The 114,205-nt window shown below is 55.8% G+C and carries 104 protein-coding genes, 1 tRNA gene and 1 pseudogene; 52 read left to right on the forward strand and 54 right to left on the reverse strand.

Features of this window, described 5'->3' with window-relative positions; genetic code table 11:
- Positions 1-42: 42 nt before the first annotated feature.
- The 3 genes from G6L28_RS19010 (at position 43) to G6L28_RS19020 (ending at position 1,953) form a co-directional block, all read left to right on the forward strand.
- A complete protein-coding gene (locus tag G6L28_RS19010; protein ID WP_174065532.1) occupies positions 43-651 on the forward strand; it encodes an NUDIX domain-containing protein in 609 nt (202 codons plus the stop codon).
- Positions 651-1,010 (forward strand): DUF4406 domain-containing protein, encoded by a 360-nt coding sequence (locus tag G6L28_RS19015; protein WP_174065534.1) that lies wholly within the window; start codon positions 651-653, stop codon positions 1,008-1,010. Before G6L28_RS19010 ends, G6L28_RS19015 begins: the two co-directional genes overlap by 1 nt.
- A 205-nt stretch (positions 1,011-1,215) precedes the next feature.
- Positions 1,216-1,953: a sucrase ferredoxin gene (locus G6L28_RS19020; protein ID WP_234902651.1), complete on the forward strand. Its 738-nt coding sequence runs from the start codon at positions 1,216-1,218 to the stop codon at positions 1,951-1,953.
- Positions 1,954-1,957: 4 nt separating this feature from the next.
- Here the strand turns inward: G6L28_RS19020 and G6L28_RS19025 are convergent, their stop codons facing one another.
- From G6L28_RS19025 to G6L28_RS19040, 4 genes are read right to left on the reverse strand one after another with little or no spacing between them, the layout of a single operon-like run.
- The gene (locus tag G6L28_RS19025) at positions 1,958-2,905 is read right to left on the reverse strand and encodes an ABC transporter substrate-binding protein (RefSeq protein WP_174065538.1); all 948 of its coding nucleotides are present in this window, start codon (positions 2,903-2,905) and stop codon (positions 1,958-1,960) included.
- Positions 2,905-3,933: a FecCD family ABC transporter permease gene (locus tag G6L28_RS19030; RefSeq protein WP_174065540.1), complete on the reverse strand. Its 1,029-nt coding sequence runs from the start codon at positions 3,931-3,933 to the stop codon at positions 2,905-2,907. Before G6L28_RS19030 ends, G6L28_RS19025 begins: the two co-directional genes overlap by 1 nt.
- Positions 3,930-4,913, reverse strand: coding sequence for a FecCD family ABC transporter permease (locus G6L28_RS19035; RefSeq protein ID WP_174065542.1), 984 nt, complete (start codon positions 4,911-4,913; stop codon positions 3,930-3,932). The genes G6L28_RS19030 and G6L28_RS19035 overlap by 4 nt, the downstream gene beginning before the upstream one ends.
- Before the next feature lie 6 nt (positions 4,914-4,919).
- Positions 4,920-5,696 (reverse strand): ABC transporter ATP-binding protein, encoded by a 777-nt coding sequence (locus G6L28_RS19040; protein WP_202033774.1) that lies wholly within the window; start codon positions 5,694-5,696, stop codon positions 4,920-4,922.
- A gap of 224 nt (positions 5,697-5,920) precedes the next feature.
- Here G6L28_RS19040 and G6L28_RS19045 point away from each other — a divergent pair, with 224 nt between their 5' ends.
- The gene (locus G6L28_RS19045) at positions 5,921-8,092 is read left to right on the forward strand and encodes a TonB-dependent siderophore receptor (protein ID WP_174065544.1); all 2,172 of its coding nucleotides are present in this window, start codon (positions 5,921-5,923) and stop codon (positions 8,090-8,092) included.
- Positions 8,093-8,143: 51 nt separating this feature from the next.
- Here the strand turns inward: G6L28_RS19045 and G6L28_RS19050 are convergent, their stop codons facing one another.
- From G6L28_RS19050 to G6L28_RS19095, 10 genes are all read right to left on the reverse strand, one after another.
- Positions 8,144-9,496, reverse strand: a complete 1,353-nt coding sequence (locus G6L28_RS19050) for a PLP-dependent aminotransferase family protein (RefSeq protein WP_174065546.1) — start codon at positions 9,494-9,496, stop codon at positions 8,144-8,146.
- Positions 9,497-9,649: 153 nt separating this feature from the next.
- Entirely contained in the window at positions 9,650-10,945 is a 1,296-nt protein-coding gene (locus tag G6L28_RS19055) for an LLM class flavin-dependent oxidoreductase (RefSeq protein WP_174065547.1), read from the reverse strand.
- 14 nt (positions 10,946-10,959) lie between these two features.
- The gene (locus tag G6L28_RS19060; protein WP_174065834.1) at positions 10,960-12,300 is read right to left on the reverse strand and encodes an MmgE/PrpD family protein; all 1,341 of its coding nucleotides are present in this window, start codon (positions 12,298-12,300) and stop codon (positions 10,960-10,962) included.
- 1 nt (position 12,301) lies between these two features.
- Positions 12,302-13,087 carry an amino acid ABC transporter ATP-binding protein gene (locus G6L28_RS19065; protein WP_174065549.1) on the reverse strand — a complete coding sequence of 262 codons (786 nt, stop codon included), beginning with the start codon at positions 13,085-13,087 and terminating at the stop codon, positions 12,302-12,304.
- Positions 13,088-13,098: 11 nt separating this feature from the next.
- On the reverse strand, positions 13,099-13,881 hold the full coding sequence (locus G6L28_RS19070; protein WP_174065551.1) for an amino acid ABC transporter permease: 783 nt from the start codon (positions 13,879-13,881) through the stop codon (positions 13,099-13,101).
- Positions 13,878-14,624 carry an amino acid ABC transporter permease gene (locus G6L28_RS19075; RefSeq protein WP_174065553.1) on the reverse strand — a complete coding sequence of 249 codons (747 nt, stop codon included), beginning with the start codon at positions 14,622-14,624 and terminating at the stop codon, positions 13,878-13,880. Before G6L28_RS19075 ends, G6L28_RS19070 begins: the two co-directional genes overlap by 4 nt.
- Before the next feature lie 23 nt (positions 14,625-14,647).
- Positions 14,648-15,484 carry a transporter substrate-binding domain-containing protein gene (locus G6L28_RS19080; protein ID WP_174065555.1) on the reverse strand — a complete coding sequence of 279 codons (837 nt, stop codon included), beginning with the start codon at positions 15,482-15,484 and terminating at the stop codon, positions 14,648-14,650.
- Between the two features lie 411 nt (positions 15,485-15,895).
- Positions 15,896-17,101, reverse strand: a complete 1,206-nt coding sequence (gene pcaF, locus G6L28_RS19085; protein ID WP_174065557.1) for a 3-oxoadipyl-CoA thiolase — start codon at positions 17,099-17,101, stop codon at positions 15,896-15,898.
- Between the two features lie 11 nt (positions 17,102-17,112).
- Positions 17,113-17,802, reverse strand: a complete 690-nt coding sequence (locus G6L28_RS19090) for a CoA transferase subunit B (RefSeq protein ID WP_174065558.1) — start codon at positions 17,800-17,802, stop codon at positions 17,113-17,115.
- A complete protein-coding gene (locus G6L28_RS19095; protein ID WP_174065560.1) occupies positions 17,799-18,506 on the reverse strand; it encodes a 3-oxoacid CoA-transferase subunit A in 708 nt (235 codons plus the stop codon). Before G6L28_RS19095 ends, G6L28_RS19090 begins: the two co-directional genes overlap by 4 nt.
- 137 nt (positions 18,507-18,643) lie before the next feature.
- On the opposite strand from G6L28_RS19095, the gene G6L28_RS19100 reads away from it, so the two are divergent.
- On the forward strand, positions 18,644-19,405 hold the full coding sequence (locus G6L28_RS19100; protein ID WP_174065562.1) for an IclR family transcriptional regulator domain-containing protein: 762 nt from the start codon (positions 18,644-18,646) through the stop codon (positions 19,403-19,405).
- Positions 19,406-19,427: 22 nt separating this feature from the next.
- Here the strand turns inward: G6L28_RS19100 and pcaQ are convergent, their stop codons facing one another.
- Positions 19,428-20,351, reverse strand: a complete 924-nt coding sequence (gene pcaQ / locus G6L28_RS19105; RefSeq protein WP_174065564.1) for a pca operon transcription factor PcaQ — start codon at positions 20,349-20,351, stop codon at positions 19,428-19,430.
- 93 nt (positions 20,352-20,444) lie between these two features.
- On the opposite strand from pcaQ, the gene pcaD reads away from it, so the two are divergent.
- From pcaD to G6L28_RS19130, 5 genes are read left to right on the forward strand one after another with little or no spacing between them, the layout of a single operon-like run.
- Positions 20,445-21,254, forward strand: a complete 810-nt coding sequence (gene pcaD, locus G6L28_RS19110) for a 3-oxoadipate enol-lactonase (RefSeq protein WP_174065566.1) — start codon at positions 20,445-20,447, stop codon at positions 21,252-21,254.
- Positions 21,251-21,661, forward strand: a complete 411-nt coding sequence (gene pcaC, locus G6L28_RS19115; protein WP_174065568.1) for a 4-carboxymuconolactone decarboxylase — start codon at positions 21,251-21,253, stop codon at positions 21,659-21,661. Before pcaD ends, pcaC begins: the two co-directional genes overlap by 4 nt.
- Positions 21,662-21,663: 2 nt before the next feature.
- Entirely contained in the window at positions 21,664-22,413 is a 750-nt protein-coding gene (pcaH, locus tag G6L28_RS19120; protein ID WP_174065570.1) for a protocatechuate 3,4-dioxygenase subunit beta, read from the forward strand.
- Positions 22,413-23,027: a protocatechuate 3,4-dioxygenase subunit alpha gene (pcaG, locus tag G6L28_RS19125; RefSeq protein WP_174065572.1), complete on the forward strand. Its 615-nt coding sequence runs from the start codon at positions 22,413-22,415 to the stop codon at positions 23,025-23,027. The genes pcaH and pcaG overlap by 1 nt, the downstream gene beginning before the upstream one ends.
- Positions 23,028-23,065: 38 nt before the next feature.
- Positions 23,066-24,124, forward strand: coding sequence for a 3-carboxy-cis,cis-muconate cycloisomerase (locus tag G6L28_RS19130; protein WP_174065574.1), 1,059 nt, complete (start codon positions 23,066-23,068; stop codon positions 24,122-24,124).
- A 12-nt stretch (positions 24,125-24,136) separates the two neighbouring features.
- Here G6L28_RS19130 and G6L28_RS19135 read toward each other — a convergent pair whose 3' ends face one another.
- The 6 genes from G6L28_RS19135 to G6L28_RS19160 all read right to left on the reverse strand — a co-directional run bounded on the left by G6L28_RS19135 (position 24,137) and on the right by G6L28_RS19160 (position 28,529).
- On the reverse strand, positions 24,137-24,964 hold the full coding sequence (locus G6L28_RS19135) for a shikimate dehydrogenase family protein (RefSeq protein ID WP_174065576.1): 828 nt from the start codon (positions 24,962-24,964) through the stop codon (positions 24,137-24,139).
- Between the two features lie 34 nt (positions 24,965-24,998).
- Entirely contained in the window at positions 24,999-25,730 is a 732-nt protein-coding gene (locus G6L28_RS19140) for an amino acid ABC transporter ATP-binding protein (protein ID WP_174065835.1), read from the reverse strand.
- Positions 25,731-25,805: 75 nt separating this feature from the next.
- The gene (locus G6L28_RS19145) at positions 25,806-26,447 is read right to left on the reverse strand and encodes an amino acid ABC transporter permease (protein ID WP_174065578.1); all 642 of its coding nucleotides are present in this window, start codon (positions 26,445-26,447) and stop codon (positions 25,806-25,808) included.
- A 12-nt stretch (positions 26,448-26,459) separates the two neighbouring features.
- Positions 26,460-27,128, reverse strand: a complete 669-nt coding sequence (locus G6L28_RS19150) for an amino acid ABC transporter permease (RefSeq protein ID WP_174065580.1) — start codon at positions 27,126-27,128, stop codon at positions 26,460-26,462.
- Positions 27,129-27,149: 21 nt separating this feature from the next.
- Complete coding sequence (locus tag G6L28_RS19155) at positions 27,150-27,593, reverse strand: type II 3-dehydroquinate dehydratase (protein WP_174065582.1); 444 nt, start codon at positions 27,591-27,593, stop codon at positions 27,150-27,152.
- Between the two features lie 105 nt (positions 27,594-27,698).
- The gene (locus G6L28_RS19160) at positions 27,699-28,529 is read right to left on the reverse strand and encodes a transporter substrate-binding domain-containing protein (RefSeq protein ID WP_174065584.1); all 831 of its coding nucleotides are present in this window, start codon (positions 28,527-28,529) and stop codon (positions 27,699-27,701) included.
- A 190-nt stretch (positions 28,530-28,719) separates the two neighbouring features.
- On the opposite strand from G6L28_RS19160, the gene G6L28_RS19165 reads away from it, so the two are divergent.
- The 3 genes from G6L28_RS19165 (at position 28,720) to G6L28_RS19175 (ending at position 32,099) form a co-directional block, all read left to right on the forward strand.
- Positions 28,720-30,609, forward strand: a complete 1,890-nt coding sequence (locus G6L28_RS19165) for a bifunctional sugar phosphate isomerase/epimerase/4-hydroxyphenylpyruvate dioxygenase family protein (RefSeq protein WP_174065586.1) — start codon at positions 28,720-28,722, stop codon at positions 30,607-30,609.
- Between the two features lie 122 nt (positions 30,610-30,731).
- Positions 30,732-31,400 carry a GntR family transcriptional regulator gene (locus G6L28_RS19170; RefSeq protein WP_425292693.1) on the forward strand — a complete coding sequence of 223 codons (669 nt, stop codon included), beginning with the start codon at positions 30,732-30,734 and terminating at the stop codon, positions 31,398-31,400.
- A 3-nt stretch (positions 31,401-31,403) separates the two neighbouring features.
- Positions 31,404-32,099 carry a GntR family transcriptional regulator gene (locus G6L28_RS19175; RefSeq protein WP_174065590.1) on the forward strand — a complete coding sequence of 232 codons (696 nt, stop codon included), beginning with the start codon at positions 31,404-31,406 and terminating at the stop codon, positions 32,097-32,099.
- A 63-nt stretch (positions 32,100-32,162) separates the two neighbouring features.
- Here G6L28_RS19175 and G6L28_RS19180 read toward each other — a convergent pair whose 3' ends face one another.
- From G6L28_RS19180 to G6L28_RS19190, 3 genes are read right to left on the reverse strand one after another with little or no spacing between them, the layout of a single operon-like run.
- Complete coding sequence (locus G6L28_RS19180) at positions 32,163-33,302, reverse strand: mandelate racemase/muconate lactonizing enzyme family protein (protein WP_174065592.1); 1,140 nt, start codon at positions 33,300-33,302, stop codon at positions 32,163-32,165.
- A 10-nt stretch (positions 33,303-33,312) separates the two neighbouring features.
- Entirely contained in the window at positions 33,313-34,221 is a 909-nt protein-coding gene (locus tag G6L28_RS19185) for a dihydrodipicolinate synthase family protein (protein WP_174065836.1), read from the reverse strand.
- Positions 34,222-34,234: 13 nt separating this feature from the next.
- Entirely contained in the window at positions 34,235-34,942 is a 708-nt protein-coding gene (locus G6L28_RS19190) for a GntR family transcriptional regulator (protein ID WP_174065594.1), read from the reverse strand.
- Between the two features lie 126 nt (positions 34,943-35,068).
- On the opposite strand from G6L28_RS19190, the gene G6L28_RS19195 reads away from it, so the two are divergent.
- From G6L28_RS19195 to G6L28_RS19215, 5 genes are read left to right on the forward strand one after another with little or no spacing between them, the layout of a single operon-like run.
- Complete coding sequence (locus tag G6L28_RS19195) at positions 35,069-36,664, forward strand: ABC transporter substrate-binding protein (protein ID WP_174065596.1); 1,596 nt, start codon at positions 35,069-35,071, stop codon at positions 36,662-36,664.
- A gap of 24 nt (positions 36,665-36,688) precedes the next feature.
- Positions 36,689-37,750 (forward strand): ABC transporter permease subunit, encoded by a 1,062-nt coding sequence (locus tag G6L28_RS19200; RefSeq protein ID WP_174065598.1) that lies wholly within the window; start codon positions 36,689-36,691, stop codon positions 37,748-37,750.
- Between the two features lie 4 nt (positions 37,751-37,754).
- Positions 37,755-38,666 carry an ABC transporter permease gene (locus G6L28_RS19205; RefSeq protein WP_174065600.1) on the forward strand — a complete coding sequence of 304 codons (912 nt, stop codon included), beginning with the start codon at positions 37,755-37,757 and terminating at the stop codon, positions 38,664-38,666.
- The gene (locus tag G6L28_RS19210) at positions 38,659-39,507 is read left to right on the forward strand and encodes an ABC transporter ATP-binding protein (protein WP_174065602.1); all 849 of its coding nucleotides are present in this window, start codon (positions 38,659-38,661) and stop codon (positions 39,505-39,507) included. The genes G6L28_RS19205 and G6L28_RS19210 overlap by 8 nt, the downstream gene beginning before the upstream one ends.
- Before the next feature lies 1 nt (position 39,508).
- Entirely contained in the window at positions 39,509-40,279 is a 771-nt protein-coding gene (locus G6L28_RS19215) for an ABC transporter ATP-binding protein (RefSeq protein ID WP_174065603.1), read from the forward strand.
- A 64-nt stretch (positions 40,280-40,343) separates the two neighbouring features.
- Here G6L28_RS19215 and G6L28_RS19220 read toward each other — a convergent pair whose 3' ends face one another.
- Complete coding sequence (locus G6L28_RS19220; RefSeq protein WP_174065604.1) at positions 40,344-40,931, reverse strand: TetR/AcrR family transcriptional regulator; 588 nt, start codon at positions 40,929-40,931, stop codon at positions 40,344-40,346.
- 98 nt (positions 40,932-41,029) lie between these two features.
- On the opposite strand from G6L28_RS19220, the gene G6L28_RS19225 reads away from it, so the two are divergent.
- Both G6L28_RS19225 and G6L28_RS19230 read left to right on the forward strand, forming a co-directional pair.
- The gene (locus G6L28_RS19225) at positions 41,030-42,139 is read left to right on the forward strand and encodes an efflux RND transporter periplasmic adaptor subunit (protein ID WP_174065606.1); all 1,110 of its coding nucleotides are present in this window, start codon (positions 41,030-41,032) and stop codon (positions 42,137-42,139) included.
- On the forward strand, positions 42,139-45,252 hold the full coding sequence (locus G6L28_RS19230; RefSeq protein ID WP_174065607.1) for an efflux RND transporter permease subunit: 3,114 nt from the start codon (positions 42,139-42,141) through the stop codon (positions 45,250-45,252). The genes G6L28_RS19225 and G6L28_RS19230 overlap by 1 nt, the downstream gene beginning before the upstream one ends.
- A 451-nt stretch (positions 45,253-45,703) precedes the next feature.
- Here the strand turns inward: G6L28_RS19230 and G6L28_RS19235 are convergent, their stop codons facing one another.
- Entirely contained in the window at positions 45,704-46,069 is a 366-nt protein-coding gene (locus G6L28_RS19235) for a hypothetical protein (protein WP_174065609.1), read from the reverse strand.
- Positions 46,070-46,083: 14 nt separating this feature from the next.
- Positions 46,084-46,557 carry a PaaI family thioesterase gene (locus tag G6L28_RS19240; RefSeq protein WP_234902652.1) on the reverse strand — a complete coding sequence of 158 codons (474 nt, stop codon included), beginning with the start codon at positions 46,555-46,557 and terminating at the stop codon, positions 46,084-46,086.
- A gap of 122 nt (positions 46,558-46,679) precedes the next feature.
- Here G6L28_RS19240 and G6L28_RS19245 point away from each other — a divergent pair, with 122 nt between their 5' ends.
- Positions 46,680-47,492 (forward strand): oxidoreductase, encoded by an 813-nt coding sequence (locus G6L28_RS19245; protein ID WP_174065610.1) that lies wholly within the window; start codon positions 46,680-46,682, stop codon positions 47,490-47,492.
- 136 nt (positions 47,493-47,628) lie between these two features.
- Here G6L28_RS19245 and G6L28_RS19250 read toward each other — a convergent pair whose 3' ends face one another.
- Complete coding sequence (locus G6L28_RS19250) at positions 47,629-48,573, reverse strand: AraC family transcriptional regulator (protein ID WP_202033775.1); 945 nt, start codon at positions 48,571-48,573, stop codon at positions 47,629-47,631.
- Between the two features lie 208 nt (positions 48,574-48,781).
- On the opposite strand from G6L28_RS19250, the gene G6L28_RS19255 reads away from it, so the two are divergent.
- The 4 genes from G6L28_RS19255 to G6L28_RS19270 all read left to right on the forward strand — a co-directional run bounded on the left by G6L28_RS19255 (position 48,782) and on the right by G6L28_RS19270 (position 53,664).
- Positions 48,782-49,297 (forward strand): nuclear transport factor 2 family protein, encoded by a 516-nt coding sequence (locus G6L28_RS19255; protein ID WP_174065611.1) that lies wholly within the window; start codon positions 48,782-48,784, stop codon positions 49,295-49,297.
- 101 nt (positions 49,298-49,398) lie between these two features.
- Positions 49,399-50,571 (forward strand): aldo/keto reductase, encoded by a 1,173-nt coding sequence (locus tag G6L28_RS19260; protein WP_202033776.1) that lies wholly within the window; start codon positions 49,399-49,401, stop codon positions 50,569-50,571.
- A 360-nt stretch (positions 50,572-50,931) separates the two neighbouring features.
- A complete protein-coding gene (gene recQ, locus G6L28_RS19265) occupies positions 50,932-52,791 on the forward strand; it encodes a DNA helicase RecQ (RefSeq protein ID WP_174065612.1) in 1,860 nt (619 codons plus the stop codon).
- 126 nt (positions 52,792-52,917) lie between these two features.
- Positions 52,918-53,664 carry an EAL domain-containing protein gene (locus tag G6L28_RS19270; RefSeq protein WP_174065613.1) on the forward strand — a complete coding sequence of 249 codons (747 nt, stop codon included), beginning with the start codon at positions 52,918-52,920 and terminating at the stop codon, positions 53,662-53,664.
- Positions 53,665-53,670: 6 nt separating this feature from the next.
- On the opposite strand, the gene G6L28_RS19275 is transcribed toward G6L28_RS19270, so the two are convergent.
- Together G6L28_RS19275 and G6L28_RS19280 are read right to left on the reverse strand one after the other, a co-directional pair.
- Entirely contained in the window at positions 53,671-54,597 is a 927-nt protein-coding gene (locus tag G6L28_RS19275) for a transglycosylase SLT domain-containing protein (protein WP_425292694.1), read from the reverse strand.
- A 408-nt stretch (positions 54,598-55,005) separates the two neighbouring features.
- Complete coding sequence (locus G6L28_RS19280; protein WP_174065615.1) at positions 55,006-56,064, reverse strand: D-alanyl-D-alanine carboxypeptidase family protein; 1,059 nt, start codon at positions 56,062-56,064, stop codon at positions 55,006-55,008.
- Between the two features lie 317 nt (positions 56,065-56,381).
- Between G6L28_RS19280 and G6L28_RS19285 the strand changes: the two genes are divergently transcribed.
- Positions 56,382-57,023: a carbonic anhydrase gene (locus G6L28_RS19285; protein ID WP_174065616.1), complete on the forward strand. Its 642-nt coding sequence runs from the start codon at positions 56,382-56,384 to the stop codon at positions 57,021-57,023.
- Between the two features lie 25 nt (positions 57,024-57,048).
- Here G6L28_RS19285 and G6L28_RS19290 read toward each other — a convergent pair whose 3' ends face one another.
- Positions 57,049-57,864, reverse strand: coding sequence for a lytic murein transglycosylase (locus G6L28_RS19290; protein ID WP_174065617.1), 816 nt, complete (start codon positions 57,862-57,864; stop codon positions 57,049-57,051).
- A gap of 191 nt (positions 57,865-58,055) precedes the next feature.
- On the reverse strand, positions 58,056-59,090 hold the full coding sequence (locus G6L28_RS19295; RefSeq protein WP_174065620.1) for an aspartate-semialdehyde dehydrogenase: 1,035 nt from the start codon (positions 59,088-59,090) through the stop codon (positions 58,056-58,058).
- Positions 59,091-59,592: 502 nt separating this feature from the next.
- Between G6L28_RS19295 and G6L28_RS19300 the strand changes: the two genes are divergently transcribed.
- On the forward strand, positions 59,593-61,479 hold the full coding sequence (locus G6L28_RS19300) for an MFS transporter (RefSeq protein ID WP_174065621.1): 1,887 nt from the start codon (positions 59,593-59,595) through the stop codon (positions 61,477-61,479).
- 72 nt (positions 61,480-61,551) lie between these two features.
- Here the strand turns inward: G6L28_RS19300 and G6L28_RS19305 are convergent, their stop codons facing one another.
- The 8 genes from G6L28_RS19305 to G6L28_RS19340 all read right to left on the reverse strand — a co-directional run bounded on the left by G6L28_RS19305 (position 61,552) and on the right by G6L28_RS19340 (position 70,293).
- Positions 61,552-62,958, reverse strand: a complete 1,407-nt coding sequence (locus G6L28_RS19305) for a mannitol dehydrogenase family protein (RefSeq protein ID WP_174065622.1) — start codon at positions 62,956-62,958, stop codon at positions 61,552-61,554.
- A 3-nt stretch (positions 62,959-62,961) separates the two neighbouring features.
- Entirely contained in the window at positions 62,962-64,158 is a 1,197-nt protein-coding gene (uxuA, locus tag G6L28_RS19310) for a mannonate dehydratase (RefSeq protein ID WP_174065624.1), read from the reverse strand.
- 18 nt (positions 64,159-64,176) lie between these two features.
- Positions 64,177-65,226: an L-idonate 5-dehydrogenase gene (locus G6L28_RS19315; protein ID WP_174065625.1), complete on the reverse strand. Its 1,050-nt coding sequence runs from the start codon at positions 65,224-65,226 to the stop codon at positions 64,177-64,179.
- Between the two features lie 66 nt (positions 65,227-65,292).
- Positions 65,293-66,699: a TRAP transporter large permease gene (locus G6L28_RS19320; protein WP_174065626.1), complete on the reverse strand. Its 1,407-nt coding sequence runs from the start codon at positions 66,697-66,699 to the stop codon at positions 65,293-65,295.
- Positions 66,700-66,702: 3 nt separating this feature from the next.
- Entirely contained in the window at positions 66,703-67,278 is a 576-nt protein-coding gene (locus tag G6L28_RS19325; protein ID WP_174065627.1) for a TRAP transporter small permease, read from the reverse strand.
- Positions 67,279-67,341: 63 nt separating this feature from the next.
- On the reverse strand, positions 67,342-68,316 hold the full coding sequence (locus G6L28_RS19330) for a sialic acid TRAP transporter substrate-binding protein SiaP (protein ID WP_174065629.1): 975 nt from the start codon (positions 68,314-68,316) through the stop codon (positions 67,342-67,344).
- A gap of 77 nt (positions 68,317-68,393) precedes the next feature.
- Entirely contained in the window at positions 68,394-69,095 is a 702-nt protein-coding gene (locus G6L28_RS19335) for a FadR/GntR family transcriptional regulator (RefSeq protein ID WP_174065630.1), read from the reverse strand.
- Positions 69,096-69,222: 127 nt separating this feature from the next.
- Entirely contained in the window at positions 69,223-70,293 is a 1,071-nt protein-coding gene (locus G6L28_RS19340; protein ID WP_174065631.1) for an Ldh family oxidoreductase, read from the reverse strand.
- A 113-nt stretch (positions 70,294-70,406) separates the two neighbouring features.
- On the opposite strand from G6L28_RS19340, the gene G6L28_RS19345 reads away from it, so the two are divergent.
- Together G6L28_RS19345 and G6L28_RS19350 are read left to right on the forward strand one after the other, a co-directional pair.
- Complete coding sequence (locus G6L28_RS19345; protein WP_174065632.1) at positions 70,407-71,414, forward strand: GntR family transcriptional regulator; 1,008 nt, start codon at positions 70,407-70,409, stop codon at positions 71,412-71,414.
- A 44-nt stretch (positions 71,415-71,458) separates the two neighbouring features.
- Complete coding sequence (locus G6L28_RS19350) at positions 71,459-72,577, forward strand: mandelate racemase/muconate lactonizing enzyme family protein (protein ID WP_174065634.1); 1,119 nt, start codon at positions 71,459-71,461, stop codon at positions 72,575-72,577.
- Positions 72,578-72,592: 15 nt separating this feature from the next.
- Here G6L28_RS19350 and G6L28_RS19355 read toward each other — a convergent pair whose 3' ends face one another.
- From G6L28_RS19355 to G6L28_RS19390, 8 genes are all read right to left on the reverse strand, one after another.
- Positions 72,593-73,117, reverse strand: a complete 525-nt coding sequence (locus tag G6L28_RS19355; protein ID WP_174065635.1) for a flavin reductase — start codon at positions 73,115-73,117, stop codon at positions 72,593-72,595.
- Positions 73,098-73,964 (reverse strand): pyrimidine utilization protein D, encoded by an 867-nt coding sequence (gene rutD / locus G6L28_RS19360; protein ID WP_174065636.1) that lies wholly within the window; start codon positions 73,962-73,964, stop codon positions 73,098-73,100. Before rutD ends, G6L28_RS19355 begins: the two co-directional genes overlap by 20 nt.
- Positions 73,965-73,980: 16 nt before the next feature.
- Positions 73,981-74,367 (reverse strand): pyrimidine utilization protein C, encoded by a 387-nt coding sequence (rutC, locus tag G6L28_RS19365; protein ID WP_174065637.1) that lies wholly within the window; start codon positions 74,365-74,367, stop codon positions 73,981-73,983.
- A 24-nt stretch (positions 74,368-74,391) separates the two neighbouring features.
- A complete protein-coding gene (rutB, locus tag G6L28_RS19370; protein WP_174065638.1) occupies positions 74,392-75,132 on the reverse strand; it encodes a pyrimidine utilization protein B in 741 nt (246 codons plus the stop codon).
- Complete coding sequence (gene rutA, locus G6L28_RS19375) at positions 75,129-76,220, reverse strand: pyrimidine utilization protein A (RefSeq protein WP_174065639.1); 1,092 nt, start codon at positions 76,218-76,220, stop codon at positions 75,129-75,131. Before rutA ends, rutB begins: the two co-directional genes overlap by 4 nt.
- A 305-nt stretch (positions 76,221-76,525) precedes the next feature.
- Positions 76,526-77,488 carry a Bug family tripartite tricarboxylate transporter substrate binding protein gene (locus G6L28_RS19380; protein ID WP_234902661.1) on the reverse strand — a complete coding sequence of 321 codons (963 nt, stop codon included), beginning with the start codon at positions 77,486-77,488 and terminating at the stop codon, positions 76,526-76,528.
- Positions 77,489-77,732: 244 nt separating this feature from the next.
- Positions 77,733-77,808 (reverse strand) — tRNA-Ala (locus G6L28_RS19385).
- Positions 77,809-77,958: 150 nt separating this feature from the next.
- Entirely contained in the window at positions 77,959-78,345 is a 387-nt protein-coding gene (locus tag G6L28_RS19390; RefSeq protein ID WP_174065641.1) for a TIGR02300 family protein, read from the reverse strand.
- 224 nt (positions 78,346-78,569) lie between these two features.
- On the opposite strand from G6L28_RS19390, the gene cmk reads away from it, so the two are divergent.
- Both cmk and rpsA read left to right on the forward strand, forming a co-directional pair.
- Positions 78,570-79,202 carry a (d)CMP kinase gene (gene cmk, locus G6L28_RS19395; protein ID WP_174065642.1) on the forward strand — a complete coding sequence of 211 codons (633 nt, stop codon included), beginning with the start codon at positions 78,570-78,572 and terminating at the stop codon, positions 79,200-79,202.
- A 161-nt stretch (positions 79,203-79,363) separates the two neighbouring features.
- A complete protein-coding gene (gene rpsA / locus G6L28_RS19400) occupies positions 79,364-81,064 on the forward strand; it encodes a 30S ribosomal protein S1 (protein WP_174065643.1) in 1,701 nt (566 codons plus the stop codon).
- Between the two features lie 246 nt (positions 81,065-81,310).
- On the opposite strand, the gene G6L28_RS19405 is transcribed toward rpsA, so the two are convergent.
- On the reverse strand, positions 81,311-82,912 hold the full coding sequence (locus G6L28_RS19405) for a hypothetical protein (protein WP_174065645.1): 1,602 nt from the start codon (positions 82,910-82,912) through the stop codon (positions 81,311-81,313).
- 206 nt (positions 82,913-83,118) lie between these two features.
- A complete protein-coding gene (locus tag G6L28_RS19410; protein WP_174065646.1) occupies positions 83,119-83,745 on the reverse strand; it encodes a ribonuclease D in 627 nt (208 codons plus the stop codon).
- Positions 83,746-83,894: 149 nt separating this feature from the next.
- Between G6L28_RS19410 and G6L28_RS19415 the strand changes: the two genes are divergently transcribed.
- The 11 genes from G6L28_RS19415 to G6L28_RS19465 all read left to right on the forward strand — a co-directional run bounded on the left by G6L28_RS19415 (position 83,895) and on the right by G6L28_RS19465 (position 96,080).
- Positions 83,895-84,473, forward strand: coding sequence for a nucleoside 2-deoxyribosyltransferase (locus tag G6L28_RS19415; RefSeq protein ID WP_174065647.1), 579 nt, complete (start codon positions 83,895-83,897; stop codon positions 84,471-84,473).
- Between the two features lie 16 nt (positions 84,474-84,489).
- Positions 84,490-85,239 (forward strand): SDR family oxidoreductase, encoded by a 750-nt coding sequence (locus G6L28_RS19420; RefSeq protein WP_174065648.1) that lies wholly within the window; start codon positions 84,490-84,492, stop codon positions 85,237-85,239.
- A 596-nt stretch (positions 85,240-85,835) separates the two neighbouring features.
- Positions 85,836-86,858 (forward strand): substrate-binding domain-containing protein, encoded by a 1,023-nt coding sequence (locus tag G6L28_RS19425; protein WP_174065651.1) that lies wholly within the window; start codon positions 85,836-85,838, stop codon positions 86,856-86,858.
- A gap of 107 nt (positions 86,859-86,965) precedes the next feature.
- Entirely contained in the window at positions 86,966-88,459 is a 1,494-nt protein-coding gene (locus tag G6L28_RS19430) for a sugar ABC transporter ATP-binding protein (RefSeq protein WP_174065652.1), read from the forward strand.
- Positions 88,456-89,400: an ABC transporter permease gene (locus G6L28_RS19435; RefSeq protein ID WP_174065653.1), complete on the forward strand. Its 945-nt coding sequence runs from the start codon at positions 88,456-88,458 to the stop codon at positions 89,398-89,400. Before G6L28_RS19430 ends, G6L28_RS19435 begins: the two co-directional genes overlap by 4 nt.
- 2 nt (positions 89,401-89,402) lie before the next feature.
- A complete protein-coding gene (locus tag G6L28_RS19440; RefSeq protein ID WP_234902653.1) occupies positions 89,403-90,371 on the forward strand; it encodes an ABC transporter permease in 969 nt (322 codons plus the stop codon).
- A gap of 128 nt (positions 90,372-90,499) precedes the next feature.
- Complete coding sequence (locus tag G6L28_RS19445; protein WP_174065654.1) at positions 90,500-91,549, forward strand: sugar phosphate isomerase/epimerase family protein; 1,050 nt, start codon at positions 90,500-90,502, stop codon at positions 91,547-91,549.
- A gap of 11 nt (positions 91,550-91,560) precedes the next feature.
- Entirely contained in the window at positions 91,561-92,721 is a 1,161-nt protein-coding gene (locus G6L28_RS19450) for a Gfo/Idh/MocA family protein (protein ID WP_174065656.1), read from the forward strand.
- A 272-nt stretch (positions 92,722-92,993) separates the two neighbouring features.
- Positions 92,994-93,998, forward strand: coding sequence for a LacI family DNA-binding transcriptional regulator (locus tag G6L28_RS19455; protein ID WP_174065657.1), 1,005 nt, complete (start codon positions 92,994-92,996; stop codon positions 93,996-93,998).
- Positions 93,999-94,245: 247 nt separating this feature from the next.
- On the forward strand, positions 94,246-95,031 hold the full coding sequence (locus G6L28_RS19460) for a ThuA domain-containing protein (RefSeq protein ID WP_174065658.1): 786 nt from the start codon (positions 94,246-94,248) through the stop codon (positions 95,029-95,031).
- Between the two features lie 5 nt (positions 95,032-95,036).
- Positions 95,037-96,080, forward strand: coding sequence for a Gfo/Idh/MocA family protein (locus G6L28_RS19465; RefSeq protein WP_174065660.1), 1,044 nt, complete (start codon positions 95,037-95,039; stop codon positions 96,078-96,080).
- Between the two features lie 48 nt (positions 96,081-96,128).
- Here G6L28_RS19465 and G6L28_RS19470 read toward each other — a convergent pair whose 3' ends face one another.
- Entirely contained in the window at positions 96,129-96,767 is a 639-nt protein-coding gene (locus G6L28_RS19470; protein ID WP_174065661.1) for an FMN-dependent NADH-azoreductase, read from the reverse strand.
- Between the two features lie 132 nt (positions 96,768-96,899).
- Between G6L28_RS19470 and G6L28_RS19475 the strand changes: the two are divergent.
- The 4 genes and pseudogenes from G6L28_RS19475 (at position 96,900) to G6L28_RS19490 (ending at position 102,477) form a co-directional block, all read left to right on the forward strand.
- A pseudogene (locus G6L28_RS19475) lies at positions 96,900-97,903 on the forward strand (GlxA family transcriptional regulator).
- Positions 97,904-98,146: 243 nt separating this feature from the next.
- Positions 98,147-100,198, forward strand: coding sequence for an exopolysaccharide transport family protein (locus G6L28_RS19480; protein ID WP_174065662.1), 2,052 nt, complete (start codon positions 98,147-98,149; stop codon positions 100,196-100,198).
- A gap of 8 nt (positions 100,199-100,206) precedes the next feature.
- A complete protein-coding gene (locus G6L28_RS19485) occupies positions 100,207-101,505 on the forward strand; it encodes a lipopolysaccharide biosynthesis protein (RefSeq protein WP_174065664.1) in 1,299 nt (432 codons plus the stop codon).
- Between the two features lie 51 nt (positions 101,506-101,556).
- Complete coding sequence (locus tag G6L28_RS19490; protein WP_174065666.1) at positions 101,557-102,477, forward strand: ATP-grasp fold amidoligase family protein; 921 nt, start codon at positions 101,557-101,559, stop codon at positions 102,475-102,477.
- Positions 102,478-102,491: 14 nt separating this feature from the next.
- Here G6L28_RS19490 and G6L28_RS19495 read toward each other — a convergent pair whose 3' ends face one another.
- Positions 102,492-103,799 (reverse strand): O-antigen polymerase, encoded by a 1,308-nt coding sequence (locus G6L28_RS19495; RefSeq protein ID WP_174065668.1) that lies wholly within the window; start codon positions 103,797-103,799, stop codon positions 102,492-102,494.
- 230 nt (positions 103,800-104,029) lie between these two features.
- A complete protein-coding gene (locus tag G6L28_RS19500; protein WP_174065670.1) occupies positions 104,030-105,283 on the reverse strand; it encodes a glycosyltransferase in 1,254 nt (417 codons plus the stop codon).
- Between the two features lie 304 nt (positions 105,284-105,587).
- Here G6L28_RS19500 and G6L28_RS19505 point away from each other — a divergent pair, with 304 nt between their 5' ends.
- From G6L28_RS19505 to G6L28_RS19520, 4 genes are all read left to right on the forward strand, one after another.
- Positions 105,588-106,694, forward strand: coding sequence for a glycosyltransferase family 4 protein (locus G6L28_RS19505; RefSeq protein ID WP_174065672.1), 1,107 nt, complete (start codon positions 105,588-105,590; stop codon positions 106,692-106,694).
- The gene (locus G6L28_RS19510; protein WP_174065674.1) at positions 106,691-107,773 is read left to right on the forward strand and encodes a glycosyltransferase family 4 protein; all 1,083 of its coding nucleotides are present in this window, start codon (positions 106,691-106,693) and stop codon (positions 107,771-107,773) included. Before G6L28_RS19505 ends, G6L28_RS19510 begins: the two co-directional genes overlap by 4 nt.
- Positions 107,774-107,853: 80 nt before the next feature.
- Complete coding sequence (locus tag G6L28_RS19515; protein ID WP_174065676.1) at positions 107,854-109,104, forward strand: glycosyltransferase; 1,251 nt, start codon at positions 107,854-107,856, stop codon at positions 109,102-109,104.
- 136 nt (positions 109,105-109,240) lie between these two features.
- Positions 109,241-111,088, forward strand: a complete 1,848-nt coding sequence (locus tag G6L28_RS19520; RefSeq protein ID WP_174065678.1) for an alpha/beta fold hydrolase — start codon at positions 109,241-109,243, stop codon at positions 111,086-111,088.
- Here the strand turns inward: G6L28_RS19520 and G6L28_RS19525 are convergent.
- Positions 111,085-111,552: an Lrp/AsnC family transcriptional regulator gene (locus G6L28_RS19525; protein ID WP_174065680.1), complete on the reverse strand. Its 468-nt coding sequence runs from the start codon at positions 111,550-111,552 to the stop codon at positions 111,085-111,087. The genes G6L28_RS19520 and G6L28_RS19525 overlap by 4 nt on opposite strands.
- A gap of 259 nt (positions 111,553-111,811) precedes the next feature.
- Here G6L28_RS19525 and G6L28_RS19530 point away from each other — a divergent pair, with 259 nt between their 5' ends.
- Both G6L28_RS19530 and G6L28_RS19535 read left to right on the forward strand, forming a co-directional pair.
- Positions 111,812-112,939 (forward strand): acyl-CoA dehydrogenase family protein, encoded by a 1,128-nt coding sequence (locus G6L28_RS19530; RefSeq protein ID WP_174065682.1) that lies wholly within the window; start codon positions 111,812-111,814, stop codon positions 112,937-112,939.
- Between the two features lie 33 nt (positions 112,940-112,972).
- Positions 112,973-114,205, forward strand: a complete 1,233-nt coding sequence (locus G6L28_RS19535) for a 3-methyl-2-oxobutanoate dehydrogenase (2-methylpropanoyl-transferring) subunit alpha (RefSeq protein WP_174065684.1) — start codon at positions 112,973-112,975, stop codon at positions 114,203-114,205.

Genomic DNA, 114,205 nt, shown 5'->3' on the forward strand with positions numbered 1-114,205 from the left:
TCTTTCTCGTGTTTATTACAGCCAAACAGTCCGGAGCCCCAATTGAGTATCGCCCACCGCGTCCGCGTCGAAAATGTCACCCTGCTTTCTGATGATTGGTACACTCTGAAGAAGACGAGTTTTTCTTTCCAGCGGTCTGACGGCACCTGGCAGCAACAGTCGCGCGAGACCTATGACCGGGGGAACGGGGCGGTCATCCTTCTTTACGCGCTCGCAACGCGCAAAGTGGTTTTGGAAAAGCAGTTTCGCTTCCCCGCTTTTGTGAACGGTCATGACGACCTGTTGATCGAAGCTCCTGCAGGACTGCTGGACGATGCCGATCCTGAAGCTCGCATTCGTGCAGAGGTGGAAGAGGAAACCGGTTACCGCGTCCGTGACGTCCGTCAGATCTTCGACGCGTTCATGAGCCCGGGTTCCGTCACCGAGAGATTATTCTTCTTCGTCGGCGAATATGAAGACCGTGACCGTGTGTCGGAAGGGGGCGGAAACGCGGATGAAGGCGAGGATATCTCGACCTTTGAAGTCGGCATCGATGAAGCGATGACGATGATTGCCACCGGCGAAATTCGGGACGGAAAGACGATTATGCTGCTGCAATATGCAGCCTTGAACATCTTTGGCGCCAATGCAGGAAACGGAGACGCACGTTAATGTTGATTTTGATTGCAGGACCGTATCGATCCGGAACGGGTGACGATCCCGAAAAAATGGCACGTAATCTCAAGACGCTTGAACAGGCCTCTTGGCCGCTATTCAAGGCAGGACATGTTCCCATGATCGGCGAATGGGTAGCGCTTCCGGTATGGCACTCTGCTGGCGGTACCAAGCTCGGCGATGAACTCTATGACCAGATTTTCTACCCAGCGGCAGACCGCCTGTTGCAGTTGTGCGAGGCGGTTCTGAGATTGCCCGGTGAATCGAAAGGTGCAGACAACGACGTCAGGCTGGCAGAGCAACGCGGAATTCCAGTCTATTATCGCCTGGAAGATGTGCCGGGTGTAGACATCTGAAGAGTAGGTCACTGATGCAAAATCGACCTCGGCAGACCGGAGAGTTTCTGCTACACGATTTTCAATGAAACTTCATCAATTCTGTCGAGATTTGTGCGTTGATCGGGGCGAGCCGCTTCCAGGTACCGGAGCCGCTGCCAAACGCTATGCTCTTTTACACTGGCCCCGCCGCTACTGGCGGGTCCCGAGAACGAACTCATTGGAAATGCCAGAGGTGTTGTCCAAGGCAATTGTTGAAGCCAATGAGGCAGCGATCCATGTCGCGCTGGTGGATGGCGATGACATTGCCTTTTCCTTTGACGGGAAAACAAGACACGTCGCCGCGCCAGAGCGGGCGGCAGAGTATCTCTCCGCTATTGCCAGGGGCGAAAGCTTTGATGGGGACGCTGATGATCGCATAACCATCCTGTGTTGCACGGATAGCAAGCAGGATCCGTGCTGCGCACGATATGGCTTTGCGACCTGGAAGACGTTACGGGAACAGGCCGATCCGTCTCGGTTTCGCGTTCTGCAATCGACGCATCTCGGGGGGTGTCGTTTTGCTGCCACGCTTCTCGTCCTACCCAATCGGCAGCGTTACGGTCGCCTTGAGCCACAGCAGGTTTCTGACTTTTTGCAGTGTCTTTCCAAAGGCCGTCCCTATTTGCCAGCCTATCGCGGCAATCCATTGCTGGCCCCCGTTGCCCAAGTCGCAGAACAGGCAGCGATGGATTTTGCTGCAGATTTGGGCCTGGTTTCCCAAGTTTCATTGCAGGAAAGTCCAGTTTCAAAGCGTGACACTGGTGAAGCGGAATTTTTGGCTAGAACAGCATCGCTGGAATTGTGTGTCCGCTTGAGACAGACCAGCTTCGACGTCAACACGCGCTGTAACACGATCGCGGAAGGCTCCGGCACCGAAACGATCCGATGGCAGGTTGTCGCCGTTGATCGCGTATCGGATTGAGCGCCTATCTGGACGCTGCTGTCCCGTTCTCACCGGCTTGGATCCGGATTTTTCGTTCGCCGATATGGGAAAAAAGCAACGTCGCTGACCCGATGAGACCATTCATCGTTTCACCGTAGCGGCTGCGGTTGAAATAGAGAAATTGTCGATTGCGGACAGCAAACAGATTTTGCCACTGGGCGGTAGAGCGGAATGCGTTTGTCTCGGCCTCTTCGCCGAGCATTTCTTCGTAAGTGTCTATGATGACATCGCTGTCGAAATCAGCCAGTCGCTCCAGGCTGTAGGGAATATCGCGAGAGCTGGTCTCATAGGCTGGAACATGTCCCAATCCGAAATCGGCAATGACCTGCTCCATTCCCCCACGCCCGATAATTCGGAAACCGTCCCGGTAGATTTCCATCGGCGTTACTGTGATGGCCTTCGGATTTGCGACGCGCTTGGCAAAGTCGTCGACGATAGCCTGATATTCCCGACGCTGCTCCTGAAAGCGCTCACTTTTCCCGACGGCATCGGCCAGTTGCTCTGCATAACCAAGAATGCCTTTTTCCCGCAATGGCAGAAAAATCACAGGCGCAATCGATGAAAGCTTTTCACGCAGTGCCCGATGGTAGGACAGGCCCACGATGAGATCCGGCTTTAAAGCAGCAATCGTCTCGATGTCGGGTGCCTGATGCGTGCCGACATAGCGGATGCCGGAGGTATCATAACGTTGAGATGCACCGCGAAAAACCGTTTCTTCGAACAGTCTTTTGCGACCAGAGGAACCGCACGGCCTTATGCCAAGCTCCAGCAACTGTGTGGTTAGACTGAAATCATGCAGCGAAACGACGCAGCGGGGCGCGACCGGAATCTCCGCCGAACCGAATTGATTGGTGAAAGTCTTCGTGTCGCTTGCTTCACCGGGGGTAGCAAGAAGGCAAAAAAGAAGGGCGAACGTAACCGATACTCTCATCAGGACTGTCCTCTGCGTGATAGCAGGAATAAAAGGTAGGGTGCGCCGATGACGGCCACGACGAGGCCCGCCGGAATTTGAAGAGGCGCAAAAGCTGTGCGACCAATCGTGTCACTGATGAGAACGATCGATGCGCCGAGAATCGCGGTCAACGGCAACAAAAAGCGATGGCGGTCACCGACGAGAAGACGCGCCGCGTGGGGCGCTAGAAGTCCGATAAAACTCATGGTTCCGACGTTCGCAACTGCGGATGCCGTCAACATCACGCTGAAGAGCAACACGGCAATCTGAAACCTGCCGATATTCAGTCCCCTGGTACTTGCGACCGGACCTCCCAGCTGGAACAGGTCGAAATGCCGGTGAAGCAACAAAATGGGTACCCCGGAAAGTATCAGCCACAACGACTGGCTCCGTACGTTTTCCCATCCTGCACTATGAAGGCTACCTGCAAGCCACAAAAGTGCGGATTCGACCTGATCGATACGTCCGTAAGTAATCAAAGTGTCTGCGACTGCGCTCAATATCGCCGTAACGCCGACGCCTACGAGAATGAGGCGCAGCGGAGAAATACCTCTGTTCCATGAGAGGGCAGCGATCAGAAACGCGACCAAAACCCCTCCTAAGAAGGCCGCCAGCGGGTAAAGCTCGATTGGAAGTGCTGAGCGCCACACGATCATTGCCATAAGCACGGCCGTACCGGCTCCCGCTTCCACCCCGACGAGACCAGGTGCCGCAAGGGAATTGCGGGTCAGAACTTGAAGAACAACGCCGGAAAGCGCCATGGCGCTTCCCGATAACAGCGCCAGTATGATCCTTGGCAGGCGAATATCCAGGAGTATGCCGCGGATTGCGTTATCCCCTTGGCCTGACCAGATCGTAGAGATGACATCGCGCAATGCCATCGGATAGCTGCCAAGCGTCGCAGAAAGAATGGCAAAAAGCAGCGTGAATATCAGGAAAAACAGAACGATAGACCACGCACGCTTGTCTTTGAGGTTTCCGCCAGCAGTTACAAACGAGGCGATCATCTAACCCTCCGCAACACGAGGGCGATGAATACCGGAGCACCGAGCAGGGCGGTCACGATCCCGGTGTTGATTTCGAGAGGTCGTACCGCAACACGTGCCACAGTGTCGCCAATCACCACCATCGATGCTCCAACCAAGGGGGCGGCGATGATCAGATATCGGTAGTCGCTGCCAAAGATCAGCCGTCCGATATGAGGCGCTACAAGACCCACAAAGCCGATGGGACCGGCAATGGCAACGGTCGATGCCGAGAGAAGTACGGTCGCCAGAAGGATGGACAGGCGAAAGCGCCCTACATGCAACCCCATAAGAGAAGCGGTATGCGACCCTAGTCGATAAAGATTGAGGCCGGGAACATTCAGGACAGCAATCACACCGGCGACGATCAGAAGTGGTAGCGTCTGCCATCTCGTCTCACTGGATTCGAACGCCAGAGAGCCGATGAGCCAACGTCTGAGCGTTTCCAGTCCTTGCTGGTCGAGAAGCAGAATGGCGGTCGTCAAGGCGCTGAAAAGAGCACTGATGACCACGCCTGAAAGGACAAGACGTGCCTGATTTTGCGTCGTGCCCGCATTGAGCAGAACGAAAAATGCAGCAACGACCGCACCCGTAAATGCAAGTATCGGGATCATTGCCAAGGTATTATTCGGCAGCACCAGCAGACCGCAGACGACAAAAAATGCGGCGCCGCTGTTGATGCCAAGCAAGCCGGGATCTGCGAGAGGGTTTTCGGTCAATCCTTGCATGAGTGCGCCTGCCAGGCCGAGTGCTGCGCCAACGATGAGGGCGCTGAAAAGGCGCGGCATGCGCATGTCAAGTACGATGTTGTGAAGTGGATTGGTTTCATCGGGGAAGATTACTGCGTGCCAGACGACGCTCCATTCGAGCGGACGCGCGCCCAAAGCAAGATGCATGATGGCAGCAACGACCAATAGGAGTAGGAGTATCACGAACTGGGAGAAACGCGCAGCAGAGGGCATTTTACTCTACTCGCCAAGCGATGACGGGATGCAAAAAGCGTTGCCGGTCGCAGTGTCCGTCAGCATTCTGGAGCGGACACCAAACACGTCCTCGATGTTGTGGTCATTGAAAACAAGGTTCGTCTCACCGTGGGCAACGACCCGTCCGTCGCGCAACATCACCAGTTCGTCCGCATATCGCGCAGCCTGATTGAGATCGTGTAGAATGGCCACCACGGTCCTACCTGCTTCACGCAGAATGGAGAGAAGATCGAGCAGGCTCAACTGATTGGCGACGTCGAGATAGGTTGTCGGCTCGTCCAAGAGAATGACCGGCGCATCCTGCGCCAGTGTCATGGCGATCCAAGCGCGCTGTAACTGTCCTCCTGACAGGCTTGAAAGCGGGCGGTCGAGCAATGCCTCGACCCGGCACAGCGAAGCGGCGCGAGTGACGGCGTCCTCATCTTGCCGGGACCAACCGCCGAGCCAGTTGCGCCAGGGAAAGCGCCCCTGGGTCAGTAACTCGCGGACATTCAACCCCTCAGGCTGTTGCGTGTGTTGTGGAAGGAAGGACACCAAACGCGCAAAGTCCCGCCTTGAATAGGATGAGATGCTTCGTTGTCCCAGTGCGACGTCTCCGCTTCTGGCGCGAACTGTCCCCGCTATCGTGCCAAGAAGTGTGGACTTGCCGGAACCGTTGGGGCCGATCAAGGCGGTGAACCGACGTTCCGCAATCTGCAGGTCTATTCCACGCAGGACATGCACGTTGCCGTGATACACATGTAAATCGCTTATCGAGAACATCTAGGTTTAATCCGCTCGCCGGTGAACATCGACGGAAACATGGAGCTCTATTGGGTAGGCGACCTGTAACACCGGACCATGAACCTCACGCAACGCTAAAAGTGTAACGAGACACTTTAGCGTTTTTCCAGAAGTGCATCACGTGTTAGTGACGCCCATCTTTGTTGACCGGCACTGTCATGTTTATGCAGTCAGGTCAAGTATCATGTCGGGGTCGGGGTCCAATGCGTAAACGTTTCAAAGTCGCCAACAGAGGTTTGTTTTGCTCTTCAGCAGCGCTCAGCGTTGCTGCTTTCGCTTTGACGGGTGCATTTGGACATGATGTTTTCGCTCAGGAAAGTGGCGGGGCTACCCTTCTGGAGACCATCGTCGTCAAAGGAGCGCGCGCTTCGACCGCTCCCATCGAAGGTTATGTAGCAAGCACAAGCAGCAGCGGCACGAAGACTGACACACCCATCCTGCAGACCCCTCAGTCGCTTTCCGTTGTCTCCGCGACCGAAATCAAGGATCGCGATGCCCGGACGCTGGCGGAGGTGCTTTCCTACACTCCAAGCTTTACCGCCCAACCACGAAACTTCTCACGCGTCGCGGACCGGTTTCGGATCAGAGGTTTCGATGTAGAGCCCGGAACTGGAGGCCTGCTGCGTGACGGAATGCGTCTTCAGAATAATTCCTACGACGGCACGCAGGAACCGTTCGGTCTTGAGCGGGTCGACGTTGTGCGAGGAGCGTCTTCGGTTCTTTACGGCCAGCTTTCCCCTGGTGGTTTCATCAATGGCGTCAGCAAGCGCCCGACTGATGAACCGCTTCGAGAAGTCGGTATCGAGGGTGGACTTCATAAGCGCAAACAGTTCACGGCCGATGTCAGTGATGCGATAACCGAAACTTTGTCTTACCGTTTGACGATGATGGGACGAGATAGCGACACGAATGTCGATTACATCAACGACAATCGTTTTTATATAGCGCCCGCGCTGGCGTGGAATCCAGACGATGATACATCACTAAACGTCCTCGGCTTCTATCAGCACAGCAGCACACGTTTTCCCGCTCCGCTACCTTACCAGCTCACCGAAGGGATCGGAAACGGGCCATTTTTCGTTGGAAGGGATACATTCATCGGCGAGCCGAATTACGACCGTATGGCGAGCGACATGAGTGCAATTGGCTACGAATTCACCCACCGGTTCGATAACGATCTGCGTTTTTCGTCGAAATCACGTTACTACGAATCGGATCTGGATTGGCGCTATCTTATGGCGCAGACCACGCCGGCTGCTATCAACAACGCAGCGACGACCGGCATTCTTGCCCGCCAACATAGCGACCGGCATGACCGCGCAAAGGGCTTTACACATGATATGAATGTGGAGTTCGACATTGAGACTGGTCCTCTAAACCACTCCTTCGTCGCCGGTTACGATTATTACGACACCACGTATGATTCAGATAATTTCCGTGCCGCCGTCACATCGATCGATCTGAATAATCCAGTTTACGGGACAGGCGTTGTCGTCAACCGAAGCTTAAATCGAGGTGGCAAGACATCGACGATTCAGCACGGCATCTACCTTCAGGACAAGATCAACTTCCAGGAACATTGGAACGTGCTTCTTGGATTGCGGCATGACTGGGCGGATCAGGAATTCACAGCGCACAGAACCGGACAGACTGTGGCTCGTGACAACCAGAAAACGACATGGCGTGCGGGTCTGGTCTACGAGGCAGACAATGGTCTGGCTCCTTACATCAGCTATGCCCAATCCTTCTTTCCGGTGTCCATTGCAGACTACACCAACGCAATAAATTTCGATCCCACGACCGGCGAGCAGATCGAAGCAGGTATCCGCTACCAGCCTGTCGGCACAGACATGCTTTTCAGTGCAGCGATATATCAGTTGACGCAGGATAATGTGGTGTCCGCCAATCTTCTTGGCGAACTGACCCAGATCGGTCAGCAGCGCTCTCGCGGATTAGAATTGGAAGCAAAGGCGGACCTTACCGCCTATCTGACCATGGTCGCGTCCTACGCCTATACGGATGCCAGAATCACCAGGAGCGAAGTTGCGACCGAAATCGGTCGGCGTAGCGAGAACACACCTTATCATCAGGCCGCTCTGTGGATGACCTATGATCTTGCTCAAGTCGGCATCGAAGGCTTGAGTGTAGGCGGCGGCGTTCGCTACAACGGAACGACCCGCGCCTCCGGTATCGACCGCTCGATCCCAGGCTATACTCTGGTGGATGCGCTGGTCCGTTACGATGTGAACGAGAACGTTTCGGTGTCGGTCAATGCGACCAACTTGTTCGGCAAGGATTATGCTAACTGTGAATTTGCGATCTGCCGTTACGGTGATGGTCGCGAAGTCATGGCTTCTCTCCGCGTCAAGTGGTAATTGACCACAGCGGAAAGTCTGGCGTATCGGCTTATCCTAAGCTTTCGAAGGCTAAGCCAAGCTGTTCTGGAACTTCGCGAGGATCGACAGTCCTCGTGAAAGTTCTTCGAAGGAAGGGCCTCCCAGGCATAAGCGTATTCCGCTGTTGCCGTCCTCCCTGTTTGCTCGCACTGCATCGGGCGGAGTTACGTGTATGCCCATCATTTCAGCTGAAGAAGCAAAAGCTTCTGCTTCCAAATGCGGCATGGGTAACCAAGCATGAAAAGCTGACGGATCGGTGAGGATATCTCTTCCAGCCATAAGTGACGAAACAAGCTCAACCCTGCGGCTTGCCTCGGCCCTCAACGACACGCGCGTCGCCTCAACGATTCCGCTCGTAAACCACTCTTCCAGCAAGGCATAATCTACAGGCGAGGCAGCCAGCGGGAGGATTTGTAACGCCACCTCAGCCACACTTGTCCACTTTGAAGGAAGAACCAGCACACCGAGCCTTAGACCTGGGGTCATGGTTTTAGACAGACTCGTGACATGGAAAACGTGATCCGGAGCCAACGCGACAAGAGGCGGACGTTCAGGAGCGGCACCGAGCGTATAAACACCGTCTTCAACGATGGGGACATCGCGCTTACGGCATATCTCGACGATCTCGCGTCTGCGCGTAATGCTCATCGAAACAGTTGTGGGGTTGTGGAGAGTGGGAGTGACATAGACCAGTCGTCGACGCCCACTATTGCTTTCCCTGTCCAAAATGCGTGCAAGATCCTCGGGGATCATCCCCTCCGAGTCCATGTCCACGCCTTCGACCGGATGTCCTCTGTAACGCGCAAGAGCAATTGCACCCGAGTAACTCAGTCGCTCCGTTACGATGAGACCTTTTCCGCCGCACAAGGTGTCGAAAGCCAACCATAACGCCTGCTGTCCACTGCCAGCGAGAATGATCCGGCTCGGATCGGCGACAATACCAAGAGTTTCCAGCCACCGTCCGAGGATTCGGCGGTGTGCATCATGCCCGGCAAGAGGTGGTCGCAGGTGAACATGTTGCGCATCTATCTTGTTCGCTATGGTCGATAGACTTCTGGCCAGGAGCCTATCACTCAGCATCGGCGGTATGGCATTGACAGACAAGTCGATAATTCGCCGGTTCTCCGACTGCAATACCGCGACGAAGGTGCCTCTACCCTTTACGCTTCGCGCAAGCCCGCGACGTTCCAGCATTGCGTAAGCCTTGGTAACAGTCCCGACCCCCAGACCTAACTCCCACGCCAATTCTCTATGGGGAGGGAGCCTGTCGCCACCCGTCAAAAGCCCTGAAAGAATATCTTCTGACAGTGCTTCCAGCAGCCGGGTGGACGGAGTGACATTTCCGTCAGCGAGACGCGCCTTCCATGGAGACTTTAGACGCATCAATCTTTCCTGTTAGCGGCGACCATCGAATTGCATGTTCACCTGTATAAATATCCTGTATTTCTACGGCGGAAATGCCGAGCAACGCCAGCAGTAGATCATCGCTGGGAGCTGTCATTCTTTCGAGAAGCCGGCCTTTTCAAAGCCGGGAGATTACAGCGATGGCCTGGCGAGCCCCAGATGGTCTCGCAGCGTCGAGCCGCTATATTCAGTGCGGAACAGTCCACGTTCCTGCAGGATTGGCACGACCATTTTAGTGAAGTCCTCGAGACCGTCCGGGAAAAATGGCGGCATGACGTTGAAGCCATCGGCAGCGCGTGTTTCGAACCATTCCTGTATGCGGTCGGCAACCTCGACCGGAGTTCCAAGCACGATGTGATGTCCACGTCCCGCAGCGACACGCAGTGCCAATTGCCGGATCGTCAGATTTTCCCGGCGGGCGAGGGCGGTCAACAATTCGGCTCTGCTGCGTAGTTGGTCGGAAATCGGAAGATCGGGCAGAGGGCCGTCCGGATCGTAATCCGAAAGCGTATGACCGATGCGTTCTTCGAGAAGAGGCATAGCGCTTTTCAGATCCGTCCATTGGTCAAGCTCAGCCAGCTTTTCTGCTGCTTCTTTGGACGTTCTGCCTATAACCGGGAGAAATCCGGGCATGACGGCAACATCATCCGGTTGCCGACCAAATTTCTCGACGCGTGCCTTGAGGCTCTTGTAAAAGGCCTGGGCTTCCGCAAGACTTTGTTGAGCGGTAAATACAACGTCGGCTGTGCGGGCGGCAAGATCTTGTCCTGGACCGGACGACCCAGCCTGGATCAGGATTGGATGCCCCTGTGGCGAGCGAGGGATGTTGAGAGGACCCTTGACCGAGTAATACTTACCCTTGTGGTCAAGAACATGAACCTTGCCTGGGTCGGCATAGATCCCGTTTTCCTTATCCTTGATGAAGGCATCGTCATCCCAGCTATCCCACAGCCCGCGGACGACATCGACAAACTCTTCAGCAACAGCATAACGTTCGTCGTGTTCGGGATGGGACTTGGCAAAATTATTGGCAGTGCGTGCATAGGAGGTCGTAACGATGTTCCAGGCGGCGCGTCCGTGGCTGAGGTGGTCTATCGATGAAAAGGCCCGTGCCGTGTGATAGGGCTCGCCATAGGTGGTGGATGCGGTGGCCGCCAGGCCGATTTTATCGGTGACGAGCGCCAGCGCGGAAAGCAGTGTCAGGGGCTCGAAACGGGCAATGGTAGACGGGTGCGCATCGACCCCGCTTGTCAGACCATCGGCCAGAAAAACCATGTCGAACTTAGCCTGCTCCGCCAGTTGCGAAACCCGGCGAAGCAGGTCGAAATTTTCGCTGCCTGCCTCTGCATTTGGATGTCGCCAGCCCGACACGTGATGACCGGCACCCTGAAGGAACAGACCGAGGTGAATTTGTCGCTTGGCACTCATGGCGAAGTCTTTCGTCAAACGGAGTTCTGATTGAGCAGCGATAGGAGGCGTGCAAGATCTGCCTCGTTCGTCATGCTGCGGACGAGATCTGGAACATCTTCAAATGCCGGGTTTCCGGCCGTTGCGCCTTGGAATTTTGGGGTAGGATCTGAAACGCCGGGCAGTCCATCGAAACGCCTCGTGATTTTTGTCCCGTCTTTAAGCGCCACATCGAGAACGACAAATCGGGTCTTTGGGTCGTTCGACATTCGTGGCGCCGTTTCATCGTGATGGCGTGTGGCAAGTGCCGCGAGTTTCATGATGCGGTCTTCCACCGGCCTTTCATCGAAGTGATCGAGCCTCACAGCCCCATCCATCAAAGCAGCAGCAAAGACATATTCAGGACTGAATCGGGCTTCGATCCCATTGGTCGGCTTCGTCACCACCAAAGCTGCATCCGCACCGGGTGGGTAGGTGAAGGTTATCGCCTCGACCTGATCCGCGTCCAAGCCTTCACGATTGAGTTCTATCCCCAGAGACGCGACCGGGTGGCTTGCCGTGCAGCAGGGATAAGCTTTCAGTGTAAGTCCGGGTGATACGATCTGCCAGGGCGCGCCCCAGTTCTTGACCGCCAGATCTGGCTTTCCGACGTCAAAAGCGAAGGCGGAATGGAAGCCGACAGGATTATCCAGAAAGTCGGGCGCACCGCTAAATCCTGCCATGGCCAATCTTGCGGCAAGCAGACCGGAACGTGCCGCCATTCCGGCGTGATACGGTTTTGCGTCGAAGCCAAACTGTAGCCGCAGGCCCGCAGCCTGAGTCGCTCCCAAGCCGAGTGCGATTTTTGTATGGGCGACGGACGCACCCGTCAGGTGGCAGATTGCAGCGGCAACCCCAATCGGGCCGAGCGTTGCCGTGGCATGAAAACCATTTTCGTAGTGTCGCGATCCGAGCGACAGCCCCACGCGAGCCATAGCCTCAACCCCGACGGCATAAGATGCGACGAAATCTTCCGCGCGCACCTCTTGTTCGGCGGCAAATGCGAGCAAAGCCGGGATAATAACGGTCGTGGGATGACCCCGCACACTTGAATGGACATCGTCATAGTCCAGCACATGACCCGCATATCCGTTAATGACCGATGCCGTTAGAGGATCGGTCTTCCGTTCCTGACCGATGACAATGGCATGACCCGGCAGATTTCCACCTAGTGCCTCCGCTAGAATGGCAATCGTGCGGTCTTTGGCCCCTGCAATCGCACAGGCTAGAAAATCGATGATCGCTGTGCGTGCAGCCTCCATTGCTGGAGCATCACCACGTGGGTCGGATGTTACGACCGCATTGGCAAGGGCGGTGGTGAGGGGAGCATAGGTCATGTCAGATGCCTTCGCCGTCTCGTACTGCACGTCCGCCTGAAAGACCTCCCACAAACTGCCGAATGCGCGGATTTTCGGAAGCATGAAAAATCTGCTGTGGTGAACCATGATCCACGATTCGACCGTTCTCGGTGAAGACGACCGTATCACTGATCTCTTCGGCAAAACGCATTTCGTGTGTGACGAGAATGCTTGTCATGCCATCGCGGATCAGATCGCGGATGACCCACAGGACTTCGCCCACCGTCTCAGGATCGAGCGCCGATGTCACCTCATCGAACAGTACGAGTTCCGGTTTCATGGCAAGGGCGCGGGCAATCGCGACACGCTGCTGCTGGCCGCCCGACAGTTGTCCCGGATAGGCTTCGGCCTTTTCCGAAAGCCGTACTTTTTCCAGCAGCTCGCGTGCGAGCTTGACGGTCGCGGAGCGGTCCCCACCCAAAATGCGTGTCGGTGCCAACACGATATTGTCGAGCACGGTCAGATGCGGAAAGAGATTATATTGCTGAAAAACAATGCCGACGCGCTTGCGCAGATTGATCCGCTCGCTCTCCTTCGTCAACTGATCCACCCGCGTACCATCCACGGTGATCCTGCCTTTCTGAGGCGTGACCAATGCGTTGATACAGCGCAGAAGCGTCGACTTGCCCGAGCCAGACGGGCCGATAATCGAAACGGCGTCGCCCTTGTTCACGGTGAGATCAATGCCTTTGAGAACATCTGTCTGCCCGAAGGACAGATGGACGTCTTCCAACTTCACGATCGCCGTATTTGCGGATGTGTTCATAACAATGTCCTTCAGCCTGCGTTAAAACGCTGCTCGAGGCGGCGGGTGAGGCGGGCAATCGGGTAGCAGAGAGTAAAAAAGGCAGCCATGACCACTACGTAAGCAATGACCGTGAAGTCAAGGCGGCGCACGGCGGTGCTGGCGTCAGTCGCCGCGTGCATCAGTTCGTGCACACCCACAAGGGACGCGAGCGAAGTGCCCATTGCGATGGAAGAGGCAACATTCATCCACGGCGGTAGTGAGCGGCGTATGCATTGCGGCAGGATAACGAAGCGCAGCGCCTGCAAACGAGAAAAGCCAAGCCCCTTCGTTGCCTCCCACTGGGTCGTCGGAATGGAAAGCACCGCCCCACGCGTGATCTCGGCGATATAGGCGCTTGCGAGGATGGCCAGACCGATAACCGCCTTGATCCAGTCGGGGAAGGGGAGGTAATTCCCAAAGGCTACGATCTCGAACGGGAAGATGTAGGTCGTCGCAAAGATCAGGACGAGCGCTGGGGCGTTGCGGAACACCTGCACGTAAATTCCCGCTGGCCAGCGAACGAACCAATAGGGCGCCAACTGCATAAGGCCGATCATAATCCCGGCCGTCGTTCCAAGGCTGACAGCGCAGATCGTGATGAGAACGTTCATTGAGAAGCCGGAAGCGAGATAGGGGATCCAATCCACCAGCTCTTTCCCGAGCGTCAGATCCGCCAGCGACCAGACGACGACGAGGAGAGGCATTGCAATGTAGCCGAGGTATCGTAGCACGGGGCCGGTTGGCTTTGCGTTAGGATTGCTTGTCGTACTCATAGGCCATATCCCGGAACTGCCAGCTTCCGCTCCACCCACACCCCGATACGAGCAAGGACGAAATTGATAAGGCTGAAGAAAGCGAGGAGCACGATCATGAGTTCGACCACGTTGTCGCGCTGCGTCCAGACCATGATGGAGGCGTAAGTAATTTCACTCACCGCAATCGCGTTGCCGACGGTCGTTGATTTGACGAGGCTGATCAGGCCGTTGACGATCGCCGGGAGGGATGAGCGAAGGGCCAGCGGAACCTGAACGTAGCGGAGAATTTCAAATTGGCTGAAACCCATACCCCGGGCCGCTTCAACCATCGAGGCCGGAACGGCTTCGATGCCGCCACGGATTGCTTCTGCGTGCAGAGCCGCCACATGAAGACCAACCACTGCCACGACCCAGAAAAAAGGTGAGAGAGGGTTGTTCTGCGCTCCTCCAACCAAATTGGAAACGACGGTGTTCAGAACAAGAAAACTGAACATTAGTTGCACGAGCGTCGGCGTGTTGCGCGTCAGTTCTACAAATGCGCGTACCGGCAGAGACAGCCAAAGCCTGCCTGATGTCAGGCAGGCAGCGAAAATCAGGCCGAAAACGAGACTGACTGGAACGGTGATGGCAACGAGATAAAGCGTTGTCAGAAAACCATCACGCCAGATCTGCGCTTCATAGCCTGTTAGAAGAAATTCGTAATTAAGGCCCAGCCTGCTCGTCAAATCGACAAACAGGCCGGTCACATTCAAGTCCTGCATGACATGCTACCGCTACTTTCCGCTTATTGGGCAGAGGAAAGCTTTTTCTTCTCTTCCTCGAGATAGGTGGTGTTCAGCAGACGGTTTGCCTTTGCCATCTCAAGCATTTTGCCCGAGGCGTGAAGCTTCTTGACGACATTATCCAACGCGGACTGGGTATCGCTTTCGCCCTTGCGCAGCCAAATCACGGAGTCAGAAGGGATAAGTTCGGTCGGGAACGGAATTGCGTAATCTTTCCACTCGTCGGCACGGTCCACCAGCAACAAACCGACCGTCGCCCCGACGTGAACGGCTGCAACGCAGTTTCCGCCCTGAAGCGCCAGAAGCGATTCTGGCTGGCTCGGCAGGCCCTTGACGATAGCGCCGTACTCCTCAGCAAGCGGCTGAGCGTAATTCGAGCCTTGCGATATGCAGACTGGCTTGCCCTTGAGATCGGCCCAGTCTTTCAAGCCGCTGTCTTTACGAACAACGGCAGCGCCCCCGGCACGATCATAGGGTGTCGGCACGTAATCAAGTATTTTCGCGCGCTCTTCGGTGTATTGCATATTTGCGATCAGGATATCGACCTTACCCTGCTGCAGGAATTGTACCCGGTTTGGCGGTGTCACCGTCACGGTTTCCAGTTCTACGCCGAGGTCAGCGGCGAGCGCTTTCGCAAGATCGACGTTATAGCCTTTTTGCTCCTGCGATTTAGGATCGATGAAGCCGAATGGAGCACCCGACAGGATAACGCCGACGGTGAGTTTTCCTCGTCCCTTGATGCGATCCAGCGTAGCGTCTGCCGATGCTTGAGTTGCGGCAAGAGTAGCTAGCGACAGGGAAAGGGCGAAGACGGTCTTGGTGAAGGCTTTGACAAACATCGATGACTCCTAATTTGCCGCAACATATTTGAACCCTGTAGTGCCCACGAGGAAATTTGTTCTTTGTTTATGGGCGGGCGCAGAAAAACCGTCTCGCAGGATCGCTATTATATGTCATTTTCGTTCAATAGATCACGGGAGTACCGGTTACAAGTCGTATGCCATGAGTACGTCCGAGAGCAAGGATAAATCGCAGGCTTTTATAGGCCTTGCTAAGGGGCAGCAGATTCCATTCTTCCTGACATTTTTATGCGGCTCAAGGAGTTGAGGGCCGCCGTCAGTTGACCTTCGAAAAAGGCATGATGAGCGGCTGTGCCAGTGTCATTGGGTTGCCCCGCGGCACGAGAAGAATGTTCCTACCAGCGTCTCAGTTTCGAAGTGTTCTGGACGCTGGCATTTTTGATATCACAATCAAACGCGTTCAAGTGCAACGGCGATACCCTGTCCGACGCCGATGCACATTGTGGCCAATGCGTAAGAGCCATTGGTCGTTGCGAGTTCCAGCGCCGCTGTCCCCGCTAGTCTGGCTCCCGACATGCCCAGGGGGTGCCCCAGTGCGATGGCACCGCCGTTTGGATTTACTCGAGGATCGTCATCAGCAATGCCAAGGGCACGCAGCGTTGCCAGTGACTGAGATGCAAATGCTTCGTTGAGTTCGATGACGTCAAACTGGTTCTGCGTCAGGCTGAGCCTTTCCATCAGTTTTCTCGAGGCCGATACCGGGCCGATGCCCATGATGCGGGGCGGTACACCCGCTGCCGCTCCCGCCATCACCCGGGCAATCGGTGTCAGTCCATATTTCCGGGCCCCGGCTTCCGATGCCAGGATCAAAGCCGCTGCCCCATCATTGACGCCAGACGCATTTCCGGCCGTCACCGTCCCACCGTCTTTCCTGAATGGTGTCGCAAGCTTTGCAAGTGCCTCCATCGTGGTTGCGCGGGGGTGTTCATCCTTCGAAACAGAGATCGGATCGCTCTTGCGCTGTGGAATGGTGACGGGAGTAATCTCTCTGGCCAGTCGACCATTTTCCTGGGCGGCGGCGGCCTTGCTCTGGCTCGCCACTGCAAAGGCATCCTGATCCTCGCGAGAGATCGTGTAATCCGCAGCCACGTTTTCGCCGGTCTCCGGCATGGAATCCACGCCGTACTGCTTTTTCATCAGCGGGTTGACGAAGCGCCAGCCGATTGTCGTGTCATAGATTTCGGCGTTTCGGGAAAAGGCGCTGTCCGCCTTGGGGATGACAAACGGCGCGCGGCTCATGCTTTCCACGCCACCGGCGATGACGATGTCCGCCTCACCTGATTTGATGGCGCGGGATGCGGTGATAACGGCGTCCATACCCGAACCGCAGAGGCGATTCATGGTGGTGCCTGACACAGACACCGGCAACCCCGCCAGAAGCAGAGACATGCGCGCAACGTTGCGGTTGTCCTCACCGGCTTGATTGGCGCACCCGTAAATCACATCGCCAAGCGCCTCCCAATCGACGTCAGCATTTCTCTCGATCAGCGCTTTCAAGGGTACTGCGCCCAGATCGTCAGCTCTTACGGAAGACAGGGAGCCGCCGAAACGGCCAATCGGAGTGCGGATGTAATCGCAGATAAAGGCTTCAGCCACGTTGTTTCTCCTCAGCAATCTGGAACGACAAGGGCCGCAACCGCACCCTCGATATGAAGCTGGGCACCCGTTATGGATTGCAGTTCTTCGATGCTGATTGCGGAAAGTTTCTCACGCAGCACGAACCGTCCCTTGACGACATCGATGACTGCATGGCTGGTGTAAATTCTTGTCACACAGGCGACCCCCGTTAGCGGAAACGTGCATGTCTCCACCAGCTTCGGCTCACCGTTTTTTGTGGCATGTTCTGTGATGACGAAGACCTGCTTTGCCCCGTGGACCAAATCCATCGCGCCACCGACTGCGGGCACGCCCTTCGAGCCGACCCGCCAGTTGGCAAGATCGCCATTTTGCGCCACCTGCAAGGCACCAAGGATTGCGATATCGAGATGGCCACCGCGCACCATCGCGAAGCTGTCGGCATGGTGGAAGAATGCAGCGCCAGGCTTCAATGTCACCGCTTTCTTGCCCGCATTGATCAGATCCCAGTCCTCTTCACCTGCCGCCGGAGCATTGCCGAAATCGAGTATGCCGTTTTCGGTATGAAAGATCGCTTCGCGCCCGGGCGGCTGGTAGCGCGCGACCATTTCGGGAAAGCCGATGCCGAGGTTGACATAGGCTCCGTCCGCGATGTCCTGAGCAGCGCGCCAGGCAATCTGGGCGTTGGTAAGTTTGATGGTGTCAAAGGTCTGGTCTGTCATGCGTAGGTCACTCCGGCGCGAATGAGTTCCTCTTCCTGCTGGGGCTGCGAAACCTCAACGATACGATTGACGAATATTCCCGGCGTGATGACGTGCTCTGGATCGATCTCGCCTGCGTCCACGATCTTTGACACCTGCACGATTGTCTGCGTGGCCGCCATGCACATCAACGGATTGAAGTTGCGCGCCGCCTTGTTGTAGGTCAGGTTGCCGTGGCGATCTCCGATATGCGCCTTGATGATAGCGAAATCCGCTTTCAGCCAACGCTCCTGAACATAGTGCCTGCCATCGAACTCCGCGGTTGGTTTGCCCTCTGCAAGTTCGGTGCCGTAGGCAGTCGGGGTATAAAAGGCCGGAATTCCTGCGCCGCCGGCACGAATGCGCTCTGCCAGCGTCCCTTGAGGGACGAGTTCAAGTTCGATTTCACCAGCGAGATATCGATCCGTAAATGCACGCGGATCCGATGATTTGGGAAATGAGCAGATCATTTTCCGAACCATGCCTGCATCGATCATCGCGGCAATTCCGATCCGGCCATTGCCTGCGTTGTTGTTGATGACCGTCAGATTTTTCGGCCCACTGTCAATCAGCGCGTGGATGAGCTCGATTGGAGCACCTGACCCGCCAAAGCCGCCGATCATCACTGTCGCGCCGTCTTTGATCTCCGAGACAGCGTTTTCAAGGCTCGAATTCGTTTTATCCATCCACGACCTCCCAGGGATGAGGGTATTCCGACTTCCTGCTGAAGCCGCTTCACTAAGTAATCCCGCAGCCTCTGGACCTCAATCATTTTGTGCGATATGCGTATTTTGTTACCATATCGCACAAAATGGAGTGAGGTTTGTCCGGAAAACAAGCAGACCTGATGAGTGGACTGGCGAAGGGGTTGCGGGTGATTGAGGCTTTTACGGCAGAGACGCCGCGCCTGAGCATCTCGCAGGCTGCCGAACTCGCAGGTCTGGATCGGGCAACGACGCGCCGGTGCCTGCTGACGCTGGCAGAGCACGGGTACTGCGCCTATGACGGCAAATTTTTTACAGTCACACCGCGGGTCCTGCGCCTAGGTACAGGCTGTCTTGCATCCATGCCACTGCCGCGGATCGTCCAGCCATGGCTTGACAGGCTGTCCGAAGAGATCGGCCAAAGCACCTCGGTAGCGATCCTGGACGATGCGGACATTGTCTACGTAGCGCGGGCCGCGCAACGCAAGGTGATGTCGATTGCACTGATGCCGGGTTCGCGTCTCCCCGCATTCTGCACCTCGCTGGGACGCATCATGCTGGCTTCATTGCGTGAACAAGAGGCTCGTGATCTCTTGGATGCACATCCGCCGCAGGCCAGAACTGCGCATACCCTTGTGGATACCAATGGTCTGGTGGCTGAACTGCAGCGGGTGCGAAACCAGGGATACGCCGCAGTCGATCAGGAGGTCGAAGAAGGCTTGCGTTCGATTGCGGTGCCACTGAAAAACGCGCGTGGGGTTGTCGTGGCGTCTCTCAACACTGGGCTTGCCGTCTCTGCGGAACCGATGGACGACCTTGTCAGGAAATATCTTCCGTCGCTTCAAAAGGTCAGCCGGGAGCTTCAGGGCGTTCTGGCGTGAGGCTCAAATGATATGACGCCGCTCACAGGAGGCTCCTTGACGCAGCCGCCTCGCGGATTGTTTGCAACAGAAGAGACATTGCCACTGAGGGAACGGCGTCCGTGCGCGTCGTGAGACCCACCGGCCCGCGGGTGTCGCTCGTGTCTATCGGCAGCGTAGAAAGCCACCCCGCCTCGACGTCGCGGGCGACAACGCCGGCGGAGATGATCCAGACCGCATCGCTTGTCGAGACAAAAGCACGGCCAAACGAATCCGACACGGTCTCGATCTGGTTCGGCAGGCTGGAAATGCCGTTTGTGATGAGAAACTGGTCCACGAATGGCCTGATGATCGACGATGTGGTGGGCATGAGTACCGTGTACTCGCCTAAATCCGCGAATGCAGAACGAGTTGAGGTCAGCAACGGATGTCCTGCGCGCACGGCGAACACGACCTGCTCGGAATAGAGATGTTCGAAAAGGAACCCTGCCATCTTGTCTGCGCCCGCGAGACGACCGACAACGAGATCAAGTTCACCAAATCGCAGTTGCTCCAGAAGGACCGAATTCTCGCCGGTGACGATCCTGATGCGGCTCCATGTTTTTTCTTTAAGGAAGAGATCCATAGCATAGGGCATGATGTGACTGGACACTGTTGGCAGTGTGCCGACGCGCAAAAGGGGCGCGTCTCCAGCCCGGGCCTGCGACACGGAGTCTACACCTTGCCGGAGTGCGGCAATCGCTGCACCCGCATGTTTGAGAAAAACTTCACCATACCGGGTGATCCGGATTCCGCGACCGTCACGCTCCACGATGGCGATGCCGAGCGCATCCTCCAACTCTCGGAGGGTTTTCGTGACCGCTGGCTGGCTGACATTGAGAAAGCCTGCCGCCTTGACCACGCTTCTGTGACGCGCGACTTCGATGAAGGTTTGCAGATGGCGAAACTTGACGCGATGCTCGTTCATTGAATTGATAACCATTTGGGTATGGATAGCGCCGAAAAAGTCATTTTACCTAACTGCTTCAATATACCAAGATACCGCCGGGAGAGATTTTCAATGCAATTCGCACGTATCAACGACATCGCTATCCATTATCAGGTCATTGGCGGGCCTGCCGACAAACCGGTGATCGTCTTCGCCAATTCGCTCGGCACCGATTTTCGTATCTGGCGGGATGTGGTTGTGCGCCTTGCGGGCGATTTTCCCATCGTGCTTTACGACAAGCGGGGCCATGGCCTTTCGGACATCGGCGCGACGCCTTATTCCATCGCTGATCATGCGTCGGACCTTGCAGGCCTGCTGGATCATCTTAACGTCAGGAATGCCATCATCTGCGGCTTGTCGGTCGGAGGGCTGATTGCGCAGGCACTCTATCAGACGCGCGCCGATCTCGTTCAGGCGCTGATCCTGTGCAGCACGGCAAGCAAGATCGGCACGGAAGAGACCTGGAACAGCCGCATTGCAGCAGTCGAAGAGGATGGGATCGAAAGCATTCTGGATACGGTTATGGAGCGTTGGTTCACGCCAGTTTTCCGTCGTCCGGATAACGTCGCCTTTACGGGATATCGAAACATGCTGGCGCGTCAGCCGCGCGAGGGTTACGCGGCGACCTGTGCAGCGATACGCGACGCCGATTACACCGAGGCTGCAAGGCGGATTGACGTTCCCACGCTTTGCATTGTCGGCGATCAGGACGGTGCGACGCCACCCGATCTCGTTCAATCAACAGCACGGATAATTCCCGGCGCTCGTTTCGAGGTCATCAAGGATGCGGGGCATATTCCATGCGTTGAACAACCCGAAGTCCTGACTGAACTCGTCAAGGCTTTCATAGGCAGTATCAATACCGGAGGAAAACCTGCATGACCGAGGTTGAAACAGATCGCCACCGGCAAGGCATGGCAACCAGACGCGCAGTGCTTGGAAACGCTCATGTCGACCGGGCCGAAGCCAATTCAACTGAATTCGATCAGCCTTTTCAGTCTTTGATCACGGAAGCTGCTTGGGGTCACGTCTGGTCGCGCCCCAATTTTACAAAACGCGAGCGCTCGATCGTCACCATCGCTTTGCTCGCAGCACTTGGTCAGGATGACGAGGTTGCGATGCATGTTCGGGCAACCGCCAATACCGGCGCATCGCGTGACGATGTTCGCGAAGCCCTGTTGCATGTCGCCATTTATGCGGGCGTACCGGCAGCTAATCATGCGATCAAGATTGCCAAGCGGACCTATGAACAGATGGATGCCGAAGTCGCAGCGCAGGGAGGAATGTGAGGATGTCCACCAACTCAAACAGGAAGCCCGAAACAGGTGCATTTTTTGCCCGTGACATGAACTGGCACGCCCCGGCATTGACCCCGGGCTACAAGACCTCGGTGCTTCGGTCCCCGCAGCGTGCGTTGTTATCGCTGGATGGAACGATTTCGGAAACGACCGGCCCGGTGTTCGGGCATTCGATGATCGGCGAACTGGATAATGACCTGATCTTCAACTATGCCAGCCCCGGTGAAAGCGCCATCGGTGAGCGTATCATCGTTCATGGAAGGGTACTGGACGAGAGAGGACGGCCGGTGCCAGGCGCTCTGCTGGAGTTTTGGCAGGCAAACGCGGGCGGGCGATATCGGCATAAAAAGGAAACCTATCTCGCGGCCATCGACCCGAATTTCGGTGGTTGTGGACGCGCGATCACGGACGATGACGGGCACTACGCATTCCGCACGGTAAAACCCGGCGCATATCCTTGGCCGAACGGCGTAAACGACTGGCGGCCTGCCCATATCCATTTTTCGGTCTTCGGCTCCGGCTTCTCCCAGCGTCTGATCACCCAGATGTATTTTGAGGGAGACCCGATGATCTGGAAATGTCCGATCGTGAATACGATACCTGACAAGGCCGCTATCGAACAGCTGATCGCTCCGCTCGATTGGGGCGCTACCATCCCGATGGACTCACGCGCTTTCAAATTCGACATCGTGCTTCGGGGGCGCCGCTCGACGCTTTTCGAAAACCGGATGGAGGGCAACTGATGGTACAGAAACTTCATACCCTGAAAGAGACGCCATCACAAACGGCTGGCCCTTATGTCCATATCGGGCTGACGCCGAATTTCTGTGACATTCGTGGCGTCTACGACAACGATCTCGGGACGGTAATGGTCAACGACCAGACCGTGGGCGAACGCATCGCCATCCGCGGGCGTATCTTCGACGGAGCCGACATGCTTGTGCGCGATGCGATTGCAGAAATCTGGCAGGCCGACAGCGCTGGCCTTTACAACAGCCCTTCGGAAATGCGTGGTAGTGCCGATCCCAATTTCACCGGTTGGGGGCGCTGTCCCACCAATGGAGATGACGGGTTTTTCCATTTCGAAACCATCAAGCCGGGCAAGGTTCCATTTAAAGACGGACGCTGGATGGCACCGCATATCACGCTTTGGATTGTAGCGCGCGGCATCAATATGGGCCTGCACACACGTATCTATTTCCCCGAGGAAACCGACGCCAACGCGGTCGATCCATTGTTGCTGCGCATAGAACATCGCAGTCGCGTCGAGACGATGATCGCGCAAAAGGAAGGTAACAGCTATACGATCGATATCCATCTTCAGGGACCTAAGGAAACGGTCTTCCTCGATATCTAATCGTCTCGATCTTTTGGCCCATTCAATCCGGATTTCTCATGCCTCTGTCCCCCTTCGATCATCCTTTTCTGTCAGGCATTTTCGGGGATGATGAAATCGCGTCCCGGCTTTCGGCGGACGCCGATCTGAATGGAATCCTTGCCTTCGAAGGCGCTTTGGCTCGCGCTCAAGCAGGCCTTGGCATCATCCCTTCGCAGGCCGCTGACAGAATCTCGACTGTATGCGACAGTTTCGTTCCGGATATGCCCAAGCTGAAAGCCGCAGTCGCATCAGACGCCGTCGTTGTGCCCGAACTGGTCAGGCAGTTACGTGATGCGCTCGGCGGCGATGCTGCCAGTCATATCCACTTCGGCGCCACCAGTCAGGATGCCATCGACACCAGTCTGATGCTCCGGCTCAAGGCCATCGTGCCTGTCTTCGAAGAGCGTCTGTCGAGGATCATAGCGCTGCTTGAAGGTCTGGATAAGCGCTTCGGCGCAGTTCCTTTGATGGGCTATACCCGCATGCAGGCCGCCATCCCGATTCGTGTTTCAGATCGTTTGAAAAGCTGGAGGGCTCCGCTGGAGCGGTGTGTCGCATCGTTTTCCAGTTTCGAATTTCCGGTTCAATTGGGTGGGGCCGCCGGTACGCTCGATAAATTGGGACAAAATGGCCCTGCCGTTCGAGCAGCACTAGCAAGAGAACTCGACCTTGTAGACGTTGAGCAGTGGCACAGCCAGAGAGACCCTATTGTGGCCATCGGACAGCAGTTGTCCTTGGTGACCGGCGCGGTCGGCAAGATGGGGCAGGATATTGCGCTTATGGCTCAGGATGGGCGTGAAATTACCATGGTGGGTGGCGGTAAGTCGTCCGCCATGGCGCATAAGCAAAATCCGGTTGCCGCAGAAACACTGGTCGCGCTTGCGCGGTACAACGCCATGCAGGTCTCTGGATTGCATCATTCGCTAGTGCATGAACAGGAGCGCTCCGGTGCAGCCTGGACACTGGAGTGGATGATCTTGCCGCAAATCGTGCTCGCAGCCGGTGCCTCACTGCGTCTGGGCGAAGAGGTGCTGAAAATGGTGAGAAGGATCGGTGCGGCTGATAGCGTCGGCTAAGTCACCATGCCTTCATAATTTGGCGATCTCACGAAGGTTCTCCGCCGTCGTTGTCGGCAGGCCAAAGAACTCCAGATAAGCCGGGATTTGTTCGAAAAGCATGTCCGTGCCGACCTGATAGTCGCAGCCTTGCGACCGCGCAGCAGCCAGAAACGGGGTGATCTCCTTGCTCAAGACGACCTCACCTGCGAAAGCGCTGGGAGATATGCGCGTGACATCGAATGGAAGAGGATCGCCTTCGTTCATCCCAAGCGGCGTCGCATTGATAACGATGTCGTATCCTGCCGGATCGGAATGGCCAGTCAGCACTTTCATATCCGGGCAGTAACGACGCAATCTGCTAGCAAGCCCCTCCATCATGGGGATCGATGCGTCTGATAAAGCCAGTTCCGCAAGGCCAGCCTTTGCCAGCGACGCGGCGATTGCCGAGCCGACACCGCCGGCTCCCGCCATGATTGCTCGACGTCCCTTTATCTCCCTGCCGCGGCGCAGGGCTCCACGCACGAAACCTTCGCCGTCAAACATATCGCCAACGAGCCCGCCATCATCACGAAGCCTGACGGCATTGCACGCACCCGCGACCTGCGCGTTGACGGAAATCTCGTCCAGCAATTCCATCGTGGTGATTTTGTGCGGCATGGTGATCAGCGCACCATGGATATTGGACAGACGAAAAACCAGTTTCAGGAAGGTGCGGTAGTCTTCCGGCTTGCATCCCATCGGGACAACGACCGCATCGATCCCGTTCTTTTCGAAATAGGGATTATAGATCAACGGTGCCTTGAAAGAGTGTGTCGGGTACCCGAGATGTGCAATGAGTTTCGTGTTGCCGCTGATCATCGGCCTGACCTCCCGGCTGCAAATTCAAACCGCATCAATGCCGCCCAAGAATTTCACCCAGGAACTTCCGGGTACGTTCATGTTTGGGATTAGAGAAAAATTCGGCGGGAGGCGCCTCCTCGATGATTGCGCCGCTTGCCATGAAGATCACGCGATCAGCAACCTGACGCGCGAAGCCCATTTCGTGAGTCACGCAGATCATCGTCATACCCTCATCGGCCAATGCGATCATCGTGTCGAGAACTTCCTTGACCATTTCGGGGTCTAGCGCTGACGTCGGCTCATCGAACAGCATCGCCTTCGGCCGCATGCAAAGCGCGCGGGCAATGGCGACGCGCTGTTGCTGCCCACCCGAAAGCTGTGCTGGATATTTGTCGGCCTGTTCGGAAATCTTGACTCTTTCCAGCAGTTGGCGCGCGCGCTCCTCGGCCTGCGATTTATCGAGACCGAGCGACTTCACGGGGGCCAGCATGCAGTTCTGCAAAACCGTCAGGTGAGGGAACAGATTGAACTGCTGAAAAACCATCCCGACCTCGCGGCGCACCGCATCGATCGATTTCGAACCGTGTCCAAGGGGTATTCCACCCACATGGATGTCACCTTTCTGATAGTCTTCAAGATGATTGATGCAGCGGATGAGGGTGGATTTACCACTGCCGGAAGGGCCGCAGAGGACGATCTTCTCGCCCTTGGAAACCGATATATTGATATTGTCCAGTGCCTGAAAAGCACCGTACCACTTGCTCACGCCAGACAGGCTGATCATCGGTTCGGCGAGATTTTCTCTCGCTACGGTCTGGTTCATCGGTGAAACTCCGGTATTGATGGGATCGCGCCACATCTATCGATTGGCAGCTACAAATTTGCGCTCGAGACGCGCGCCGTAGATGGTGAGCGGGCAGCACATGAGGAAGTAGAGAATTCCCACCACGCCGAAGACTGTCAGCGGCTGGAAGATCTGATTGGATATGATGTTTCCTGCACGGGTAAGCTCGGTAAAACCAACGATCGAAGCAAGCGAGGTTCCCTTGATCAGTTGCACGAGGAAGCCGATCGTTGCCGGAAGCGAAATCCGTATTGCCTGCGGCAAAACAACATCTTTCATGCGCGATATATAACCGAGGCTCAAAGCTTTTGCCGCCTCAGTCTGGCCGCGCGGAACCGCTTCAATCGAGCCGCGCCAGATCTCGCCTAGAAAGGCGCTGGCGTGCAGTGTTAGCCCCACCGAAACCGCTGCCCAGGCATCCATCTGGATGCCGATCAGTGCAAGACCATAATAGACGACGAACAGCTGCATCAGAAGCGGCGTTCCCTGAAAGACGGCAATGTAACCGGCTGTCACGCGTTCTAAAACGGCGATGCCGGAAGTGCGCGCCAATGCCACCAGAAGTCCGGCGATGCACCCGCATACGAACGCCACAACGGACAGGGCTACCGTCCACTTCAGCCCAATGAGAAGGAATAGAAACTCATCTTGTCCCATGTGATTTCCTCCTCACTTGACCGGATAGCTGAAGTAGCGGGCAGAGAAGATGGCAAAGATGCGCATCATCACCCAGGAAATGACGAGATAGAGCGCCGTCACCGTGAAATAGACCTCGAAGCTGCGGAAGCTGTCGGATTCGATGCGTTGCGAAACCGAGGTCAGCTCATAGGCGGAGATTGCCGATGCGATGCTGGTCGTGAGCGTCAGCAGAATGAACTGGCTTGTTAGTGACGGATAGATTGCTCTCAAGGCAGGCTTGAGGACGATAAGCCTGAAGACCTGAGCTTTATGCAGGCCGAGTGCAAGTCCAGCTTCGATCTGTCCCTTCGAGATCGACTGCACGCCGCCTCGAATGATTTCTATGGCGTAGGCACCGCCATTGATGCCGAGTGCGATAATCGCGGTCGGTGTGGGATCAAGACGAATACCGGCCAAGGGCAGCGCAAAATAAATGAAGAATATCTGCACCAGAAAAGGCGTGTTGCGGATGATTTCCACGAAGCCGATAATCAGCCAACGCAGCGCCTTGACCGGCGACTGACGCAGGACAACTCCGCCGATGCCGATTATGATTGCTAGAAACATGCCGCAAAAGGCGAGCGTCAGGGTTCCGAGGCAGGCCCACAGAAGATTAGGCAGCCCTTCGATAACCGGTGTAAAATCAAGAGTGTAATTCATTGCCTCTCCTGCTTCCCGTCTTCAGCGCGGTGCAACCATTCCGGCCATAGCCTCGATTGCGAGTTCATAGCCGCGCGCGCCAAATCCAATCATGATCCCGGTCGCTGTGCGGGAAATAAGGGAATTATGGTAGATGCTTTCGCGTGCGTGCACATTCGAGATATGCAGCTCGATTTTGGGCCCTTCGAACGTCTTCAGGGCATCTAAAAGCGCGATAGACGTGAATGTATACGCCGCTGGATTGATGATGATGCCGCAGGCAAGCTTGCGTGCCTGGTGAACGGATTCGACCAGTTCGCCTTCGAAGTTTGTCTGGCGAAAGTCGACTGCAAATCCGAGGGAAGCTGCCTTTGCCTCACATGCTCCCTTAATATCGGCAAGGGTCGCGGTGCCATAGATGGAAGGTTCACGCTCACCCAGAAGATTGAGGTTGGGACCGTTCAGCACAAAAATAGTCTGGCTCATCGCAAATGGCTCCGGCCGCACCGGCGCGCCGGCATAACGGGGCACCGATGCTGGCGCCCGCAGTTCGGGCGCCGTCTCGTGTTTTAGAATGGGACGGAATACGGCTTAATTCGCTGTGAACGAAATGCCTTCCAGGCTCTTCGGGAACTCTGGAACGGGAACCTTCATCCACTTGTCGTAGATTTTCTGAAGTTCGCCATTTGCCTTGATCTTGTCGATGAAGGCATTCACCGCAACGTTGATTTCCTTTTCCCCTAGACGCGTGCAGGCACCGTTGTAGAGTTTCTGGAATTCAAGTTTGTTTTCGTACTTTCCAGGTACGGCCTTCTCAACCCTATCCAGGTAGAAGATGTTGCCACCGAGAGCGTCGACCTGACCGGATGCGAGCGCCTGTACACTGGCTGCGTCGCCATCATATCGGCGGATCGTTGCGGTTGGGGGTGCATTCTTGGTGACCTGCGTATCCTGCGCTGCGCCCTTGGCAACGCTGATCGTAAGACCAGCCATATCTTCGTTCGTCTTGATGGATTTGTCCTTGGGGCCGATAAGGACGATGGCATTGGCGTTATAGGGCTGGCTGAACTGAACGGCCTTCGCGCGGTCCGGCAACATTGCCATCGTCGCGAACAGGATATCGACACGACCGGATGTCAATGCGGGAATTCTGTTGTTGACCTCAAGTGGAACGAATTCGACCTCGACGCCAAGTTCCTTGGCGAACAGGGTGCCCATTTCGGCATCGAAGCCGTCCTGCTTTCCGGCGCTGGTCACAAAGCCCCAAGGTGGGTTGTCGCCCTGAATGCCCACGACGAGCTTGCCCTTGGCCTTGATTTCTTCCGGTGTGATGGCCGCTGCCGGCTGTGATAGCGATGCCGCCGTCATAAGCGCTGCTGCCCCCAGAAGCGCATTGCGGCGGCTAATTTTCAATCCGAACATATCATTTCCTCCTGTGATAGCTCTTTGCCAGCCACGTGTCCTCCAGCTGGTATCAACCAGAAGCTCGCATAAGGCCTTCATCAAATCAACCGAGTTTTTTAAAAATCTATGATAAAAATTGCTTAAGCGTTGATAGTCTGCTTTATACTATGGGTCTAGCGCCTGAGTTTGTTGTTTGGAGGAGCAAGATATGAAGACGTCGATCGCTACGGTTTCAATAAGCGGCGAGCTGCCAGAAAAGTTGAAGGCAATTGCGGCTGCGGGCTTCGACGGAGTAGAAATTTTCGAGAATGATTTTCTCGCTTTCGATGGCAGTCCTGTAGACGTTGGCAACATGGTGCGCGACCATGGACTCGAAATCACTCTCTTTCAGCCTTTCCGTGATTTTGAAGGAATGCCGGAGCCTTTGCGCAGCCGCGCCTTTGACCGCGCCGAGCGTAAATTCGACGTCATGCAACAGCTTGGCACGGATCTGGTGCTCGTCTGCTCCAACGTGTCTCCAGCTGCCCTCGGCGGTATTGATCGCGCTGCTGCAGATTTCCACGAGCTGGGAGAGCGTGCTGCGAAACGTGGCTTGAAAGTGGGTTTCGAGGCTCTCGCGTGGGGCCGCCATATCAACGATCATCGTGACGCCTGGGAAATCGTCCGGCGCGCCGATCATCCTAATATCGGGCTCATACTTGATAGTTTCCACACATTGTCGCGCAAAATCGACATCAATTCGATCCGCTCCATTCCAAAAGACAAGATCTTCATCGTGCAGATGGCGGATGCGCCGCTGATCGATATGGACCTTCTCTATTGGTCAAGACATTTTCGTAACATGCCCGGCGAAGGCGATTTGCCAGTGACTGAGTTCACCAGAGCGGTCGCGGCAACGGGCTATGACGGTTATCTGTCCCTTGAAATCTTCAACGACCAGTTTCGTGGCGGTTCTCCCAAAACAATTGCAGATGATGGCTACCGCTCCCTGATTTACCTGGGTGACCAGGTTCGCCGCAGTCCCGAGGCTGCGACCCTGACGGTGGCTGACATGCCGGATCGCGCTAAGGTGAGCGGTATCGGGTTCGTGGAGTTTTCCACCGACGAGGATGATGGCAAAGTACTCGCAGGTATTTTAACGACTCTCGGGTTTCGAAAGACCGCAGTTCACCGTTCAAAGAATGTAAGTCTTTTTGAGCAGGGAAACATTCGTCTTTTGCTGAACACTGATGACAGTGGCTTCGCCAACGCGTCCTTCGCTGTGCACGGTACATCCGCTTATGCGATGGCGATGATAGTCGATGATGCGGAAGAGGCACTGCGGCGTGCGGTTGCTCTGGGTGCCGAGCCATTCGAGCAGCCAGTGAGGGAAGACGAAATGAAAATTCCCGCCATCCGTGGTCTTGGAGGCGGGCTGATCTATTTCATTGATGGTAAAACTGCCCTTGGCAGATTTGCCGAAATCGATTTCAAACCTGTTTCTGAGGATGCAGACAACACAACTGCGCATCTGGCCCATATCGACCATGTGGCCCAGACCGTGGCTTATGACGAGATGCTGACGTGGCTGCTTTTCTACACGTCAATTTTTGAGGCCAGCAAGACGCCGATGGTGGACATCATCGATCCTGCCGGTGTGGTACGTAGCCAGGTCGTTGAAAATGCATCCGGCAGTCTGCGTCTCACGCTGAATGGAGCGGAAAACCGGCGCACATTGGCGGGGCATTTCATAGCAGAGAAATTCGGCTCCGGCATTCAGCATCTGGCTTTTCACACGGACGACATTTTCGCTACAGCAAACGCCTTGCGCGCCAATGGCTTCCGGCCTTTGCCCATCTCACCGAATTACTATGACGATCTGGAAGCCCGCTTCGGACTGGACCCGGAACTGGCAGAACGGCTGAAAGCCGACGATATTCTCTATGATAAAGACGAAAACGGGGAGTATTTTCAGCTATATAGCACGACTTTCGGCGAAGGCTTCTTCTTTGAGATCGTTCAACGGAGCGGCTATCGCGGCTACGGTGCCGCGAATGCAATATTCCGCATCGCTGCACTCAGAAAATCGCTGCGACCCGAAGGCGTGCCAAGGGTATAAGGAAAATTTCTGGAAATTCCCGTCAATCATCGTGGAACTCTCTTTTTCGTGATAGAGCTGCTTCGTGGGCATTCTCAAGAATGCATGACGATCTTAAAAATGTTTGAGATATGAGAATTTCATTGGATCAGCAGAGCGAAACCGTTGCCGAGAGCAGCTACAGGAAAATTCGAAGCGACATTATATTTGGCCGCCTTGCCCCTGCGCAAAAGCTGAAGCTCGAGAAGCTGAAGGAAACCTACGACACGAGTGTCAGCACCCTTCGGGAAGTGCTCAATCGGCTCGCGTCTGAAGGTCTCGTCCTTGCGGAAGGGCAGCGAGGTTTTCAGGTTACACCGATGTCATCCGTCGACCTAAGGGAGATTGCTGGCTTGAGGCTGCTGCTTGAAACACATGCATTAGAGCAATCCTTTGACTACGGGGATGTCGACTGGGAGGCGGATCTGGTCGCGGCCCACCACAAGCTGGCACGCATGGAAATCGTCATGGCGTCTGGAGAAACGGGGCAAACCGAGGAATGGAAACGTTATGACTGGGAATTCCATCAGGCGCTGATTTCCGCATGTGGGTCGAAGCTTTTGATGGAAACGCACGCAGCCGTGTTCGACAAGTACCTCCGCTACCAGATGGTCGCATTGTCGTATCGTGGCAAAATAGCCTCGGATGAGCATAAGCAGCTTTTGAACGCAGCACTCGGACGCGATAAGCAGGCCGCCAAAGCGATACTCGAGCGGCATATCAACGGTGGCGTGGAGCACGCCCTGTCCCTCCAATCGCCGCTTCAGGATTAAACGATGAGCGAGCATGGCCCCGGAGATCATCCACAAACGAGCCTGGTAGAAGGGGTAAGTGACGCCGTCTTCCGGCGTTTGCGGCAAGATATAATTCTCGGCGCGCTGCCGCCGGGATCCCGGATCCGGCTGGAACAGGCGCGCGAGCGCTACATGATCAGCATTTCTTCCCTGCGTGAAATTCTTTGCAGGCTATCGGCAGAAAATCTGGTTCTGGCAGAAGGGCAACGTGGATTTGAGGTAAGCCCTGTATCAGAGCAGGAGCTCGTGGAACTTGCCGATCTTAGAATAGTCCTCGAGTGTCACGCGATAGACCGAGCGTTCGCTTCTGGCGATCTGGAATGGGAAGGGCGCATCGTCGCCGCTCATCATCGATTGGCTGCGGCGGAACGAAAACTTCTTGCGGACAACAGTTCACGTGCCGCCGAGTGGGTCCGATATGACTGGGAGTTTCATAAATCGATAGTCTCGGCGTGTCATTCTGCGGTCCTCATGCAAAACCTGTCATCCGTGTTCGATCGCTTCCTTCGCTACCACATGCTTGCAGGCAGCTTTCGGGGCAAGGCGGTCGTGGACGATCACAAATTGCTGTTCGAGCACGCCCTCGCAAGAAACACAAAGTCCGCCAAGGCGATATTACGAAGCCACATTCAGAACGGCGTCGAGCACATCCTCAAGGACCGATCATTTCTTTCCTGAGGTTGCGCTAGAAGTCATTATGGCTGCGGCGCGTGCGCTCGCCGCAGCCATATGTGAGGCTTGTCACGGATAGGCCGTGGCACCGTCAGGCTTGCGGGTGATCTTTCGTTCCCAATGAACGTAATCATCCGACTGGAGTACCTTTTCGTCTATCTCCAGACCCCAGCCGGGGCGGTCTGGGCGTAGCTCCATGTGACCATCGACCGGCATATACGGATCGATAGCCCATGGTGCGTAAACATGGGGCTTGAACTCGAGCACTTTAAAGTTCGGCTGGGCAGCGCAGAAGTGGATGTTTACCGCCGTAGCAAGCGGACCCATGGGGTTGTGTGGGGCGATTGTTACATAATGCGCTTCGGCGATAGCTGCGATGCGGCGCATTTCGCTGACGCCGCCAACCACGCAGATATCCGGCTGGATGATATCGGCACCGCGAGCCGAAAGAAGCGACAGGAATTCAAAGCGAGAGTAAAGGGACTCGCCGGTCGCCAGTGGAACTGTAACCTTCGACTTCAGTTCTGCCCAGGCAGGGATATGTTCGGGCCGAATTGGCTCCTCGTAGAACAGAGGATCATTGGGCGCGATGGCGGCGGCAAGCTGTACGGCCTGGTAAGGCTCGAAAATCTTCGCGTGTGCATCGAAGGCGTACTCGAAATGAGACGGTGTAATTTCGCGAATCCTGCCGAACCAGTCACCGGTTTCCTTCACCAACTGGCCCCACCTGCCGGAATGAAGATCGCGGCGATAGGGGCTGAGTTTGAAGGCGGTATAACCGTATTTCTCGTTGAGTTCGATTGACTGGTCACGCGCTGCTTCCGGGTCCGGTGCCGTATAAACTCCGCAATAGACCTTGACTCGATCACGCACATTGCCGCCGAGCAGCATGTAGACCGGCAGCCCTGCGGCTTTGCCTGCAATATCCCAGAGCGCGTGGTCTATTGCCGAGATGGCAGCTAGGCCGAGCGCGCCCGGTGGAAAGCGGCATTGCTGATTGAGCTTGAGAACAAGAAATTCAACCCGGCGTGGATCTTCGCCCTCTATCTGATGAAAGAGATAATCGAGAAGCGGTGGCAGCGCCCAGTCCGGGCCGTGGTTGTAGCACTCGCCCCAGCCGGAAATGCCTTCGCTGGTTTCGATCTTGAGAAGCAGGCGCGGGCGTTCGTCCACGCGTTGCATGTAGGTCTTAAAGCCTGTGATATGCATTGAATATTCCTTAAGCCGCGCGGCTCTTTTCCGAGACGTTGTCCACAATGGCACGCAGTTCAGCGCGCTCGGCTTCCGTCAGTCTTTCGACGCCCGGTACACGGACCGGTCCGACATCCGTTCCAAGCATGCCGAGCGCTTCCTTGACCACCGTGACATTGGCACCGTTGAGATACTTCGTACGCAGTGCCTCGAAACCGGCGATGTCATCAATGAGCGCGCGTGCTGCTGCGTAGTCACCCTTCTCAAGCGACTGATGGATGGCATGTGAACGTTGCGGAAAGACATTGACGAGGCCGGACGTGAAGCCTCTGGCACCCATGGCGTAAAATGCGGGCGCCCAACCTTCGGCAAGCCCGCAGACCCAGATCGCCGGGGCGTCCTTCGTTGCCCGGATCACCTCGGACAGAAGCATGAGGTTGCCGGACGCGAACTTGATACCTGCAATATTTGGATGAAGGGCCAGCTTGCGAAAATCCGCAACGGAGAACGTGTCGCTCCGGACATAGGCGATCACGGGAACGGTGCTGGCATCGGCGAGTTCAAGGAAATACCGTGCCTGATAGCTTGGGCCAGCGAATGGGTCCATCGGGTGATGTCCCATGATCGCGTCGGCACCTTCTGCAATTGCAGTGCGTGCAAGAGCCTTGGCTTCGGTGAGGGAGCGACCGACAGCGGCGCTGACGAGGGACTTGCCCGCAGCAGCCTTGATTGTCGTGGCATGCACGGTCCGCACTTCATCCATTGTCAGGGTGAAGAACTCACCCGTGTTGCCAGCGGCCATCAAATTGTGGACCCGCGCGTGCGCGAGGCCCGTGATCAAGGCTGAAAGCTTGGCAGTATCCACGCCACCCTCAGCATTATAAGGGGTAACAGGTACGCCCGATATGCCCGTCAGGGCCTTGCGGATTTTTTCCATTGCCTCGGTCACGTCAGATATCCTTCGTCTTGAATACTATATTGAGGTAGGTCTCGCCGGAGCGCACCACGTGGTCGCGCATCACGCGTTCGGCGTTGTCACTATCGTTGGCTACGATCGCGGCAGCGATTGCAGTATGTTCTGCGAGCGCCTTGCCGCGTTCCAGCGGGTTTGAATGGATGATGCGGCGGATGCTGCCATCATAGAACTGCTGCCGTTCGATCATTCGCGACAGATACTGGCACCTCGATGCGATGTGGATTTGCTCATGAAACGTCTCGTTGAGCGAAATCAGATCGTCTGCCGCACCGTCTTCGGTCGCTTTTCGCATTAGCTCAGCGATCTCCTCCAGCTTCGCGGCCTCGGTCTTTTCGATCCGCTTAGCGGCAAGGTGAGCGATCATCGATTCCAGTGCGGCACGCGCCAGAATCATTTCCTCGGCCCAGCCTGCATTGAAGCGGATAAGAACGCCGCGGCGAGGCAGGGTTTCTACCAGGCCTTCTGTTTCAAGCTGCCGCAGTGCTTCCTTGATCGGCGTTGTGCTGACGCCAAGCTGTTCGGCGAGTTGGCGTTCATTGACCCTTTCATTCGGCGCAAATCGACCGGAAAGAATGGCTGTTCGCATACTCTTGTGAACGTGATCACGCAAAGTCGTCAAAAAACGCGCGTCGATCTTTTCCATGCGTTCTGCGCCAGCTTCTGCCGGGGCCTCATTTTGCATTTTCGAAAATTCCCGTTGACGACAAATATGTTTCGTGAGATCTGATATACCAGATTTCACATCGATGTCGATATGAAAATTTGCGCTCCGGGATGAGATCTGGGGCGTCAGGGAGGAGAAAAAACAATGAAAAGACGTAGTTTTTTGATGGCTTCAGCCATGGCTGCATCAATTCTCGCCATGCCGTTTGCAGCTTTGGCAGCAACGCCGAAGGACCAGCTGGTGATCGCCACCAACATGTCCTCCATGCGCGGTCTTGATCCCAATGAACTCAATCAGCTGGAGTCGGCGGAAATCGTCGCCAATCTTTATGAACGCCTGATTGTTCTTTCCGCCGATGACATCACCAAGCCGCAGCCGGGCATCGCCGAAAGCTGGACCGTGTCCGACGATGGAAAGACTTTCACCTTCAAGATACGTTCCGGGGTCAGCTTTCATTCCGGCAACGCACTGACAGCCAAGGATGTCGAGTGGTCGCTGCGCCGTCTGGTGAAGCTCGGGCTGGCGCCCTCGGTTGACCTTCGCCAATGGGGCATCACCGACAAGAATGTCGATGAGCTGATCAAGGCGAGCGATGATACGACGGTGGTGTTGCAGACGCCTGAAGTCTGGAACCCGAACCTGATCCTTTTCTCGCTTGCTAGTTTCTCGACCTCCATTCTGGACAGCAAGTTGCTGGCGGAAAACGAGAAGGACGGCGACATGGGCCGCCAGTACCTGCAAACCAACGATGCAGGCTCAGGCCCCTATACGCTGCGGACATGGCGCGTCAACGATCTCCTGATCTCCGAAGCATACAAAGACTATTGGCAGGGTGCGCCCAAGATGCGTCGGGTGGTGTTGCGCCACATGCCGGAATCGTCCGGCCAGCGCCTTCAGCTTGAAGCAGGTGACGTGGACGTGGCAACACGCCTTTCATCGACCGATCTTGCGGCGATAGAGACGGGTGGCAATGCCGATATCCAGAAGACGCCGGGCTTTGGCTTCTACTATCTCGCACTGAACCAGAAGGACGAGATACTGTCCAATCCAAAGGTTCGCGAGGCATTCCGCTATCTCATCGACTACGATGGCTTGGCCAGCACGGTGATGAAATATTACGGCATCAAGCAGCAGACGATCATTCCTGGCGGACTTCCCGGTGCCAGTACGGAAAATCCCTACAAGCTGGACATCGAAAAGGCCAAGCAACTTCTGGCGGAAGCTGGTTATCCCAACGGCTTCTCCAAGGTCTATTATGCGACACCCGTTACCCCGGAATACGAGGTAGCCCAGTCGCTACAGGCCAACGCCACCAAGGCCGGTATCAAGCTTGATCTGCAGGGCGGGGACCACATCGGCAAATTCCGCAATCGCGAGTTCGAAATATTTTCCGCGCGCACCGGCGAGCGCCTTCCAGACCCTCATGCGGTGCTGGCGTCTTACGCGACGAACCCGAACAATGCCGATGATGCAAAGCTTGCCGGCCTGATTGCCTGGCGCTCTGCCTGGGAAGTGCCGAAGGACATTCAGGACATGGTCACGGCTGCCGCGCATGAGACGGATCAGCAAAAGCGGACCGATCTCTACACGAAGATCAATAAGGCCTATCTGGAAGCCTCGCCTGCGCTCATCACATCGTTCCAGCGCACGGATGCCAAGGCGGTGCGCAAGGAGGTCAAGGGCTATGTCGGCCATTCGACCTGGCTCACCCGCTGGGACACCGTCTCGAAGAGTGACTAAGGCTTTCCTGTCGAGGAGAATAAGGTGAGTATCTCACAAACGTCTGAAAGCGCGTCGGCAAGCGGCCGTGCGGCGCTTGGCGCCCTTCGCAAGGTGACGGCATCATTTGCCGTCATCCTTACAACACTGCTTGGCCTACTCGTGATAACCTTCGTGGTTGGTCGCATGGTTCCTGCCGATCCGGTCATCGCCGTCATCGGCGATCAGGCCGATCACGAGACTTATGAGCGCGTCTACAAGGAGATGGGTCTCGATCAGCCGCTTTATGTGCAGTTCGCAACCTATCTCGGCAACGTCGCTCATCTGGATTTCGGGCAGTCGCACGTCACGAAAAATCCTGTCGCAAGCGATCTTGCCCGCGTCTTTCCGGCAACGCTGGAGCTTGCGACGCTGGCCACGATCATCGGTGCTGGTTTCGGCATTCCGCTTGGCATCATCTCCGCTGTCCGCAAAGGCACGTGGGTGGATCATGTTGCACGTGTCGTTGGACTGCTCGGACACTCGACCCCGATTTTCTGGCTCGGCACGATCGTCATCCTTATCTTCTATGCGAAGTTCGGCCTCATTCCCGGAAGCGGTCGGCTGGACGTCTATAATGAGGGGCTCGTCGAAGGCCCGACCAATTCCATCCTCATCGATTCCATTCTTGCGGGTGAGTGGGGAGTTTTCTGGGATGCCCTGCGCCATGTAGCCGCGCCCGCACTTATTCTTGGCTATGCGGCGATGGCTTATCTCAGCCGTATGAGCCGCAGCTTCATGCTGGAACAACTGCGACAGGAATACGTGCTGACTGCCAAGGCCAAGGGACTTGGACAGCGAGCAATCGTCTGGCGACACGCCTTTCGCAACATTCGTGTTCAGTTGCTGACGATTGTTGCCCTTGCCTATTGCGGCCTGCTCGATGGCACAGTGCTGATCGAAACGGTGTTCGCATGGCCGGGACTTGGACAATACCTGACGTCCGCTCTGTTTTTTGCGGACATGAATGCGGTGCTTGGCAGCGTACTCCTCATCGGCATCATTTCCATTGCCATCAATCTTCTATCGGACCTGACCTATCGGTTCCTAGACCCGCGTACCCGGTGACATCATGGCGACACGATATCTCAACGATTTGCACGAATGGCTGATCAACGAGGATTTTTCCTCCACCCGTCAGGCGCGATTGCATAAAGCCTATGTGCTCTGGCTCAACCTCATTGCCAATCCTCTGGCTTTCGGCGGCTTTCTGGTCGTCCTCATGTTGGTGCTGATCGCTCTCTTCGCGCCGCTGCTGGCCAATCACGATCCAGTCCTGCAGGATTTGACCATGGCGCTGAAGCCGCCATCGTCCGCGAACTGGTTCGGCACGGACGAATTTGGCCGGGACGTGTATTCCCGCCTTGTCTATGGCGCGCGCACGACGCTTTATATCAGCATCCTCGTTACGGTCATCGTCGCGCCAATCGGCTTTGCCATCGGTGCGACGGCGGGCTATCTCGGCGGCTGGGTCGATGTCGTCTTGATGCGCATCACCGATATTTTCCTGTCGTTTCCGAGTCTGGTTCTGGCTCTCGCCTTTTCGGCGGCGCTCGGTCCGGGCATCGAGAATGCGGTGATTGCGATTGCGCTGACCGTCTGGCCACCCATTGCCCGCCTCGCGCGTGCCGAAACGCTGACGTTCCGTGCTGCGGATTTCGTTGTTGCCGCGGAGTTGCAGGGCGCGGGAATGGGCCGAATTCTGTTTCGCCACATCGTGCCGCTTTGCGCGCCCTCTATCATCATCCGTCTGACGTTGAACATGTCGAGCGTCATCCTGACGGCTGCTGGCCTTGGCTTCCTTGGGCTCGGCGCTCAGCCGCCAATGCCGGAATGGGGCGCGATGGCGGCGTCCGGCCGGCAATATCTTCTCGATGCCTGGTGGCTGACGACAGTGCCCGGTATCGCCATTCTCACGGTCAGTCTCGCCTTCAACCTCCTCGGCGATGGACTGCGCGACATCATGGATCCACGCAATGCCTGAACAGTCCAAGCCGATCCTGTCGGTCAAGAACATGTCCGTGGAGTTTCCCACGCTGTCTGGCGTCGTAACCGCCGTCAAGAATGTCAGCTTCGACGTTGGACGCGAGAAAGTGGGTATTATCGGTGAATCCGGTTCCGGAAAAAGTACGACCGGACGCGCAATAATGCGCCTGCAACCGCACACGGCCCGCGTCGTGGCAGATGAAATGCGCTTTGAGGATGTCGATTTGCTCTCAGCCAGCGAAGCGGACATGCGCGCAATTCGTGGAAGCAGGATTTCGATGATCCTGCAGGACCCGAAATATTCGCTCAACCCCGTCATGACCGTGGGTGAGCAGATTGCAGAAACCGTCATTCTTCACGAGCGGCTGGGGAAGAAGGCAGCGCGGGAACGCACGCTGGCCATGCTAGAACGGGTCAACATCCGTGACCCGCACCGGGTCTTCAATCTCTATCCCCACGAAGTTTCCGGCGGCATGGGCCAGCGCATCATGATCTCGATGATGCTTATCTCGTCGCCTTCCCTGATCATAGCCGACGAGCCGACCTCCGCACTTGATGTTACGGTGCGCCAGCAGGTTCTCTCGATCCTCGATGACCTGATTACGGAAAGAAATATCGGCCTGATCTTCATTTCGCATGACCTGAACCTCGTGAAGAGTTTCTGCGACCGCGTCATCATCATGTATGCGGGCCGTATCGTGGAGACAATCGAAGCTTCCAGACTTGATGAGGCAACGCATCCTTACACACGCGGTCTCCTCGAAGCGCTTCCGAGTCTGGATCATCCCCGGGATCGTCTGGAGGTTCTGAAGCGTCAGGCAAACTGGACGGAGGTGTGACATGTCCATCATATCGGTGAAGGACCTCGCCGTTTCTTTCGGCAATGGCGCTGACTTCAAACAGGTCGTGAAAAGCGTTTCGTTCGACGTGGCACCCGGCGAAACATTCGGTCTGGTTGGCGAAAGCGGATGCGGAAAGTCGACCGTGCTCGGCGCTTTGGCAGGACGAATCAAAAAATGGGACGGCTCGGTTTCCATTGACGGAGATACCATTTTAGCGACGCGGTCCCGTGCGCAGCTTGCCAAGCAGCAGATGGTATTTCAGGACCCGTTCGGCTCCCTGCATCCGCGTCATACAATTGGGCGCACACTGCTTGAGCCCCTCGAAATCCACGGATTGGACCGTAGGCAAGAGCGTGTCGAGCAAGTGCTGCGCGATGTCGGTTTGCCACCCGGCTTTCGCCATCGCTTCCCGCACCAGCTCTCCGGCGGACAGCGCCAACGCGTCGCCATTGCCCGTGCGCTTATTCTGGAGCCGAAAATTCTCTTGCTCGATGAGCCGACCTCAGCGCTCGATGTCTCGATTCAGGCTGAAATACTCAATCTTTTGAAAGACCTGCGTGAACGGTCAAATCTGACATATATACTTGTCAGCCACGATATGGCGGTCATCGCGCATCTCTGCAACCGGGTGGCAGTCATGCAGGATGGTGTCTTCGTAGAGATCGCAACGCGTAGTCAGCTACTGGAGAACAATGTCGAGCACCCATACACAAGAACCTTGCTCGATGGGAGCAGAGGGTATGTGCCTGCGCGGCGGTTGATTGCATAGGTGACGTAAACTAAGAAGTCGCGAGAGGGGTGGGTTACGCTTCGCGACGACTTCCGAAACTCTTCTAGCGCGTGCTATCGCGACCAGCGATGCGCCGGACCTCGTTTGAAGCAGCATCGAGTACACTCGTCGAGAGATGTTCATCCTCAATGATTTTGGAAAGCGTCACCGCTCCCACCATCATCGACCATATGGCCATGGCCTTTTCGCTTCGAGCCAGACCGTCGCCTTCGCCAATAAATTCCGCCAGACGCTCGAAGCGCTCTCGAATGCCATCTTCAAAAGGGCGACGAACTTGAGGAGTTTGACGGGCGGCGTCCGATCCAAGAGACACGAGGGGACACCCTTCAGCCTGCTCTCCACAATGATCTTTCGAGAGATATAAGCTTATGATCGATTCAAGGGGATCGGAAGCGTCTGCTGTGGCATCAGACCATCTCCTTGTACTGCTATCGAGCGCGCGCTGTGATGCGAGTGCCGCAAGATCGTCCTTGGATTCGAACTGCTTATAGAACCCGCCCTGCGTCAGGCCGGCACCTTTCATCAGGTCTTTCAGACCGATCCCATCGAAACCATGCTCTCTAAACAACCGGCTCGCGACATCGATTACGCGTTCCCGATTTGCTTCTGCCTGTGCGCGGCTCACTCTCATGTGGACCTCCAGTTAGATTTCATTTGACATCTATAGGTCTTTTAGAGTTAGGATGCAATCTAATAGTTTGATGTATTGCGTCAAGAAGGGGCGACGAAATGAAACGAAAACTTATTGTCACTGCAGCCGCTGTGGTGGCGCTCGCCGCAGGGGGAGCCGCATCCCTGCTGCTGCCGGTGCACGTGCCCAACGCTGAAGCTGCCGACTCGCGAACCGCCGCGCCACTCGTCAACTTGGCCACTGCCAAGCTTCCTGGCAATTCGAGCCGCAGCTTTACCGGTACGGTCGGTGTGCGAGTGCAGAGTAATCTCGGTTTCCGCGTTCCCGGCAAGATCATTGAACGTTTCGTCGATGTCGGTGAGCAGGTGAAGGCGGGACAGCCGCTGATGGGTCTCGACCCGACCGATCTTCGCCTTGCTTTGACTGCGAGACGTAACGCTGTCATCGCCGCTCAGGCAACATTCGTCCAGGCGCAAGCCGATGAGAGACGTTTTGCGACGCTCGTAAAGACTTCTGCCGCATCATCGCAGCAATATGAGCGAGCCAAAGCATCGCTGGACACCGCGACAGCGCAGTTGGCCGCTGCTCAGGCCGATGCGAATGTTGCCGAAAACGAGGCCAAATATGCGGTTCTCGTTGCCGATGCAGATGGAACGATCGTTGAGACGCTTGGTGAGCCAGGCCAGGTTGTAACGGCCGGTCAGGCCGTCGTGCGGCTTGCAAAGTCCGGCCCGCGCGAAGCGATTGTCTGGCTTCCAGAGACCCTCCGCCCAGATATTGGAGCACAGGCTACCGCTTCAGTCTATGGCAGGGGCGATACGGAAAAGGCGACGTTAAGACAAATCTCCGATTCTGCCGATCAGCAGACCCGCACCTATGAGACAAGATGGGTGCTTGAAGGGGCGGCCGCCAACGCGCCGCTGGGCGCCACTGTTACCATCGAGATCGAAAACAGGGACGCGCAGAACCACGCAGAACTGCCAATCGGTGCGCTGCTGGATGACGGGACGCGAACAGGCGTGTGGATCATCGATCAACAGGCATCTGTCGTCAAGTTCCGTGACGTGAAAGTGGAACGATTGAGCGAGGAAAATGTAGTCGTGACCAACGTCAAGCCGGGAGAGGCAGTCGTTGCATTGGGCGCACATCTTCTGAAGGACGGAGCGCCTGTGCGCACTGGCCTTGAGACAAAAGAGGCGGCAAACTGATGAACCTCAATCTTTCCGCCCTGGCCGTTCGCGAACGCGCTGTGACGCTCTTCTTCATCGTGCTCCTGTCGATCGGTGGCGCGTATGCCTTCGTCAAACTTGGTCGCGCTGAAGATCCGTCATTTACGATCAAGACACTCACGGTTACGACCGTCTGGCCTGGCGCGACTGCCCGCGAGATGCAGGATCTCGTTGCCGAACCACTAGAGAAGCGTATTCAGGAACTGGCTTGGTACGATCGTGTCGAGACCACGACGCGGCCCGGCTTTGCTTACCTTACCGTGACGCTGAAAGACAGCACGCCGCCGAGTGCGGTTGCGGAAGAATTCTACCAGGCCCGCAAGAAGCTTGGGGATGAGGCCAGAAACCTGCCTCAAGGCGTTCTGGGGCCATTCGTCAACGACGAATATTCCGATGTCAGCTTTGGCCTTTACGCCCTCAAGGCACCAGGCATGCCCATGCGCGATCTGGTCCGGGAAGCGGAAAAGATAAGGCAGGACATGCTGCATGTTCCTGGCGTGAAGAAAATCAATATTTTGGGGGAGCAGCCAGAGCAGATATTCGTCGAGTTCTCCTATCAGAAACTTGCGACACTCGGCATCTCGCCGCAGGATATTGCCGCAGCGCTTCAACGGCGTAACACGGTAACGCCCGCAGGCTCGATAGACACACAGGGTCCGCAGGTCTTCATCCGCTTCGACGGCGCTTACGATAGCATTCAATCGATTGCCGATACACCTATCGTCGCTTCAGGGCGAGCACTCAAACTTTCCGATATCGCAGAGGTCCGTCGCGGTTATCAGGAGCCATCGAGCTACATCATTCGCCATAATGGCGAAGCGGCTATCATGCTTGGCGTCGTGATGCAGCAGGGCTGGAACGGTCTCGATCTGGGTAAAGCTCTGGAAGAGCGGTCCAGCCAGATCGCACAATCCCTGCCACTCGGCATCACGCTGACGAAGGTCAGCGATCAGGCGGTCAACATCGATGCTGCCGTTGGCGAGTTCATGGTGAAGTTTGCGATGGCTCTCGGCGTCGTACTTTTCGTCAGCCTTGTTGCGCTTGGCTGGCGGGTGGGCATCGTCGTTGCGCTCGCAGTGCCGTTGACGCTTGCGGTCGTCTTCATCATCATGCTGGACACGGGACGCTTCTTCGACCGCATTACCCTCGGTGCGCTGATCCTTGCGCTTGGACTGCTGGTGGATGACGCAATCATCGCCATCGAAGTGATGGTCGTGAAGATGGAAGAGGGCATGGACCGCATCAAGGCTGCGGCTTATGCCTGGAGCCATACTGCGGCGCCCATGCTGTCGGGCACGCTCGTCACTATCATCGGCCTCATGCCGGTTGGCTTTGCAAGCTCTGCAGCCGGTGAATATGCGGGCAACATTTTCTGGATCGTTGGTTTTGCGCTGATCGTTTCCTGGTTCGTTGCGGTGATTTTCACGCCCTATCTCGGTGTGAAGCTGCTGCCGGATATCAAGCCGGTGCAGGGTGGCCACCACGCGATTTACGACACGCCGAACTATAGACGCCTGCGCGGTGCAATCGAATTCACCGTCAAGCACAAATTCCTGACCTGCGCTGTCGTTGGCGTCGTGATGGCCCTTTCCGTCGTCGGAATGGGCTCGGTGAAGCAGCAGTTCTTCCCGACATCCGACCGGCCAGAGGTACTCGTCGAAGTGCGCATGCCCGAAGGCACGAGCATCGAGACCACCACAGCCACAGTCAAGAAGCTCGAAGACTGGCTGAGGCAGCAGCCGGAATCCAAGATCGCGACGAGCTATATCGGTCAGGGCGCACCGCGTTTCTTCTTTGCCATGGCGCCTGAACTGCCCGATCCGGCTTTTGCGAAGATCGTCGTTCTGACGCAAGATGCGCATGAGCGCGAGGTGTTGAAACTGCGCCTGCGGGAAGCGGTGGCGCAAGGGCTTGCACCTGAGGCATTCGTTCGCGTAACGCAGCTCGTCTTTGGCCCCTATACGCCATTCCCGGTCGAGTTCCGCATCAAGGGCCCGGACGCCGGAGAACTGTACAAAATCTCCGAGCAGGCACTTTCTGTTATGAACACAGTGCCGGATGTCAGAAATGCCAACCGCGATTGGGGCAATCGTACACCTGTTGTCCGGTTCGTTCCCGACCAGGACCGTCTTAACCTGATCGGCATGTCCTCTGCCGAGGCTGCCCAGCAGATACAGCTTCTGTTGAGCGGTCTGACCGTCACGCAAGTTCGCGAAAATATTCGTAACGTGCCTGTCGTGGCCAGAAGCGCAGGTCAAATCAGGCTCGACCCTGCAAGGCTGGCAGACTTCTCAGTTGTGACGAGAGAGGGCCGTGCTATCCCGCTCGACCAGATCGGCCATACGGAGGTGCGCTTTGAAGAGCCAATCCTCAAGCGTCGTGACAGGACACCTGTTGTCACCATAAGGTCCGACATCGATGAAGCTACTCAGCCGCCGGAAGTTTCCCAGCAGGTCATGACCGCGCTGCGTCCTCTCATTGCATCTCTCCCGGCTGGCTACAGCATCGAGATGGGAGGAAATATCGAGGAGTCTCTCAAGGCGAACGCAGCCTTGGTGAAGGTGTTCCCGCTCATGATTGCGGCAACCCTGATCATCATCATCCTTCAGGTGCGGAGCCTGTCGACAATGACGATGGTGATGCTCACTGCGCCGCTCGGTTTGGCGGGTGTCGTGCCGACGCTCATCCTCTTCAACCAGCCTTTTGGCTTTAACGCGATCCTTGGGCTGATCGGCCTGGCGGGCATACTTATGCGCAACACGCTGATCCTTACCGAGCAGATCAAGGAGAACAAGGCGGCAGGACTCGATGACTACCATGCCGTAATCGAAGCAACTGTCCAGAGAACAAGGCCCGTCATCCTGACGGCACTGGCAGCGGTTCTCGCCTTCATCCCTCTGACGCACTCTGTCTTCTGGGGATCAATGGCCTACACGCTGATTGGTGGGACGGCAGTCGGTACGCTGATCATCCTGCTTTTCCTGCCAGCACTCTATGCAGCATGGTTCCGCATCAAGCCGCCAAAAGCGGAAATGCACTCCACGGCGCAAAGCAATGTGGAGACAACCCAGCATTCACTCGCGGCCGAATAGCGAGCTTCATTCCTCCGCAGCAGATGATGTTGCGGAGGAATTTTCATCCGGCGTCGAGTTTTATTGCAAGGCGAGATAGGGCGTATGTTCGCTCGCTAACAAAATCTTTCGGACTTCACAGGTCCTCCCCTTCAATGCGCCAATGAAGTGCCTCGATATAAACATTCCCGCCCATATCAGTCTTCATTTATTGCGCTGGGGTAGGGCTATCTCAGGGATCTGCGTTTAGATCGTCTCTTGGGACAGTCAGACATACTACGCACTAAAATCTGACGTTCGCCAAATTCCCTAGTCGCGGGTATCTGCTGGATCGGGTGGGGTTTGCAGAATTACCTCGAAACAAGCGAGCAGCTATCGGCGTTCCGCTGCCGATTGGGAGAGCGGCGTACCCGTTTTGACCCCGTCATGGGCCGTGGTAACTCTGCGCTGGACAAAAAAGTTATCAGAAAGTCTATTTGACTAAGTTGGTGGCAGCTTCGGCGCGCGGGATGTCCGACCAAGCCTTGGCAACGGCGTCCTCAACAGAATTGAAGAGCGTTGGATAAATCTGTTTCCCGCTCCACAACACTGCGCCAAGGCAGGTACCATTCCGATCCTGTCTGGAAAAAACAAAGGTTCCTGACGGCAGCAAGCTTCCGGAAATTTCAGTGAATACATGCGTGCGTATCGCGTTCCAGCGTGAGGGCGGAATGCTGTTGCCGATCAAGGCGTGACTGGCGTCCCAAAAGGGATAGGGCTCGATTTTTCCGGAGCGATCCTGCACAGCAACAACATATCTGAGCCCCCGCCGCAGCCTTAGCAGCTGGATTTCATCCATTACATGATTTTCCATTATGCCTGCACAACCATGCACGTCGACGTACCGTGCGCAAACAGCTTTCCTTCCCGGGACGTGATAGATCCTTCAAGTGTTATGACCGTCCGGGTACGAGATATGACGGTTCCGCTGACGTGGAGAGGGCCGGCATCAACCGATATCGGACGAACAAACTTGACGGACGTTTCCAGTGTCGGAGCGAGTTCTCGTCCTTTGAGCGTTGTATGGGCTGCAAGGTTCATGGACGTATCGAGCATTGTCATCGCCCAGCCTCCGTGGACCGTTTGCAGAGTATTCGCGAAGGACGGCTCGGGTGTCGCGACAAGCATAACCTTGCCCAACTCAGGCGCGAGCAATTCAAACGGCAGAATGCGGGCCATAGGCGGTCGCTCTATCGTTTCATCGAAAAGCGACCGGACGAAATGAAGTCCCGCCTGATCATCGTCCATTCGCGCGTGCGGCGAAGGCGTTTCGGTCGTGCCTGGCATGGCTCTCTTGCTCCTCTAATTTCGCACATGCGTTTTATTTCACTTGTAATCTAATGGCAATATAGATTATGAGTGAAATCTATATTGAGTTCCCAGAGTTTACCAGTTTCGGAGAGCAAAGAATGTCTGAAAATAAGAGTGTTGTGGTGACCGGAGCATCTTCCGGTATTGGGCAGGCGACGGTCAAGTTGCTGTCGCAAAATGGTTTCAAGGTGTTCGCAGGCTCACGCAATCCGGATAAGAATGGACCGGTCCCAGGGGTTGAGTACGGTCGCCTCGACGTGGATAGCGAGGATTCGGTCAGGCAGTTCGTGGAATGGGTTCTGTCGCGCTCTCAGCGTATCGATGTGCTGGTGAATAATGCTGGCGTCTCCCTCGTCGGTCCGGTTGAAAGTACATCGGATGAGGAGGCGAAAGCCATCTTTGAAACCAACCTTTTCGGCCCGTTGCGCATGTTGCGCGCTGTCTTGCCTGCTATGCGCAAGCAGAACTCCGGTCTGATCATCAACGTCAGTTCGGTCCTCGGCTTCCTTCCAGCGCCTTACATGGGCCTTTATGCCAGCAGCAAGCACGCGCTGGAGGGGTTGTCAGAGACGCTCGACCACGAAGTTCGGCAATTCAACATCCGCTCCGTGCTTGTCGAGCCGACATTCACGAGGACGGGTCTTGACGTCAACGCACGGCAGACCGAAGCCCGCATCGATGACTACGCCCACCAGCTGGCGAAGTCCAATGAGGCAGTTCTCACCGCTATAAAAACTGCAAGCAGCCCGAAATTCGTTGCCGAAGAAATCATGAGCGCGATTAATGGTCCGCACAAAATGCGCAGACCAGTCGGCAAACAAGCCACGCTTCTTAGCCGTCTGAAAAGGTTCGTCCCGGCAAAAGCCCTGGATGGCGGTATCAGAAAGACGTTTGGCCTACCAAAGGCGTAGGCACTCAAAGCTCGCTAGAGCAATGCGCTGGCGCGAGCAGTAATTGGCAATCTCGTTCCACCGTTCGCCAATTCCTAGCGCATTTCAAAGTCCTTGGGGCAAAGCGCTTGCCTTGAGGACTTTATCGGCGGTCAGGTTACGTGGTAGCTGAAGATGCACCCCTTCTGAGGAACTCCACATCTCGTTTTGGCGGAGCGCCGAACATTCTCGCATATTCGCGACTGAACTGCTGTACACTATCGTAACCCACCTTGCCCGCTGCTCCATTGGCGGTGATACGCTCTGTCAGCATCAGATTTCTTGCCGCATGAAGGCGCAGTATTTTCTGGTATCGAAGTGGGCTCGTTCCCGTGAGCTGGCGAAAATTGTGGTGAAAAGTCGAGACCGCCATTCCCGACAGGCTTGCAAGTTTCTCGATCCGCAGCGTTTGCGCGTAATTCATTTTCAGCCACTCGAGCGCCTTGACGATACCCGCTGCCTTGTACCCATCGCTTGCCATCAGTGAAACCCAAAGCCCTACCTCGCTTTGAAGCAATCGGACGTAAATTTCCGATTTGATGGCATCGACGAGAAGCGGAATATCGTTTGGGCGATGTGCCAGATCAATCAGGCGTTTGAACGCAACGAGCAGTTCTTCCGACGCGCGCCCGGTCGCGACGCCTCTTCCATGAGCAGTCCCTTCCGGCCCGGAAAACTGCATCTGCCTGGCCAACTCGTAAAGCCGAGTTGAGTCGACTTTCATGATTATCGAGACATAGCAGTTGTCTGGTGACGCCTCGATTACATGGGCAGATGTCGGTACATCGATGGACGTGACAAAGAAATCACCCGGATGGAAAAGCATCTCTTCCCCATTGAACACGATGCGCTTGACGCCGCTCAGGATGACCGCAATGCAGGGTTCATAAAAGCACCTGTGTGGCTCGTCGGGTTTCGATAGGCGGAAAAACTTCAGCCCGGGGACGAGACTGGGATTGACCTGTTCTTGAGGGCACAACTGCTGGACGGCGGCCGCCAACATGGAGGCACTCGTCCAGGTTGGCAAGGCGTTTAGATCATCGATACGTTTAAACTGGTTCATGCGCGCGCCTCTCGCTCCACTCCTTAGAATGTGATCGAAAAATATGTTGCGCACAAGGCAATCGACAGGATCGTGCAAAAAATCGGCAGGATCAAGCTAACGCACTGGCTGAACGAAACCCTATGTTCTCCGGCATATTCAACCATGCCTGTCAGTACAACGCGTCAACATTTACCGAAACCGGCAGGCAACTTTCTGGAGACAGACCTTGAACAAACTCGTGTTCGCTATCAGCATCGCGCTTGCATCCGTGGTAACGGGTGCGTCAGTGCAGGCTCAGGAAGCGGTTGTTGCTTCGCCCAACCCCGACGCGTTGTTTACCAGCCCGGATCCAAAGCTTCACGCAAACAAGCAGGTTGCCTACAAGATCATTCTGGAGCTTCTGGAAGCGGGACATTGGGACAAGGCAAGCCAGTATCTGACCGATGATTACATCCAGCATAACCCGAATGCACAAAGCGGTCTGAAGCCGGTCGTGGCTTACTTCACTGAAGTCCTCAAGGTACAGCCCAAGCCCATCCCGGACAAAATTTCGATGAAAGTCGCGGATGTGGTCGCTGAGGGCGATCTGGTTATCGTGACCTATGCACGCACCGAGAAGGATCCAAAGGATCCGTCCAAGACCTATAGCACGACATGGTTTGATATGTGGCGCATCGAGAATGGCAAGGCGGCGGAGCACTGGGATTCGGCGTTGCTGAATGAAGCGCCCGATCTGCGCTGAACCGTCTCCGTAATTCATCTCGGATCATAGCCAAACGCTTTTCCGCGTTGCGACCCTGTCGCAACGAAATCTTTCCTGTTTCCAAAATTCTGGAGTTAATGATGGAACGTCGCGATTTTTTGACTTTTGCAGCTACAACCGCGGTTGCTAGCGCTATCGCCCCAAGCCTTTTGCGGGCGCAGACACCTTCGTTCGAGGCGCAAACGGTTCAGGGAACCGTGATGCCGACTGTCGGCAAGGTCACTCGAACATCGCTGCCGTTGAACGGCCCCGCTGAAAACGGCATCAGATATCGCCCGCGCTATCGTTTCGGAATGGGTGGAACTCAAATCGGCAACATCTTCGCGCCGATCAGCGACGCGCAGGCACAGGCTACTCTCAACGCAGCCTGGGACGGCGGCGTCCGCCATTTCGACACCTCGCCCTTCTATGGCCATGGCCTTTCGGAGCATCGTCTCGGCACCTTCCTCAGAGGCAAGCCTCGGGACCAGTATCTGGTTTCTACGAAGGTCGGACGTGTGTTCAGCGCAAGCCGGGAACCGTTGAAGCCGGATTTTTGGACAGAAAAACTTAATTTTTCTTATGAGTATGCTTATACGGCAGAGGGTGCACGCCGGTCGGTTGAGGACAGCTTGCAGCGTCTGGGGCTTTCCAGCATCGACATCGTTTACATCCACGATCTGGGACCGGACAACACCGAGTTGCCACAGCCTTGGACGAATTCCTTCGAGATTGCCCGAACCGGCGCTATGGTCGAACTGGAACGTATGCGTAATGAGGGCCTGATCAAGGCTTGGGGTTTCGGGATCAATCGACCGGAAGCCGCCGTACTGGCCGCAACAGGCGATGGTCCGACACCCGATATCGTCCTTCTTGCCTGCCAGTACAGCATCATCGACCATGAAGAAGCGCAGACGAAGACCTTCCCGGCATTGGCTGCCAAGGGTATTACCGTGACGGTGGGCACGCCGCTCAACGACGGCTTCCTCGGCGGTCGTAACCGTTACCACTTCAGCGACAAGCTGCCTGCCGGTGTGGTCGAAAAGCGTGCGCAGCTTGCAGAGGTCGCGAAGCGTCATGGCGTCGATATACGAACCGCCGCACTTCAGTTCGCTGCTGCCCCGTCGATCGTCTCGGCAATCGTACCCGGTTCCCGTGTGCCAGGCCAGGTCGAAGCCAACATCCAGTCGATGAAGGTTGCGATCCCGGCAGCATTCTGGGACGAGTTGCGCGAACGCAAACTGATCCTGAAAGACGCACCGGTTCCCGCTTGATACCTGGCGCTCCAAGGTTCGCCCACATGATGAGTGACGTTAAAGCATAAACCCGAGCGCCATCGGGTAAGCCGTTCTAACGTTAAGCCGCGAATCTCGGAGCGTCGCCCTTGGTCCTTCGAAGCGGGATTAGTGGGCGTCTGGCTCGTGTCGGCCTTTCCGATAGGCCGACACGCAAATGAGCTATCTGTGTGATCGGCACGCCAGTTGAGTGGGCCTGCAGATCAATGTCTGCCACCTGATGAGGGGGAACCTCGAAAAGAACGCGTCGATTCACTCGTTGTCGGCGCGCGGTCGAGTTCCTCTCGTGCTTGATATCGTTCCTGTGCCATAAGAGATCTATGGAAAAAGAACGATTCGATGCCAAAGCAAGCTGATACGACGCAGAGACTTTTCGACAGCGCGCAAATTGAAGAGCCGCGTGCGGTCCTCAAGCGGATTTACGGTTATTCGGAATTCCGCGGAAGGCAGGAGGAAGTCGTCGGTGAAGTCGTGCGTGGTGGCGATGCGGTTGTGCTGTTTCCCACCGGCGCCGGAAAGTCCCTGTGCTTTCAAATCCCTGCCCTATGCCGCAAGGGTGTGGGTATTGTCGTATCGCCGCTGATCGCGCTGATGCGTGATCAGGTCAATGCATTGAAGCAACTCGGTATCCAGGCGGCAGCACTCAACTCCTCGCTCTCGCGGGATGAGTTCTTAGACGTTCGCCGTGCGGTGCAACAGCAGGAACTCGATCTGCTATACGTCACTCCCGAACGCATCGTGACACCAGCGTTCAAGGATCTCATCGGGTCGGCAACCATCTCTCTTTTTGCCATTGATGAAGCACATTGCGTATCACAATGGGGGCACGATTTCAGGCCGGAATATCGTGAGTTGGGGCGGCTTGCGCAGGACTATCCCGGCGTTCCGCGCATGGCTTTGACGGCAACAGCCGATCCGCAGACGCGCGAAGACATCATCGATAGGCTTGGACTACATTCTGCCGAGGTTTTTACCACTTCTTTCGACCGGCCGAATATTGCCTACGAGATTGTTGAACGCGATCAACCAAGGCAACAACTGCTGCAATTCCTGTCACGACATAAGGGGTCAAGCGGCATCGTATACTGCCTGTCCCGTGCCAAGGTTGAAGACACGGCGCAGTGGTTGAACGCGCAGGGCATCAATGCTCTCGCCTATCATGCAGGCATGGAGAGGGACCTGCGTGACCGCAATCAGGATGCCTTCTTGAATGAAGATGAGCTCTGTCTGGTTGCGACTGTGGCGTTCGGAATGGGCATCGACAAGCCGAATGTTCGCTATGTCGCTCACCTCGATTTGCCGGGTTCCGTCGAAGCCTATTACCAGGAGACGGGTCGCGCGGGCCGTGACGGCATGCCTTCCGATGTCTGGATGGCTTACGGAATGGCCGATGTCATACAGCGCGGCCGTATGATCGACGAAAGCAATTCCAGTCCCGACATAAAGCGTATCGAGCGAGCCAAACTCAATGCACTGCTGGCGATTTGCGAGACTTCGGGCTGCCGCCGGCAGGCGATACTCAAGCATTTCGGTGAGTCATATCCAGACCGATGCGGTAACTGCGACACCTGTCTGAAGCCTGTAGAGACATGGGATGGGACCGAGGCCGCGATCAAGGCACTGGCAGCGGTTTACCGCACCGGCGAGCGATATGGAACAGGTCATCTCGTCGACGTCTTGGTTGGTAATGAGAACGACAAGACCATTCGGGCAGGACATGTGGGCATGCCCGTTTTTGGCGCAGGCAAGGAACTATCCGCGAAGACCTGGCAGTCTGTCTATCGCCAATTGCTGGCGGTGGGGTTGGTGCGCGTCGATCACGGCGCTTTTGGCGCCCTGAAACTCGAACAGGACGCAAAGTCTGTTTTCAAACGGGAACGGGAGGTTCGGTTTCGCAAGGATCGACCTTCGGGAGGTAAGGCAGGACGGGCCGCCTCATCGCGCTCGGCGAACGCGCGGGCAGGGCTGGACGTTGCGGACGCGGAGTTGTTCGAGGCCCTTCGCAGTGCGCGCATGACAATTGCCAAGGAGCTCGGAGTGCCTCCATATGTCGTTTTTCCAGATACGACACTCGTTGCATTCGCAAAGGAGCGTCCTTCGGACGAAGATGAAATGCTGGACATATCCGGGGTAGGGCCTTCAAAGCTCGAAAGATTCGGCGAGGCTTTCCTTGAGGTGATCATTGCGCATTCAAGATAAGCGTTCGTACTGAACCGTACACAGGCGCTCAAAACAAAGATTTGTCGGCACAATACTTATCTGACGAAACTGAAATTTAATGTCTCCTCAATAGCCTCGGGTTCTCGAAACAGGGGGAACTTGCTGATGGCAACGAAATGCAAGGGTTGCCACGATGGCGCGGAAGGTTTCGACATTCCGTTTTCGATGGCGTTCCAGCCCATCGTCAATGTTGATACCAACAAGACCTTCGCTCACGAAGCTTTGGTGAGAGGTCAGCAAGGCGAGGGCGCATGGCATGTTCTTTCGCAGGTGCGCCCTGACAACCGATATGCGTTCGATCAGCAATGCAGGGTGAAGGCAATCGAGCTTGCGTCGAAACTGTTCGATCGCACAGAGGACACGAAACTATCGATCAATTTCATGCCGAACGCGGTGTATGAGCCCCGCGCCTGTATCCGCCTTACGTTGGCGACGGCTATGCAGACCGGATTCCCGGCCAATCGCATTATTTTCGAGTTCACCGAAAATGAAGAACTCGATATAGATCACGTCCTCAATATTTTGCGGACGTATCGCACGTTGGGCTTCAAAACGGCTATCGATGATTTCGGTGCCGGGCATTCCGGACTTGGTCTATTGTCTCACTTCCAGCCGGACATCGTCAAACTTGACATGGGGCTAATCCGTGGAATCGATCAGGACCGTGTGAGACGGACTATCGTCAAACATACGCTGGCGATGCTGTCAGATCTTTCCATTACGCCGATATGCGAGGGGGTTGAAACCCACGGGGAGCTTTCCGCCCTGCGCGACTTGGGAGTGGAACTCATGCAGGGCTATGCGCTGGCAAGGCCGTCTTTCGAGGCATTGGCCTTTGCACAGGCCGCATAATGCCGGTCATCGATTTCTGAATACCGTACAGGGGACCGAAGCGGCTCGAATCTGCTCGCATAGCTTGATGGCTTGCGCGCGCGTTTCACGTCCTATTCTGGCTGCGTAGCGAGGGCGATATCCAAAATTGCCACCTCGCTGGCGCACGATAAGCGCCCGCTCATCGTTGAGCGGTGCAGGCAGACGGCTGACGGCGCGCGTGAATAGGCTGTCCACGACGGACGGACGAAAATGTGCAGACAGTTGCACACCCCAGGGAGCCCAGTCGGCTGACCCTGCAAATACAGGTTCATTCATGCGCCTCTTATCTGCCAGTGTCACGCAGGCGTCCTGAAAAGAAAGGCGATCATCCAGTTTCGGCGCAGCATTTTCGGGAGGTGTATCCCGCCAGGTTTCGGCTGTGTGTCCGGTAATGGCAAAGACATAGTCGCGTGTCTCTATGGGTAGCCGACCTTCGGCAATGAAACGCGAAGCTCCGCCTTCTCCAGCATTATATGCCGCAGCGGCAAGACCGAAATTGCCGAAACGAGCGGCTAGATCTTTCAGGTAAGCCGCAGATGCATCCAACGCTTCGATGACGTCGAAGCTGTTGGCCAACCCCCGCAGCCTTGCAGTGGCAGGCATGAACTGGGCTATACCTTCCGCCCCTTTGTGGCTGACCGCTTCCGGGCGGAAAAGGCTTTCTCGCCAGATGAGACGTGCAAAAAAAGCCGCGGGAACGCCGTGCCTGTCTGCAAAGTGGTCTATGGTCCGGCAAAGATCGGCGTTGAAATTCGTCTTGCTGATACAGAGGCCCGAGTTGCTGTCTTTTCCTTGATACAGGCACATCTCGGTCGGCGGCTTGTCCTCAGCCTTCAGGGGTAAGGTTGTTCCAGCCACGAATGGGAGAACGGCGATAAAGGCCAGCCAACGCCGAAAACATAGAGAACGCATTCAGCCTCTTCCTCCGCTAGAGCGCTTCATTGTTAAATGGAAGCAGTTCTGTTGGTTCAAACGGGATCCTCTGGTTGTTCGGACGGCGCGTGTCGTAGCAATAGCATACGGTCAAGCCGTACGAGCAATCGGAGGGTCCCGTTTCAACCAACCCGGAGGGCCGGGCATCTTTCCGCCAGGATCAAAGGCGATTGGCTCGACCGTACCTTCGGGTATGCCCTTCGCCAATCGCCTTTGCCCTGTCGAAAACCTGCTCCGGTAGAACGCTTCCATTTAACAATGAAGCGCTATAGCCGCGTATGATAGCCAGGCCTGCCTCAGAAGCACAACATGCTCTTGACTGATGGCGTTGCAGTCCGTGCAAGGGCCTGCGCTATCGCGGAAGGCTCGTTTTGCTGTTGGCGTCCGCTACCTGGATGGTTGAGGTGGTTCAGGGGGCCGGGAGGCGGGAAGAGGAATGTTCTCAACATTGTCACTCATCCAGGTCGAGATATTGTGAGTGATCCCGGGTAAGTTATCGCTGAGATATGTTGAGTGTCCCGGCAGTCCCATCGGATAAAGCGCTTCGCGGCTCGCCTCGTATTCTACGCTCTTGTCGGTGCAAAGCTTGATACGCATATCTTCGGGACTGATTTCTGGACGGTTCGTGACCGTCTCGACAGTTTCCGGTCCCTGTGTCAGTTCCCCACCGAATGCCTGCGTCATAAATTGCGCAGTACGTTCGTTACGCTCCCGCTCCGTCGTTGCACCAAGCGTAACCACCATGATCCTTTTGCCATCACGATTTGCGAGTGCCACGAAGTTTCGGCCAGATGCGCAAAGAAACCCTGTTTTAAGGCCGGTCGTTCCGCTGAACTGGGTCAAAAGAAGATTGTTGGACTTGATTTCCTTGCCATTGATGGTCACTGCGGACGGCAGGAAGAACTGCCTGTATTGCGGGTATCGCGCATCCACGGCAAGTCCGAGCAGCGCCAGATCGCGTGCCGTCGTATAATTGGCCTTATCGAAAAGACCATTGGCATTGGTGAAATGCGAGCCTGTCATGCCCAACTGCTGAGCGGCGACATTCATGCGTTCGACGAAGGCCTGTTCGCTGCCAGCCACCGCTTCGGCCACGGCCACGGCCACGTCGTTTGCAGATGCGACGAGCATTGCGAAAAGGGCATCTTCAAGTGTCATGGTCTGGCCCAAAACGAGGCCGGATTCCAGAAATCTCTGGCTGACTGCACGTTTCGTCATGGTGACGGGGTCGGAGAGCCGGACCTGCCCCGCCTGAAGCGCCTCGAACACGACATAGGTCGACATCAACTTGGTCGTGGACGCCGGATACCACGGATTGCCGGCCTGTTCCTGATAGAGAACACGATGACTATCGGCATCGACAACCAGAACAGGGGTGGCATTGGTCTTCCCGGCCATCAAAATGGATGAGCAGAGCAACAGTGCACGTGAAACTGTCCGTACCAATTTCGTTTCCTTCGCAAGCGGCATAAGACGGCTTGATGCCACAGCGGTGCAGCAAGATGCAATAACGTGGGGGCCACAAGTGCCGGAAAGCTGATGGCATTGGGGATGATCGGGGTGGTTTTTCTTGCAAATAGGGTGACTGCCGCCGTTTGCACGCAATGTTCAGGGTTCTTTCCTGTGGCCTTCCTACACCCATGCGGCTGGAACATATGTGCCATCTCTTGCATCCTGCGAAAAGCGGAGGCAAATAGCGTTCAGCTTCCACTCACCAAGGTCGATTGATTGGCTTTGGTCCAGCAAAACGGTACTGCGATATCATGAAAGATTTTCCAGAATACCTTCTCAACGGCTACAAGAACTTTATGAGCGGTCGTTACGTCGATGAGCGCGAAAGATATCGCGTTCTGGCGGACACCGGCCAGAAGCCGCAAACACTATTCATTGCCTGTTGTGACTCCCGTTCTGCACCGGAAACCATTTTCGATTGCGGTCCGGGAGAGCTTTTCGTTGTCCGAAACGTTGCGAATATGGTCCCGCCCTTCGAGCCGGATGGTCAGTTCCACGCCACATCTGCTGCAATCGAATATGCGGTTCAGGTCCTGAAGGTTAAGGATATCGTGGTGATGGGCCATGGCCGTTGCGGCGGTATTCAGGCAGCACTCGATCCGAACTTCGAATCCCTGTCGCCGGGCGATTTTATCGGTAAGTGGATGCACATGGTCAAATCCGCCGCCGAACAGATCCAGAGCAACGACGTGATGACCGCCTCCGAGCGTCAGACGGCTCTGGAGCGCGTATCTATCCGCAATTCAATCAGCAACCTTCGTGGCTTTCCTTTCGTAAAGGCCGCCGAAACGGCTGGCAAAGTGAAGTTGCATGGCGCCTGGTTCGATATTTCGACCGGAGAGCTTTGGGTGATGGACAACAAAACGGGCGACTTTCGCCGCCCGGATGCCTGATAGTTGAGTGTGGTCGGCGGTCGGGTTACTGGCCGTCGATCTGCTGGCCGATGTAGGCGATGGACTGCTGATAGACGTTCGCCGCATTCCAGCCTTCGATTGCCCGGAAGTTTGCCTGGCCCTGCTGATATCCTGCACCGCGCTGCCAGCCGTGGCCGACGAGGAAGTTTGCCGTAGACGCCAAGGCATCCGCGCGCGAGCCAACGAGATCGATACGGCCGTCGCGGTCGAAATCTACGCCGTAACGAACCACGTTGAGCGGCAGGAACTGCGTCTGGCCGATTTCGCCGTGGGCCGCTCCCTTGGCATTAACGTTGAGCGAGCCATTGCCGACGAGCTTCAGAGCGGCATAGAGCTGCTCGGTAAAATAATCCGAACGACGGCAATCGTAGGAGAGAGTCGCGACGGCGGAGAGCGTATGCTGGTTGCCCAAGAACCCGCCGAAGCCGGTTTCCATGCCCCAAATCGCCAGCAGTGGACCGGCGGGAACGCCATAGGCGCGTTCTATGTTGGCAAACAACGAGGCGTTGTTCTTCTTCATCGTCTTGCCGCGAGAGATGATGGCCTGGCCACCGCGCTTCTGCATGAATTGATCGAAGGAAAGCTTGAAGCTGTGCTGACCGCGGTCGGCGCGGATGGTGGCCTGATTGTAGGACACGTTGGCGAAGGCGCGATCCAGAACAGAAGCACTGACGCCACGACCGGCGGCTTCCTGCTTGAAGGACTGCACCCAGTTGCCGAAACCCGCTGATGTGTTACCGCACTGCGCTGCCAGTGCCGGTGTTGCTGCCAACATCGCAGCCACTGCTGCGCCAACGGAAAATGCTTTCTTTGCCCGCATTGGAATCTGCCTTCGATATCTTCCGGAATCCGTCCGGTTCTGCCGCCACTCGACAGAGAATTAAGAAGCTTTAATGCCTGCCAGTTGCATAACCGGCAAATAAACTGGCCGTGATAAACAACGCAAGAAAAAACCCGCCCATTCTCAGGTGGAATAGGCGGGTTATAGTTAATAGTTATTAAAAAAACGTATCAGGCTGCTGCCTTGCGTGGCTTGATGAGCCCACGGTTGACCAGAAGTTCTGCGATCTGGATAGCATTAAGGGCTGCACCCTTGCGCAGATTGTCCGAAACGACCCAGATGTTGAGACCGTTTTCAACCGTGGCATCTTCGCGGATGCGCGAGATGTAGGTCGCATCTTCGCCGGCACTTTCGACCGGCGTGATGTAGCCGCCGTTTTCATGCTTGTCGATGACGAGGCAGCCCGGTGCTTCGCGAAGGATATCGCGCGCCTGATCAGCAGTGATCTCGTTTTCGAATTCGATGTTCACGGATTCGGAGTGACCGATAAAGACGGGAACGCGCACGGCCGTGCAGGTTACCTTGATCTTCGGATCCAGCATCTTCTTGGTTTCTGCCAGAACCTTCCACTCTTCCTTCGTGTAGCCGTCTTCCATGAAGACGTCGATGTGTGGAATGACGTTGAAGGCGATACGCTTGGTAAACTTCTTGGATTCGACCGGATCCGCCACGAAGACGGCGCGGGTCTGCTGGAACAGCTCATCCATGCCTTCCTTGCCAGCGCCGGAAACGGACTGGTAGGTGGAGACGACGACGCGCTTGATCTTGGCTGCGTCATGTAATGGCTTCAGGGCAACGACGAGCTGCGCTGTGGAGCAATTCGGGTTTGCAATTATGTTCTTCTTGGTGAAGCCTTCGACGGCATCGGCATTGACTTCCGGCACGATGAGCGGAACTTCCTGATCGTAACGCCATGCGGACGAGTTATCGATAACGACGCAACCCTGCGCGCCGATCTTCGGGGACCACTTCTTGGACACATCGCCGCCAGCAGACATCAGGCAGATATCGGTGTCGGAGAAATCGTAGTTCTCCATGTTGGAGACCTTCAGCGTACGGTCGCCGTAGGATACTTCCGTGCCCTGGCTGCGGGCAGAGGCCAGTGCTACGACCTCATCGGCAGGAAAGCCGCGTTCAGCCAGAATGTTCAGCATTTCGCGACCGACGTTACCGGTGGCGCCTGCGATTGCTACTTTGAAACCCATGATCAAGCTCTCTTTCTGCCTCTCCTCTTTTTTGGTGAGGGGAACCCGCAAGACTGCGGCTTCCTTCTTCCCCGACCATACCGGGGAGAGAGCGGCGGGCCAGAGACGTTAGACGGTTTTAATCGTCGTTTTGGCCGTAATTCGGGTAAAATGAGAAAGGCGTGCGGGATCACCGGCATAAACTGCCGGACTTTCACTGACAACCATGTCTGCGACATGTCTTATCAAGATCGTGCTCCCTTTCGTGGCAAAGCTATTAGGATGTTTGTATTTTCTGTCAAGCGCAAACATAATGGATTTCGGACGCTCTTCACGACTCCACCAATGCTGTTCGCAACAAATATGTGCGTCGGCCTTAGACTAAAGTCATACGCCGAAAGCATTGCTCTTCCTTTTGTTAATTTTCTGTCACTCTGCCTTCAGGTGCATCGCGCCAAAAGACAGCCCGGGGGAGAGTTGGGCTGTCGCGATGTGTCATTTCTATATCTGTGGAGGACAGACAATGGCAAACATAGCAGCGACAGGGGCGGAAAAAACCCGCCCCATGACCGGTGAGGAGAAAAAGGTGATTTTCGCCTCCTCCCTCGGAACGGTCTTCGAGTGGTACGACTTCTATCTCTACGGTTCACTCGCCATTTATATCGGCGCAAACTTCTTCAGTCAGTATCCTGAAACGACACGCAACATCTTCGCGCTTCTCGCTTTCGCTGCGGGCTTTCTGGTTCGCCCCTTCGGCGCACTCGTCTTCGGGCGTCTGGGCGATATCGTCGGCCGTAAATACACCTTCCTCGTCACAATCCTGATCATGGGCTTCTCGACCTTCGTGGTCGGCATTCTGCCCGGTGCCCAGCAGATCGGCATAGCGGCTCCGATCATCCTCATCATCCTGCGCATGCTTCAGGGCCTGGCGCTCGGCGGTGAATATGGCGGCGCTGCTACCTATGTGGCCGAACATGCGCCGAATGGCCGTCGCGGCTATTACACCTCGTGGATTCAGACCACGGCCACGCTTGGCCTGTTCCTGTCGCTCGTCGTCATCCTCGGCGTCCAATTCGCAGTCGGCAAGGAAGCCTTTGCTGCATGGGGCTGGCGCATTCCGTTCCTGCTGTCGGTCATCCTGCTGGGTGTTTCGGTCTGGATTCGTCTCAAGATGAACGAATCGCCTGCCTTCAAGAAGATGAAAGAAGAAGGCAAGACCTCGAAGGCACCGCTCAGCGAAGCCTTCGGCCAATGGAAGAACGCCAAGATCGCCATCATCGCGCTGGTCGGCGCCGTCATCGGTCAGGCTGTCGTCTGGTACACGGGCCAGTTCTACGCGCTGTTCTTCCTCCAGAGCATTCTGAAGGTCGATGGCCAGTCGGCCAACATCATGGTTGCCTGCGCACTTCTGCTCGGCACCGGCTTCTTTCTTCTCTTCGGCTGGCTCTCCGACAAGGTCGGTCGCAAGCCGATCATCATGGCTGGCCTTGTGCTGGCGATGCTGACCTATTTCCCGTTGTTCAAGGCACTGACATGGGCGGGTAATCCTGCTCTTGCCCAGGCTCAGGCTTCGGTTCGTGCAACCGTGACCGCAGCACCGGGCGACTGCAAATTCCAGTTCAACCCGACAGGCACGGCGAAATTCACCACGTCCTGCGATATCGCCACATCCTTCCTGACGAGAAACTCCGTTCCTTATGACGTGGTTGAAGGTCCGGCAGGACAACCGGCAACGGTGAAAATCGGTAACGACACTGTCACCAGCTATGACGCCACGACCGCAGGTGCGGATGCCGCTGCTCAGGACCGCGCGTTCCAGAAGCAGATCAACACTGCCCTGCATGATGGCGGTTATCCGCTGGTGCGTGGTGCAGCACAGGTTCCTGCTGCAAAGCTCGATGCCTTCATTGCGGCCAACCCGGAACTTGGTCTGAATGCGGACGCTGTTCGCGCAACGCCAGCAAAGACTGTGCCGGCCGACAAACTGGTTGCGGACAAGCTGCTGACGCCTGCCGAAGCCAATGGCGTCACGGAGATGCAGGTCTATACCGTTGCTGGCGGCGGAGCCTTCGCCATGGTTGCCGACCCCGCAGCCGTCAACTGGGTCGTCATCATCGCGGTGCTGACCGTCCTCGTCATCTATGTGACGATGGTCTACGGCCCGATTGCTGCTTTGCTGGTCGAACTGTTCCCGACCCGCATCCGCTACTCCGGCATGTCTCTGCCTTACCATATCGGCAACGGTTGGTTCGGGGGTCTCCTGCCCGCAACGGCATTCGCGATGAGTGCTGCCAAGGGTGATATCTACTACGGGCTCTGGTATCCGATCGTCTTCGCAGGCATCACGCTGGTCATCGGCCTGCTGTTCCTGCCGGAAACCAAGGATCGCGACATCCACAAAATGGACTGACTTTTGCATTGTTAACTGAAAAACCCGGCGAGATGATCGCCGGGTTTTTTAATGGTTCAGGCAGAGAAACGATCAGTCGCACAATCGTTTGAGCTCGCTATTGACCAGATCGCGCCAAGCTCTGTTTTGAAAGAGCGAAGCGGAAAACAAGCCATCGACTGCAAAGAAAGCAGCAGAAGGATCACTCGGGTCAACGTTGTCCGCTGCTGTCAGGATTTCATCCCGGCGGGGATCGTTCAGCTCCCCGCGTTTTTGGATCGAGGCTATCCATAGAGCAACGACATAGGCAAACTCCGCAGCGTCTCCGCCTGCTTGAAGCGTTTCCTCGGCCGCCGCGAGAATACGCTGTGGCAGCTTCTGGCTGGTGTCCATGGCGATCTGGACATTGCGATGGGCAATCGTTGGATTGGCGAAGCGCTCGAGTAACTCATCCATATAGACGGGTAGATCGATACCCGGAACCGGATCGAGCGTCTGTACCGCAGCCTGCATGTGCCGCTTTACCTTCGCAACGAATTCCGGAACTGCCATCACATCGCGTACGAATTCGAGATCGTGCAGGATGCCGAGATGAGCGATCATGGTATGCGAGCCGTTGAGAAGTCGCAGCTTCATCTTTTCGTATGCCTCGACAGCCTCTGCAAAGACCGCTCCGCCGGCCTCCCATGCCGGACGACCGGAGACGAAATCATCCTCGATAACCCATTGCATAAACGGTTCCGTCTCGATGGACAGAATATCATCCACGCCGAGCAGCGCCTTGGCGCGTGTGCGGCTTTCATCCGTTGCCGCTGGGACGATGCGGTCCACCATGCTGCATGGGAATTTCCCATTCTCCTCGATCCATTTCGAAAGCGTTGGATCGCGGCGCTCAGCCATCTCCAGCACCAGCCTGCGCACGACATGACCGTTGGACGGAAGGTTATCGCAGCACAACACGGTGTAAGGCGGGATGCCGAGTTCCCGACGCTTTGCCAACCCTTCCACTAGAAATCCAATGACCCCGATAGGAGTATGGGGATTTTCGAGGTCGGCGGCCACGGACGGATGCCTGAGATCAAGCTTACCCGTCACTGGGTCCAACCCGTAAGCCTTCTCGCTGACGGTCAGTGTGACGATACGGATGTCAGGGTTTACCAGATAATCGAGTACGTCTTGCCCGCGCTCTGCTGCGCAGAGCCAGTCTACCGTGGAACCGATCACCTCGACATTATCGCCCTCGGCGCTTCGAACGACCACCGAATAAAGACCGTCCTGTTCGGCAAGTGCACGAACGGGATCGGCTGAGCGAAGATTGACCGCGACGATTCCCCAGGGCCCGAAGTTCTTCGCAAGGGCGCGCTGCGTGTAGACCGCCTGGTGCGCTCGGTGAAACGCGCCGAGGCCGATGTGAACGATGCCCGGCTTCAGCTTCTCGCGATCATAGGCAGGTGTCGCGACTGTTGCGGGCAGTTTGCCTGAGGAAGATAATCTGCTCATGGCTTAAGCCGATCCATATCGTGGATGGAGAAGCGCCCGCTCAATACCGCGCAGTTCCGCCAATCCCTTCAACCGTCCGATTGCCGGATATCCGGGCTGTGCTCCACGCTTGAGATCGTCCAGAATTTCCTGTCCGTGATCGGGGCGCATCGGGATCTCATGATCGGAAAGTCCAGCGTCCTCTCGGCGCTTCTCTTCCTCCAGAAGGGCCGCGATAACGGCAACCATATCCGTCGCGCCTTCCAGATGCTCATCCTCAAAGAAGGAGCAGGGCACCGTTTCGGTATCGCGTGTGACATTGCGCAAATGCACAAAATGGATTCGGTCGGCAAATCGCTTGGCGATGAACGGAAGATCGTTGTCCTTGTGGGCACCGAGGGAACCCGTACACAGAGTAACACCATTGGCGCGGTTGTCGACCTGGCTCAGCATATGCGCGTAATCCTCTTCCGTAGAGAGAATGCGCGGCAGGCCAAGCAGGGGCCAAGGCGGATCGTCACCGTGGGCGCAAAGGTTCACGCCGACCTCTTCCGCCACCGGCACGACTTCCGAAAGGAAATCCACGAGATTCTGCTGAAGCCTTGTCCGGTCGATGCCGTGATAGCTCCGCAGCTTTTCGAGAAGCTGGTCGAGCGTATAGCCGTCCGCCGAACCGGGAAGACCCGCGCCAATGTTGCGGCCAAGCGCTGCGATCTTTGTGTCCGGCATGTCGGCAAAGCGCCTTGCCGCCTCTGCCACCAGCCACGCAGGATAATCCGATGCTGCATCTGGCCGCTTCAGAATGTGAATGTCGAACGCCGTAAAATCCGTAAGATCGAAGCGCATCGCTTTCGCACCATGACGTGTCTCCCAGCGTAAATCCGTACGCGTCCAGTCTAGAACGGGCATGAAGTTGTAGCAGACGGTGCGGATGCCGCTTGCCGAAAGTCTCCGCAATGTCTCCTGCCAGTTGGCGATATGCGTTTTCCAGTCGCCGGTCTGGGTCTTGATGTCTTCGGACATCCAGACGCTTTCCACCACATCCCAGTAGAGGCCACCCTCCCTGATTTCCGCGTGACGCTTTTCGATTTCCTCGGCCGGCCAGACATCGCCCGTCGGAATATGATGTAGCGCGCTGACGATGCCGACTGCACCCGCCTGTGCCGCGTCCTGAACCGTTACCTTATCGACCGGTCCAAACCAGCGCCATGTATGTCTCATGCTTTTATCCTCTGAAAATCAATGCTGACCGCTAAAGGTGATCTGCACCTTGCAGGCCACGGAACGGTCGCCAGCCTGTTCGAAGGCTTCGACCGCCTGCTCGAGCGGAAAATGGTGCGAAATGATCGGGCGCACGTCTATTGCCCGTGATGAAATCAGTGACACGGCCTCGTCGAACTCACGGTCGAAACGCTGCGATCCGCGCCAGACGATCTCCTTGCCGACCAGCATGTTGAGCGGAATAGTCATATCGCCCGTTACGCCCACCTGCACGATAACGCCGCGTGGCTTGATGGCTGCGAAGGCAGAGCGCAGGGCGGGACCTGCCGCAGAACAATCGAACACGACATCGAAGCTGCCCTTACCTTCCTGATAAGGGGCGAGGCCCTGCGGGTCGGAGGCGACATTGATGGTACGGCTGGCACCCATGGCCGGTGCCCGGGAAAGTGCAGCATCAGCAAGATCGGTAACGACGATCTCCGCTGCTCCGGCGTGACTGGCGGCAGCAACCGTCAAAAGCCCGATTGGTCCTGCTCCAGTGACGAGAACCCGTTTATCGGAAAGGTCGCCCGCTTGTGCAACGGCATGGAGGCACACGGCAAGCGGTTCGGAGCAGGCAGCTTCGTCGGGGCTCGTCCCGTTCGAAAACGGAAAGCATTGTTTGGCAGGAACGACCAGCCAGTCGCGGAACATTCCCTGCTCATGCGGAAGACGCATGGCGCTGCCCATGAAGCGCATGTCCAGACAATGAATCGGCTGGCCGATTGAGCAGTAATGGCACTTGCCGCACGGCTGCGATGGATTGACGGCGACCAGAGAGCCAAGCGTCAATCCGCTGACGCCATCGCCAAGCTTTTCGATATAACCGGAAGCTTCGTGGCCTGAAATAATCGGCTCACGAACCTGCACCGGACCAAATCCGCCGTCCTGAAAATAATGAAGGTCGGAGCCGCAAATCCCGCCCGTTGCCATACGCAGCAGCACTTCGCCAACACCCGGTTCGCTATAGCCTTGGTTTTCGACCTTCAGGTCCTGTTTGCCGTAAAGACGTGCCACGCGCGTTTGCATTTCGGTTCAGCTTTCTCTTTGAATTTGGAATGCGCCCGCGCCGAAGCCACGGCACGGGCGCGTAAATTACCTGATCAATCCCAATTGGGTTGGTAGCCAAAGCGTGATGGCCGGGACGAAGGTGATCAGCAACAACGCAACGAAAAGCGGAATCATCCACGGTAGGATCGCCAGCGTCGTTCGCTCGACCGACATTTTGGAAATGCGTGAGAGAACGAAAAGAACCATGCCCACTGGTGGCGTCAAAAGCCCGATCATCAGGTTCAGCGTTATGATGATGCCGAGATGGACGGGATCGATGCCGTATCGGGCAGCAACCGGCATCAGGATCGGCACGAGAATGCTAATCGCGGCAATGGTATCCAGAAACGCACCAACGATTAGCAGCAGGACGTTGACGAGGATCAGGAATGTCCACCAGTTGTCGGTCAGGCTGAAGATGAAGTCCGAGAACAACTGAGCAGCCTGACTGACGGTGAGCAACCATGCAAAGATCGATGCCGCAGTGACGATGAAGAGAACCGACGCTGTTGTTTCAATCGTGTCGAATGAGGCTTTGGCCAATGTTCTCATCGTCATCGTGCGGTAGCGAACAAGGCCAAGGAACATCGACCACATGACCGCCGCAACCGCCGCTTCAGTCGGCGTGAACCAGCCCATCGTCATGCCGCCGATCAAGAGCACCGGCGTCATCAATGCCATGACGGCGGAGAAGTCGAAGTACCAGTCCAGTGCCACCAGAGCGACGAGACCGATCAGGACGGCGATGTTGACGGACAGCCCTGCTAAAACCAGCAGGTAAACCGCGACCGGAAAGCTAAGGACGATGACGACTTCCAGCGATGCGCCCATCAGCTTGCGGAATTCAAAAGGCGTATCGGAGCCCCAGCCCTTGCGGCGGGCGAAAATATAAACCGTCAGCATCATCAGGACCGTCATGACGATGCCTGGGATGATTCCGGCCATGAACAGCGCGCCGATGGAGGCATTCGCCATCATGCCGTAAATTACGAAGGGCAGGGATGGCGGAAAGATCGGGCCGAGTGTTGCGGAGGCGGCAGTCACGCCGACGGCCGCCTCGGCCGGATAACCGTGATCCTTCATGGCCTTGATTTCGATGGTGCCGATACCTGCGGCATCGGCAAGGGCGGTGCCGGACATGCCGGAGAATACCACCGAGCCGATGATATTGACCTGCGCCAGTCCACCTTTCATCCAGCCCACCAGAGAGAGGGCAAAGTGGTAAATCCGACCTGTAACGCCTGCAATATTCATGAGATTGCCGGCCAGAATGAAGAACGGCACGGCAATCAGCGGAAAGCTTTCCACCCCGGCAATCATGCGCTGTGCGGCGATGATATCCGGCGCGACGCCATAAAGGACGAGATAAAGAAGTGACGAAACAGCCATGGATACGGCAACGGGTGTGCCGATGATCATGAGCAACAGAAATGAGCCAATCAAAAGCAGCATCGATTAAATTCCCTGTACATTCACGGCTTCATCAGCCTGCTCACGGACGGTTTTCTCGCCTGTCATGTCCTTTATGAAGTTCTGAAGCGAACGCAGGAACATCAACAGAAAAGCTGCAAACACCGTGTAGAAAACGATACCGCGGGGAAGGTCGACGGTGACCATACGCTCGTCGCCGACGATTTCGAGATAGCGCCACATCAGCCAGGTGATGTAGGCGAAGAAGGCGATATTGATGAGGTCCACTATGACCTCCAGCACCCGTCCCGCCCGGCGTGAGAGAAAGCGGTAGATCAAGTCTACCTGAATGTGCCTCAGCTGCCGTACACACATCACCGAACCCAGGAAGACGACGACGACAAGGCAGTTCGCCGCGATCTCCTCGGTCCAGGCGAGGCTATTGTTCAATGCGTAGCGCGTGAAGAATTGCAGGAAGACGCTTGCCGCCATCCCCCAGAATACCAGAAGCGTCAGCCAGTCTTCGAACGAATAAGGGGAAAGGTCGACAGTCCCGACATCTTCTTCAAAGGCATGCGCCATCTCTTCCACGCTTATGGGCGCGCTTTTTTGATCGGTCATCAAGTTGCTCCAGCAAACAGGGCCAGTAAGGACCCGGCGTCCTTAGCCGCCGGGTCGGAGGGATTACTGGATGGCGCGAATTGCTTCCCAGTCGGCTTTCTCATAGCCAAAGTCCTCGAACTTCACTTTTTCGAGCACGTTCTTTTCGAAATCTGCCTTGTCGACTTCCGCAACTGTCAGGCCACGCTTCTTGAAGTCTTCGACAAGTGCTTTCTCACGCTCCTCGATGATCTTGGTGGTTTTGGTCGCAGCTTCCTGCATCACTTCCACGAAAATCTTCTTGTCCTCGTCTGAGAGGCTCGCCCAGCGTGATTTCGAAATCACTGTATTCAGATGGTCAACGATGTGGCCGGTCAGAACGATGTTCTTCTGCACTTCGAAGAACTTCTTGGCTTCGATGGTCGTCAGCGGATTTTCCTGCGCGTCCACGGTGCCGTTCTGAAGTGCGAGATAAACCTCGGCAAACGCGATAGGCGTCGTATTCGCACCGCAAGCGCGGGGCATGGCGAGGTAGGCCGGAACATCCGGCACACGCATTTTCACGCCAGCCAGATCGGAGCATTTTTCGATAGGCTTGTTCGATGTGGTGTGACGCGTGCCGTAATAGCTGACAGCCGTAATTACGTTGCCGGTCTTGTCTTCGTAACCTTTTGCCAGTCGCTTGAAGACGTCGCTCTTGGTGTAGGCGATCAGATGGGCCGGATCGCGGAATATATAGGGGAAATAGGTGACACCGATGGGCTTGAAGTCGCGTGCCGCAAAGCTGGAGCCGGAAATGATCATGTCGACCGTCCCAAGCTTCAGGCCTTGATTGATGTCGGCTTCCTTGCCCAATTGAGACGCGGGGAAGACATCGATCTTGTAGCGGCCTTCAGTGCGCTTCTCAATTTCCTTGGCGGCCCATACGGATTCCGTGTGGAACGGCTCGCTCGTTTCGTAAACATGCGCCCATTTCAGCATGGTCTGCGCCTGGGCTGAAAGTGCGGATGCGACGACCACAGCTGTCGCACCAAGTAGAGTTGTCAATCTGAACGTCATTTCTTTTCTCCTCCCGAAATCGATGTCAGATGTTCATGTATTGCCGTCAGCGAGCCCGCGGACGGCTTTCTCCTCCTTCAAGCCTCCTCTCCGAAGCTTTCAGAAAATCTTTTTTGCGACAGCGTAAGGTGACGCCGCATGGCTTCCCGGGCCGCCGACGGGTCGTTCGCTGCGATTGCGTCCCGGATTGCGAAATGTTCTTCCAGCGCTCGCCGCCAGCTGTCGGGGTTTTCAAACAGGCTGGCCAGTCTCTCGAAATAGGGCGTCATGCGCCGGTCGAAAATTTGCCCGGTGAAATGGTGAAGGGTCGTATTGCCGATGATATCGGTAATCGCCGTATGAAACGCACGATCATGGACCAGCATTTTTACCGGATCGCCTATCGCCGTTTCCATACGTCTCAGGCTTTCATCCAGAAGCACGATATGCCTAGGGGTTGCCATGCGGGCGGCCTCTTCGGCAATTGCGCTTTCGATGATGCTGCGCGCCTGAAGGATTTGAAACGGGCCGTCACTGTCGTCTGCCGGAAGAACATCTTGTGCCGCCACAGGGCGCTGGGTCACGTAAATGCCAGAGCCCATGCGGATCTGGACGTAACCCTCGACTTCCAGAACAATGAGCGCTTCCCGAACTGTCGGGCGCGATACCGCAAACCGCTCGGCAAGATCGCGTTCGGCAGGAAGCTTCGCCCCGTAGGGCAACTCTCCCGCTTCGATAAGCTCACGAATCTGATCCGCGACCTGCCGGTGAAGGCGGCGCGGCTCCAGTGCCACGAACATTGATCTCTCCCAAATCCACCCGATATAGTTTGGTCAGGTGGTCTTACCAATTGCAATCTGTAGAGTGCTTGGGGCGTCTATGTCAACTGAGAAGTTCAGCGCCGTGCAAGTTAACCTTCGGCTTTCTTCACTTGGGGAAAGGCAACGTCAGGGCGTAGGTGTCCGAAAGCTTTTCGAATTCGGCGGCTGTCGACGGGTCGAGCATCACGCCGTCACGTTCTCGATCCGACGCGACGATCCATTCCCGGTCTCCCGGCGCCATGACCTTGCAATCCTCTTTTGCCGGCGAATTTCGAAGTTCATGAAGATAGCGCTGCATCCCTGCCGCAAAGGTAGCTTCGTTGACGAAGGCTTCCGGCTTGATGGCGAGAACGAATGCGCCCATGCTTCGTGGCGTCGAAAAGTCCGGCCCGCCCATTGGTAGAATGTCGAAGCTCAGTTTCATGCCCGTCAGCACGGCGCTGAAGATTTCCACCACACCTGCAAGCGCGGCTCCCTTGAAGCCGAACTCGCCGCCAAGCGGTGCAAGCATATCGGTATTCCCGGCATCTTGCGTGTCCTCACCGCGAGCGTCTGAGGCGGTTGAATGGGGAAGCGCAAGACCGAGGCTGCGATAAAGCAGGACACGATTATAGGGGATTGAACTGGTTGCCATATCGAGAAGCCAAGCCTCTCCGGCAGGTGTCGGTACGCCGACGGCTATCGGGTTGGTGCCGTGAAAACGCATCGCGCCATCGTGCAGGCGCACGAAGCTGTCCGAATTGCAAAAGGTCAGGCCGATATAACCACGCCGCGCCGCTTCCAGAGAGTAAGCGCCCGCCGGACCAAAGTGCGAGGTGTTCTGGATCGCCACGGCTCCGATGCCGAAGCTGGAGGCAAGCTGCATTGCATGATCCATGGCAGTATAGGCGGCCAGAGCACCGTGCGCATTGTCTGCGTCCAGTGTTTCGACGGCACCGAACTCTGCAACTTTCTTGATGTTGGGCGCACGGTTAAGCCGCCCACCGGTGAGCGCCTTGACGTAATGAGCGAGAAGACGAACGCCGTGGCTGTCCACGCCGTAACGCGTGCCATGCATCATTGCCCGCGTCGCCGCATCGGCCGTTGCAGTATTTGCGCCTGCAGATGCGAACACGGCCCGGCAGAAGCGGTCCAGAAAACTGAGCGGCACGTTTACCCGTGCCTCTGTCTCCAACATTCCGGATTCCTCCCTCTCCAAAAATGTCTTGTGCATACACTAGACATCAAATTTCGGCTGTGCAATCCCTGTATTAGAAATTGTCGATTCATTCCGTAGTGAGACCCAAAGAAATGTCGGGTGCTAAAACTGGAGCCGCACCCCGTCTCTACAGGCGGGCATGTGAAATCGTGGCGGCGGAGATCGTTGGAGGCGTTATCGCTTATGGTACACGCCTGACCGAGACGACCATTGCCAATCGCTTCGGTATCAGTCGCGCCCCGGCGCGTCAGGCGTTGATCGAACTCGAGCGGCTTCATCTAGTTCGCAAGGCGGAAGCGAGAGGCTACACCGTCATCGCGCGGAGCAAAACGACGAGAGAAGGCGCTGTTGCGCAATATTCGCGATCATTGGCTCCAGATGAGGCAAAAATTTATTCCCAGGCCAGTTGGGAACGCATTTACAGCGACATCGAAATTGAGGTCGTTTCCCGCACGTCCTTGGCCAGCTGGCGCATCAACGAGGCGGCCTTGGCCAAGCACTACGATGTCAGCCGAACCGTTGCGCGGGATGTGGTGGCGCGGCTCCAGCAGCGCGGTATCGTCCGCAAGGATGAAAGCGGACGCTGGTACGCGCCAGCTTTAACCGCTAGGCATATCGAAGAACTTTATGAACTCCGCTGGGTGCTTGAGCCACTGGCGTTAGCAAAGGCCGTACCGAACCTGCCCGAAGGTCTGTTGAAGAGGCTTAGGGAGAACGTCGCTGATGCGATCGCGTCCTTGGAGGCGATCGATGGTGAAACACTGGATGCGCTTGAACAGCAACTCCATGTCGAATTGCTCAGCCATTGCGGAAACGAATCCCTCATGCGTGCGATCAGTCTGCCGCAGGCTTTGCTGGTCGCGCATCACTTTCTTTATCATTGGACCATGAAGCTTTTTCCGACGGAGCCGTTTCTGCCGGAACATCTGGCCATTTTCGACAGCCTGCTTTCGGGCGATGTGGCATCCGCGCAAGCTGAACTGGTTCGGCATCTGCAAATCTCGCGCAGCCGCGCCATGATGCGCATTCAGGCTGTGGCAGAGGTGATTTCACCGGACGCGTTGCCCTATCTCGAGCGACAGGAAAGCGCCATCTCTTAAATAGCCGTAACAACCATCAGATAATCGGAGGAGGATTATCCGACATGAAAATTGCATCCGTTCAACCCTTCATTTTGCATCTGCCACTGACCTCGGACTCGATTTCAGACTCCACTCACAGCATCACGCATTGGGGCGTGGTTGGAACGAAAATTGTGACGACTGACGGGTCGGAGGGCTATGGCTTTACCGGCACGCATGCCCATCTGGCGTCCGACCGGCTCATCACGTCCTGCATTCGTGATTGCTATGCGCCACTGCTGATCGGCGAGGATGCCAACGATCATTCACGGCTTTGGACCAAGCTGGCGCGCTATCCTTCTCTGCAATGGGTAGGCAGGGCCGGTATAACGCATCTCGCGCTTGCCGCCGTGGATATCGCGCTGTGGGATTTGAAGGCCAAGAATGCGGGAGTTCCGCTCTGGAGCTATCTCGGCGGTGCACGTACCGACCGGCTCGAAGCCTACAATACCGATATCGGCTGGCTATCTTTTTCGAAGGATGACCTGCTGAATGGCGCGGCGAAAGCGGTGGAAGAGGATGGCTTTACACGCATAAAGATCAAGGTTGGACATGATGATCCCAACATCGACATCGAGCGACTGACCGCCGTGCGAAAACGTTTGGGGGCATCCGTCCGCATCGCGATCGATGGAAACGGAAAGTGGGATTTGCCGACCTGCCAGCGGTTCTGTGAGAAGGCTCGCGACCTGGATCTCTACTGGTTCGAGGAGCCGCTGTGGTACGATGATGTTGGCAGCCATGCGGCGCTGGCGCGAAATACCTCGATACCGATTGCGCTGGGAGAGCAGCTTTATACGGTCGATGCGTTTCGCTCTTTCATTGCTGCTGGAGCCGTCCACTACGTCCAACCGGATGTGACGCGCCTCGGCGGTATTACCGAATACATCCAGGTCGCTGATCTGGCGCTGGCCCACCGATTGCCGGTCGTTCCCCATGCGGGAGAGATGAGCCAGGTGCATGTCCACCTGAGTTACTGGCACCCCGCATCGACGATCCTCGAATATATTCCCTGGATCAAGGATCATTTCGAGGAGCCTGCCAATGTATATGGTGGCGTCTACAAGCGACCCGAGCAGCCCGGGGCCGGGACGACCATTCTCAATGAAAGCTTCGCGCGTTTCGGCAAAGGCATAGACTGACGGGTGTCGATCAACTCAAAGCGTTCGGTAGCCTCGCTTGAAATAGATCAAAGCCTCTTCGCCGGTGCCGATGGTGGTCTCGAGTACATCGCAGATAAGAATATCGTGCGTGCTGCCATCGTGAATGGTTCGCACTCTGCAATCGAAAGAAGCAAGTGCGCCCTTCAGAACCGGCGACCCGGTTTCCAGCGTTGTCCATTCCCCTGCTGCGAACCGTAAATCGGTGGGCGTCCGCCCGCCGAAAAGCTGGCTCAGCTCCTGCTGGTCGCCCGCAAGCGTGTTGACGCAGATGACACCATTTTCAGCCAAGAACCTGTGTGCCGAGGAATTACGATTGATGCAGACCAGCATGGTGGGCGGATTATCGGATACGCTGCACACAGCGGTTGCCGCAAAGCCGGCTATGCCCGCAGGACCATCCGTCGTGACGACGTTCACCGCACCCGCCAGCTGCGCCATGGCGTTTCTGTAATCCAGGCTGCGCTCTTCCGCAGTCTTGGTCTCCATCATGTCTTCCTTCTTAAGAGACGTTGTCTGCATCTAACCCTGCCTTTCCTAACAAGTCATCAAGCACGGAAGCAGGCGTCTGCGAAAGTTGGGCTGTTGCGGGCCTGGAGAGTAAAAATGATTCTATCGTGGTGTTGAAGCGTTCGGCTTCGGTAATGTTCATGGCATGTGCGCCATGGTCGAAAAGCGAAAGCACTGCGTTGGAAAGGCCCTCAGCCAACCGTGCTGAACGCGTGTAAGGCACAAGCAAATCATCTTTGCTGGCAATGACCAGAGTTGGAGAAGCGATCCGCGAAAGCTGCACGTCAACGTCAAATGCTCGCAGGGCAGCGATGCGTCTCAGCACATTTGTCCTGCCTTGAAAATGCGTTGTGCCATGTGCGTCGTCATGGGCGAGACGTTCGGCATTTTCCGACATCCACGCCGCCGGATAGAGAAACAGCGGCTGTGCCTTGACGAAAGCCTCGACGCCGGAATTTTCCAGAAGCGAAATTCGTACATCGAAACAGCGCCCCGAATGCGGATCTGCCTTGCTCCAGGCATTAACCAATATCAGTCGGTCGATGAGTTCAGGTCTTCGTAGCGCGATATCCAGCCCGATCAGCCCACCCAGTGCATGTCCCATGAAGTGAAATCTGTCGAGCCTCAAGTGGGTGACGATTTCCAGAACGTCATCCGCCATGGCGGAAATACCGCCATGTTCGGGAACTTCACCGCCCGTTCTGCCAGTGCCGCGGTGGTCGTACACCACAACACGGAAATGCTTCTGCAGCATCTCCATCTGCGGTGCCCAATAAGTTGCCGAGCCGCCGAGACCGGACGACAGGATGATCGTCTCGGCATCGGTGTCGGTCCGGCCATGAACCTCATAATAGATCATGCGAACTATCCGATCGTCACTTGCCGATATGTGCAACGGTGGCGATCTCGATCAGCGCATCGGGCTTCACCAAGCCGCACTGAATGCAATAGCGGGCGGGCTTGTCGCCCGGAAAATACTCTGCATAAACCTTGTTTACCGCCTGATAGTTAGCCCAGTCCGTGATGAAGATATGGTTCATCGTCACATCCTCCATGGTGCCACCAGCCGTTTCTATCACGGACTTGATGGTCTCCAGCACGTGGCGGGTCTGTGCAGCAGCGTCACCCACATGCACCACATCGTTATTCTTGTCGAAGGGCAGGGTGCCTGAAACATAAACGATGCCATTTGCCAGCGTGCCGGGCGAAAAGGGCGCGATTAGCTTCTGCGTGCCTTCGGGAACGATAATCGTCTTTGGCATTTGGTTATCCTCTTGCTTGTTTGTTTACACTTCAGCAGGTGCCGCTTGGGAAATTACCGCGCAGAAATCGTTCACCGTCGCCACCCAACCGAAGAATTTTTCGACGTTGTAGACGGTCGCCTGCTGGATGAAGTCTGGCCCGAGATGGTGGGTAGCGTCCTCCAGCATCACGCCGAAATATTCGAGGTGGAATGCATCACGGAGCGAGCTTTCGACGCAGACATTGGTGGCGATGCCGACGAAAACCAGGTTGCGGATTCCGCGTGCTCGCAAAACGCTGTCCATATTGGTGTTGAAAAAGCCGCTGTAACGGGTCTTTGGAACTAGGATATCGCCGGGTTTAGGCTGTAATTCATCAACGATGGCATAGTCCCATGTGCCTTTCGCGAGCAATTGGCCTTGCAGTTCCGGTTTCGCGCGCATGGTCTTCAGGGCGTTGGACTTGTGCCAGTTCGGAGAGCCGGGCCCGCCTGCCTCCACATAGTCGCTGTCCCAGCCATTCTGGAAATAAATGACCTGCACACCCGCCGAACGCGCCGCATCCAGCGTTTTCTTGATGTTGGAAATCGTAGACTTTGCACCAGCAATATCGAAACCTGCAAGATCGACGTAACCGCCTTCCGTTGAATAGGCATTTTGCATGTCCACGACGACAATTGCTGTTTCCGAGGGGTTAAGTGAGATCGGTTCCGGGCGGGCGGGCAGCGTTACGCTTTGCGAGCGTGCCTTCGGAGCGTGATATCCCGTAACTGTTGTTTCGCTCATTCTGCAGCCTCCAGCGCAGGCTTGATGTGGGCACGACTTTTCATCAGCGGCTGCACATATGTGCCGAATTTCTCGACGCCTTCGACAAAGTCATCGAATGTCAGCATTGCACCGCCGGTACCTGGCACTTCAGCCATTTCATCCAGCATCGCCGCTACTTCTGCGTAAGAACCTATCAACGTGCCCATGTTGATGTTGACGGCCGAAACCGGGTTAGACATGTGACGAACATTGGTATCGGAGCCGGATTTCGTATCGGCCGCACTTTGCAGACCGAGCCACTTGATGGCTTCCTGATCGGCGCCAGCCTTGTAATGTTCCCACTTGGCCCAGGCGTCTTCGGATTTTTCTTCGGCAATCACCATCGTCAACACGAAGGATTTCACATCGCGACCGGTTTTTTCGGTGGCGGCCATCAGCCTTTCATTGGTGGGAGCGAAAGCCTTCGGCGTATTGACGCCAACGCCAAAGCAGAAACTATAGTCCGCGTACTTGGCAGAAAACGCCATGCCCTTGTCTGAAGAGCCGGCGCAGATGAGCTTTACCTCACCTTCCGGCACTGGCTTCATGCGGCAATCTTCCATGGTGAAGTATTTGCCCTTCAGGTCCGACTGGCCTGTGGCAAGCAGTTCCTGCAAAACGGTGGTATACTCGCCGAGATACTCATAACGATCACCGAAATAGTCATCACCGGGCCACAGACCCATCTGGCTGTATTCGGGGCGTTGCCAACCCGTGACCAGATTGACCCCGAACCGCCCACCGGAAATGGAGTCGATTGTTGTCGCCATGCGCGCAACGATGGCAGGTGGCATCACCAGAGTAGCAGCTGTGCCGAACAGTTTGATCTTCGATGTTACCGCAGCAAGTCCAGCCATCAGGGTGAACGATTCAAGGTTATAGTCCCAGAATTCCGTTTTCCCTCCAAAGCCACGCAGCTTGATCATGGATAGGGCGAAATCGAAGCCATATTTCTCGGCTTTGAGCGTGATTTCCTTATTGAGTTCAAAACTCGGCTTGTATTGCGGCGCATTCTCAGAAAGCAGCCAGCCATTGTTTCCGATTGGGATAAAAATACCGATTTCCATCTGTCACCCTCCAGTCTGGTTCCGTGGTTGGATTGACAGATACAAAGCAGATTTTGTGCCAGTTATTTTATCCTATCGAAAACAATGGCTTGAGTTTTGTCGCGCTTAATTATTTTATCAAATGATAAATTTTTTATCGTTCGATAAAAAATATGCTCAAATCATCGGCAGCGGTTATCTCCGGGCGCGCAGGGGTGGGACATATGGAGATGGCTGGTAGTGCGTGAAAGTGCGGGGACCGGCTGGTTTGACGCGCGAACAACCACGCCTTGTTGACCAAGGCGTGGTGCGCAACAAAGCTACGATTAGTCCATTTGGACGTTTGCGTCTTTGACGACAGGCCCCCACTTGGCGATTTCCGCAGCCACATGGGTTTTCAGCTCTTCAGGCGTAGAGCCGACGATCGTCGCGCTGAACTCCGCCATACGTGCGGCCACGCTGGAATCGGCAAGCGCCTTATTGGCGGCTTCGTTCAAACGGTTGATGGCCTCGGGCGGCGTGCCGGCCGGGGCAAACAGCGCATTCCAGGTATAGGTTTCGTAAACCGGAATGGTCTCGGCAATGGTGGGAACGTCGGGGAATGAAGAGGCACGCTTTGCGGTGGTAACACCCAGCGCCTTCAGTGTGCCGGATTTGATGTGCCCGGATGAGGAGGGCAGATTGTCGAACATGATCGAAACCTGATTGCCCAGAAGATCGTTCAGCGCAGGACCAGAGCCCTTGTAAGGGACGTGCTGCATCTCGACGCCAGCCATGCTCTTGAAAAGCTCACCGGAAAGATGAAGCGGGGTGCCGTTGCCGGATGAGGCGTAGGCATGTTTCTCCGGCTCTGCTTTCAGAAGCGCGATCAGTTCCGCCACGTTATTGACTGGAAGCTGTGGGTTCACGACCAAAACGTTTGGCACCACCACCAGCAGCGAAACTGGCGCGAAGTCTTTTTCAGGGTCATAAGGCTTGGTTTTGAGAATAAGGGGATTGAGCGCGTGGGTCGCGACCGTTCCCATCAGGATTGTATAGCCATCCGGCTCGGCACGCGCGACGCGATCCGCCCCTAGATTGCCACCAGCACCAGCCACATTCTCAACGACCACCTGCTGGCCAAGCTCATCACTCATTTTCTGCGCGATGACGCGCGCCACCACATCCGTCGAACCACCCGCCGCAAATGGCACAACCAACGTGACCGCGCGATCCGGAAATCCTTGAGCGCTTGCATAGGTGCCAAAAGATATCAGCGCGGCGGCGGATGCCGCGAGTGTTATCAGCATACGCCGTTTGAAAATCTGCTTGTTCATTGAACCTGCTCCTACACGGCCTCCCCGCCGTGAGGACATAGTACCGCAATCGCCCTTGAGAGCAAGGAAGTGCTTTTACTGGAGGTTGTCGAGCGGGCTTTGTTGTCCAGTTCGAATGGCTTCTTGCAAACGCGCGGTTGAAGAAGGGGAGTTAACGCGGTGTGTGAACGTCTTACAACGCTATCAACGAACTGCTAAATTATATGAGGAGAAGGTTTGGTGGAGCTAAGCGGGATCGAACCGCTGACCTCTTGCATGCCATGCAAGCGCTCTCCCAGCTGAGCTATAGCCCCATAAGGGTTCCGGTATTTGATCCGGTTCCGGGAACCGAAGCGGTTGTTTCCGTTCGGTGGCCGCTTGATACTTGCGCTTCTTGCAGAAGGCAAGTCGAAAAATTCGCCCGGCGACATTTTTTTGTGGCCGGGCAAAAATTCGTTGGAAAATCAGGACTCTTCGTCGTCGCCGCCGACGCCGATGATGCCGGAAACGTCATCGTCTTCGTCGTCTTCGTCTGCTTCGAGGAAGGTGTCGTCGTCATCGTCGATTTCGACGTCGTCGTCATCGCCCATATCTGGAATGTCGTCGCCGCTGTTGTCGCCGTCCGCATCTTCCAGCGAAACGAGTTCGACATCCGTGTTCTCGGTATCGACTTCCGCGACTTCCTCTTCTTCGGCCTGTTCCATCTTGGCCTGAGCCGTGGTTTCCTCAAAGAAGGAAAGGGGCCAGGATTTGCCGCTGTAGGGAGAGACGACCGGGTCGCGGTTCAGATCGTAGAATTTCTTGCCTGTGTCCGGGTCGGTACGCTTGGTTCCAAGTTCCGCTTTTGCCACTGTCAAAGCCTCGAATTTTTGAATGAGTTCGGTCTTAACGCCGTCAATGCGGCAGTAGACGGTAAATTTCTAGCCGGTCCCCTTAATCGTTGCGGTGTTGCCTGTCAAAGATAAACTTCATGCAAAGCCGCAGTGAAGTTTTTGCCAAGGGCGGGGTGAATGCAAGCACTCATTATGATAATGCCGCGCAAACGACGTGAACATCGAGCCGGAATATCATTCATATGAGCTTCGTTATCGCCATAGATGGCCCTGCAGCTGCTGGAAAGGGTACGCTTTCGCGTAAAATTGCCGACGCATATGGCTTTCACCATCTTGATACCGGCCTCACCTATCGCGCTACGGCAAAAGCTCTGCTGGACGCGGGTCTGCCTCTGGATAATGAGATCGTTGCGGAAGACACCGCCTTGCGGCTGGATCTTGCTGGACTCGATCGCTCGGTCCTTGCAAAGCATGAGGTGGGCGAGGCAGCTTCGAAAGTGGCCGTGATGCCTGCGGTGCGTCGGGCTCTGGTGCAGGCGCAGCGAAACTTTGCTGGCCGTGAACCCGGCACGGTTCTGGATGGTCGCGATATCGGCACTGTCGTCTGCCCCGATGCATCGGTGAAGCTCTACGTCACCGCCTCGCCGGAAGTGCGGGCGAAACGGCGTTATGACGAGATCATTTCCGGCGGAGGAGATGCGAATTTTGATTCCGTTTTCGCAGATGTGAAGAAGCGTGACGAGCGCGATATGGGCCGTGCTGATAGTCCTTTGAAACCTGCAGAAGACGCGCACTTGCTTGATACGTCGGAAATGAGTATAGAGGCGGCGTTTCAGGCAGCGAAAGCCATTATAGACGCTACCTTGAAGAAATGAGAATTCTCGGGAACCGGTCGATCCGGTTTTCGTTTTGGAATATCCCGAAAGCATGCTCTGCGCCGAAAGCCTCTTAAAATATGAGGCGGGTATGCATTTGGGAGTGATCAACACAAACCCCGGCGCTTGTGTGTTCCTTTGCGAACACTTCAGGAGATTTAATGTCTGTAGCTACCCCCACGCGCGACGATTTCGCAGCCCTGCTCGAAGAGTCCTTTGCTTCCAACGATCTGGCCGAAGGCTATGTTGCCAAAGGCATCGTAACAGCAATCGAAAAGGACGTTGCGATCGTTGACGTCGGCCTCAAGGTTGAAGGCCGCATCGCGCTCAAGGAATTTGGTGCACGTTCGAAGGACGGCGGCCTGAAGGTCGGCGACGAAGTCGAAGTTTATGTCGAGCGCATCGAAAACGCTCTGGGCGAAGCCGTTCTGTCGCGCGAGAAGGCTCGCCGCGAAGAGAGCTGGGTCAAGCTCGAAGCCAAGTTCGAAGCTGGTGAGCGCGTTGAAGGCGTCATCTTCAACCAGGTCAAGGGTGGTTTCACCGTCGATCTGGATGGCGCAGTTGCCTTCCTCCCGCGTTCGCAGGTGGACATTCGTCCGATCCGCGACGTAACGCCTCTGATGCACAACCCACAGCCCTTCGAAATCCTCAAGATGGACAAGCGCCGTGGCAACATCGTCGTTTCCCGTCGTACGGTTCTGGAAGAGTCCCGTGCAGAGCAGCGTTCTGAAATCGTTCAGAACCTGGAAGAAGGTCAGGTTGTTGACGGCGTCGTCAAGAACATCACCGATTACGGTGCGTTCGTTGACCTGGGCGGCATCGACGGCCTGCTGCACGTTACCGACATGGCATGGCGCCGCGTCAACCATCCTTCTGAAATCCTCAACATTGGCCAGCAGGTCAAGGTTCAGATCATCCGCATCAACCAGGAAACCCACCGTATCTCGCTCGGCATGAAGCAGCTCGAGTCCGATCCTTGGGATGGCATTTCTGCCAAGTATCCGGTTGGCAAGAAGATTTCCGGTACCGTTACGAACATCACCGACTACGGTGCATTCGTTGAGCTGGAGCCGGGCATCGAAGGCCTGATCCACATTTCCGAAATGTCCTGGACCAAGAAGAACGTACATCCCGGCAAGATCCTGTCCACGAGCCAGGAAGTCGACGTTGTCGTTCTCGAAGTCGATCCGTCCAAGCGCCGTATTTCGCTCGGTCTCAAGCAGACGCTGGAAAACCCATGGCAGGCATTTGCCTATAGCCACCCGGCCGGCACTGAAGTTGAAGGCGAAGTCAAGAACAAGACCGAATTCGGCCTGTTCATCGGCCTCGAAGGCGATGTCGACGGCATGGTTCACCTGTCCGATCTGGACTGGAACCGTCCGGGCGAACAGGTCATCGAAGAGTTCAACAAGGGCGATGTCGTCAAGGCTGTTGTTCTGGACGTTGACGTCGAGAAGGAGCGCATCTCGCTCGGTATCAAGCAGCTTGGCAAGGATGCTGTCGGCGAAGCCGCAACTTCTGGCGAACTGCGCAAGAACGCCGTTGTTTCCGCTGAAGTTATCGGCGTGAACGAAGGTGGTATCGAAGTGAAGCTCGTCAACCACGAAGACATCACCTCCTTCATCCGCCGCAACGACCTGGCACGTGATCGTGACGATCAGCGTCCTGAGCGTTTCTCGGTTGGTCAGGTTCTCGACGCCCGCGTCGTCAACTTCTCCAAGAAGGATCGCAAGGTCATGCTTTCGATCAAGGCTCTGGAAATCGCAGAAGAGAAGGAAGCTGTTGCTCAGTTCGGTTCGTCCGACTCTGGCGCTTCGCTCGGCGACATCCTCGGCGCGGCTCTGAAGAACCGCGGCGAGTAATCGTTAGCCAATTGCAAAAAAAGAGCCCGCTGGAGCGATCCAGCGGGCTTTTTTGTGGCCCGTTTTAAGGGTCTGCCACACTTCTGAAATTTCGCTCCCCCGGGCTTCGGTAACGCCGACTGCAACCTAATGCTCCCAAAGCTGAGCCTTCGGATTTACTCGCACCCAAAGCGCCGTGCCTTGCGTAAGGCTTGGGCGGATAAGGCACGCTATAACCCTTCGAAACACCGCGTCTTGCCTCAAGCTTTAGGCAAAATTGCTCATTTTGAGATAGTAAGATTCCGCGTCGCCGATACCATTTTCGATAACGCCTTCGGAAACAGAATGGTCCTCTTGGGGGTCATTTGCGGCAACGCGTTCCTCTGCCGGAGGTTCCTCTTGATTTTGCTGCCCATCTTGCTGTTCCGGGTCAGGATCTTCGCCCGAAGATGATGGCCAGCGGCCGCGTGGAGGCGTGTCGGATTGAGGTTCGTCTTTGTCGGCAGGGTAGTTTATGAAGGGAAGGGGCGTCCCTTCCTTCGTCACCATAGCCGCGACCATGGACTGCAATGTAGGCAAATCCGTAAGAGCGCTACGCAAATCTGCCGCTACCGCGGCCTTTTGTGCGGCCTGAAGCTCCGGACGGGTTTGTAGATTCAAATCCTGCATGTGTGTTTTGCCCTCACCCTCTGCCATGGCAGCGTGCTGGACTGACCGGTTGTTTTGCGCGGGCTCTGCAGTTTGAGGGAGGGAAGGCGGTGGACTTATGGTTTCTGCAGTCGTTTCTACCGGACCCGTCAATGTCCCTCTCAGCACAGCAAGCAGCAGCTTCTCGATTTGACTTGGACTTGCGCCATAAAACTGCTGGCGAACCAAAGCATCGTCAAAGGTCGGCGCTTGTAGGTTGGGCACGGATACCGGAGTGAAGTTGGATTTTGTTGGCTCCAGCCTGTTGCTCTCCTCCAACTCGGCAGGGCGGGCGGGTGCGTGTTTCTCACCCTGAATGACGGGCTTTTCTCTCGGTTCTATTGGCTGTTGACGACCAGGCAGCGCCAAGGCTGGCGCGCTTGCAGGCACCTCGACTTTGCCGGGGTTGACTATTGCGGGAGACCTGGACGCGTCACCACCCTGGACAGAAAGTTTCTGCGTAGCTGCGGGCTGCTCGAGCGATTCGAAAAGAAGGTTCGGCGATGCCGAAAATTTGGGTGCCTGGTTATTGTTCGTCGCTTTTTCAGGAATGCCGTTATTTGCAATAACAGGCCGTGTTTGATTTACGTTTGCTTCCAATTCTGCGCCAACAGGATCAGCAAAGGGGAGGCTTGCGGGGATCAGAAGTCTTTGCGTACCGCTCGAATTTGCCGGGAGCGGCGGAGCAGAAGACAGGGCGAGATCTTGCAGATAGGCGGGGCGGCCTATGCGACTTGTTTCGTTTTCCTGCATCAGTTCGAAGGCGGCGGCGAGCCGCGCAGCTTCCGGACCAGCGGAGTTCTTGAGAGCCTCGAGTAGAACGGTAAAGGTCAGCCCTTTAATCAGCTGGCTGAGCTGCTGTTCGAACAAAGTCTTCTGCGCTGCGGATAACGTTTGTAAGGCTGATATGAGGCGCGTGACATAGGCGTCGGATGTCTCGCTATCCATTCTACGGATATCCAGAAGCTTTCCGAGCGCATCTGCAAGTATGCCGACATTCTGGGAGAGTTGGAGCTCGCCCGAAGCGGCTCTCAGAGCAGCGCCGACAGAGGTTGCGGCAGTTTCTGGCTCTGCTTGCGTATGGAGAGTTGGGGGCGACGATGTAGGTGCGTTGTCCTGCTTCGTATCCTGAGGCTGGAATGAAACATCGGCTGCCGAGACTGCGCTGATGGGTGTAAGCACGGTGCGCATCCTTTCAGATGGCAAGCAAATGTCCGTGCTTGCCAGCTTCAATGGCCCACGTCTGCGGCCTTGTGACGACACATTGGTTAATATCAACCGCTCATGCGGCTGTCTTCCCAGCTGTGCGATGACGATTAAGTCCTATCGAAGCGAAGGTAATAACCACAAGCATGATCGGGAAAGATTAATGTTTCGCTAAGTATCCGTTAACTATGAGCGAAAATGTCTGTGTCGTCCCAGCCTAACAAATCCAGCTTGGCGCGCGTCGGCAAAAATTCGAAGCACGCAGTTGCGTGGTCCAGACGGCCATCACGGATCAATCGCTGGGTCAGCTTTTCACGCAGCGCATGAAGATGAAGGACGTCAGAGGCTGCATATTCCAGCTGCGCGGGCGAAAGCGTTTCCGCAGCCCAATCGGATGATTGTTGCGCTTTTGAAATATCCACCTCAAGCATTTCCTTGAGATTGTCTTTCAGTCCATGCCGATCGGTGTAAGTACGGGAAAGACGTGACGCGATCTTCGTACAGAATACTGGAGTGGTCGTCACTCCGAACGTGTGGAACAGAACCGCGATATCGAACCGTCCATAATGGAAAATCTTCTGTCGGGTGGGGTCTTCCAGCATAGCCACCAGATTGGGGGCTTGTGTCTGTCCGGCTGCGATGCGGATGACGTCCGCAGAGCCATCTCCCGGTGATAGCTGCACAACGCAGAGGCGGTCGCGTCGAGGCACCAGTCCCAGCGTCTCGGTGTCGATCGCGATAGCGCCTTTGTAACGCGCAACGTCACTCTGGGAAATATCCCCTTCATGAAAACGGATCGTAGCTGGCATGGTGAACTCCGGTATGACTTTTCAGTCCCGGCTATACCGCATGGCAAAGAAATAGCATACCCGATTTTCGCCCGGCTGGGCTTGCTATCGCTGGTGACTACGTTTTACGGTATTCCTTCAATGTTTTGCTCAAATATTCCAAATCATCAATGACCAAAAAAATCTATTTAGCCGGGCCGGAGGTCTTTCTCCCGAACGCCCGTGAAGTTCTGGATGCGAAAGCGCAACTGACCCGCGAGGCGGGTTTCATACCGCTTTCACCCGGTGATCTCGAAATTCCTGCGGCAGATACGAAGATCGGTCATGGCTGCAACATCAATGCCGTCGATGAAGGCATGATGCTGCAAGCGGACGCGATTATCGCCAATCTTACGCCTTTCAGGGGGATTGCGGCAGATACCGGCACGAGCTTCGAACTTGGGTTTATGTGTGCCCAGGGCAAGGCCGTCTTTGCTTACACGAATGTTGCGGCAGATCATTTCACCCGCATATCAAAGCATTATGGTGGAGCCATCGCGGTGGACGAAGGCGGACGCCATCGTGGACCGGATGGGTTGTCCGTCGAGAACTTCGATATGGTCGACAATCTGATGCTACATGGTGGCATCCTTCGTCGAGGCGGTATCGTCGTCGTGAGAGACGCGGCTGCGGCTGAGCTTTACACTGATCTCACGGCGTTCAGGGAATGCCTTTCGATTGCGGCCGCAAAGCTTCTGAAGATCGATTAATATGGGAGACTTCACAATGACCGGAACAATTCTCATTACCGGCGCGACGTCAGGATTTGGATTGGCAACCGCGAAACTTTTCGCGCAGAACGGCTGGAAGGTCGTTGGCACTGGTCGAAGGGCGGACCGGTTGGAAGATCTCAAGAGCGAAATTGGCGAAGCGTTTCATGGCCTGATCTTCGATATTACCGATGAAGCCGCGATGCATGAGGCTTTTTCAAGTCTTCCTGCGGGGTTCAAGGACATCGACATACTGGTCAATAATGCCGGTCTGGCGCTCGGAACAGCGCCAGCGCCACAGGTGCCGCTTAAGGATTGGCACACCATGGTCAACACCAACATCACCGGCCTGTTGAACGTGACACATCATCTTCTGCCGGTACTCATCGAGCGCCGCGGGATCGTGATCAATCTTTCCTCGGTCGCGGCGCATTGGCCATACGCGGGTGGTAATGTGTATGCGGGTACAAAAGCATTTCTCCGGCAGTTTTCGCTCGGGCTTCGGTCGGACATGCACGGGAAAGGCGTCCGTGTGACGTCTATCGAACCGGGAATGTGCGAGACGGAATTCACCCTGGTTCGCACCGGCGGCAATCAGGAAGCTTCGAACACACTTTACAAGGGTGTGCACCCGATCTTGCCTGAAGATATTGCCAACACCATTCACTGGGTGGCGTCTCAGCCGAAGCACATCAATATCAATAGCATTGAAGTGATGCCGGTGAACCAGTCGTTCGCTGGCTTCCAGGTCCATAGAGACGAATAACTCTCTTGGATGATTAAAAACGCGGCACCAGTACAGCAGGTATGCGTTTGACGCAATGCTGCTCTGCGAGAGCTGCTCTGTTAAAAATCGGAAATCGAGCTATATTTAAATCATCGAAGCGACGCACTCCTCCTCCCAGCGTCGCGAGATGTGGATCGGCAACACTCCTCCTCCCAGTTGTCGATCAAGTTTAAAGCCTGCCGCACCTCCTCCCGCGGCAGGCTTTTTTCGTTGGCGATACTTTATCAAGCTCCTGGTCCGGTCTTCATGCAGACGTCAGGGCGAAATAAGCGTGCGCGACCAGCATCCCCGGTTCCCAACCGAACACCGCATCTAAAAATCGTGATTTCCGTTACGCTAACACGCGTTGAAGAGCCGGTTGATGGCTGCTAACGTTCGAGCAGGTGGGCAGGAGGAGCCTTACCTGCCGGATCGCATGGAGACATGCTGCGACCTGCGCGGCGTTTGAGGGCAATCATTTTCATTAGTCGGATGTTCTGTCAGGAAAACCGAATGGTCTTGACAGCTCGATATAACCGGTTTCAATAATATATTGTAACCGGTTACATAACCGGAATGATGCTGGAGGAGCACTCATGTATAAATTCCTAACTGCTGCGATGGTACTCGCGTCGAGTATCGCCGTGACTGCGAATGCACAGGAGCAGACCTACAAGATCGGCCTGTCCAATGGTTTCGCAGGAAGCGAATGGCGCACTCAGATGATCGAGGAGGCTCAGGCCGCAGCCGCTGCCTGGGGTGAGAAGGGCGTAAAGGTCGAAGTCGTCGTTCAGAGTGGAAACGTGGACGTTCAGGGCCAGATTGGCCATGTCCGCAACTTCATCAACCAGGGCGTCAATGCGATCCTGATCAATCCGAACAGCCCAACGGCTTTTGATCCGGTTTTCAAGCAGGCCAAGGCACGCGACATCCTCGTCATCGCAACCGATGCCGAAGTTTCTTCCAAGGACGCCATCTATGTCGGCATCGACCAGAAGGCATGGGCCGCGCAGTCAGCGCAGTGGCTCGCAGATACGCTTAAGGGCAAGGGTAACGTCGTTGCGATCAACGGTATTGCTGGCAACCCTGCAAATGAAGCACGCGTTGCAGGCTACAAGCAAGTTTTTGAGAAATACCCCGACATCAAGATCTTGAACGAAGCCAATGCGGGTTGGGATCAGGCGCAAGGTCAGCAGACCATGCAAAACCTGCTCGCAACCTACCCGGCCATCAATGGGGTCTGGGTTCAGGACGGCATGGCCGATGGTGCATGGCGTGCAATCGAGGCTGCTGGCAAGACCAAGGACATTGCTGCGACTGGCGAAATTCGCAAGGATTTCATGACCCGTTGGGCAGCTGAAAAGTTCAACTCAGCTGCATCGGTCAATCCTCCCGGCGTAATGGCAAGCGCATTGAATGTCGCTGTCCTGAAGCTTCAGGGCAAGGAATTCAAGGACGGTATCTTTGGCGGTACCTACGGTAACGCCATTTACATCCCTATTCCCTTCGTCGACAGTAACAACGTCGCTGATAACCTGAAGAATGCGGAAGGAAAGCCGGGTTACTGGTCAGTTACCGCAACCGTCAGCCCTGAGAAGGCTGCAGAATTCTTCAAATAATCCAAAATTGACATCGATCATCGCGGGTCGGCGCTTCGCGCCCGCCCGCGTCTCAACCGCAGCGAATTTTCGCGCCAGGAAATAAAGAAATCTCTCGGAGGCACGCCATGGCTCATGCTTTGGAGGCGGCTGGAATCACAAAAAATTTTGGCGCCGTGCGTGCGCTAGTCGATGGTCGCCTTACCGTGGGCAAGGGCGAAATCCATGCTCTGCTCGGCGCCAACGGCTGCGGCAAGAGCACACTTTGCAAGATCATCGCGGGTGCGGTCGTGCCTACTACCGGTTCGATTCGCTTTGAAGGCAAAGAGGTGCGCTTCGGCAGTCCGCGTGACGCGGAGCGTGCTGGCATCGCACTTTTTTACCAAGAACTGAGCCTTATTCCGCAACTCTCCGTCGCGGACAATATTTTCCTTGGCCGTGAGCCGCGGCGTGGTCCTTTTGTTGATCGCGCTGCGCTGAACACACGTGCTGAACTGTTGATTTCATTGTTCGATGGCGTGGCCGGAGACGGTTTGGTAGCCGATGCCGTCGTCAGCGACCTTCCCCCCGACCAGCGCCAGATCGTCGAAATCCTGAAGGTCTTTGCGCAGAATGCTCGTTTGATGATTATGGACGAGGCGACAGCGGCTCTTGACGGTCGTCAATCGCAGCGCTTCTTCGAGGTGCTTCAGGCCAAGAAGGCCGAGGGTATTTCCACCATCATGATTTCTCACCGCCTTGATGAGGTCTTTGCCGTGTGCGACCGTGTAACGGTGATGCGCAACGGCTCAACGATCTCTGAAATGGATACAGCTTCGACCACTCGGGAGGCCGTTGTCCATAGCATGGTCGGAGATGTTCGGGCCGCCGCTCCAAAGTCTGCCGTTACTTTACGCCAGACACCGAGCCTGCGTGTCAACGATGCGATCAGCAGCGCGGTGCGTGGCGTTACATTCGATGCCTATGCAGGGGAAATTCTCGGCCTTGCAGGTCTGCAAGGTCAGGGGCAGTCCGCTTTGTTGAGGGGCCTGTTCGGCTCTACTCCGTTCATCGCGGGAACCCTTGAGTTTGAGGGCAAGCGAATGGACATACGTCGTCCGGCGAACGCCGTGGCCAATGGTTTTGCCTATGTGTCGGGCGACCGCGGGCGCGACGCTGCCTTTCCGGGGCGTTCCATTTTCGAAAACCTCGTCGCTGCGCTGACGGTGCGAGAAAACATGAGGCTTATCAATCCATCTACCCTGCGGCCTCGCGTCGATAAGGTTGCGAAGGATATGAAGACGAAGTTCGCTGGACTGGATGTTCCAATCGGAACCCTGTCGGGCGGAAATCAGCAAAAAATCTTCATCTCCCGCTGGCTGGCCACGGCACCGAAGCTTCTTCTGTTGGACGATCCCACAAAGGGTATCGATCTTGGGGCCAAGGCCGATCTGTTCGCGCTCATGCGCCAGCAGGCGGAGGCAGGAGCAACCATTATTTTCTATTCTTCCGAGGATTCAGAGATTCTCGAATATGCCGACCGCGTTCTGGTGTTCAACGGTGGCCGCATTTCCGCTGAGTTGACCGGGGCCGACATGAATGCAGTCAGCATGACGCGCGCAGCCTACGGAGATGCCGCATGACGTCCCTAGTCCTGTTGAGGCGTCAGCCCTGGCTGATTACCATCTTTGTTCTTCTGGTGCTGATCGTGGTGAACACGGTTCTGCAGCCCAGCTTCATTCAACCCAGCGTGCTGCAATCCAACCTCACGACATTCCTGCCGTTGATCCTCGTTGCCATTGGCCAGACCTATGTGATCCTCGCAGGCGACATCGACCTGTCCGTCGGAAGTATCGTCGCGCTTGCCAATGTCGTGACGGTAACGATCATCGACATGCTCGGAGGCTCTGTTGCCTCGCTTTTCCTCGGCATGGGCGCCGGAGTGCTGGTGGGTGCGATCTGTGGTCTGGTGAACGGGATATTCATTTCCGGTTTGCGGTTTCAGCCAATCGTGACGACCTTCGCAACTGGCATTATTTTCGCCGGAATCGCGATCTGGGTCATGCCGCAGGCTGGGCTTCCCGTTCCAGAAGCCTATTGGCAGACCTATTCCGAGAGTATTCTTGGAGTTCCCTTCGTTGCCTGGGTTTTGGTAGCGGGCATCATATTTACGCTTGTGGTAGCGCGCATTCCTTTCCATTCCCACCTGCTTGCCGTCGGCGGTAACCGGACCGGCGCTTTCCAGACGGGTTTGCGCTTGGGAGGCATCCGCATCGGCTCCTATATCATTTCGGGCCTGTTTTCAGCGCTTGCCGCACTTTGCCTTACAGGTGAGACCGCATCTGGAGATCCTCTTCTCGGGGCGAGCCTTGCCCTGTCTTCCATCTCGGCGGTCGTCCTTGGTGGCACCGCCCTATCCGGCGGCTTCGGCAGTTCTACCGGGTCTATCGTCGGCGCGCTGGTTCTTGGAATGATCGGCAATGTGATCTTTTTCGCGGGTCTTCCCTTTGAATACCAGACACTGGTTCACGGACTGATTGTGCTGACCGCGCTTGCTGGCGGCGTGTTTGTGACGAGGCGCTGATCATGAAGAATATGACATCGCGTTTTATGACGCTCGCTTCCGATCCCCTGACCCTCGCCATAGCTGCCTCTGTCGTTCTGCTCATTGTTGGTGAAATATTGTCCCCCGGCTTTGCGCAGGGCACGCAGATCGTAAAGCTTCTGACCGTCGCCGCGATTCTCGGCATCGTCGCCGCCGGCCAGAACCTTGTGATTCTCGGTGGCCGCGAAGGTATCGACCTGTCTGTCGGGTCCATGATTTCGCTGGGCGCCGTGCTCGCAGGCAACATGATGGATGGGCAGAATGGTGGCATTCCACTGGCGATTCTCGTTGCTGGAGCCGTGCCGTTTTTGATCGGTCTGATCAATGGCGTTGGCGTTACCTTTGTGCGTATCCCGCCGCTTGTGATGACGCTCGGCATGACGGCGGTTATCCAGGGTGGGCTGATCGTATATTCGCAGGGCGTGCCTTCGGGCGCAGCAGCACCGATGCTTGCCGCTTTCGTCAACCGCCCACTGTTCTTTGGGATTCCGGGTGTTCTGTTCGTATGGCTGTTGATCGCCTTGATCATGCTCTTCGTGTTGCGGCGGACCGCATTTGGCTTCGCCATCTATGCCATCGGCTCCAATGAGCGTGCGGCAACGCTCGTCGGTCTGCCGGTTCCGCTTATTCGCACGCTGCTTTACGGCTTTTCCGGCCTGTTTGCCGGTCTTACCGGTGTCTGCGTCATTGGTTACACAGGCACCTCGTTCATTTCGGTCGGCGATCAATATGTGCTGCCGTCCATTATCGCCGTGGTCATAGGCGGCACCTCCCTTGCTGGAGGGGCCGGTGGTTACATCGGTACCATGGCAGGCGCGGTGGCGCTGACGATCCTACAAAGTGTTTTGATAACCCTTAATCTTGACGTTTGGGCACGCCAGATCATCTTCGGATGCACATTGCTGACGTTGATGCTGCTCTACGGCCGCCAAAAGAAGTTGCGAGTATGAGTCACTTGTCGCGGCCGCTGAATCCCCAAATGGGTAGCGGCCGCGAAACACATAACTGAAACGGAACTGCCGGTTCGCGCCCAAGATCCTATACCTCCCGCGAATGGGCATAACGAAAGGAAGCTTTGATGAAGACGCTTAAAGGCCCCGGTATTTTCCTTGCCCAGTTCATTGGTGCGGAAGCGCCATTCGATACGCTCGATAATCTTGCTGGCTGGGCCGCATCTCTTGGCTATAAAGGCATTCAGGTCCCGACCGATCCTTCCTTCTTCGATCTAGAAAAGGCCGCCGGTTCAAAAGATTACTGCGATGAGATCAAGGGGCGTCTGGCTGAAAAAGGCGTGGAGATCACCGAGCTTTCCACGCATATTCAGGGTCAGCTCGTAGCCGTGCATCCTGCCTACGATGAGATGTTCGATGGTTTCGCGCCGCAGGCTGTACGTGGTAATCCGAAAGCCCGGCAGGAATGGGCTGTCAATCAACTGAAATACGCAGCAAAAGCGTCACGTCATCTCGGCCTTAAAAGCCATGCGACCTTTTCCGGCGCACTTGCCTGGCCCTTCGTCTATCCCTGGCCGCAGCGTCCGGCTGGCTTGATCGAACAGGCATTTTCCGAACTAGGCAAAAGATGGAAGCCCATCCTCGACGTTTTCGAGGAGAACGGGGTCGATGCCTGCTTCGAACTGCATCCCGGTGAGGATCTGCATGACGGCATTACATTCGAACGCTTCCTTGCCGAAGTCGGCAATCACCCCCGTGCAAACATTCTGTATGACCCATCCCACTTCGTTCTTCAGGCGATGGATTACCTCGACTTCATCGATATCTATCACGAACGGATTCGCGCCTTCCACGTTAAGGATGCGGAGTTCAATCCGACTGGTCGTTCCGGGGTTTATGGCGGATATCAGGGGTGGGTGGATCGCCCAGGTCGTTTCCGTTCGCTTGGCGATGGTCACGTCGATTTCGGTGCGGTGTTTTCGAAACTCGCTCAATACGATTTCGATGGATGGGCGGTACTGGAATGGGAGTGCGCTCTCAAGCATCCCGAGGACGGCGCGCAGGAAGGCGTCGACTTCATAAACAATCATATCATCCGTGTAACAGAACGCGCTTTTGATGACTTTGCAAAAAGCGGGGTGGACGAGGCTGCCAACCGTCGTTTGCTTGGTCTTTGAGGAGAGATGATATGACCCGTAAATATGAAGGACGTCGCATTCGACTTGGAATGGTAGGTGGAGGGCAGGGTGCGTTCATCGGTGCCGTCCACCGTATGGCAGCGCGTCTGGATGACCGGTACAAGCTTGTTGCGGGCGCCCTGTCTTCCGACAGGGATCGCGCCAATGCTTCTGCGCTTGAGCTCGGCATTGCTCAGGATCGCTCTTACGCAAGTTTTGCGGATATGGCGAAGGCTGAGGCTGGGCGCGAGGACGGTATTGAGGCCGTGGCAATCGTGACGCCGAACCATCTGCATTTCGCGCCGTCCAAGGCATTTCTTGAAGCCGGTATTCACGTCATCTGCGACAAGCCGGTTACCGCAAGCCTTGAGGAGGCGTTGGCACTCGAGGAGGCGGTGAGGAAATCCGGTCGCCTTTTCATCCTGACCCACAACTACACCGGTTATCCGATGTTGCGCCAGATGCGGGAAATGATCGCTGCTGGAGAGATCGGAAAGCTGCGCCACGTTCAGGTCGAGTATGCGCAGGACTGGTTGACGGAAGCTGTCGAAAACACCGGTGCGAAAGGTGCCGAATGGCGAACCGACCCGGCGCGATCGGGTGCTGGTGGTGCAATCGGTGATATTGGCACACATGCTTTCAATGCTGCTGCATTCGTGACCGGCGAGACCCCTGCGGAGCTTCTGGCTGACTTGACCTCGTTTGTTCCGGGGCGTCGTCTGGATGACAGTGCCAATATTCTGTTGCGCTATGGCAGCGGTGCCAAGGGCATGTTGTGGGCAAGCCAGATCGCGGTCGGTAACGAGAACGAACTGTCCCTGCGCGTCTACGGCGATAAGGGCGGGCTTGAATGGCACCACCGCTCCGTCAACGAACTTCAATTCACGCCGTTTGGAAAGCTCCGACAGACCATAACACGCAATGGAGCAGGTGCGGGTGCCGGAGCAAACCGCGTCAGCCGCGTTCCATCCGGTCATCCTGAAGGATATCTTGAAGGATTTGCCACGATCTATCGTGAAGCGGCGGATGCAATCATTGCGGCAAGAACAGGGGATAAGCCTGCAAAGGACGTGGTTTATCCAACCATTCGCGATGGCATCGAAGGTCTGGTTTTCATCGAGGCCGCTGTCGAATCCAGCCGCACTTCCTCATGGGTGAAGCTATCACGTTGATAATAATGGTGGGTCGCCTACGGGCGGCTCGCCTCAGGCGCTCAAGGGAAGTTGTGAAGAACGCAGTGTTTTGATTTTCTGGAGATAGTCATTTGAAAAATAATAATATTTCTGGATTTTCCTGAAACCATAATTGCCAGGTGAACTTGGACCAGCGTTCAAAATTCCGCTCAGGCCAAGCAGCCCGATTTTGATATTGGACTATCCAGAATTGCTCCTTAATTTGGCGATGACGCGGGGCGCAAACGGAAGCAGTGATTTAGTGATTGGCGATGACAACCAAAAAATCCATTCATGAGATAGCAAAACTGGCGGGGGTCTCAGCCGCTACGGTGTCGCGTGCACTTCAGAAGCCAGCGATGGTCAATAAGGAAACCTTGCGGAAAGTTTTGAGCGTGGTGGAAGAGAATAACTTCATTCCTAATGCTCAGGCCCGCTCGTTTCGCCAACAATCGACGCGAACGGTCATCCTGCTTGTCCGTAATATTTCCAATCCGTTTTATCTGGAGATTTTCAAGGGCGTAGAGGCTGCCGCAAGCGAGGCTGGATACAAAGTGCTGATGGCGGATGCCAATGACGATGCCACGCGCGTCAAAAGCTATATCGACATGGTGCAACAGCGTCAGGCCGACGGTATCATTTTAATGGTCGGAGCGATTCCGCTCGATCGTTTGCCTGATCTCAAGCAGACTCCCATCGTCGTTGCGTGCGAGGCGTTGCCTGAACCCAGTTTGCCAATGGTGAGCATCGACAATGTTGCTGCAGCCGAAGAAGCCATTCGATATCTCGTGTCTCAAGGGCACCGCAACATCGCTCACATCAGCGGTCCGATGAGTGACTATCTTGCCGTGGAGCGCCTCAAAGGTTATCGGCTTGCTCTGGAGGCATCCGGCATAACCTACTGTTCGGAACTCGTTGCCGCTGGCGATTACAGCATCGCGGCGGGACAACGCGCAACGGTGGAACTCATGGCGCGGAAGAAGCCGTTTACTGCGATTTTTGCGTCAAGCGACCAGATGGCCATCGGTGCAGTAGGCGAGCTGAGACGCGCTGGTGTTAGGGTGCCAGACGACATTTCCGTAGTCGGATTCGACGATATCATTCTCGCGGAAGCCTTTTATCCGCCGTTGACGACGGTGCACCAGCCTCGTCTGGAGATCGGGCGCACGGCAATGGAACTGCTGATCGGCCTCATCGAGAAGAAGCAAAAAGTGCGGACTCATCAGCTTCAGACGAGCCTCGTAATCCGGTCATCCGTCGCTCCTGTTCATTCATGAGCCGCTCTCAATTTGTATCCCCCTATATATCTTTGGAGGGCGTACGAAACTCTAACTCGTTGGAGGTGTTAGTGAACTTTTTTGCGAAGACGCCGTTCCTGTGTGGTCGTTCCCGTCGCGCATGCACATTCATCGTATCGACCGGACTGGCTTTGCCCTCTCGTGCGCCGGAAATATCTGGCGCAGCCTGAACAGCTTTGATTTCATCCACGCGTGAAGAGCGTGTCGGATCAGCAGGGAGTACATCATGACAATCAATACCGTCGTATGGGGCGAGAATATTCATGAGCATATCAATGAAACGGTGCGCTCAATTCACCCGAATGGAATGCACAACACTATCGCCGACGCGCTGAACAATGTGCCTGGGATCAACGCTACCACGGCGACGCTTCAGGAGCCGGAGCATGGTCTTTCCGAGGCCCGTCTGGAGCAGACCGATGTTCTCGTATGGTGGGGCCACAAGGATCATGGCGCTGTTGAGGACGAGATCGTTGAGCGTGTGGCGAAGCGCGTCTGGGAGGGCATGGGTCTTATCGTCCTGCACTCGGGTCATTTTTCCAAGCCGTTCAAGCGCTTGATGGGAACGCCCTGCGCCCTGAAATGGCGGGAAGCCGGAGAACGTGAACGCATCTGGACGATCAATCCCCGTCACCCAATCGCTGCCGGTCTGCCGGAATATTTCGAGCTTGAGAACGAGGAGATGTACGGGGAGCAGTTTTCTGTCCCCGAACCGTTAGAAACGGTTTTCATTTCCTGGTTTCAGGGCGGCGAAGTCTTCCGCTCCGGTCTGACATGGCGTCGCGGCGCTGGTAATATCTTCTACTTCCGTCCCGGACACGAAACATATCCGACCTACCACGACGCCAATGTCCAGAAGGTCATCGGTAATGCGGTGAAGTGGGCCTATAATCCGTCCGAAGCGTTGAAGAGCATTCACGACGCGCCCAACGTTCCGGTCAATGAGGCACCCGAGCCCATCGAGGAACGTGGTCCTAAACTGCACAAGGCTGGCGAAGCAGGTTACAGGTAATAGACATGAAACTCCTTATCCTCGGAACCGGTGGCATGGCAAATACCCATGCTACCTACTTCTCTGAAATTTCCGGTGTGGAACTCGTTGCTGCTGTGGACGTAGATGAGGTGGTGGTTCGCGCTTTCGCTGCCCGACACAATATTCCCTTAACGTTCACATCGCTCGATGACGCGCTGGCCTGGGGTGAGTTCGATGCCGTGGCGAATGTTACGCCCGACGTCATCCACCATCCGACCAGCATGAAACTGCTCGCCGCGGGCAAGCATGTATTCTGCGAAAAACCGCTGGCGGAAACCTATGCCAAGGCCGCTGAAATGGCCGACGCGGCGGAAAGGGCGGGCGTGGTCGCGATGGTCAATCTCACCTATCGAAACGTCGCCCAACTTCAAGCCGCCCGACAGATGGTGCAGGAGGGACGAATCGGCAAGTTGCGGCATCTCGAGGCCTCCTACCTCCAAAGCTGGCTGGTTTCGAAGGCCTGGGGTGACTGGATGACCGAAAGCAAATGGCTGTGGCGGCTTTCCACCAAGCATGGCTCCAATGGCGTGCTGGGGGATGTCGGCATCCACATTTTGGATTTTGCATCTTATGGCGCGGGGAGCGACGTGGAGCGCATCTTCACAAGGCTGAAGACCTTCGACAAATACGAAGGCAACCGCATCGACGTTTATGATCTCGATGCCAATGACAGCTTCACCATGACCGCTGAACTCGAAAACGGCGCGATGGGTGTCATTCATGCCAGCCGTTGGGCAACCGGTCATCTCAACGAGTTGCGACTTCGCCTCCATGGAGACAAAGGTGCGCTGGAAGTCGTCCACACGCCTGAATATTCTACCCTGCGAGGATGCCTTGGGGAGGATGTGGAAAAAGCAGTCTGGCGCGACATTGAAGTGGAGCGCGTTCCAAGCAATTACGAAAAATTTGCTGAGGCTGTCATGGGTGGCGGTCTGCCCGATCCCACGTTCCGCCACGCTGCAAATCTTCAGAAAGTGCTCGACCTGTCGATCATAACCGACCGGGAGCGTCGGGAAATCGCTGTGTAAAAAATGAAGCGATACCGGCAGTATAGTCGCCGGTATCGCCACCTCGGCTTATTTGAGGTCGCCGTTATTGAGCACTTTGTCACCGTAGGAGAGCTGTCGAATATTACGAAGCGCGTCGTTGATGATATCCAGCTTTCGCATGGTCCCTGTTGCAAGCCCCTCCGCCACGACGACGTCTACTTCTTCTATATCAAGAAATGCAAAAATAGACCGAAGATAGGCCTCTGCATGTTCGGTGGGCGCCAAGAACACTGACTGTCGATAATATTGTCCGCGTGCCACAGCCAGGATAACGCGCTTGTCCGAGCAGAGGCCATCGGCTCCCTCTGCGCTGAATTTGAAGGTTTGTTCAGGGATGACGATCCGGTCGATCCATGCCTTGAGCTGGCTGGCGACGGAAAGATTATAGAGACCGACACCGATCACGATGATGTTCGCATCGAGAAATTCTTCGAGGACTTGTCTGGATAACGCCTCATCCCGCCTACGATGAAGATAGATAAGCCGATCACTGTCCTCGCTTCCGGGTTCGTTGGCTAGATGATCGAGGGGATTGGCGACGACGTCGCGATAGGTCACGATCAGCCCGGGGTTCAGCTTCTTGAAGTGGTCTACAACAGCATGGGAGAGAAGGCGACTGACGGATTTTTCGCCGGAGATACTTGAATCGATATGCAGCAGTTTCATTGTCTCTTGCTTTTTACGGCGCAAGCGGAAGGGCGCTTGGAGGGTATGGAATTTGGTTGTGTTCAGCGGGCTTCGTTGATTAGAACGATTGAGTTCAATGCCTAGCGTTACCCAGAGAATTGCATGCCTGAAATGCCAAATACCCTTCAAATTCTGCCAAGCACTCAAAGAACAATAGAAATCCTGGCATTTCCCAATATTCAGATTCTTGATCTTACCGGGCCGTTGCAGGTTTTCGCCTGTGCCAATGAACTCACGAAGGACACCGTAAAAGTCCCCCATACAGGCTTAAAGTGGTGTCGCTTGAAGGGGGAGCGATACAGAGTTCCGCGGGTCTGCCTGTTCTGACCGAAGAACTTTCGGATACCTCATCGCCGGTGGACACACTCGTGTTGCCTGGCGGTATGGGCGTGAATGATGCGGCTGGGGATGAACGATTAAGGGATTGGATAAAGCAGCGCTCCAAATCGGCACGGCGCACCATATCGATTTGTTCAGGCGCATTTCTCGCTGCTGCATGCGGCCTCTTGAATGACCGGCGGGCCGTCACTCACTGGGAACGGTGCAGCGAACTCGCTGACAGTTATCCGGGGGTGAAAGTGGAGGCAGACCCAATCTTCATTCAGGACGGGCCTATCTGGACCTCTGCTGGCGTTACAGCGGGTATAGATCTTTGTCTCGCACTTGTTGAAGAAGATCTCAGTCGCGATCTGGCGTTGATGATTGCACGTGATCTCGTCATCTATCTGAAGCGGTCGGGAGGCCAATCGCAATACAGTGCGGTCCTGTGTCTGCAAGCTTCAGACGTTTTCTCGGAACTTCATAGCTGGATCATCGAAAATCTGGATCAGAATCTCTCGATTTCGGTGCTCGCGGCGCGATGCGGAATGAGCGAACGAAACTTTGCCCGACGATATGCCAGCGAAACAGGGACCACTCCGGCACGTGGAGTCGAACGGCTCCGCACCGAGATCGCCAGATCGATCCTGGCGGATACGACACTGCCGATGAAGAGCGTTGCGACGCGATGCGGTTTTGCGAGCGAAGAATCGTTGCGGAGAAGTTTTTCGCGCGCTTTTTCCATGTCTCCTAATGAGTACAGAAAAATCTGGTCCTGTGGCAGGTCTCGCGGTTAGCGCGATATTGTTGCGGATTGAGCAAGAAAAGTCGCGGCAAACGGTATGTTAACACGTCACACTCTAGAATGATCTCGGAGAGTGTCTGGTTTGACCGCTACTATACTCAGGCGATTATCAATCAAACTTGCACCTCTCTTCGTTGCGAGCGGTGGTGGTCATCCATGCTTCACCAGTTCCTCGCCTGTTTCGGGTAGTGAGTAGATAGGCCGGTGGACTGATATGGCGACGAGTGAGGCAGTGATGAACGACGCACCGTACCGCGAACCGGTGCATGGTCCGGAAAATCTTCTGCGGCTGATCGTTCTTCTTTGGCGAAATGCCATCAAGATCATAGGCGCTGCAATTGTTTTCGCCCTTCTCGCTTTCGGCGTGTCACTGCTCATTCCTAACTATTATACCTCGACCGCACAAATCCTGCTCGATCCTGAAGGCTCCCGTGTTCTGGAAAGCGATTTGCCCGGGCAGCCGCGCCAGGTCGATGCGCACGTTCTCAATCAGCAATATATTCTGACATCGAACGAGGTGCTGACGCGTGTCGTCGAAAGCGAGAAGCTTTTCGATGATCCCCAGTTCGGGGCCGCAGAGCCGGGATATTCGGACCACGGCAGCCGCGTCCAACTGGCCGTCGACACTTTGCGGAAAGTGATATCGGTCGCCGTCGTGGGTAAAAGCTTCGTCCTCAACGTCACGGCGCGCTCCGAAGACCCGCAACGCGCAGCACAACTCGCCAACGTTCTCTCCAATACCTATATCCAGGTGCGCACGGAGATGAACACAGATGTTCTGAGGCGGACCAGTGGAGGCCTCGCCTCGCAGCTCGACCAGCTACGGAAAGCTGTTGAGGATGGTGATCGTGCGGTTCAGGCCTATCGGGCGCAACATAATCTGGCGGATATCGCCGGAAGACCAGACAGCGAACAGCAGATCGCAGACGCGAATGCGGAAATTACGCGCCTTTCCGGCACCATAGCGGAGAATGAGGCTCTGGTTGCGGAGCTGACGCGGGCACGCACCGATCGCCAATATCTCCGCTCGATTCCCGACACCTCTCTGACGCCTGCCATCATTTCTCTCAGGGCCCGCTATCAGCAGAGCCAGGAGGAGGAAGCGGTGCTTGCCCGCTCCCTGGGCGCGCAGCACCCGAGCCTTCAGGCCGCAAGGGCGCGGACACAATCGCTCGCCAATATTCTCGATGAACAACTGCGTAATTTTTCTACCGCTAACGCACGGAATCTCGAGCGATTGAAAAACCAGCTGACCTTGTTGGGAAGCAATGCCGACCGGCTGAAGAGTGACCTCAACAGCGAAGAGCAGACGATGGTGCAGCTGCGGGAACTCCAACGCAAGCTGGATAGCGACCGGGCAGTCTATGAATCTTTCCTTTTGCGCACGCGTCAGCTCTCCGAGCAACAGGGTGCATCCAGCGAAAACCCGACGATCATATCCGCCGCTGAACCACCCCTGCGCAAGGCAGGACCTTCACGCGGCCTTATTCTGGCAGGTGCGGGCATCTTCGGAGCCATCCTTGCCGCAGGTGTCATTCTGCTTCGTGATCAGTTCGGCAATCGCTTGCCGCAGACTGGCGGGACGGCCCCGGCCTCTTCTGTAGACATTCCCTCGCGGCCTATTGCCAGTGGTGGAGAGCCGCTGAGAATAGCGGGCAACGCTGTATCGCCCCGCGATATCACTCCGCTCATACGGAAAAGCGACAGCGATGCGCTGATTGCTCCTGCGAACGAGGATTATGCGGGATTGGCGCGACTGCTGACGTCAGCCCTGCCGCCCGGTGCTGACAATCGCGTGCTGATCGTTTCGACCGGACCGAAAAATCGTTCGTCACATGTCTCCTTCAACCTGGCTGCCGCCGCTGCCCGTCTGGGGCGGCGTGTTTTGCTGGTGGATGGTGTGCCGAATGAACGCGTATTGACGAAACTGCTGGTGCCTGAGACCTCGACCGGTGAAGATGCTGTCCAAACACAGTCAGCTTTTTTTGAATTCGAAGCGATGTCTCTTTTGAGCTTTGCGCCAGCCGGTGGGCTGAGTTCAACAGTCTGGTCGGATGACGAGCCTGTCGATGAAGACGGGCAGGCGTTTGATCTGGTCGTGGTCGATGGCGGCATCGCTGGACGGGTTTCGAATGCATCGGACTTTCACAAGCATATGGATGAAGTGGTTCTGGTTCAGCATGAGGAGGATGCCGGAAACGTGGTTCTTGCGCTCATCGCCCTTGAGAAGCATGGTCTCGACCAAGCGCGCGTGGTTCGGATGAACCATTCCGGTCTTCAATACTGAGGTCCATTTTGGCAGACGACACAAACAGGGCCGCGATCCGCATCCCGTTCCTTCAGCGTACTCTTTCCCGTGGTGGTCTCGGCGTCCTGTTCAACATGGGTTTGCGCGGTTCCACCCTCGTGCTGCGCTTTGCGCTGTCCTTTTACATCGTAAAGTTCATGGGGCTGGAAGCGGCCGGTATCTATGGTTTGGCGCTTGGTGTGGTCAACGCCGCACCAGCCATTCTCGGGTGGGGCCTGAATTACTTCATGTCTCGCGACGTCAGCGGAAGACCGACCAGCGTCGCCGGCGTCTATATGAAGACACGGTTGCTGGTGACCGTAACGTCACTTGCGATTGCAACCCTCATCTTGCTGGCGGCATCCTATGGGTTCGATCATCCGATCATTCCGCTTTATCTTCTCATTTTGCTGATCGTCTGGATGGAGACCATATCCTGCGACATTCACGTTCCCCTGATCGCGCAGGAAATGTCGAACGCCGCCAACATCCTGTTTTTCCTGCGAACGTCGTCCTGGATATTACCCGTCATCGGACTTGGGCTCATCTTCGAGCCTTTTCGCAATATCGAGACGGTTCTTGCGGCCTGGAGCATCGGCTATATCGTCATGTTCGCCGGTCTGGTCTACTTCGTAAGGCAGTGGCCTTTCCAGCGGATCATGAAGGCGCCTGTCCAGCTCGACTGGATCAAGAGCAGAATGCGCCGCTCGTGGCTCATTCACATCAGCGACATGAGCAATGTCGGGCTGGTCTACGCGGATCGTTACATCGTCTCGATACTGCTCAGTCTATCACTCACCGGCGTTTATACATTCTACTGGTCTCTGGCGAATGCCTTACAGACATTGATTTCCACGGCGGTGTTGCAGGTCGCCATACCCATGTTGTTCAAGGCCTCGGCAGACGGTTCCATGACCCAGTGGCGGGCGGTGATGACGCGGCAATTCGCAAAGACGGCGGCAGTGGCGCTGTCTTTGGGCATAGCGATATTCGTCAGCGGCAATATCCTCGTGAATTTGATGAACATGCCTGCACTGGGAGAGCATCAGGGCATTTTTGCACTGCTGCTTTTAACCGCAGTCGTGCGTTCATGCACCGATCTCATGGGCTTTGGATTGAACAGTCTCCACAAGGACGGCCATTACGCCTTCGTCAATCTCTCCAGCGTCGTCCTGTCGGTGGCCATGAGCTTTGTGCTGATTAATGCATTCGGGTTCATGGGGGCTGGATTGTCGGCTTTCTTTACAGCGCTTGTGACCGCAACCATATCGGCGACCATGCTCTGGAAGGCGTCGAAGACATTGTGAGATATCCGGTGCAGCAAACCGGTACGACTGACTATTGGGCAGGGGAAAGACATGGCAGTTGGGCAGCCGCAGCGCGGCTTCGTGAAGCAGACGCTCAAGAAGATTTATCACGCTACGATCAACGCCCTGCCGATCAAGCAGGCGACACAGCTTCAATATTACCGGTATCATCGACTTTGGCCGAATATCGATAATCCAAAAACGCTCAACGAGAACATCGTCGCCCGGAAAATAAAATGGCGCGAACCCTCATCCGATCCCAGGCTCATCGTGCTGAGCGACAAGCTGGCGGTCAAAGCCCATGTGGCACAGTTATTGGGCGATAGATGGGTTACACCGACTCTATGGCGGGGTAAGAACCTGGATGACTGCCCTGAACTGCCGTTCCCTTACGTCATCAAGGTCAACCATGGATCGGACAGGAACATCTTCGTCTATGGCCCGGACGATCTGGTGGGCGCAAAGGAGAAGTGCGATGCCTGGCTGCGCGGACGAACGGCCTGGCGACTGGCGGAAGAGTGGTACAATCATATAGAGCCGGAAATTTTCATCGAGCCATTTATCGGGGATGATGGCGAAGCGCCGGTTGATTACAAACTGTTCTGCTTCGAAGACGATATTCCGTGCATTCAGATCGATACCGCTCGCTTTAGCGATCATCGCCGCTGCTTTTACGATGAAAACTGGAAAAAGCTTTCATTCGGACACTATTACCCCATGGAAGAGGGGGAGCTGCCGCGACCGCCGCATCTGGATGAGATACTGGCCGCTGCGAGAACTTTGGCACAGGGGTTCGAATTCGTCCGTATCGATTTCTACGACAAACCGTCTGGACCGATCTTCGGAGAGATGACGTTCTCGCCAACATCCGGATTCGGCGCGTTCCGCCCGCCGTCTACAGACGCATGGCTTGGTCAGTTCTGGCGCAAGAATCCGCGGGGAAGGTTCAATTCAACATCTGCTATCAAGTGACTTGATGTAGTCGCTCACCGGGCCGGAGGCGCTTGCGCGATCCTTTGCGAAGGGTTTGCCACAGGTGACAGGAGCCAGGACAGAATGATGCCACCGGTCAGCCAGGCGATGACGACGTATACGTAGTAAAAGCCGGGCGTGAAGACGGTATTGAACATGAAGAGGAAGGCGATGTAGCCGCAGGCAACGCGCCTCAGACCGAGCCGGTTTCTCGGCAGATCCGTATGCACCCACATGTGCAGCTTTCCAAAGTAGTATCCGAACAGTAGGGCTGCAAAAATGATGCCGGGAACGCCGAAGTTCAGATAGGCTTCGCCAAACAGTGTCGGGCGCAGGCCAGCATGGAATTCGGGGTCTAGACCCGCCAGTGTCGTGGTGATGATGCCCGTCCTGTAGTCGTTTCGGAACTCGCTGATGACTGAGGGCACAAGCGCCATGTAGCCCGCCAGATACGTCATGCCATGATAGAACTGCCCTTTGAAGCCGCTCAATATCCAGGCGTAGTCTCGGAAATCCGAGAAATTGTTGCCATAGAATATCTGGTAGGTCAGTGTTTGCCACAAATCCGGTGCCGCTTCACCATCCGCAGTCGAGCGCAAGATGCCGATGGCAATGGCCACCACGATGAAGCCGGCGCAGGACAGCGCAAACATCGCGATATTGCGATATCGGTAGGCGATGATGAGGCAGACCACGAAAGCGAAAAGCGTTTCGATGCTGGCCCCGCGCGTACCTATCATCAGGCCGAGCCCGCTGCACATGAAGCCCATGACAAAGAAAAAGCGATTATGCGAGAAGCCGTAAACCAGCAGGCTGAGCGTAATCGTCGGCAGAATGACCGAATATAGATTGATAGCGGGGCGTAATGAGGTGTTTTCGAAGGAGAATTGTCTCCCCTGAAACGGTCTTACCCCCAAGGCAACGAGGCCCATGGTAGCGATAAGGATGACGATCAGTGAAATCCATGCTCCCGTCTTCGTTTGCCAGAAGGAATAGCCCTTTTCTATGAACGTGAAAGCGACGCTTTTGCCTGAGCTGAATGTCGCCAACCCCATCCCGACGATCAGAAAAACGGCGCCGATGACGGAAAGATAGAAGGCTTCGTTGATGTGCTGACGGATCGCATAAAGCGCGTCTCCAACGGCCTCTATATTGCGCTCATGCGATGCAAAAGGTGGCATTACGAGGATCGGCAGAACGTTGTAGCGGATCCAGAAATAGGAAGAGAGCGTCAGCACGCCCCATTTGAAAAACGAACCGATATAATAGATGAGAAAAACCAGCCAGCCGATGATGAGGATGAGCCAAGCCAGATCGGACATTTCCAAACCTTTTTCAAATGCTTGGCTTCATAATCGTTCAGAAGAGCCTCTCGCTCGATTTGAACGATCCGGAGACGGATACAAAAAGCACTCGCCTCAAGGGAATACTTCAGGCTCAATTACGTAATGACCAAGCTTAGGCTTAATAGCTTAAGAATACATTAGCCATATTGAGTGGCTGGCCGCGCCCTAAATGCAGCGGGCCGCTTTGCTTGATCTAAACGGATACTCTAAGCGAATATTTTGGCCCGCTGCTGGCCGGCGGCTGTGAGGAGGATATCCTCCAGCTTCGTATAGTAATCCGATTCCTCAGACGTGCCCTTGAAGGATCTTATTCCAGGAAACAGTTCGTTGCGCCTTGCCCACCACTCATGCTGGCCAATCTCCAGTGCTTTGTTCAGCAACTGTCCCAGTGCGCCTTTTTCGTCCGGATCGTAGCACCAGCCGGTTTCACTATTGCGGAGAATTTCAGGTGTACCGCCGCGATTACTGCCGATTACCGGAACGCCATGCATCGGCGCTTCGATAAGAACGCGGCTTTGTGGCTCATGCCAACGGGAGGGCACGACCACGGCGTCGGCGATGCGATAAATCTCCTGCGGCGGCACGAAGCCGCGAAACTCTATATTTGCGTCTTTTGCAATGCTTTTCAGATGCGTTTCGTCACATGCACGTCCTCTGCCTGCGATGACCAGACGTGCGCCGTGTTTTGCGGGCAGTGCAGTGAAGGCGTAGATGAGTTCTTTCAACCCTTTTTCTTCGGCGACGGCACCCAGATAAGCGAAGGTGAAAGCGAAGCTTGCAGGCTTCTTCCGGTGCAGTAAAGATTTGTCGAAATAATCCGCAGCTGTATTGGTGTTGTGCATGACGTGCCAATGAGCTTCCGTCAGCATATCGTTTTCGAGAAAACGTCGCCTTAGTGCATCACTCACCGCGATTGCGGTCATACCCGCCCCCGTCGACGTCATGCGACGGGTCAACAGGCTGCAATCGAAACACTGTTTCTCGCAGTTGTCGCCACGTCGAAACATACTCGTTTTGGGACAGAGAAGCGCGTAATCGCGGAGATGAAGACAGATCGGGATACCAGTTTCTTCAGAGGCCTGAAACAGCGCTGGCTGCATGAAGGCAGAGTTCTGCGCATAGATGAGATCGAAATTCTCGCGCTTGAGGAAGTTTGAAAGTGTTGTTTTGCAAACAGCGCCAAGTGCCGTTTTCAGATGCCATTTCGCTCTTTGAACGATGTTTATCGATGGCTTGCGGGATGTGGGCAGGTAGGAGTTGCTCCATGGAAGACGAACGACCCTTATTCCACCTGCCAGTCGTGTTTCGCCCGGCGGAACCAGCGGGTCCCCGTCCTTGCCCAGTGCAAGAACAGTCACGTCATGTCTTTTTCCCAGATGTAAGGCACCCATGCGCGCAGATATCTCAGCGCCACCCTCCTCTTGAGGAGCAAAAGTCTGCGATACGATGCAGATCTTCAAGCTGGTTTCCTTTGCCTACGGGGATGCGCATATTTGCTCGCTACATTCTATCGTCCGAGACCATTTAAATATGTTGAATCCGTCATGTGGAAAGCAACAATATCAGGCGTTTTCCTTGGACGATAACCAATTTAGTCATTGTCGTCACAAGATTAGGGCCTTCGTTGATGAAGTGAAACTATTTTGTTAGGAGATGATAAACGACAAAGGCGTATTTTCCCCTTTGATTTGCTTAATAATTTTCGGCGAAAGTTCCCGTCACACGTAGCCGGATGACGTCTGACGCTGTGACAGGGTGAATAATATGCGCATTTTGCACGTTTTCGAGACTATGCCCGGAGGCCCCGCGACATATTTCAACGAAACCGTCCCGTTTCAGATCGATCTTTTCGGACAGGAAAACATCCGGACAATTGTTCCTGCTACCCATGTCGGACACCTCAAGAACGTTCCACTGGATTCTATCGCGACCTTCAAGAGATCGAGCCGATACCGTGCGCTCCCAGCTCTCGCATCCAAGATTCGAAGTGAAGTAAGGCGTTTCAAGCCCGATATCATCCACGCGCATTCCACTTTTGCAGGGGCACTTGCCAGGATTTTAGGGGCAGTCACGAAAGATTTTCCTCCAATCGTCTATTGCCCGCATGGCTGGGTTTTCGACATGGAAACGCTTGGACCTTTGAAACTGCCTGCGCAGTGGGCGGAACTAGCTCTTTCTCCCCTGTGCGATAGTATCGTCGCGATTTCGCAGCACGAGTACGGTCGGGGGCAGAATATAGGCATTCCGGCAGATCGGATGGTAGTCATCGAAAACGGCATATCTCCTATGCGCCCGCAATTTCAGCCTGTCGATTGGAATGACAGTCGAACCAAGGTTCTGTTCATCGGCAGGCTCGATAAACAGAAAGGCGTCGACATCCTCTTGCGGGCCGCGACTGATCTTGGCAAGCAGGCCACTTTCAAAATCATTGGCGCACACGTTACGACGAAAAACGATCTGGCGAAGACACTTCCGGACAATGTCGAGCTTTTGGGATGGAAATCCCCGCAGGAGATAACGGCGTACCTCCACGCCTGCGATGTCGTTGCAATGCCCTCCCGTTGGGAGGGTTTTGGGCTCGTTGCGCTGGAGGCGATGCGGTCGTCGAAGCCGGTGATTGCGTCGGCGGTTGGTGGGCTTCAGTCGGTCGTGAAAGACGGAGAGACGGGGGTGCTGTTTCCTGCGGGAGATCACGAGGCGCTCGCCCGCGCCATCACGTCGCGAGACCAACAGGAATGGTCGAAGCTTGGTGAAGCGGGCCATAGACGCTTCATGGCGCGCTACACCAGTGATCGAACCAGCGATCAGCTTCTGGCGCTTTATCGCAAGATCGTGGAAAAACAGTCGCCTGCATTCCGGGTCCTTGCATGATCAATTTCATCAACGGCCGGTTCCTTACTCAGAAGACCAGCGGCGTGCAGCGCTTTGCGCGAGAAATCGTGACTGCACTAGACCTGTATATCGGCGACCTTGGTACCGGTGAGGAATGGATATTGCTGACGCCAGATGGTGCGGCTGAAGACCTCAAGCTTTCATCTATTCAGCGTAGCAAGATCGGCGGGGCTCCCGGTCATTTTTGGGAACAGACAAAACTCTACGCGCATGCTCGCGAGGGAAGGCTGGTCAATCTCTGTAACAGTGGACCTGTTCTTCACCCGCGCAGCTTGACCGTCATCCACGATGCCATGATTTTCCGCACTCCTGAGAATTTCTCCCGTAGCTATCGGCTGGTGCATAGAAATCTGGGGCGAATTCTTGCCCGCCGAGGACAGATAGCGACCGTGTCGAAGTTCTCCCGTCAGGAACTTGCCGCTACCATAGGGGCGATGGATGTACCCGTCATCAATAACAGCTGTGAACACCTGTCAGAGATTTCTGGCGATCACTCCATTCTCCAGCGGCTGAACCTTGAGGCAAGTCATTATCTGCTCTTTGTCGGATCACCCACACCAAACAAAAACCTGCTGAAAGCAATCGAGGCCGTTGGGCTGATGGGGAAAGATGCTCCGCCTTTCGTCATCGTTGGCGCCGCCGCGTCCAGCGTTTTCCAGGCAAGCGAAAAAGGGCGCGAAGCTGACCAGAAACCCATGTCCAATCGGGTGTTATTCACGGGTCGTCTTTCCGACGAGGAAGTCGTTGGGCTTTATGCAAATGCTGGCGCGCTTCTTTTCCCGAGCCTTTATGAGGGCTTTGGCATCCCGCCGCTCGAAGCCATGTCGCTTGGCTGTCCGGTGCTGGCATCGAACATCGCACCTGCAATCGAAGTCTGCGGAGACGCTGCGATCTACTTCGATCCGTACAGCACGACAGAAATGGTGCGCGCGATCAAGGAGTTGCTAGGGAGCCCGGAACGCCGCTCGGAGATGATTGCCCGGGGATATTCGCGTGCCAATCAATATTCTTGGAGCAGAAGCGCCAAGCTTCTGTATGACGCAGTCGAACGGCTTTGATGCAATTTTTACCAGACAACCCTAGTATGATGTTCTGTGGACCGAGTTATTGAGCGCATGATGGAAAAAAGGCAGAGCTGATGAAGATCTGTATCGTAGCTCAAACATTCGCTCCACAGGAGGAGGGCGGTGCTGAGATCGTCGCTCGCATGTCTGCCATCGAGCTTTCACGCCGTCACGATGTTTTTGTTCTGGCACTCGGTCTCGAAGGAGACGTCGCTCCGCCGGGAGAAACCGTCGGTGCCGACGGCATAAGGGTGCTGCGCGTCAGGTGGAAAAACAGTTACCTTCCCGGGCCTCGAAAGCCAGCGGTGGGGCGAATGTCGAAGCTGGCATGGCATCTTCGCTCGGCCTGGGGAGCAACCTCCGCGCGGGACCTGAAGCAGCTTTTATCTCGTGAGAAGGTCGATCTGGTATACGCGCATAATTCCGCCCGTATGCAGCCTGCGCTTTTCGATGCGACCCGTGCGCTTGGCATTCCGCTCTGCCTGCATCTTCACGACTACGCGCTTCTGTGTCCCAAGGCCAGTATGTTTAAAGCGGCGGGAAACTGCGAGACGCCCTGCATGGAGTGTCGCATTTTGACGTCGCGTGTCAAAGCAAGCGACGGAAGCGGTGTTACTGCTATCGCAGTCAGTGAAGCTTTGAAACAGCGATTTCTTGACAATGACGTGCTGCCAAAAGCAGATTGGCACATTCTGCCCAACACCTATGTGCGTGAACAGGATTTGCCCCGGGATTTTCTCCGCAGAACCGGTCCGGCGGATGGGTCATTCACCTTCGGATATGTGGGGGCACTGTCTGAAGAAAAAGGGATTGAAGACCTTATAACCGCCTTTCTCGCCATTTGCGGCGGCCATGATGTCCGATTGCAGATCGCTGGCAGAGGACGAAAGGACTATGAAGATCATCTCAAGTCGTTGACGCGTGGCGCCCCAATCGAGTTTCTGGGCTTCGTCAAGGCAGACCAGGTGTACCGTGAGGTGGACGCGGTGGTCGTTCCATCCGTATGGAATGAGCCTCAAGGCATGATCCTGATAGAGGCTGCGGTTTATGGTGTGCCAGTGATAGGTGCGGCACGCGGTGGCATTCCCGAAATTGTTGTCGGGGAGCGAACGGGCTGGTGTTATGAGCCGGACGAGGAGGGCGCGCTTTCAAGCCTGTTGGTGAAAGCTGCGCGCATAGGCAAACGTGACTGGTGGCTCCAGCGTGAGATTGAATTCCCCGGTACCCTTACCTTCAAAGGGACATCGGAAGCATCAGGCTACTACGAAAAGCTCAACGATTTACTGGTTCAGGCGGGGACCGTTTCTCTTTCCGAAGGAACTTGACGCCCCTCATACATGAGGAATGCGTTTAGTAGATTTTAGCCATATAATCGCATAATTGGTGATCGGTTCGAATATATTTATTCTCCTATGACATCATCGTATCGTTCGATTTAAAGGGACGCGGGGGGAGATGGCGATGAATATGGGCTTCGCTATGGCTGACAAGAGCCGGAAAGCGGCACAGGCTGCTGCCGATCATCCCGTGACCTTTGCAGGGACAACCGGCCTATACCGTCCCGGTGATATTATGTCGTACAGGTCGACAAGCGGCACCAACAGTCGCGACTTCGCTGTGCTTTTTGTCAGCTCGTGGGGCTTCGAAGAGCTTTGTGCCCGTAAGTTCTGGCGCCTGCTGGCAGCTGACCTCTCTAAACAAGGAATTGCAAGTCTTCGGTTCGATTACCCAGGAACGGGCGATGCGCTCGATCCAGTGGATTACGAAGGCGGACTCGATGTCTGGCTGGACAGTATCGGCGCTGCAGCGGCCAAGTTGCGGGAAATTTCCGGTGCCAGCAAATTGATCCTTATCGGTCATGGGATTGGCGGAGCACTTGCCTGGAAAGCTGCCGAGACGCTGCATGGTGTGGAAGGGCTGGCTCTTGCCGCAACAGCGATCTCCGGACGTAACTGGCTGCGCGAATTCGTCGCGATGAGCCGCATCGCCAATCAAGGCGCGATTCAACATCGGGAACCGAACTGTTGCGGACCCGCCATGGGAGAGCAGGTAATCCCGGAGAGTGTCGCAGCGGGTCTTCGCGCCATTAACATTTCCAAGGTGACCGCTGCTCCAGCTTCCAACATATTCATTTTGAAACAGGAGAACCGCCCTGCGGATGCGATGTTTGCCGAGCATCTCGCGGCACTCGACATCAAACTTCGTTCAGAGATATTCGAAGGCTATGATCGTTTCGTTCGGGACGTGATGTTTTCCGTTCCGCCAAAGAAGGCGATATCCGCACTCGTTGACTGGTGCGCCGATGTCGCAGTGCGCGATAAAGGCGAGACCACTGTACCTGATTTCGTTCTTGGCGATGTCGTGGTGCCGGAGGCTGGTCGCCTGCATGGCGATGGCTTCTTTGAGGAGCCGATTCGATTCGGCGACGCTGACCGACTTTATGGCATTGTCTGCCAGCCTGAAGCAGAGCGAAAGGGAGCAACTGTTCTCGTCGTGTCAACCGGATATGACCGTATGGCTGGCTGGGGAAGGATCACCACACGGCTTTGTCGCGAGCTTGCGCGCAATGGCATTGCATCGCTCCGCTTCGACATGGCGAATATCGCCGATAGCCCACCTGAGGCTGATGCCCCGGCGCAGATCATCTATAATAAATGCCAGCTGCGTGATGTCGAAGCGGCGATGGATTTCCTACAGGAAAAACAACTGTTCCCCGTTGTGATAACAGGACGCTGTAGCGGAGGTTGGGTCGCGTTCAGAAGCGCGGTCAACGATCCGCGTTTCAGTGGCGTGGTGCCTGTGAATGTGTTCGACTTTTACATTCCTGCCGACGCCGATGTGGAGGCATTGCTGATTTCGTCGCGTCAGCCTCTGTCAAGCTACGGCGCGAAGCTGATGAGCGGGTGCTTCTGGAAACGTGTGTTGAGCGGGGAAGTCCGTGTCAAGAATGGCATTGTGAATATGTGGGCGATGATTGTCGGAAAGGCCATCTCCCTGACGACGCCGGTCATGGTGCAATTTCCTTTCCTCACGAAACGCTTCCATTCGGTTTCTCAGGATTTCCGCAAGATTGTCGCCAACGACACGAAAATGACGGTTGTTTACACCGAGGGAGACGTCGGCGCGGCCATGCTGGAAACCAATTTCGGCACACGCGGCCATCTGATGACGAAGCGATATGGCAATCCACGCATCGTCTTCATTGAGGGTGCCGACCACAATCTGACCACTGCCGAGGCGCGTCATGCATGGTCGGATGAGGTGAAGAAGATTGCATTGCAGTTTACGCCGAAAGGCCGGACGGACTAACCACCGTCTCCGGTAAAGGCAGCCGAACGCCGGACGAAGGTTTTAGTCGCAAAATTGGTCTGGATCCGCGCCACGCCCGGCACGGTTGTCAGGAAATCCAAGAGCTGCTGGTAATGGGGCAGATCGCGCACCATGGCGTGGATCAGGTAGTCCGAACTGCCACTGGTCTGATAGCCTCCCACGACCTCGGGCATGGAGGCGACGCTGTGCTCAAATGTTACCAGCGCATCCTTGATCTGCCGTTCCAGCGTTACCGATATGAAAACGCCCATGGTCCCAAGCAGCCGGTTTTCATCGAAAACAGCGGTGTATCCGCGAATGATACCTGCCTCTTCCAGCTTGCGCACACGGCGAAGCGTTGGTGAAAACGAGAGGCCAATTCTGCCAGCGAGATCGCGCCAGCTGATACGCCCGTCTTCTCCAAGAACATGCAGAATTTTCAGGTCAAAACTATCGAGTTCCATATTGGATCAAATGATCTAACGTTAAGCAATATTCTGGATCAAAATTACGTCATTGGCAACAACTGTCAATCATATTGCTTTTGAAATGGATTCGAGAGGGTGTTATCGTTCTAGTGTTGGTTGGCAGGGCTATTGTGCTTACAGCCACCGTTTTCGCCCTTGGAGGAGGGCGAAGCTAAGTCTGACTCTTTCCAGGGAGGTGGAAAGTGATCGCAGATCATATCGGCGACGATGCTTTTGCCTTCCTGAAGGAGGCGAAATGCTTTTGAGCGATGCCCATCAGCAAATCAGAGATGTTGCCCGCGCCTTCGCGCAGGAACGGCTTGCGCCTGGTGCTGCCGAACGCGACAGATCGAGCCTGTTTCCTAGAGCGGAACTGGCGGAAATGGGAGCGCTCGGCTTCCTGGGTATGCTGGTTCCCGAAGAATATGGCGGTTCTGATACCGGCGCTGTCGCCTACGCGCTTGCTCTGGAAGAGATCGCTGCCGGCGACGGCTCATGTTCTACGATCATGAGCGTGCACAGTTCTGTCGGTTGCGTGCCGATCCTCAAATTCGGCTCAAGCGAACAAAAAGAGCGGTTTTTGCCGAAGCTCGCCAGCGGTGAGTGGATCGGAGGTTTTGCATTGACCGAACCACAGGCCGGTTCCGATGCCTCCAATCTCAAGACACGAGCCCGACGCGACGGCGATTCCTATGTCATCAACGGTGCAAAGCAGTTCATCACTTCGGGTAAAAATGGTGATGCCATCATCGTCTTTGCCGTCACGGATGCGGAGGCGGGCAAGAAAGGGATAAGCGCATTCATCGTGCCGACCAGCACGCCCGGTTATGAAGTGGTTCGTGTCGAGGAAAAGCTCGGTCTCCATTCCTCTGACACCTGCCAGATCGCGTTCACCGACATGCGCGTCCCTTCCGATCTGCGATTGGGGGAGGAGGGGCAAGGCTATCGCATCGCGCTCGCCAATCTGGAAGGCGGCCGCATTGGTATTGCAGCGCAGGCAGTGGGCATGGCGCGGGCCGCCTTCGAGGCAGCGACTGCCTATGCAAAAGAACGAGTGGCATTTGGCAAGCCGATAGTGGAACATCAGGCGGTTGCCTTTCGTCTGGCAGACATGGCGACGCGGATCGAAGCGGCGCATCAACTGGTGCTTCATGCCGCCGCTTTGAAAGAGGCTGGCGAGCCCTGTCTTTCACAGGCCTCGATGGCCAAGCTTTTTGCATCGGAAATGGCCGAGAAGATCTGCTCCGATGCGATCCAGATTCATGGCGGTTATGGCTACATGGCCGACTATCCGGTCGAACGCATCTACCGCGATGTGCGCATCTGCCAGATTTACGAAGGAACGAGTGACGTGCAGCGCATGGTGATAGCGCGCAATCTATGAAGCATGCGTGGCGCTTTGGGAGGAGCGAAGCCTATGACGGATATTCAACGCCTGAGCCTGCATGTACCCGAACCTGCGGTGCGCCCCGGCGGTCAGCCTGATTTTTCCAATGTGAAGATACCTGCCGCCGGTTCAGTACCTCGGCCAGACGTCGATGCAGCGCCGGAAACCATGCGCGATCTGGCCTATTCCATCATCCGCGTGCTCAATCGTCACGGAGAGGCTGTTGGCCCATGGGCGGGAACGCTGTCGGATGACGATCTGCTGGTCGGCCTGCGCAACATGATGCGGTTGCGTGCTTTCGATGCGCGCATGGTGATGGCGCAGCGGCAAGGCAAGACATCGTTCTACATGCAGCATCTGGGTGAAGAGGCTGTCAGCTGCGCCTTCAGAAAGGCGCTGTCGAAAGGCGACATGAATTTTCCGACTTACCGTCAGGCGGGGCTTTTGATTGCCGATGATTATCCGCTCGTCACCATGATGAACCAGATTTTTTCCAACGAAGAAGATCCTCTGCATGGGCGACAGATGCCGGTGCTGCATTCCTCCAAGGATCATGGCTTCTTTACCGTCTCAGGCAATCTCGCCACGCAATACGTGCAGGCCGTGGGCTGGGCCATGGCATCGGCCATAAAAGGCGATACTAAAATTGCTGCAGCGTGGATCGGAGACGGCTCCACGGCGGAATCTGATTTCCACTCCGCGCTGGTTTTTGCCTCCACCTACAAAGCGCCCGTTGTTCTCAACATCGTCAACAATCAGTGGGCCATTTCCACTTTTCAGGGGATTGCACGCGGCGGCTCCGGCACCTTTGCCGCGCGAGGTCTCGGATTCGGCATTCCAGCGCTGCGGGTGGATGGAAACGACTACCTGGCCGTTCATGCCGTAGCGGGCTGGGCGGCGGAGCGGGCGCGGCGCAATCTCGGGCCTACGCTTATTGAATATGTGACATATCGCGCAGGCGCGCATTCCACCTCGGATGATCCGAGTGCCTACCGTCCCAAAACGGAGTCCGAGGCTTGGCCGCTTGGCGATCCGATCCTGCGGCTGAAGAACCATCTGATCCTGCGCAGCGTGTGGTCGGAAGAACGCCACGCACAGGCCGAAGCCGAAATCATGGATGAGGTGATCGAAGCCCAGCGTGAGGCCGAAAGCCACGGCACGCTACATGCGGGCGGAAAGCCTTCGGTCCGAGATATCTTCGAGGGCGTTTACGCAGAAATGCCACCGCATATTCGCCGCCAGCGCCAGAAGGCGGGGTATTGA

It is taken from the genome of Agrobacterium larrymoorei (assembly GCF_013322225.1).
GTDB lineage: Bacteria > Pseudomonadota > Alphaproteobacteria > Rhizobiales > Rhizobiaceae > Agrobacterium > Agrobacterium larrymoorei_A.

Excerpts from the sequence above, each read along its gene's own strand:
- G6L28_RS19240 (WP_234902652.1), bottom strand. The coding sequence starts at position 46,557 with ATGCCAGGCACGACCGAAACGCCTTCGCCGCACGCGCGAATGGACGAT.
- rutC (WP_174065637.1), bottom strand. The coding sequence starts at position 74,367 with ATGCCAAAGACGATTATCGTTCCCGAAGGCACGCAGAAGCTAATCGCG.
- G6L28_RS19505 (WP_174065672.1), top strand. The coding sequence starts at position 105,588 with ATGCGCATTTTGCACGTTTTCGAGACTATGCCCGGAGGCCCCGCGACA.
- G6L28_RS19410 (WP_174065646.1), bottom strand. The coding sequence starts at position 83,745 with ATGCCAGCTACGATCCGTTTTCATGAAGGGGATATTTCCCAGAGTGAC.
- G6L28_RS19165 (WP_174065586.1), top strand. The coding sequence starts at position 28,720 with ATGAAGACGTCGATCGCTACGGTTTCAATAAGCGGCGAGCTGCCAGAA.
- G6L28_RS19325 (WP_174065627.1), bottom strand. The coding sequence starts at position 67,278 with ATGACCGATCAAAAAAGCGCGCCCATAAGCGTGGAAGAGATGGCGCAT.
- G6L28_RS19290 (WP_174065617.1), bottom strand. The coding sequence starts at position 57,864 with ATGCGGGCAAAGAAAGCATTTTCCGTTGGCGCAGCAGTGGCTGCGATG.
- G6L28_RS19300 (WP_174065621.1), top strand. The coding sequence starts at position 59,593 with ATGGCAAACATAGCAGCGACAGGGGCGGAAAAAACCCGCCCCATGACC.
- G6L28_RS19040 (WP_202033774.1), bottom strand. The coding sequence starts at position 5,696 with ATGTTCTCGATAAGCGATTTACATGTGTATCACGGCAACGTGCATGTC.
- G6L28_RS19060 (WP_174065834.1), bottom strand. The coding sequence starts at position 12,300 with ATGACCTATGCTCCCCTCACCACCGCCCTTGCCAATGCGGTCGTAACA.
- G6L28_RS19295 (WP_174065620.1), bottom strand. The coding sequence starts at position 59,090 with ATGGGTTTCAAAGTAGCAATCGCAGGCGCCACCGGTAACGTCGGTCGC.
- G6L28_RS19180 (WP_174065592.1), bottom strand. The coding sequence starts at position 33,302 with ATGCATATCACAGGCTTTAAGACCTACATGCAACGCGTGGACGAACGC.
- G6L28_RS19435 (WP_174065653.1), top strand. The coding sequence starts at position 88,456 with ATGACGTCCCTAGTCCTGTTGAGGCGTCAGCCCTGGCTGATTACCATC.
- pcaC (WP_174065568.1), top strand. The coding sequence starts at position 21,251 with ATGACCGAGGTTGAAACAGATCGCCACCGGCAAGGCATGGCAACCAGA.
- G6L28_RS19250 (WP_202033775.1), bottom strand. The coding sequence starts at position 48,573 with ATGAACCAGTTTAAACGTATCGATGATCTAAACGCCTTGCCAACCTGG.
- G6L28_RS19185 (WP_174065836.1), bottom strand. The coding sequence starts at position 34,221 with ATGGAAAAAATCCGCAAGGCCCTGACGGGCATATCGGGCGTACCTGTT.
- rutB (WP_174065638.1), bottom strand. The coding sequence starts at position 75,132 with ATGAGCGAAACAACAGTTACGGGATATCACGCTCCGAAGGCACGCTCG.
- pcaD (WP_174065566.1), top strand. The coding sequence starts at position 20,445 with ATGCAATTCGCACGTATCAACGACATCGCTATCCATTATCAGGTCATT.
- G6L28_RS19440 (WP_234902653.1), top strand. The coding sequence starts at position 89,403 with ATGAAGAATATGACATCGCGTTTTATGACGCTCGCTTCCGATCCCCTG.
- G6L28_RS19470 (WP_174065661.1), bottom strand. The coding sequence starts at position 96,767 with ATGAAACTGCTGCATATCGATTCAAGTATCTCCGGCGAAAAATCCGTC.
- pcaH (WP_174065570.1), top strand. The coding sequence starts at position 21,664 with ATGTCCACCAACTCAAACAGGAAGCCCGAAACAGGTGCATTTTTTGCC.
- G6L28_RS19080 (WP_174065555.1), bottom strand. The coding sequence starts at position 15,484 with ATGTTTGTCAAAGCCTTCACCAAGACCGTCTTCGCCCTTTCCCTGTCG.
- G6L28_RS19305 (WP_174065622.1), bottom strand. The coding sequence starts at position 62,958 with ATGAGCAGATTATCTTCCTCAGGCAAACTGCCCGCAACAGTCGCGACA.
- G6L28_RS19050 (WP_174065546.1), bottom strand. The coding sequence starts at position 9,496 with ATGCGTCTAAAGTCTCCATGGAAGGCGCGTCTCGCTGACGGAAATGTC.
- G6L28_RS19025 (WP_174065538.1), bottom strand. The coding sequence starts at position 2,905 with ATGAGAGTATCGGTTACGTTCGCCCTTCTTTTTTGCCTTCTTGCTACC.
- G6L28_RS19160 (WP_174065584.1), bottom strand. The coding sequence starts at position 28,529 with ATGTTCGGATTGAAAATTAGCCGCCGCAATGCGCTTCTGGGGGCAGCA.
- G6L28_RS19460 (WP_174065658.1), top strand. The coding sequence starts at position 94,246 with ATGACAATCAATACCGTCGTATGGGGCGAGAATATTCATGAGCATATC.
- G6L28_RS19530 (WP_174065682.1), top strand. The coding sequence starts at position 111,812 with ATGCTTTTGAGCGATGCCCATCAGCAAATCAGAGATGTTGCCCGCGCC.
- G6L28_RS19015 (WP_174065534.1), top strand. The coding sequence starts at position 651 with ATGTTGATTTTGATTGCAGGACCGTATCGATCCGGAACGGGTGACGAT.
- G6L28_RS19260 (WP_202033776.1), top strand. The coding sequence starts at position 49,399 with ATGGAACGTCGCGATTTTTTGACTTTTGCAGCTACAACCGCGGTTGCT.
- G6L28_RS19220 (WP_174065604.1), bottom strand. The coding sequence starts at position 40,931 with ATGAGAGTGAGCCGCGCACAGGCAGAAGCAAATCGGGAACGCGTAATC.
- G6L28_RS19515 (WP_174065676.1), top strand. The coding sequence starts at position 107,854 with ATGAAGATCTGTATCGTAGCTCAAACATTCGCTCCACAGGAGGAGGGC.
- G6L28_RS19135 (WP_174065576.1), bottom strand. The coding sequence starts at position 24,964 with ATGATCAGCGGCAACACGAAACTCATTGCACATCTCGGGTACCCGACA.
- G6L28_RS19275 (WP_425292694.1), bottom strand. The coding sequence starts at position 54,597 with ATGCGTTCTCTATGTTTTCGGCGTTGGCTGGCCTTTATCGCCGTTCTC.
- recQ (WP_174065612.1), top strand. The coding sequence starts at position 50,932 with ATGCCAAAGCAAGCTGATACGACGCAGAGACTTTTCGACAGCGCGCAA.
- G6L28_RS19285 (WP_174065616.1), top strand. The coding sequence starts at position 56,382 with ATGAAAGATTTTCCAGAATACCTTCTCAACGGCTACAAGAACTTTATG.
- G6L28_RS19195 (WP_174065596.1), top strand. The coding sequence starts at position 35,069 with ATGAAAAGACGTAGTTTTTTGATGGCTTCAGCCATGGCTGCATCAATT.
- G6L28_RS19330 (WP_174065629.1), bottom strand. The coding sequence starts at position 68,316 with ATGACGTTCAGATTGACAACTCTACTTGGTGCGACAGCTGTGGTCGTC.
- rutA (WP_174065639.1), bottom strand. The coding sequence starts at position 76,220 with ATGGAAATCGGTATTTTTATCCCAATCGGAAACAATGGCTGGCTGCTT.
- G6L28_RS19225 (WP_174065606.1), top strand. The coding sequence starts at position 41,030 with ATGAAACGAAAACTTATTGTCACTGCAGCCGCTGTGGTGGCGCTCGCC.
- G6L28_RS19535 (WP_174065684.1), top strand. The coding sequence starts at position 112,973 with ATGACGGATATTCAACGCCTGAGCCTGCATGTACCCGAACCTGCGGTG.
- G6L28_RS19140 (WP_174065835.1), bottom strand. The coding sequence starts at position 25,730 with ATGATCAGCCTGTCTGGCGTGAGCAAGTGGTACGGTGCTTTTCAGGCA.
- G6L28_RS19315 (WP_174065625.1), bottom strand. The coding sequence starts at position 65,226 with ATGCAAACGCGCGTGGCACGTCTTTACGGCAAACAGGACCTGAAGGTC.
- G6L28_RS19340 (WP_174065631.1), bottom strand. The coding sequence starts at position 70,293 with ATGTTGGAGACAGAGGCACGGGTAAACGTGCCGCTCAGTTTTCTGGAC.
- G6L28_RS19335 (WP_174065630.1), bottom strand. The coding sequence starts at position 69,095 with ATGTTCGTGGCACTGGAGCCGCGCCGCCTTCACCGGCAGGTCGCGGAT.
- G6L28_RS19070 (WP_174065551.1), bottom strand. The coding sequence starts at position 13,881 with ATGAGTACGACAAGCAATCCTAACGCAAAGCCAACCGGCCCCGTGCTA.
- G6L28_RS19030 (WP_174065540.1), bottom strand. The coding sequence starts at position 3,933 with ATGATCGCCTCGTTTGTAACTGCTGGCGGAAACCTCAAAGACAAGCGT.
- G6L28_RS19145 (WP_174065578.1), bottom strand. The coding sequence starts at position 26,447 with ATGGGACAAGATGAGTTTCTATTCCTTCTCATTGGGCTGAAGTGGACG.
- rutD (WP_174065636.1), bottom strand. The coding sequence starts at position 73,964 with ATGATCTATTATGAGGTTCATGGCCGGACCGACACCGATGCCGAGACG.
- G6L28_RS19095 (WP_174065560.1), bottom strand. The coding sequence starts at position 18,506 with ATGGATAAAACGAATTCGAGCCTTGAAAACGCTGTCTCGGAGATCAAA.
- G6L28_RS19320 (WP_174065626.1), bottom strand. The coding sequence starts at position 66,699 with ATGCTGCTTTTGATTGGCTCATTTCTGTTGCTCATGATCATCGGCACA.
- G6L28_RS19020 (WP_234902651.1), top strand. The coding sequence starts at position 1,216 with ATGCCAGAGGTGTTGTCCAAGGCAATTGTTGAAGCCAATGAGGCAGCG.
- G6L28_RS19045 (WP_174065544.1), top strand. The coding sequence starts at position 5,921 with ATGCGTAAACGTTTCAAAGTCGCCAACAGAGGTTTGTTTTGCTCTTCA.
- G6L28_RS19155 (WP_174065582.1), bottom strand. The coding sequence starts at position 27,593 with ATGAGCCAGACTATTTTTGTGCTGAACGGTCCCAACCTCAATCTTCTG.
- G6L28_RS19495 (WP_174065668.1), bottom strand. The coding sequence starts at position 103,799 with ATGTCCGATCTGGCTTGGCTCATCCTCATCATCGGCTGGCTGGTTTTT.
- G6L28_RS19205 (WP_174065600.1), top strand. The coding sequence starts at position 37,755 with ATGGCGACACGATATCTCAACGATTTGCACGAATGGCTGATCAACGAG.
- G6L28_RS19355 (WP_174065635.1), bottom strand. The coding sequence starts at position 73,117 with ATGCAGACAACGTCTCTTAAGAAGGAAGACATGATGGAGACCAAGACT.
- G6L28_RS19480 (WP_174065662.1), top strand. The coding sequence starts at position 98,147 with ATGAACGACGCACCGTACCGCGAACCGGTGCATGGTCCGGAAAATCTT.
- G6L28_RS19455 (WP_174065657.1), top strand. The coding sequence starts at position 92,994 with ATGACAACCAAAAAATCCATTCATGAGATAGCAAAACTGGCGGGGGTC.
- G6L28_RS19035 (WP_174065542.1), bottom strand. The coding sequence starts at position 4,913 with ATGCCCTCTGCTGCGCGTTTCTCCCAGTTCGTGATACTCCTACTCCTA.
- G6L28_RS19175 (WP_174065590.1), top strand. The coding sequence starts at position 31,404 with ATGAGCGAGCATGGCCCCGGAGATCATCCACAAACGAGCCTGGTAGAA.
- cmk (WP_174065642.1), top strand. The coding sequence starts at position 78,570 with ATGAGCTTCGTTATCGCCATAGATGGCCCTGCAGCTGCTGGAAAGGGT.
- G6L28_RS19420 (WP_174065648.1), top strand. The coding sequence starts at position 84,490 with ATGACCGGAACAATTCTCATTACCGGCGCGACGTCAGGATTTGGATTG.
- G6L28_RS19245 (WP_174065610.1), top strand. The coding sequence starts at position 46,680 with ATGTCTGAAAATAAGAGTGTTGTGGTGACCGGAGCATCTTCCGGTATT.
- G6L28_RS19465 (WP_174065660.1), top strand. The coding sequence starts at position 95,037 with ATGAAACTCCTTATCCTCGGAACCGGTGGCATGGCAAATACCCATGCT.
- G6L28_RS19445 (WP_174065654.1), top strand. The coding sequence starts at position 90,500 with ATGAAGACGCTTAAAGGCCCCGGTATTTTCCTTGCCCAGTTCATTGGT.
- pcaQ (WP_174065564.1), bottom strand. The coding sequence starts at position 20,351 with ATGAACGAGCATCGCGTCAAGTTTCGCCATCTGCAAACCTTCATCGAA.
- G6L28_RS19490 (WP_174065666.1), top strand. The coding sequence starts at position 101,557 with ATGGCAGTTGGGCAGCCGCAGCGCGGCTTCGTGAAGCAGACGCTCAAG.
- G6L28_RS19415 (WP_174065647.1), top strand. The coding sequence starts at position 83,895 with ATGACCAAAAAAATCTATTTAGCCGGGCCGGAGGTCTTTCTCCCGAAC.
- G6L28_RS19215 (WP_174065603.1), top strand. The coding sequence starts at position 39,509 with ATGTCCATCATATCGGTGAAGGACCTCGCCGTTTCTTTCGGCAATGGC.
- G6L28_RS19055 (WP_174065547.1), bottom strand. The coding sequence starts at position 10,945 with ATGAGTGCCAAGCGACAAATTCACCTCGGTCTGTTCCTTCAGGGTGCC.
- G6L28_RS19190 (WP_174065594.1), bottom strand. The coding sequence starts at position 34,942 with ATGCAAAATGAGGCCCCGGCAGAAGCTGGCGCAGAACGCATGGAAAAG.
- G6L28_RS19510 (WP_174065674.1), top strand. The coding sequence starts at position 106,691 with ATGATCAATTTCATCAACGGCCGGTTCCTTACTCAGAAGACCAGCGGC.
- G6L28_RS19210 (WP_174065602.1), top strand. The coding sequence starts at position 38,659 with ATGCCTGAACAGTCCAAGCCGATCCTGTCGGTCAAGAACATGTCCGTG.
- rpsA (WP_174065643.1), top strand. The coding sequence starts at position 79,364 with ATGTCTGTAGCTACCCCCACGCGCGACGATTTCGCAGCCCTGCTCGAA.
- G6L28_RS19065 (WP_174065549.1), bottom strand. The coding sequence starts at position 13,087 with ATGAACACATCCGCAAATACGGCGATCGTGAAGTTGGAAGACGTCCAT.
- G6L28_RS19230 (WP_174065607.1), top strand. The coding sequence starts at position 42,139 with ATGAACCTCAATCTTTCCGCCCTGGCCGTTCGCGAACGCGCTGTGACG.
- G6L28_RS19150 (WP_174065580.1), bottom strand. The coding sequence starts at position 27,128 with ATGAATTACACTCTTGATTTTACACCGGTTATCGAAGGGCTGCCTAAT.
- G6L28_RS19270 (WP_174065613.1), top strand. The coding sequence starts at position 52,918 with ATGGCAACGAAATGCAAGGGTTGCCACGATGGCGCGGAAGGTTTCGAC.
- G6L28_RS19520 (WP_174065678.1), top strand. The coding sequence starts at position 109,241 with ATGAATATGGGCTTCGCTATGGCTGACAAGAGCCGGAAAGCGGCACAG.
- G6L28_RS19430 (WP_174065652.1), top strand. The coding sequence starts at position 86,966 with ATGGCTCATGCTTTGGAGGCGGCTGGAATCACAAAAAATTTTGGCGCC.
- G6L28_RS19235 (WP_174065609.1), bottom strand. The coding sequence starts at position 46,069 with ATGGATGAAATCCAGCTGCTAAGGCTGCGGCGGGGGCTCAGATATGTT.
- G6L28_RS19345 (WP_174065632.1), top strand. The coding sequence starts at position 70,407 with ATGTCGGGTGCTAAAACTGGAGCCGCACCCCGTCTCTACAGGCGGGCA.
- G6L28_RS19090 (WP_174065558.1), bottom strand. The coding sequence starts at position 17,802 with ATGACAGACCAGACCTTTGACACCATCAAACTTACCAACGCCCAGATT.
- G6L28_RS19525 (WP_174065680.1), bottom strand. The coding sequence starts at position 111,552 with ATGGAACTCGATAGTTTTGACCTGAAAATTCTGCATGTTCTTGGAGAA.
- G6L28_RS19350 (WP_174065634.1), top strand. The coding sequence starts at position 71,459 with ATGAAAATTGCATCCGTTCAACCCTTCATTTTGCATCTGCCACTGACC.
- G6L28_RS19450 (WP_174065656.1), top strand. The coding sequence starts at position 91,561 with ATGACCCGTAAATATGAAGGACGTCGCATTCGACTTGGAATGGTAGGT.
- G6L28_RS19425 (WP_174065651.1), top strand. The coding sequence starts at position 85,836 with ATGTATAAATTCCTAACTGCTGCGATGGTACTCGCGTCGAGTATCGCC.
- uxuA (WP_174065624.1), bottom strand. The coding sequence starts at position 64,158 with ATGAGACATACATGGCGCTGGTTTGGACCGGTCGATAAGGTAACGGTT.
- pcaG (WP_174065572.1), top strand. The coding sequence starts at position 22,413 with ATGGTACAGAAACTTCATACCCTGAAAGAGACGCCATCACAAACGGCT.
- G6L28_RS19380 (WP_234902661.1), bottom strand. The coding sequence starts at position 77,488 with ATGCTGATAACACTCGCGGCATCCGCCGCCGCGCTGATATCTTTTGGC.
- G6L28_RS19075 (WP_174065553.1), bottom strand. The coding sequence starts at position 14,624 with ATGCAGGACTTGAATGTGACCGGCCTGTTTGTCGATTTGACGAGCAGG.
- G6L28_RS19130 (WP_174065574.1), top strand. The coding sequence starts at position 23,066 with ATGCCTCTGTCCCCCTTCGATCATCCTTTTCTGTCAGGCATTTTCGGG.